This is a genomic window from Thiohalocapsa halophila (genome assembly GCF_016583825.1).
Taxonomy (GTDB): domain Bacteria; phylum Pseudomonadota; class Gammaproteobacteria; order Chromatiales; family Chromatiaceae; genus Thiohalocapsa; species Thiohalocapsa halophila.
In genome coordinates this window covers 1-102,178 of the sequence record NZ_NRRV01000011.1, presented here as the reverse complement: position 1 = coordinate 102,178, position 102,178 = coordinate 1, and the positions used below count along the sequence as shown (strand labels likewise).

Below are 102,178 nucleotides of genomic sequence, written 5' to 3'. Positions count from 1 at the left end.
AAGCGCACACCGCTACGTCGTTCAGCAGCGTCTCAAGCGCCCCGGCGCGTGGTGGACGCCCGACAACGCCGAGGCCATGCTGGCGCTGCGCCTCGTGCGCGCAAACGGCCAGTGGTCAGCGTACTGGCGCAGCGATCTCAAGCAAGTCGCATGACAATGTAAGCGGCCACATCAGTTTTGCTCGCACCCACACCAACCCGCGCTGCTTGGCATCCAGCAGGATGCCGAGTGTTCCAGTCAGAGGGATACCCAGGACCTCGGCATGCCGCCGCGCCAGCCCGTCATCGAGGATCACGACGGAATCGGCGCATTCCAAGGCGAGCAGCAGAACGGCTGTCTCTCCGGGACCGAGATCCGCAACCAAACGGATGGCCCGTTCGCTCGACGGGGTCCGCATGCCTACCCACGGCAAAGTCTCCGGCACGGGCACATCGACCCCGCGGCGCCGACCTTCGGCAAGCTCGACCGCGACCGCGGTGGGCACGATGATCTGCCCGGTCAGCTGAGGCAGCAGATCGAGCTGCCCGATCTGGTACAGATATTGGAGCGGCGACGTGTTGCAGACGATCTCAGGCAAGGGATGTCTGACGCTCCAGCTCGTCTTCGGTCAGGTTGAAGGTGTCCACGCCGTAGTCGGCGAGCTTGCTCAGGAACAACACCCTCGGAATGCCGGCAAGGCGGGCGGCCGCACCGGAGGACAACCGCCCGAGCTCGTAAATCTTCACGGCTGCGGCCAGCCTGATCTCGGCCGCCGCTGCCTCGTCGGACAGGTGCAGCGACAGCAGAGACTCGTCTGGCACGTCCAGGATCAGTTGGCTCATTTGATCAACTCCGCATGAAGAGGGCACAAGCGAGTACCACGTCGCCGCCAAGTTATGCCGGTAAGTGACTTGTCGCAACCAGGATACCTGAGCTGCGAGCTGCTCTTTTCCAGTCAGCGCTCCCGCGCGCCAGCAGTCCGTGCCGGGGACTTCGCCGTGCCGGGTCGGGGTCGCTCTGGCGGCTTCTTCGCGCCAACCGAGACCGCATCGGGGGAGCCCTCCCTGATCTCCTCGACCACGCGCACCAGCGGCGGAAACGCCTCGAGCCCGGCCTCCACCTCGGCACGGGTCATGTCCCGCGGCCTGCGCTCGTGCATGCGGTTGGTCAGGCTGTGCGCGTCGTCGACCTCGAGACCCAGCACCTCGGCGAGCACTCGATCGCGGGCCGGCGCCGGAGGAGTACGAGCCGCTCTGGGGCTTTCCTCGGTTTAGCCGGAGCGATCGGGATCTGTTCTTCACGCTCACGGCGCCGGAGCGCGGGGCCGGAGCGCGGGGCCGTCGAGCAGTGCCGCTCGATCCGTACCAAGATCCACCTGCTGCTGCATTTGGGCTACTTCCGAGCCCGCCAGCGCTTCTGTTGCTTCGAGCTGGCGGCGGTGCGCGACGACGCCGACGACCTGCGCCGGCGCTATTTCGACAACGTCGCCGTGGCCGATCTGGCCGTTTCGCTGCATACCCGTCAAGCGGATGGACCGCGAGGTGGTCCACCTGTACCTGCGGTGCTTCGTCCACGACCGCTACCAGCGGCTCAACGACAATCTCCTCGGCGCCTTCTGTTCCCTGGTACGACGCTACGTCGACGAGGTCGACGCAGCGACCAAGGAGGCCATCTACCCTGGAGCCCTACCCCGGGCACGGCACCCGCAGCAGACCGCATGCGGCCCGTGCCCAACATCAGAACTCCACGGCGAGCTGCGCGACGAAGCTGTTGCCGTCGTCGCCGGTGCCGCCTTCGCTCTCGCTGTAGTCGCTGTCGTTGCGGTACTCGAAGGACAGGGCGGTGTTGTCGAAGATGCCGATAGACCAGCCGATGAGCCAGCTTTCCTTGGGCAGCTCCAGGCCGACGGCCTCGTCGGTGCCCTGGTAGGCGACAGCGGCGACGGTCTCCTTGCCGAAGACGGTGAAGCCGTAGCCAAGCTCCAGATTCCAGGCGGACGGCTCGGCGCCGGCGCCCTTATAGCTCAGGCTGTCGGGGTCGAAGCTGTCGGTGGCGGACAGGTATTCACCGACGAAGCTGACCGGGCCCACGGCGACGCCGAGGTTGGCGGTCCAGCCGGCAGTGCGGTCCGTGGGGTCGGTGCTGAAGCTGTCGGCGCGTGGGTCCTCGCCCTCGATGAGCTCGGTCAGCGTTGCATCGCGGTTGTCGGCCAGCGTGTCCTGCAGGCTGTCGGAGTCGCCGAGGTTGTTGATCCAGCCGGCGCTGGCGGCGACCGCGACATCGTCCTGCTCCCAGGCGTAGCTCAGGTTCGCACCCCAGCTGCCGATGCGGTTGTCGCCGTTCAGCTTGTGATCGCCGTTGAAGCCGTAGACGCTGCCGCCGACGCCGGCGTACTCGAAGCCGAGCAGCGCCGCGGTCTCGCGGGTCTCGCCGATCTCCAGCGTCAGGGGATCTGACACCAGGTTCGTGTCATAGACGCCGAAGGGCACATAGATCTGACCGCCGGTGAAGAACACCGGCGCCACGTCCGGGTTGTAGACGGTGATGTAGGCTGTGTCGACTTCCAGGTCGGTGTCGTCTTCCTCGTAGAGCAGCGAGCCGCCCACTTCCACCCAGTTGCCGATCTGCGACAGGATGCCGAGCTCGAAGGTGGCGAGCACGAGGTCGGACTCCGACGGCGCATCGAAGGGCTCGAAGTAGCCGGCCTCCACCTCCACCAGGCCGGCGATCTCGATGTTCTCGAACCAGCCGCCGCCGGTGCGCTGCTTGTCGGCGAGCTCCTCTTCCAGCTCCTTGACGCGCTCCGGGGCGCCTTGGATGCGCTCGTCCTGTGCGGCGAGCTGCTCGCGCATGCGCTGGTTCTCGCGCTCCAGGGCCTCGACGCGCTGGTCCAGGCTCTGTGCTTGCACGGCGGGTGCAGCGCCGGCCAATACGAGGGCAACGGCGCCCGCGACAGAATGGATCTGCATGCTGGAATCTCCTTGCTGGTGGAATCACCGCGGGGCGCGGCACCAGCGTATGATAAACACAAAAAAGGTATGATCACGCTCGTCTCAGCGACGGCGTCGCAGGTATTCGACGGGGCCGCAGCCGGCGCGCAGGCGCGCCGGCGCGGTCGGTGCGCGCTGCCCGGGCTCAGAGCTCGGCGGCGTGGATCCAGAGCACGGCGTCCTGGGACAGCTCCTTGCCCTCGTACTCCTTGTCGGGGCCGGCGCCCAGGCAGGCGAAGCCCCAGGTGCCGGGGCGCGGGATGCCGAAGGTGAACAGGCCGTTCTCGTCGGTGATGGTGGCGATAGCGGTGGGCGGGACCGGTCCCTTGGTCTCCTTGCTGAAGGCGTTGCCCGCCATGTCCACGTCCGAGTTGATGTACTCGATCTCGCACTCGACGCCGGCCGCCGGCTCTCCGTCGGAGAGGAGCTGTCCGGTGAAGGTGCCGCCGACGAAGGTCTGGTAGGGCTTGTCCATGGGCACGATTTCCGTCGGCAGGCCGATGGGCTCGTTCCAGCCGGTGGGCATGGCGCCCTTGTTGAGGACGGTCTTGGTGATTTGCTGGATGTAGATGTCCTCCGCGCCTTCCATGTACGGCGCCGGGGTCAGCGCAAAGATGTAGTCGCCGTTGCGGCGGACCTTGTAGCTCGCGGTGTAGGCGTCCGAGGGCTCGCCGGTGGCGCCCGCCCACTGAACGGTCTCCAGGCTACCTTTCAGGTCCGTCTTCTCGCCCTTGAAGACGACGAAGAATGCCTCCGGCTCGCCCATGTCCATGGTGTTGGTGTTCTCCATCGGATGGCCGAACACCAGCGCCAGCGGGATGTCGCCCGGCTTCTCCAGCACGACGTCCGGCGTGTACAGGAGCTGGAAGTGGGCCTGGGCAGCACCGGACAAGGTGGTTGCCGCCGCCGCGGCGATGAGTGCGGAATTTTTCATGGAGTCTGTCTCCGTAGCTGCTGGGAGATGATGGCGGTCTGGGTGAGCCGCGTTGTGTCGATCACCGTTCCTGCCCAGCTAGCGGCGGCTGGCGGGGCCGAGTGCGGTTGGTGGGAGCGGGTTGGGCCACTGCAGGCATTGCGGCGGCCACCTGCACATGCCGCGCTGCAATGCGCCCGCGGGCTCACTCCACGATGTCCTTGCCGTGGATCTCGATGTCGTGTCCGGGGCCGGCGTCGAAGACCACGGTGTAGTCGCCGCTCGGCTTATCGAACTCGAATTCGCTGTATTCGCTGAGCTCACCTTCGATGACGGGGTTGCCGTTGCCGTCGACAACGCGGATGGCGACGCCGGCGGCGGAGGAGCCGTCCGAGAAGCCGCCCTCGCAGAGCACGGTGCCGTCGCCCATGTCGTAGCAGGAGCACAAGGGCGTGTGGGCCGACACTGCCGTGCTCAGGGTGAGCCCAGCGGCCGTCAGCACGCCGGCGCACAGGCCGACGGCGGTGGGAAGGGCATTGCGGCGGGGATATCGCAAGGCAGGTCTCCGGTTGGCGGGGTTGTCAATGTGCGACGTGCCGGCGGCGAGCCGATGCACGGCGCGGCGATTATGGCCCTGCATAATACAAGGCCATTATCTGAATGTAAATAGCAATAATTCGCAGTAGCACTTGTATTGCCGCCGGGTTATCCTGCATCGCGTTGATGAAGTGCTGCCCGGCCGTCGAGCACCGCCGGACAGCGCTACCCCACTCTGATCCCCCGACCTCGTCCCGCATAGGCCGTCTTCATGTCCAAGCCAGACCACGGGTTTCCACGCAGTGCAGGCACTGCCCGCGGACTGCCCACGGCAGCCGCCGCGCACAGACTTACGCTTCGGCTCGAACCCAGCTCATGCTGAGCCTGAACGACATCCGCCCCGGCGGGCGCGTGCGCATCCGCCGGCATCTGTCCACCGGGGCGATACGCCAGCGCCTGCTGGATCTGGGCCTGATGCCGAACGTGATCGTCACCGTGGTGCGCAGCGCACCGCTCAACGATCCCATCGAGCTGAAGCTGGATGCGTCCAATGTCTCACTGCGGCGCACGGAGGCGCGCACCATCGAGGTCTCGCCGCTGGAGGCCGAGACCGCGGAGTCCGACCATGCCTGACCCCATCTCCCCCGCGCGTGCGCAGCGCCAGGGCGTACTGGTGGCGCTGGCAGGCCAGCAGAACGCGGGCAAGTCCACGCTGTTCAATGTGCTGACCGGCGCCCGCCAGCATGTGGCCAACTATCCCGGTGTCACCGTCGACAAGAAGCACGGCCAGTACAGCGACGACCTGGGCACCGTCTACACCGTGGACCTGCCCGGCACCTACAGCCTGACGTCCTTCTCGCTGGAAGAGCGCGTCGCACGGGAGTTCCTGCTCGGGGATCGACCGGACGTGACCGTGAACGTCGCAGATGCGTCGAACCTGCGCCGCTCCCTGCACCTGACTCTGCAGCTGCTGGAGCTGGAGCTACCGTTGGTGCTGGCACTGAACATGATGGACGTGGCCGCGAGCCAGGGCATCCAGGTGGACAAGGACCTGCTTGCCCGGCGACTGGGGCTGCCCGTGGTGACCACCATCGGCCGCAAGGGCGAGGGGCGCGAGGGGTTGCGGCAGGCCATCCGCGGCGTCGAGGACCCGCAGACGGACATGGGCCAGCCGGACCCCGGCACCGTCGTGCGCTACAGCGCGCTGGAGCCCGCCATCGGGCAGCTCATGGCCCGCATCGCCACCGAGCCGGCGCTGGCGGACCTGCCCCGGCGCTGGCTCGCTCTGCAATTGCTGCAGGGCGATCCCGCCGCGGTGCAGCTGCTGGTGGACCGGCTCGGCGACGACGGCACCCGGGCGCTGCGGGAGACCGCCGGGCGCTTCATCGAGGCCTTCGAGACCGAGCACCGCATCGAGGTGTCGGACCATGTGGTGAGCTGCCGCGACCGCACCGTGGAGCGGCTGCTGGCGGGGGCCGTGCAGGGGGCCGGCGACGGCCGGCCCTCGCTCACGGACCGCGTCGACCGCGTCGTGCTGAACCGCTGGGCGGCGCCGTTCTTTCTGGTCGCCACGGTGTTTGCGATCTATCAGGTGTCCATCGTCTGGGGCTACGAGCTCACCAACTACACCTGGCCACTGCTGGCGAAGGGCCGGGAGGTCATCGCCGGGGTGCTGCCGAGTGCCGATTTCCTCGTCGACCCCTACACCCGCTCGCTTGGGCTCTGGCTGGTGGATTCGGCCAACACGCTGCTGAACTACGTCCCGATCTTTCTGATCCTGTTCGCGGCCATCGCCGTCATCGAAGACTCGGGCTACATGGCCCGCATTGCGTTCATCCTGGACAAGATCCTGCACCGCTTCGGGCTGCACGGGCAGAGCACGCTGCCGCTGATCCTGGGCGGCGTCTTCGCCGGCGGCTGCGCGGTTCCGGGCGTGATGGCCACCAAGGGCATCCCGGACACCCGCGCGCGCATGGCGACCATCTTCACCGTGCCCTTCATGAACTGCCTGGCCAAGGTGCCGCTCTACACGCTGTTGCTCGGCATCTTCTTCGTCGAGCACAAGTCCCTGATGATGTTCTACATCTCCACCATGACCATCGTCTTCGCGCTGCTGGTGGCCAAGCTGCTCACCAAGACGGTGCTGAGCGGGCAGGAGACCTCGCCTTTCGTCATGGAGCTGCCGCACTATCACTTGCCGACGGTCACCGGCGTGCTGCGCCGCTCGCTCGAGCGCACCTGGCAGTACATCAAGAAGGTCGGCACCGTGGTGCTGGCGGTGGCCGTGGTGGTGTTCGCGCTGCTGCACCTGCCGGGGCTGTCGGCGGAGCGCAAGGCCCACTTCGAGGCCGAGGCGCAGGCGGCGGTGGAGCGCTTCGCGGCGGCGCTCGAAGGCAACGCCTACCGCGACGTGGCGCTGGGCGAGAACCTGGTGCCGCTGATCAATTACTTCACCGACTACAAGCGCGCCAAGCTCAATGCCACAGGCAGAGCCGGCTCCGAGCGCGTCGCCGAGCGCTTCCAAGCCCGCAACGCGGACTTCTATCCGCTGGTGAAGCCGCCCAGCGGCGACCGCGATGCCCGCAAGGCCTGGCGGGAGCTGCGCAAGCTCGCCCGCGCGCGCCAGGGGCTGCGTCGGGACATGCGCGAGGAGCAGATCAGGACCTCGCTGCTCGGCAGTATCGGCCGCGGGCTGGAGCCGGTGACGCAGTTCGCGGGCTTCGACTGGAAGATCAACATCGCGCTGCTGTCGTCCTTCGCAGCTCGGGAGAGCAGTGTCGCGACCTTGGGCGTGCTCTTCCAGCAGGACGACGACCAGAACGCGAGCCTGGAGGAGCGCATGGGGGCCGAGACCCGCGCCGGCGGTGCCACGGCGCTGCTGGCGGTGTCCATGATCCTGTTCTTCGCGCTCTATCCGCCCTGTCTCGCTACCACCATCATGGTCAAGGTCCAGACCGGCTCCTATAAATGGATGCTGTTCGCCATTGTCTTCCCGACGGCGCTGGGGCTCGGCGTGGCCAGCGCAGTCTACAGCGTCGGCACGGCCTTGGGCGCCACCGGCATCGAGGCCATGTCCGCGGTGTATTGGGGCGCGGTGGCGCTGCTGCTGGTGGTCGGGCTGTTGAGTGATCGGCAGGCGAGCCGGCGGCTGCGTGAGCGCCTTGCAGAGACATGAGCGGGTGCGCCGCGAGTCATGCCCCGTGGGAGCGGCATCCCTGCCGCGACGGCCGTGCGTTCCGCCCTGGAAGACTGTCGCGGCCGGAGGCCGCTCCCACAGTCCCAACGGCGCCGTGGGAGCGGCATCCTTGCCGCGACGGCCGTGCCCTGCGCCCTGGAAGACTGTCGCGGCCAGAGGCCGCTCCCACAGTCCCATCGGCGCCGTGGGAGCGGCATCCTTGCCGCGAGGACCGTGCGGCTGCGCCCTGGAAGACCGTCGCGGCCGGAGGCCGCTCCCACAGTCCCAACGGCGTCGTGGGAGCGGCATCCTTGCCGCGACGACCTTGCGCTGTGCCCTGGAAGACCGTCGTGGCCAGAGGTCGCTCCCACAGTTCCAACGGCGCTGTGGGAGCGGCATCCTTGCCGCGACGACCCTGCGCTGCGCCCTGGAAGACCGTCGCGGCCGGAGGCCGCTTCCACAGTCCCAACGGCGCCGTGGGAGCGGCATCCTTGCCGCGACGACCCTGTGCGCGCGCCCTGGAAGACTGTCGCGGCCGGAGGCCGCTCCCACAGTTCCAGCGGCACCGTGGGAGCGGCATCCTTGCCGCGACGGCCTTGCGCTGTGCCCTGGAAGACCGTCGCGGCCGGAGGCCGCTTCCACGGTGTCGACCGCGAGCACGGCGACCGCCTAACCCATCGGCACCCCCACCCACCCATCACTGACGAGCCGATATGAGCGAAGCGGAGAACAGACCGCAGCCGAGCGAGGCCCAGCCAACTTCCGCCGCGCCGGACATCGAGACCCAACCGGCGACGAGCTGGGTGGATTGGGGCGTGGTGGCCGCCGTGCTCGCCGTGGCGCTTTGGTACCTCTACCGCAAGCTCTGGGCGCAGCGCGGCGACTGCAGCGGCTGCGCCAAGGGCAAGAGCGGCTGTGCCGTGCAGCAGGCGTCCAAGGCGGCACAGACCAAGGGCACCGTGCACGTGCCCATCGACCGTATCAAACGGGGCCCATCCTGATGCAGACCGCCGTGAGCTCTACTGCAGCACAGCCCTCTAGCGGCGCAACCCCGAGCGCCCTCGCCGCGGAGAGCACAACGGGGTCCGCATCCGCTATCGAGGTGCAGCACCTCGCCCACCGCTACGGCAGCCGGGTCATCTACGACGACCTCAACTTCACGGTGCCGGCTGAGCGCGTGGTCGCCCTGCTGGGCAAGAACGGCGTCGGCAAGACCACGCTGATCCGCCTGCTGATGGGCTATCTGAAGCCGAGCGGCGGCCAATGCCGGGTGTTGGGCGAGCCCTCCCACGCCCTGTCGCCGGCGACCCGTGCCCGCATCGGGCTGTTGTTCGAAGGCCACTTGGCCTACGACTTCATGAGCATCGCCGAGATCGAGCGCTTCTACCGGCCCTTCTTCCGGCGCTGGCGCCGGGAGCTGTTCTACGACCTGGTGGACCGGCTGGAGCTCCCCCGCGACCACAAGATCGCCCACATGTCCTGCGGCCAGCGCTCGCAGGTGGTGCTGGGGCTGATCTTCGCCCAGGACCCGGACCTGATGATCCTGGACGACTATTCCATGGGCCTGGATGCGGGCTACCGCCGGCTGTTCCTGGACTACCTCAAGCGCTACCTCGACCAGGGCGGCAAGACCGTCTTCGTCACCTCCCACGTGGTGCAGGACATGGAGGCGCTGGTGGACGAGGTGATTTTCTTAAAGCGCGGCGGCGCCGTGCTGCAGTTGCCGCTGGCGGCGTTCCGCGAGGGCTTCCGCTGCTTCGCCTTCGAGCAGGACGGCAGCGCACCGCCGCAGCCGGATGCCGTGATCGAGAACGTCGATCTGCACGGGCGCGAGCCTCTGCTCTACACCTTCGCAACGCGCGAGCAGCTCACCGAGCATCTGCGTGAGCACTGGCCGCAGGTGCAGCTCGGCGACGAGCGGGCGATGACGCTGGAAGACGCCTTCATCGGCTTGACGGGAAAATATTGAGCCATGCTTCGCGCAATCCTGCTCAAAGAATGGCTCAAGCTCCGCTGGGCGCTGCTCGGGCTCGCGCTGCTGCATGTGGGCATGCTGGCTTATCTGTTCCTGAGCCTGCGCCACCAGTTCCAGGTGGAGCACTCGGAGATGATCTGGTACTGGGCCTTCGAGCTGCGCCGCCTGCCCTATGACCAGCTCATGTTTCTGCCGGCGCTCACCGGCGCGGTCATCGCCGTCGCCCAGTTCACGCCGGAGATGATCGGCGGGCGCTTTCGGCTGTCGTTGCACCTGCCCGTGAGGGGCGATGTGCTGGTGTGGACCTGGGTGGTCTTCGGCGCCGGGCTGGGGCTTGTGCTGTCGGTGCTCGATGCCGCCGGGCTGTACGGGATCATGCGGCTGTTCTTCCCGCGGGAGGCCGCCGTCAGCGCCGTGCTCACCGCCCTGCCCTGGCTGCTCGGCGGGTGGGTCGCCTACTTCGGCACGACGCTCGCGCTGCTGGAGCCGGCCGCGCCCCGTCGGCTCGTCTATCTGGCCCTGGGACTCGCCTTTCTGGGGCTTTTGTACCTGCATCGCGGCTATCAGGAGTACGACCGCATCCTGCCGGCGCTGGCGGCGGCGTCGCTGCTGTTCATCCCGGCGGTGATCCTGCCCGCCCACCGCTACCGCCACCGCAGCTGAGCCCGCCATGACCGCCACCCTCGCCCGCTGGTCCCTGCTCGCGCTCGCCATCGCGCTGTTGGCGGTATGGCTGCCGCTGGGAAAGGACCTGCTGTTCGAATACCGCTACGGCAAGACCAACCTGTTCTACAGCCCGGTCATCGAGCGCTTCGTCTACAAGGAGCTGCTGGGCGACGGCCACCAATTCGTCTATCGCGACGAAACCGGCACCGACTACGCGCGCGAGGCCTTCGAGGCCCTGATCCCCTTCATCTATTACAAGAACATGGAGCTGTGGGGGAAGCTGCCGCTTACGCTCCAGGGCCGGCGCTTCGACAAGGCCGGCATCCAGGCGGCGCGCCAGGTGCTCCAGCTGGACCCGGAAGAGCTGCCCGAGCACCGCCCGCGCATCCAGCTCTTCCCGCTGCTGGAGTCCAATCCCGGCCGCGCACGGCTGCGCTTTCCGGAGGACATCATGCGCCCGGGTCAACGGCTCACCTTCATCAACAGCGATGCCAACCGCATCGACCCCGCGCTGACCCGCACCTTCACCGAGGCCCTGGCCGATGCCGGCTTCGCCTTTCCGGTGGCCGCCAGCTTCGGGCGAGTGTCCATCCTGAAGCCCTTCGATGCCGGCTTCTTCCTGTTGGACGCCCGGGCTGAGCTGTTTCACTTAAAGCGCGTGGATGACGCACCTGTGGTGGCGCGGGTGCCGCTGCCGCCGGATCTCGTCGTGCGCCACGTCAAGGTCGCCGAGAATAAGCGCGGCGAGTATCTGGGCCTGGTGCTGACCGAAGATCATCGGCTGTTTCTGCTGGGCCAGCAGGACTATGCCCTGACACCCCTGCCGCTGCCGGCGTACGACCCGGAGCGCATGGCGCTCAAGATCCTGTTCAATCCCCTGTATCGCACGGCGATCTATTCCGATAAGACCCATGTCCATGCCGTCGCCATGGATCAGGACTTCCGCCCCATCGACCGCTACAGCCGGGAGATGGTCATGGCCCGGACGCGCCCGGTGGACCAAGTCTGGAGCGCGCTGGTGCCCTTCAGCCTGGCACTCGAAGACCCGAACGGGCGCTACCTGCGCTTGCAGCCCCGCTTGCACGGGCAAACCGCGCTGATCGGCATCGGCCTCGCCCTGCCGCTCGCCTACTGGTGGCTGCGCCACCGCGGGCTGCGCCGCCGGGACCTGCTGCCCTCGCTGCTGCTGGTGGCCGTGACCGGGCTCTATGGCCTAATCGCCAACCTGCTGTTCCCGCCGGAGCGGGCTTCGCCGCGGCTGAGCCGGGAGGCTGCGGAGCCCCTCACCGGCGCCGCAGAGGCGGCCGCGGCGGGCGGCGACTGACCGAGGCTTCCCCATGGGCGTGCTGACCTTGTTCAAGGGCGGACGCGAGCAATCCAAGGCGCCGTCACTGCTGGTGGTGGGCGTCCACCGCGAGGAGCGCGCCTTCGGCGAGGCCGTCGCCGCCCAACTGCCCGCCGCGGACTTCGACCTGCTGCGCATCGAGCAGGGCCTCTCCGGCCGCCGCCCGGGCCCCGACGAGCTCACTGCCTACCGCCGGCGCCACCGCGCCCTGTACGCACAGATCCTCGATCACATCACACCGGCACACCGCATGGTGCTGGACCTGCACACCGGCTTCGACGAGGCCGGCCCCTGCGCGGACGTGCTCTGTGCGGACACGCGGCTGCTGCGCTGCGTCGAGCAGCAACGCATGTCGAGTCGTCACGACGCGAGCCCGGCTCCGCAGGGGGTTCGGGGCGTGCAGCTGGTGGACGCGGAGCCCGCCGTGCGCCCGGCCGTCATGGAAGGTGTCGCCGCCGGGCCGGAGCCCCGCGAGCGCTGGCCCAGCCTCAAGCCCGATATCCCCCACGCCGTCTGGTGTGCCGGGGGCTTCCTCTACGTCGGCATCGAGATCTACCTGCCGACGACTTCGCAGGACAGCGTCGTCCATGCGCGGTTCGGTGCCGCAGTGGTGAGCGCCGCCGCCGAGTGCGCACGCCGATACCTCGCCTAGCTCTCGCCGGCCGCGCCGTCGCCATGCTCCAGATCCGACATCATGTGCCGGGCAGGGTCCGCTTTCGGATCGCTTCGCGGGAGAGCGTCTCAGGCTTCAGCCGCAGCGCCGGTGGGCATCGCAGCCGAACCGATGACCTGGTGTCGATCATCCTAGAAACGGTAGTTGAACGGCCCCCAGGGTGCGTCCCGCGGGGCGTCCAGCAAGGCACAACGAGGCGGAATAGCCGACCTATTCCAACGAGTTGTAACGCAGCTGGGCGCCGCGCGGGGCGTGCCATGGGGGTCGTAGCGGCCCTCACCTAGGAGGTGAGCTTGAAATCGGTACGAACTCTCAAATTGCGCAAACACTCGTAGCTGCGACGAAGCGGTCAACTGCCGTTTCTAGGATCATGCGCCGCCAGCCGGGGGTGCGGCACGTGCGGCTCAACCCGGCCTGCGCGAGCCTGGTGCTGCACTACGACCCTGCGCGCACGACACCCGAGGGGCTGCGGCAAGCGGCGCTGGCACAGTTGATCCAACCGCGCCCGCGGGGCCTGACTGAACTCATGCGGCGCTGGCGGTTGCTGCCGGTGGCGCGCGTGTCCCGACCCGGCCCCATCGGATGCCGCCTGTGCCGGCTTCAGATACGACTGGCGCGAGGGCTCATGCGCTCCACGCTGCACTGCTGGTGGCAGGCGTGGCGCGAGCCCGGCCGACGCCGAGCGCGCCGCAGCGGCGCAGCCGTTACGCAACGCCTGAGCGGCACTGAGTGAACGACCATATATCTCTTTCGTGTGTCGTCTGCGCGACAACGCGCCCGGATGTATATCATCTTGAGGCCGCCCCCCCTGGGTGGACTTCGCTGGCGCTCGTCCACCCTACCGGTCGCATTAAGGATCAAGACCAACCGATGGACAAGAGGCTCCACTGGTGATCGCACTACCCCCTCACCGCTCCAACACGTCGCTCGGCTCCGCCAGCTGGTGAGTCACCGGACGCCGAGGCGCGTCGTCGACGGCAACGCCCTTGCGCGCATGCAGCAGCGTGGCGATGGTGGTGCCGTTGTGCACGAAGGCGCTCGCCACCGGTGACAGCCAGCCAAGCACGGCACCGCCGAGGATGGCGGTATCCATGGTGGCGGCGGCGGCGCAGTTGCTCCGCATGAGGCCCATGGTTTTGCCCGCGATCTCGCGGGCGACCAACAGGGCCGCAGGATGCTGATGCAGCAACACGACGTCCGCCCCGCGGTCCGCGCCCAGCTCGACGATGTCGGCGCCGCGCGCAACGGCGATGCCGAGATCGGCGGCGCCGAGCGCGGCGGCGTCCTCGCCGACATAGCCTACCCTGCACCCCTCGGCCCGCAGCGCCGCCACCAGCTCCGCTTTGGCCGCGGGTGCCACCTCGGCATGCCAGGCGTCGACGCCCAGCGCCGCGGCCAATGCTGCGGCCTGCTGCGGTGCGTCCGCGGCGACCAGGACGAGCCGGCGAATACCCAGCGCACGCAGTCTGCTCAGGGCCGATGCGGCATCCTCACGCAGATCGCTGTCGGTCAGCCCTGCGCTCTCGTCGAGCACCAGGGTGTCGACGGCGGCGAGCCGCTCGATGGCGGCGCCGCCGCGTAGCAGCACACCCCGCTCGGCGGCGCGGGCCATGGCGGACTTGAAGGCCACCGGCACGCCGAGCGTCAAGGCATCGGCATAGTCCACCAGGAAGACCGATTGCAGCCGGGACAATTGCCCGGTGAGCCCGTACACGGCCAAGCCCGTGCCCAGGCTCAGGTAGGCCTGTTGAGCGGCGAGGTCACGGGCGCGCCGCTCGTTGTCGGAGCCCCGCTCCAGCGCTGCCTGTACGAACCGGGAGATACGCGCGGTGGTGGTATCCGCGCCCACCCGGCTCGCCTCCACCCGCAGCCGCCCCGCCAGCACCACGGAGCCGGCAATGACGCGTGCGGGCGGCTCCTTGGGCAATGGGCGCTCGGCCCCCGTGACCGCGGACTGGCTGACCCGCGCCGCGCCGGTGAGCACATGGCCGTCCACGGGGATGGTCTCGCCGGGGCCGATAACCAGGGTCTCGCCGAAGCGAACCGCATCCGCCGCGATGTGCTGGGGCCCGCCGTCGCGCTCTACTGCGGCCATGACCGGGTCCGGGCGCAGCAGGCGGCGCAGCAGCCGGTCCGACTGGCGGGTGGTGCGGCGCTCGGCATACTCGCCGAGGCTGAGCAGCAGATCCGTCGCATTGGCGGTGTAAGGCCTGCCGCTGCCCGCGGCCAGACCCACGGCCACGGCGTCCAGCACCTCCTTCTGGATGCCCTTGCGCAGCAGGGTGTCGGCACCCTTGGTGAGCTTCGAGCCGAGGTTGACCATGGTGAGCACCAGCTGCAGCGGCGGCGTCAGCCAAGGCAGAGCCGCGAGCGTCAGCAGAGTGGTGACGATGGGGGCCAGCTCGGCCTCGCGCACGCCGTCCTCGCCGGCGCCTGCGACGCGCTCCGGGGTGAAGGTGCCGAGCCGATGGAGCAGCGCCGCCCGCGCCGCCGGACCGCCGCTGTAGCGCAGGACCAGGGTGCGCGCCGGGGCATTGGCGCGAGCCTCGGTGACCGCCGCGGCGGCGGCCATCCAGGCCCGGAGCCAGGCGGCCTCGCAGCCCGGCTGTCCCATGGCGGGGATGTGCAGTCGCAGACGCCCCGGCACCTCGTGGACGATGCGGTAGTCGATGCCTGCCATTGCCGTGCGCGGCGGGTTGGCCGCGCCGTCTGCGGTGAGCCCGCGTCGCCGCGAACGATGCGGCCGGATTGACGAATGACGCGGCGGGGCTCAGGACTCCTTGTCGGCGGCGGCGGCCTGGATCTCGGCCTCGGCGTCGCGGAAGCGCTCCTTGGCCTCCTCGAGGCCGCCCTGCACCGAGGACCAGACCTTGACCGCGCCCTTGATGACGGTGCGCTGGACCTCTTCGTTGGTGAGCAGATAGGCGGCTGCGGCCCCGATGAGCAGCCCGCGTACGAAGCGGTCGCTGCCGAGACCCAAGACCGGTTGCGCGGGCGCGGCGCGGGCGGCCAGGGCAGCCCCGGTCATACCGCCCGGGATTCCGGCCGGAGTGCCGGCGGGTGCATAGCCGGCGGGGACGTAATAGGGGTCGGCGGCTCCCGCATAGGGCTGGGCCGGTGCGGCAGCTGCGCCAGGCGCGACGGCCTGCATGCCGGCGGCAGGCGGTGCCATGACATAGGTGCCGCCATAGGGATAGTCGAAGTTGCTCATGGGCGGTTTCCTTAAAACCCGGTGCTGCGGGCAATGCGGTTGGGATGGTGCAGTCAGCGCACACCTGGGTCGGCGGCGGCGTCCGCCGCGGTCACGGCGGTATCCGGGGTGGCCTCCGCGGTCAGCGCATAGGCCACCGCGGTGCCGGCGGCGAGGGTCGCTGCCAGCGACAGCCAGCCGTTGCTGACCCGCGAGCCCACCAGGGTCGCCGCCGCCGTCGCCACACCGGCAACGGCCCCGCCGCGCAGGGTATCGACCAGGGCGCCGCGGCGGTCCACCTCGCCGGCCTGGAGCCGGTGCAGGCTGGCCGCACCGGCCCCGCACAGACCCACGACGGCGCCGAATTTGCCCATCTCGACGACGTTGCCGAAGGGACCCACGGCACCGCCGTAGGGGTTGTAGGCGGGCTGGTGGCTCCAGCCCCTTGCCGCATAGGGGTCGGCGTAGGGCTGCCGGCTGCCGGCCATTGGGTGGGCCGCGCTCGGGTAGACCCCGCTCTGTGGGGCAGGATAGGCGACAGGGCTCGAATAGTAGCGGTGATCATTCATACTGGGCTCTCGCGGGTTGGGGTCTAGTCTTTGGGGTCTAGTTGGGGAGCGCTCCCCGGTGTCGCGCTTGCGGTCGGATCGGCGGCGCGCGGCAAGGCATCGGTCGTTGCGCCGCCGCGGCGGCGTTCTCGCAGCAGGCTGCGCGCCAGCACCACCAAGGCGGCGCCCACCACCAGGCCGCCGATGCCCTCGGCGAGGTTCTTGGCCACACCGTGGCGCTGTCTTTGTCTGCCCTCGGACATGGGCCGGCGCGGGTCAGGATTGGGGCTTGTCGGCGGCATCACCGGCGGCCTGCTTGAGCTTGTCTGCGCCCGACTGCACTGCGTCCTTGGCCCGTGCGCCGGTCTTGAACAGGGCATCCTGCACGCTGTCGTTGGTGAACAGCAGCACCGCCGCGGCACCTACCAGCGCGCCCTTCCAGAAGTCGGAGTCCTCCAGGCTCAGCAGCCGGGTCAGGCTGGAGAGACCGTTGCCGCCGTTGGCCAGCTCCTCGAGGACCTCCGACATGCCCGCCCCGGGTCCACCACCGGGCGCTGCGCCGGCCTGCGGGCTCGCTGCGGCAGCCGGGCCGAATCCGGCGCCGGGACCGAAACCAGCTCCGGGCGCGAATCCCGGCTGCGGCCCATGGGCGGCGCCGGCATAGCCGCCCGCTCCGGGCCCCATCATCGCGGCTGGATCGACATAGCCCATGCCGTAACCGAGCGCCGGCGCCATGCCGTATCCAGCCATGGCCGGCGGTGCATAGCCGGCCGCTGCGGCCATGCCGTAGCCACCGGGTGCCGCCATGCCGTAGCCGCCGGGTGCCGCCATGCCCGCAGCGGGGAAGGGATGCTGCGGGCCCGCGTGAGGCATTGCCGTCGGCTGCATCTGCGGAGCGTGTGCGGCCTGATGCGCACCGGCGTAGCCGGCACCCGGCGCACCCGGCTGCTGGGCATAGGGGCCGCTCTGATGCGGACCGGGCATTTGGCCGGCGGCGGCGCCCATGGGACCAGCGGCCGCCGCATCGCCGGCTCCGCCACCTCCATGGGCCCATGCCTGCGGCCCGGCAGGGGATGGAGGAACCGGACCCGGCATGCCCTGTTGCGGCTGGAGCGACGGCTGCCCCGAGTGGTAAGCGGGCGCTGCTTGTTGCGGCCCCGGTTGCTGGGGTGCAGGTCGAGCCGGCGCGGCCTGGCCCGTCATCGGGCCGGGTGCCTGCTGGGCTGCATACTGTGGTGCGCCGCCGCCGTGGCCAGCCTGTGGCCCGGCTGCGCCGGGGACTTGAGCGGCGGGCTGGCCGCTACCGTCCCCCACAGACGGGCTGCCGGCGGGGCCGCCCACCGACGGCTGGGCCCCGCCGCCGCCGGCGGGGTCAGGATGCGAAGCGTGGTCTGTCATCCGTTATCGTCTCCTTGGAGTTGCGCAGAGCCCGGCCATAATCGCGGCATCGGCGCCCACGCAGGTACGGGAAAGGGGAATTCTGGCTGCGTTGGATCTTTCCCCGACCGGAGCGGATCTCATCTGGACTCCCGCCGGCTATGCTCGGGGGAAAACCGCCGTCTCACACCAGGCAACCCCCCAGTACAGCAATACGTCTGCGTATTGGACGACAGATGAGAATGAAAAGCAATCCTGCTAGCGTTTGCATGCAATAGCGATCAACCACCCCTTGGTGCTCAGCGCTCGCGGACGGGGTGGCGGCGCGCGAGAGTCTCGTGAAGCATCGGCCTGTCGCCGCTCGACACACCCCTTGACGCGGTATCGGGATGCGCCTATTCTGCAATTGAGAATCGTTCTCAACCAATCGCGCCCCGCCAGCCGCAGGTGACCGCCGATGCCAACCGGGCCCCGCCATGCGGGTCCTGACCAAGCCCGGCGTCATCGAGCCACGGCAAGCCAGGTGTTTCTTCCCATCCCACCATCGGCCGCGCCGATGCCGAGGAGACACAGGCATGTCTGTAACCACGCTGAGACCCGCTCCCAAACACCAGCGGCGCTCGCACGCACCGCCCGCGTCCGCCACAACGCCGAGCCCGGGACTGCCCGCGCGCACCCCGCTGCACCACGCCGCCGCCGGCCTGCGCCTCAGCGGCCATTGGCCCGAGCTCCTGTGCGATCTCGCGCTGCTGGGAGACCTGCGCCTGGAGCTGGCGACAACGCGGGTGCGCCTGCTGGATAGGGTCTCGCTGGCAGGGCTGCGGGTGGACGGCCCCTTCGCGAGCCTGCACGGCACCGACCAATCGCTGCGGCTGCTGTTGGCGCGCTGCCACGCCCTGTCGGCGGCACCGGCGCGGGACGCGCTGCTGCTGGAAGACGACCTCGGCCGCCCGCTGCTGCGCCTGCGCCCTGATGCGGGCCGGGATGCACGGCTCTGGCGGCTGGTAATGGGCGGCATCCTCGGCAACGCCGAACGCGTGGTGCCCTTGCAGCAGACACCGCCGGCCTTGGCGCCGCTGGCGAGCCATCCCCTCGCCGCCCTGCAGGCGCTGTGCGCGGACGACCCGGATGCGCCGGGCTTCGCCGACACCGCGGAGCTCACCGGGCAGCTCGCCCTGGACCCCGGCCGGCTGCGCCATGCGGCCGCGGCGGCCGTCGCCGTGGACCCGGCGCTGATTCCCTGCGCCCTGCGCGCCCTCTGCGAAGAGCTGCTGCCCATCGCCATCACCACCGGCTCGGATGCATTGGCGCTGCGGCGGCGGGCCGCTTTCCACGCCTATGACTATGCCTTGGGCCGAGCGCGGCTCAGCGGCGATGCGACGCGCTTCGAGCTCGACGTCGCCGCCATCGACAGCGCCTGGGTGGTGGGCAGCGATGCCGGTGCAACCGGCGGCCGGCAGCTGCGGCTCTACGACGCCGACAGCCGGGCGCTGGCGGTCATCGCCGCCGCGCCCGCATCAGCTGCCTGCCGCAGCGACGCCGCCGTTGCCCCCTGCGGCGGCGAGCCCCGCTTCTGGCGCTCCCTAATGAACGCGCTCACAAGCTGAACGCCCTCGCGAGCTGACTGCACCGGAGAAGTCCCATGACCCGCGCCACCGTCATCGTCGGTGCCCTGCTGGCGGCGTTGCTGGCCGCCCCCCTCAGCGACGGCAAGGCCCTTGCGGCCGCGGCGGTCGACGCAACTTCAAGCGCCACGCGGTCGGCATCGCCGATGGCCGATATCCCCATGCTTAACCCGACTCGGCCGTCGCAGGGGGCGATTCTGCTATAGAATCAACACAGATGCGCATCTTCGAATTCGATCCCGCCAAGAGCGAGGGCAACCGTGGCAAACACGGGATCGATTTCGTCGACGCATAAGCCCTTTGGCGCGACCCGGACCTGGTGGAGGTCGAAGCGCGCTCCACCGACGAGTCCCGCCGACTCGTGATCGGCCGCATCTGCGGCAAGCACTGGTCTGCGATCACCACCTGTCACGGCGAGCGCACGCGCATCATCTCGGTTCGGCGCGCACGCGCAGTGGAGATTGCCCTGTATGAAGGCTCATGAACTGGACAAACGCTTCGACGAGGGCAAAGAAGAGATTCTGGACGCCTTCGACCTCGCGACGGCACACCGGCCCAACCAGGCATCAAAGCGCGTGAACGTAGACTTTCCCGCCTGGATGGTTGACTCGCTCGACCGGGAGGCGAGCCGGTTGGGCGTCACCCGCCAGTCCATCATCAAGATCTGGCTGGCGGAGCGGCTGGAAGCCCGTGCCGGCGGACGCTGAGGACCGGGCACCGGGTCGCAACGCCTTCCCTTCGACGGCATCGACGACTATGCAGAGTCGAAACGCCCGCCTCGCCGTCGCCCCGATGATGGACTGGACGGACCGCCACTACCGCTACTTCGCGCGGCTGCTGACCCGGCACACCCTGCTTTATACGGAGATGGTCACCACCGGCGCGCTGATCCACGGCGATACGGCGCGCTTCCTGCGTCACGACCCGGCGGAGCACCCGGTGGCGCTGCAGCTCGGCGGCGCCGACCCGGCGGAGATGGCCCACTGCGCCCGGCTCGGCGCAGACGCCGGCTTCTGCGAGGTCAACATCAACGTCGGCTGCCCGTCGGACCGGGTGCAGAACGGGCGCTTCGGCGCCTGCCTGATGGCGGAGCCCGATGTGGTCGCCAACTGCGTCGCGGCCATGAAGGCCGCGGTGGCCGTGCCGGTGACGGTCAAGACCCGCATCGGCATCGACGAGCGCGACAGCTATGAAGCACTGGCTGCCTTTACCGACGCCGTGGCCAACGCCGGCTGCGACGCGCTCATCGTCCACGCCCGCAAGGCCTGGCTGCAAGGCCTGAGCCCGCGGGAGAACCGCGACGTGCCGCCGCTGCGCTACGATGTGGTACTGCGCCTGAAGCAGGACTTCCCGGACCTAGCGATAGTGATCAACGGCGGCCTCCAGACGCTGGCGCAGGCGGCGGGCTTCCTGGAGCGCCTGGACGGCGCCATGATCGGCCGCGCCGCCTACCAAACCCCCTGGCTGTTGGCGGACGCCGACCGCGTGATCTTCTCGGACCCCACCCCGCCGCCCACGCCGCACGAGGTGCTGGACGCCTTCGTGCCCTATGTGGAGCGCGAGTTCGCCGCCGGCGTGCCGCTCAACGCCATCACCCGCCACATCCTCGGCCTCTTCCAAGGGCGCCCGGGCGCCCGGCGCTGGCGCCGGCACCTGAGCGAGCAGGCGCACAAGCCCGGCGCCGGCATCGAGGTGCTGCGCGACGCTACCCGGCGGGTGCAGTAACGACGCCCGCGCGCCGTGAACCGCGCCGAGCGCATCTATCGCATCGACGCGCTGCTCAAGGAGAAGCCGCGCTCCCTGGAGCAGCTGCAGGCGGCGCTGGAGGCCTCGCGGGCGACGGTGGTGCGCGACCTCGGCTATATGCGCGAGCTCATGCAGGCGCCCATCGAGTATGACCGCGCCAGCAACGGCTACCGCTACAGCGAAGACGGATCACGCTTCGAGCTGCCCGGCTTCTGGCTCAACGAGAGCGAGCTCTTCGCCCTGCTCGCCAGCGGACAGATGCTGGACCAGATGCAGCCGGGGCTGCTCGCGCCCTACATCGGGCCGCTGCGGGGGCGCATCCGCACCCTGCTGGCGCAGAGCGGACACAGCGCCGCGTCCGTCGCCGACAGCATCCTGCTCCAACCCATGGCCACGCGCACCACGCACCCGGAGCGCTTCGGCACCGTCGCCGGCGCCCTGCTGCAGGGCCACCCCCTCGCCATCGCCTACCACGGCCGCGAGCGCAATGTCGCTACCGAGCGCGTGGTGCATCCCCAGCGCCTGATCCGCTACCGCGACAACTGGTACCTCGCCGCCCATTGCGAGCGGGCCGCGGGCCTGCGGATCTTCTCGCTGGACCGCATCGAGCGCGCCGAGCCGCAGCCGGGACCCGCGCTGCGCACCGAGCCCAAGGCGCTAGACCGCTTCCTCGGCGGCAGCTTCGGCATCTTCTCCGGCAGCGCCCATGCCTGGGCGGTGCTGCGCTTCAGCCCCGAGGCGTCGCGCTGGGTCGCCGACGAGGCTTGGCATCCGGACCAGATCGGCCAGTGGCAGGGCGACCCGCAGGGCGGGCGCTACGAGCTCCAGGTGCCCTACTCCGACCCGCGCGAGCTCCTGCGCGACATCCTCAAGTTCGGCCCGGACGTGGAGGTCATCGCGCCCGCCGAGCTGCGGACCCTGGTGGCCGAGCGCCTGCGCGCCGGTGCGGCCCTGTACGCGGAAGACTCGCCCCTACCCTGATGACTCGCCATCGCTCGTGACAAGGTGCCTCGGCAGCGTCCACCGTCCACCACCATTGCGCACCCTCGCACCAAGAGCTTACACAGCAGCACTTTATCCAAGTCGCACACGACTCGACACGGATTCGGCAGTACCCTGCATCCCGCTCGTTCCGTGTCCGCTGTGCTTGACCGCCAGCGCTCGGTCGTCTTCCACGGCGTTGATCAGCCCCCAAGCAATACACGATCCGTTTTGTGTCGGCATCCGGCAACCACCGGCTCAATCCATGAGCCGGTGCCCGTGCTACAACGTCGAGCATGGTTCCACGGCCCCGTCGGGTCCAAACAAGGAGTAAGTGCCATGCCCCTCGACCATCCAGCTACCGCCACCTGCACCGTCGAAGCGGCCTTTCCGCTGTCCGGTGACGCACTGCCCGCGGACCACGGCGTCGCGCTCTTCGACGCCCTTTGCCGCCAAACCGAGCTCGGCGGCTGGCTCTCAGCCACCGATGCGGTTGCCATCGCACCAGTCCGCGGCGGTGCCGATGGCACGGGCGGCCTGATCCTTAACGACGAAAGCGAGCTGCTGATGCGTCTCGCCGCCGCCGATCTGCCGCGGGTGCTGCGCATCGTCGGCGACTCACTCGCCGTGAAAGGTCACGCGCTAGAGCTGGGACAACCGCAAATCCGGCTGCCAAGCCCCGCCGCCGTCCTGACTGCGAGCCTGGTGGTTCTGCCCGACGCCGCCGACGCACCGCGCGAGCGCGATGCACCTGGCGACGGGTCCACGCCGAGCGTCTTCACTGCAGCGATCCGAGACTCCCTCGCCGCGCTGGAGATCAACGGCGACCCCGTCATCGGCGCCGGCGGCCACTTGCAATTGCCTGACCACAGCGTGCCCGGCTTCGCTGTACACCTCCACGGTTTGAGCCCGGAGGATAGCCTCCACCTGCAAGAGGCCGGCCTCGGCGATCACCGCAAGCTCGGGTGCGGGGTGTTCCTGCCGGCGTGATGGGCGCCACAGGGGACGCCGCGAGTATCCACCGCCCGATCAGGCCACCTCGGCGAGTCCCGCCTCGATCAGGCTGCCGTCGCCGGGGTCGTCTTCGATACAGGCTTCGATGTACAAGGCATGGCTACGTCGGCATCCGTCTGCCAGTGGTCGGCAGGGTCCCAGTGAATTAGTTGCTGTGTCATGTCAGCCCCGTGGGAGCGGCATCCTTGCCGCGACGGGCTTGTGCCGGCGCTCTGGAAATCGTCGCGGCCGGAGGCCGCTCCCACAACGCGCGGTGGCCGCTCAGCCGAAGTCGTAGTTGACGATGTCCATGACCCGGCGGCAGATCTCGCGGCCGTAGTCGGTCCACAGGCCCTGGCCCCAGTAGCGGTAGCAGCTGGTCTGGCTGGCCATCAGGTGGTACAGCGCGTTGCGGTAGCGCGGGTCGTCGGTGGGGGTGCCGGGCTTCAGCACCTTTTCGTTGAACACGGCGCTGGCCTCTTCCATGGGGCCGATGACATTCTCGTAGCCCTTCACCCAGGAGAGGTCATTGGTCCAGCTGCCGCCGTCCATGTGGAACTGGTGGTCTTCTTTCTTTAACTCCTCGATCACCTTCTCCAGCTTGTCGGGGCCGTCGCCGGGCTGCATGCGCTCCCAGATCTTGCCCTGCTGCACCGGGCGGACCTCGGTGAAGTCGGATTCCTTGATGCCGAGCGCGAACAGCTGCTCGATGTACTCGCTGCCGTTCATCAGCGGCGTGTCGGTGCCGGAGGCGGCGCGCACGGCCTCCATGAACTTGTCCGGGAACTCGTTCATCATGACGCCGCCGTTCTCGCCGTCGGCGATCTGGGTCACCAGCGGCGGCACCTGCTTGCCGGCGAGCTCCCAGCGCTCCAGCCCCTGGGCCTCGTACCAGGGCTGCATCTGAGCGACCAGCTTGGTGTCCGAGCCCTGGGTCTTCACCAGCGCGATGATGCTCACCGTCTCGCCCTCGGAGTTGGTGCAGGTGAGCCGATGCGGCAGGTGCGGGCGCTGGGGGTGCCAGCCGTTGTCGGTCTGCTCGACGCTGTGCTCCTGCACCAGTACCCATTGGTAGCCGCATTCCTTGAGAGTGTTGACGAATTCATAGGCCACATCGGGATGATTCGGCAGCGCCATTTCCGACGGCGAGAAGCCGCGCACCCGCTCCAGGGCATCCAGGCCGAAGATGGCCGCGAAGTGGTGCTGGAAGGCCTGCACATGCAGACGGTAGTCCTGCACCGGGGTGGACGGCGCCACCGCATGGCCCCAGGGCATGCCGAGCCATTCCACGGCCCAGTTGTAATCGGGGTTCATGGTGATGGTCTTGAGCGCATCGATGACATGCCCCTCGCCCATCTGCCGCAGCCCATGCAGCAGGGTGCCGGAGTACTCCAGCATCACGCGCGGCGACTTGCCTTCGTGGACGAGCTGCGGGATGAATTCCCCCATGCGCTTGTAGCACCAGACGAAGGCCGGCGCATTGTGGTTATCGCCGATGTCCTGGTGCTCCATCATGTACTGCAGGTTGCTGATGAGCGCGGCGGTCTTCAGGTCGTCGCCACCCGCCGGGATCAGCGGCTGGTGCTGGTGCAGGGCGATGGCGGCCGCCGCGCGCACGCGGCCGAAGTCCACACCGCCTGGGATGTCGGAAAGGCTTTTCTCCTTGCCCCGCGCCATGGCGGCGGCGACGTCGTTCTCGTGGCCCGAGATGTTCGGCAGGCCTTGGATCTGTTCGGGGAGGTCGGGCATGGGGCTGCTCCTGGGTCTGTTGCGTGGCTGTCGATAATCGGGATGCTGTCGCTGTCTGCGTAGGTGCCGGGGCAGGTCCGCGCGCATTGCGCTCGGGCCGCAGTGTCGGGCTTCGCTGTCGCTCAGCCCGACCTTCTATGAGGTCCCGCCCTGGGCGTAGGTCGGGCCGACGCCAGGAGGCCCGACACGGCGCCGGACATGACCGCCGGGGCCGGGGCGTTGCGGCGCTCAGAGCGATTTGCTCGCCGCGCCGGTCCGCGCAGGGCCGTGCAAATGTCGTTCCGCGTCGGCCAGCGCCGTGTCGGCGGCGTCCAGATCGGCGGCGGCGCGCTCCACCCAGGCCTCGCCCCAGAACAGATTGCAGCTGGTCTCGGCACGCAGCAGGCGCCAGCGGGCTTCCTCCAGCACGGCCAGGAGCCCCGGGTCGTCCGGCGCCGCCGCCGCGCCCTGCTGCACCATGGTGCGAAGCCGTGCACTCACGTCGGCATAGCGCGCCAGCATGCGCTTTTGGGCATCCGAGCCGGTCCACTGGGTAAATCCGCGGCCCGAGTGCCAGCCGGTGTTCCAGGCGCCGGTGGCCACGTGGACCTCGCCGTGGGCGCCGTGCCGGTCCAGGTAATCGCCGATGAAGCTGGGGCGGATGTCCGCGGCGCCCTCGCGCACGCGTGCCAGCAACGGCAGGTAGAAGGCGCTCCAGTAGTTGGCACCCTCGGTGATGTTGCGGAACCAGCCGCCGTTCTCGCCGTCGGTGGCGGTGGTGACCAGGGGCTCGAAGTCGCACCAGCGGGTGCGCTCGGCCACCTCGGCCAGGAACCAGTCCAGCTCCATGCCAGACTCCTGGGCATCGGAGAGCTCGCGGTCGCGGACCACGACGATGATCTCTTCGCCGTCGTAGCGGGCGATGTGCGGGCGATAGCGCAGCTGTGGCCAGGTCATGCGCTGCACCGGCTCCACGTGGGCGGAGTCCACCAGCACGTAGCGGTAGCCGAATTGCTTGAGCAGCGGGATCAGCTCCATGGAGAAGCCCATCTCCGGCGGCCAAAAGCCCTGGAAGGCGTCCCGCCAGAACAGGTGCCGGGCCAGGGCCTGCCAGCGGCGCAGATGCTCCGGGCGGTCCGCCGGCGGGATCAGCGCCAGCACCGGGTGGTAGTAGCCGGTGCCCAGGATGTCGAAGATCTCCGTGTTCTGAAGATGCCAGAGCAGCTTGCCGCAGTCGACGATGCCGTAGACCCGGTCCTGGAACGCCGGGCTGGACAGGGTCTCCAGCAGGGTGCCGGACAGCGACAGATGCACCCGTGCGAGGTCCTCTTGTCCCCAAAGGCTGCGCGGCATGCGATCCAGGGCGAAGAGGATCTCCTTGGCCTCCCAGGTGGCGTGGGCCAGCAGGTGCTCCAGGTTGCCGGGGGGCTGGTGCAGATTCAGCACCAGGGCGTGATGGGCGGGCATGGGCGATGGCTCTAAGGCTCGACTGACGGCAGCAAGGCCGGGGCGTGCCCCGGGCACTACGGCAAAGCGGGGGAGCGCGGCGCGCGGGCCCGCTCCGCACTCGTTTGCCTCATGATACCGGATCGCGGGCGCCGCCCGATGCGCCCGCCGCCGGGCACACGGCGAGCGCAGCGAGCCCGCAACCAGCGCCGGCACAACGCCGGGCGCACGCCGTTCATCGAACCGCAACCGCCGGCGACCGCGCGATCTGCGAGCATGCCGCCGGTCAGCCGAGGGGGGCCAGATGCCGTCCAAGCCACATCCATCCGCAAGCCTCGCCCGCCGCCCGCGGGCGTTCCTGAGCGCCCTGGCGCTCACCGCCTGCGTCGGCGCGCTGTCCGGCTGCGACGAATCCCCCACCGGGCGCAAGCAGGTGACCCTGGTGCCGGATGCGCAGATGACCGCCCTCGGCGAGCAGAGCTTCGAGCAACTGCTGAAGAGCCAGCCGCTCAGCGACAACCCGCGCCTGCGCCGCTACGTAGGCTGCGTCGCCCAGGCCCTGGTGGACGCGCTGCCGCAGCCTCACGGCGAGTGGTCCATCGCCGTCTTCGACGACCCGACCCCGAACGCCTTTGCGCTGCCCGGCGGGAAGATCGGGGTGCACACGGGCATGCTCCAGGTGGCGCGCACGCCGGATCAACTGGCGGCGGTCATCGGCCACGAGATCGGCCATGTGCTGGCCGAGCACGCCAACGAGCGCCTGACCCAGGAGCTGGCCGTGCAGGGCGGACTGATGCTGGTGGACCTGTTCGCCGAGGAGCCGGGCAGCTTCGAGCACGAGGCCTTCCGCCAGGCCCTGGGCCTAGGTGCCCAGTACGGCCTGCTGCTGCCCTACAGCCGCACCCACGAGCGCGAGGCGGACCGCATCGGCCGCGACCTGATGGCCAAGGCGGGCTTCGACCCCAGGGCCAGCGTCCAGCTCTGGCAGAACATGGCCGCCGCCGGCGGCGGGCAGCCCCTGGCCTTCCTGTCCACGCACCCCTCCCACGACAATCGCATGGAGGAGCTGGCGGCGGAGATGGACCAGGCGGTGGCCCTGTACGAAGAGGCGCGGGCGGCGGGGCAAAAGCCCGGCTGCAGGCCGCCGTGAGCGCGGGTGCGGGTGTCGGGGCTGGTTGAGGCCGGGACGTCATGGCGCAACTTCCAGTTTCGGGGTAGAAGGTTCGAGGATCGGCAGCGGTACCGATTGCGAGTAGCGAGTAGCGAGTAGCGAGTAGCGAGGGGAGTATGCAGCGCGTCATCGTCGACCCGGAGTCCAAATCCCTCGCCGAGCGCTTCGCGCTGGTGAAAGCCGCCAACCGCCGCCGCGGGCGCTTCCCGGAGGGCTGCGTTACCGTGGTGGAGTCCGAGGAAGCTGCCCTGGCCGGCCGCGACGAGTCGCGCAAGCTGCACCCGGCCGTGGTGTACGGGCCGTCCAGCTCCTCCGAGGGGCAGAGGCTCTTTTACTTGGTGAAGTGGCTCTGAGCACAAGCGCCTCGCCGCTGACGGAGCGACCACAAGCAATCACCCCTGCCCCCGGCGCCCGCGCACGCCGCGCTGCCCGCCTGACCTATCTGAGCAGTACCGACCGCCATGGACCAGCCAACCACCCCCGCCCTGCAAGTTCAGCGCCTGAGCAAATCCTACGCCGAAGGCCGTGAGCGCCGCGTGGTGCTCCAGGACGTGAGCTTCGAGGTGGCCGCCGGGGAATGCGTGGCCCTGGTGGGGCGCTCCGGCTCCGGCAAGTCCACGCTCCTGAACCTGCTCGCCGGCATCGATCGCCCGGACGCCGGTGATGTCCGCATCATGGATCAGAGCGTCACCACCATGGGCGAGCCAGAGCTGACCCTGCTGCGGCGCCGGCACATCGGCTTCATCTACCAGTTCTTCAACCTGATCCCGACGCTCACGGTGGCGGAGAACCTGGCCCTGCCGCTGGAGCTGAACGGCATGGCGGCCCGCGGGCGACGCGAGCGCGTCGCCGAGCTGCTGGGCAAGGTGGGGCTGACGGGGCGCGACGGCGCCTTTCCCGATCAGCTCTCCGGCGGCGAGCAGCAGCGCGTCGCCATCGCCCGGGCCATCATCCACGACCCGGCGCTGGTGCTCGCCGACGAGCCCACGGGCAACCTGGATTCCCAGACCGGCCACCGGGTGCTGGAGCTGTTGGCGCACCTGTTCCGCGACGAAGGCCATACGCTGATCCTGGTGACCCACAGCCGGGAGGTCTCCGCCATCGCCGATCGCACCTTCGCCGTGGACGAGGGACGGCTCTCCGCGGACACCGAGGCGCTGTCGTGGTGAGCCGGCGCCCCGGGATGACCGGACTGCTCGCAGGCGCCGCCGCCGGCCTCGATGCCGTCCGCCTGCCGCCGGCGCTGCTCGCCGCGAGCCGCCGCTACCTCACCCGCCATCCCTGGCAGACCTGGCTGTCCGTCATCGGCATCGCGCTGGGGGTGGCCGTGGTCATCGCCGTGGACCTCGCCAACGAAAGCGCCCGACGCGGCTTTCGACTGTCCGTGGAGCAGGTGGCGGGGCCCGCGACGCACCAGATTCAAGCCGCCGCCGGCGGCATCGCCGACCGCACCTATGCCGAGCTGCGGGTGGAGCAGGAGCTGGAGCTCGCGACACCGGTCATCGAGGCGCCGATGCGCATCGGCGAGCGGAGCCTGACCTTGCTGGGGCTGGACCTCATCGCCGCAGCACCCATGCGCCCGGCGCTGTTTGCGGGTGCCGCCGCCCAAGCCGGCGGCGGAGGCAGCGCCGAGCTGGCGGCGGCGCTGCTCAATCTGCTGGCGGAGCCGGACACCCTGTTGCTGTCGGCGTCGGATGCCGAGGCCGTGGGCGCCGCTCCCGGCGACGAGATCAGCGTCGAGATCGGCAACAGCACCCGGCGCATGCGCGTCGCCGCCGTGCTGCCGGACCAGGGCGGGGCCGGCCGGGGGCTCGGGGGCCTCGCCGTCGCCGACATCGCCACGGCCCAGGAGGTCACCGGCAGCATCGGCGCAGTGGAGCGCATCGACCTGATCCTGACGGACGCGGAGGCCGAGCGCGTCGCCGCGGCGCTGCCCACGGGGCTGCGGCTCACCACCACCGCCCAGCGCACCAATGCGCTGGCGCAGATGACCCGCGCCTTCCACACCAACCTCACGGCCATGAGCCTGCTGGCCATGCTGGTGGGGGGCTTCATCGTCTACAACACCATGACCTTCGCGGTGCTCCAGCGCCGCCCGCTGCTCGGCACCCTGCGCATGCAGGGCGTGACGCGCTCGCAGCTGTTCGCGCTCATCCTGGTGGAGGCGCTGGTGCTGGCCGCCATCGGCGCGGTGCTCGGGGTGCTCACCGGCATCGCCGTCGGCGCCGGGCTGGTGCAGCTGGTGACCCGCACCATCAACGACGTCTACTTCCAGCTCAATGTGCGCAGCCTGCACCTGGACTGGCTGTCGCTCACCAAAGGGGTTGGACTCGGCATCGGCGTGACCCTGCTCGCGGGGCTGGGACCGGCGCTGGAGGCGGCGCGCTCCCAGCCGCGGGACGTGGTGCGCCGCACCCTGGTGGAGCAGCGCGGGCAGCGGCTGCTGCCTTGGCTCGCGGCGGGCGGCGTGCTGGTCATCGCCCTCGGGGTCGCGTTGATCCCGCTGTCCGGGCGCTCCATGACCTGGGGCTTCGTGGCGCTGTTTCTGGTCATCGTCGGCGCGAGCCTGTGCATGCCGCTGGTGGTGCGCGCGCTGGCGGGGCTCACCACGCCGCTGTTCGGACAGCTCTTCGGCAGCGTCGGGCGGCTCGCCGCGCGGGGCATCACCGCCAGCATCACCCGCTCCGGGCTCGCGGTGGCGGCGCTGGCGGTGGCGGTGGCGGCCACCGTCGGCGTGGGCATCATGATCGGCAGCTTCCGGGTCAGTGTCTCGGACTGGCTGGAGCACACGCTGACCAGCGACATCTACATCGCCACCGACGACAGCGGCGGCGCCAACAACCCGGCCTCCCTGCCGCCGGAGCTCGCCGAGCGGCTGCTGGCCCTGCCCGGCGTCGCGGCCGTGAGCCAGGGCCGCTCGCGGCGGGTGGAGACCCGCGACGGGCAGATGCGGGTGCTGGCGCTCACCTCCAGCGCCGGGCGCCCGCGGGGCTTTCGCTTCCGCGGCGAGACGGCCGACAACGTCTGGCAACGCTGGGAGGCGGGCGAGCTGGCACTGGTCTCCCAGCCCTATGCCTACCGGCAAGGCGCGGGCGTGGGCGAGCGCTTGGCGCTCTTTACCGCCCGCGGCTGGCGATCCTTCGAGATCGGCGCCGTATTCCAGGACTACGGCAGCGACAGCGGCACCGTGATCCTCCCGAAGGCCCTGTATACGCAGCTGTGGGACGACCCCGGCACGGCGTCCATAGGCATCGTGCTGAGCGAGGACGCGGATGTCGAGGCGGTGGAGGCCCGGGTCGAGGCCATCGCCGCGGCGCTGACACCGCCGGCCGCGGTGCAGACCAACCGCGGTATCCGCGAGCTGTCGCTGGAGATCTTCGACCGCACCTTCACCATCACCGAGGTGCTGCGGCTCTTGGCCATCGGCGTCGCCTTCGTCGGCATCCTGAGCGCGCTGATGGCGCTGGAGCTGGAGCGCGCCAAGGACTACGCCGTGCTGCGCGCCACCGGCATGACCCGCGGTCAGCTCCGGCTGCTGATCATGCTCCAGACCTCGCTCATGGGCGTCGCCGCCGGCCTGCTCGCCATCCCGCTGGGCGTCGCCATGGGCGACCTGCTGATCCAGGTGATCAATCTGCGCTCCTTCGGCTGGACCATGCCCATGCGCCTGACGCCGGACACGCTCGTCTCCGGGGTGTTGCTGGCCTGGGTGGCGGCCATGCTCGCCGGGCTCTATCCGGCGCTGCGGGCGGCGCGGGCGACACCGGCACAGGCGCTGCGGGAGGAGTAGCGGGGGCTAGAGAGCGGCCAGTGGCCCTGCCTCGGCGGTGGCTGCGGCCGCAGCACTCAGCGGCAGTCGCTCAGCGCGCCCTGCCGCGGTAGGACGCCGACTCGCGTCCATCCATGCTCGAAGCCCAAAGCCCCAGGGTGGGTGAATCCTTTGAGTCTTGCCTGGGACGAAGCCCATCTTGCCATCGGGCACTAACGGCTGGAGCGCCCGTCCTGCCCACTGCGGTATTCGGCTCGCCGGCTGTGTCGTGTATTCTTCGCTGAAACGGCCGGCGGCGGTGCAGGTGGCGCGCGCAGCGGTACCGAGCGGGTTGCGGCCTCGAGCTTTTCCCATACCCAGAGGCGAGTGAGCGACGATGCCAGAGGACAAGAAGGTCGTAACCAAGAAGACCACGACGAAGAAGGCCGCTGCGGCGAAGAAGACGGCGGCCGCAGCACCGGATCCGGTCATGAAGAAGACGGTCGCAAAAAAGGCGGCCGCCAAGAAGGCACCTGCCAAGCAAGGGCCAACGGCGGCGCCGGCCGCCCCCGTGACCAAGAAGACCCTTGCCAAGAAGGCAGCCACGAAGAAGGCTATCGCCAAGAAGGTCCCAGCGCAGGCCGCGGTCCCCAACAACGCCCCGCAACCGCCGTTGCCGGACCGGGCGGTGACACTGAAGCCGGTCAGTGAGGTAACACCGGAAGAGCGCTACCGGATGATCCAAGAGGCGGCCTACTACCGTGCCGAGAAGCGCGGCTTCGAGCCCGGTCACGACGAAGAGGACTGGGCCGCCGCCGTAGCCGAGATCGACGCGATGCTGGGCCGCGATGGCTGAGGGCACCCGCGCGATTGACGTCCTCGCCGGCTGAGACACTGAGCGGCTCAGGACCCAATCCGGCGGGCTCGGTCGGTCCGGGCTGCATCGGCTTGGCTTCGCAGAAGGCGCGACGCAGGGTCGATTTCGATAGCGATGCCGATTCGCATCCGCGTGAGGAAGTCGCCAGCGCATCGGCTCCGCATCCCGCGGCGGGCCCTTTTGCACAGGGGCAGCGGTCGCCACTTCTGCGCTTTGCCGGCAGCCAACGGTGACCGATCATGACCGCCCCGGACCCCTATCTTGCCTCCCCCGCCGACACGGTCGTGGACCCGGCCGCGCTGCGCGAGCAGTTCATGGCGGAGGGGCTCGATCGCGACGCGCTGGCGGCGGACCCCGTCGACCAGTTCCAGCGCTGGTACCAGCAGGCCATCGACGCCCGCCTGCCGGAGCCCAACGCCCTGTCGCTCGCCACCGTGGACCCGGACGGCCAGCCGAGCCTGCGCACCGTGCTGCTCAAACTCTATGACGCCGACGGCTTCGTCTTCTTCACCAACTACGAGAGCCGCAAGGCCCGGCAGATGGACCACAACGACCGCGTGGCCCTGCTGTTCCCGTGGGTGGCGCTGGCGCGGCAGGTGAAGATCCTCGGCCGCGCCGCGCGCATCCCGACGGCGGAGTCGCTGAAGTACTTTGCCACCCGCCCCCGCGGCAGCCGCATCGGCGCCTGGTCCTCGCCGCAGAGCCAGGTCATCAGCTCCCGCTCCCTGCTGGAAGAAAAGGTCGCCGAGATCAAGCGCCGCTTCGGCGACGGCGAGGTCCCGCTGCCGCACTTCTGGGGCGGCTACCGGGTGGTGCCGTCCAGCATCGAGTTCTGGCAAGGCCGCGAAAGCCGCCTGCACGATCGCTTCCGCTACACCCGCGAGCAGGATGCTTGGCGCATCGAGCGCCTCGCCCCGTAGGTCGGCGCCGACGCCAGGAGGCCCGACACCCGGCGCAAGGCCCCGTCGGGCTTCGCTGCCGCTCAGCGCCGACCTACGGCAGCCTCGCGTAGGTCGGCGCCGACGTCAGGAGGCCCGACAACATGCCGCCACGCAAGGCGCCAGCGCCGATGGATGATCCAACGCGTCCCATCACCGCCGACGACATCACCGGACTGATCCTCGCCGGCGGTGCCGGGCGGCGCATGGGCGGCCAAGACAAGGGCCTGGTGGAGCTCGACGAGCGGCCGCTCGCGGCCTGGACCGCCGCCGCGCTGCGCCCGCAGGTGGGCCGGCTGTGGATCAGCGCCAACCGCAATGCCGAGCGCTATGCGCCGCTGGCGGAGCGCGTCGTCGCGGATCGGCTGACGGGCTACCAGGGACCGCTGGCGGGTATCGCGGCGGCGCTCGCCGTCCTGGAGACCCCCTGGCTGCTCACCAGCCCCTGCGACACACCCTGGCTGCCGGCGGACCTGGGCGAGCGGCTCGGGCGTGCCCTCGCCGCAGACGCTGCCGCGGACCTCGCCGTCGCCGCCGACCCCGAGCGCCGCCACCCGCTGCATGCCCTGCTGCCGGCACGCCTCGCACACGGCCTGGACGCCTACCTCGCCGACGGCGGGCGCAGCGTCCGAGGCTGGCTCGACACGCTGAGGCCCACCGTGGTCACCTTCGACGACGGTGCCCGCGCCTTTGCGAACCTGAACAGCGTGGAGGATCTAAAGACGCTGGCGGGGAGCGCTGCGGCGTCGGTCGGTGCAGGCTAACCCCCAGGCGGCCATGGCGACCAAAGCCTGCCGAGCCGGTGCCAACAACGGCGTTTGCCGCCTAAGCTCCTCACGGCTGTCGTGCTCGGCTTCCTGCCGGGCTGGAAGCCGACGAAGATGCCGGCAGCCCAATGCGCATCGCCTTGGGCCATCGCCGCGCGCTGTCGGGCCTCCTGCGTCGGCACCGACCTACGCGAGCCGCCATAGGTCGGCGCTGAGCGGCAGCGAAGCCCGACGGGCAGGGTGTGATGCGCCGGCGTCTGGTGCCCGGCGCCGGTTGGGCTCAGGGCGAGAGATAGGGCGCCAGCGCGGCGCGCAGCTCGGCCTCGGTGCCGACATAGCTCAGGTCCGTGACGCTGCCCGCTTCCAGCCCGATCAGCGTGAGCTCGCCGTCCCGCCGGGGCAGCATTGCGGTGTCCGCCGCCTCTCGACCCAGCAGCATCGAATAGCTGTAGTCGCGCATCTTCGGCAGCGCGAACATCCGGGTCACCAGTCCCGGCATGGCGCTGATGTCCGCGACATAGCGGACACCGGCCTGCTCCAGGGTCTCGCCGCCTGTCGCCTCCAGGACGCCGTGGGCGAGCTCGCTGCTCTCCCGGTCCGGGGCGAATAGCACCAGGCGCGTGCCGGCCTCGATGGGGCCGGGACGCTCGTGCTGGTCCGTGAGCCCGAGCTCGGGCAAGGCTTGGCCGACGCCCACGGGCTCGACGGATGGGTCCGGCTCGGCCGCGCCGATGGCGGCGACACCCAGCCCCAGGAATACGCTCAGGCTCAGGACCAAGCCGAGCACGGATCTGCCTCTTGCACGGGAATTCATTACTGGCCGCCTCGGTGTGCTGCACTGCTCAAGGGCACAGCATGCCGGTCCGGGCGGGTCGACGGCAACAGCGCGGATGCGCACCCGGCCGGGCCGATCACGCCGATGCCGCGGAGATTGGGCAAGCATTGCCGGCACTGCCGGGGCAATCGCGTGCCGACGCTCCTTGGCGCCATGCCGACATCTTTTGCGCCTGCCATCGGCGGGCTCCTTGTCCTCGCCGCGGGTCCGTCTTAGGCTCGGGGTGAGCCCCCAATCAGGAGGGACCAAGACATGACCCGTTCGTCATCGACGCTGCCCGGCGGCGATGTCCCGGTGGACCCCGTCTCCCACGATGGCCGCATGGTCAGCGAGGCCGAGTACTGGCGGGACTGGTATGACCCGGGCGACATCAGCTACGAGTGGAACCGGGGGCGGCTGGAGGAGCGACCGGTGTCGGACTTCGAGACCTTTCAGGTCTACGCCTGGCTCGTGGACCTGCTGCGGCACTACCTGCGGGTGCAGCCCATCGGCAAGCTGGTGGCGCTGGAAATGGGCTTCCGCTTGGCACTCGGGTCCGGGACCGTCGTCCGCAAACCCGATCTGGGCTTGGTGCTGGACACCAATCCGGTCCCTCTCGCGCCGGACGACAGTTCCTATCACGGCATTTTTGATCTTTGTATCGAGGCGCTGTCCACCGAAAAACCCGCCTATGTGCACCGGGATTTGGTGGTCAAGAAGGCTGAGTACGCCGCGGGTGGGGTCAGGGAATATTACGTGCTGCACCGCGAGCGCGACAATCTCGCCTTCTACGGCCGCACGGACACCGGTGCCTATGCGCCGCTGCCCGCCACGGGGCCGAGCGACCGGCCGGTGGTGACCTCTCAAGTCTTGCCGGGCTTCCGCTTCCGCATCGACGATCTCATCGCCCGCCCGGACTTGGAAGCCATGCGCCGCGACCCGGTCTATGCCGACTTCGTGGTGCCGGAGTGGACACAGGCCGAGCGTGAGCGTGAGCGTGCGCTGCAGGCAAGGGATCGACTCAGGCGCGAGCGCGATGCAGCCTTGGCGTCGCAGCGGCAGGAGGCCGCGGCCCGCGAAGCGCTGGAGCAGGAGCTCGCCCGCTTGCGGGCAGGCCGAGACCGCAGCGACGGCTGACCGGGACAGCGCGGAGCTGTCATAGCCATTCAGCACATCCGCGCTCGGCACACTCGGCCGGCTGCCCGCACCGCATCGGGCTGCGCCCTCCTATTCCGATACTCATCGCCCCCGACCGCCGCCGGCGCCATCCAGGGCATCGCGCCCGTGCGGTGCCGTGAAGTCCAGCGCCGGCCCCTTCGGCACGATGCCGTTCGGGTTGATGGACGGATGACTGCCGTAGTAGTGGCGCTTGATGTGGTCCATGTTCACGGTCTCGGCGATGCCCGGCATCTGGTAGAGCTCGCGGGTGTAGGCCCAAAGATTCGGATAGTCCACCAGGCGCTTCAGGTTGCACTTGAAGTGGCCGTGGTAGACGGGGTCGAAGCGCACCAGGGTGGTGAACAGGCGCCAGTCGGCCTCGGTGATGCGATCGCCCACCAGGTAGCGCCGGCGCGCGAGTCTCACCTCCAGCTCCTCCAGGGTGGCGAAGAGCTGATCGAAGGCCGCCTCGTAGGCGCTCTGGGTGGTGGCGAAGCCGGTGCGGTAGACGCCGTTGTTGACGGTGTCGTAGACCACGGCATTCACGGCGTCGATGTCGGCGCGCAGCTGCGCGGGATACAGGTCCAAATCGGCACGCGCCCAGGCATCGAAGGCGCTGTTCAACATGCGGACAATCTCCGCCGACTCGTTGTTGACGATGGTCTCGCGGGCCTTGTCGTAGAGCACGGGCACGGTGACGACGCCGTCGAAATCCGGCGCCGTGTGCGCGTAGAGCTGGTGCAGCTTCTCGAAGCCGTGCACGTGATCCGGCGTGGCGCCGGGGTACTCGCCGAAGACCCAGCTCTCCGGGGGCATCAGCGGGTGCACCACGGAGACCGAGATCAGGCCTTCGAGCCCCTTCAGCGTGCGCAGGATCAGCGTGCGGTGCGCCCAGGGACAGGCATAGGAGACATAGAGGTGATAGCGGCCCGGCTCGGCCTTGAAGCCGCCGTCGCCCGAAGGTCCGGGGCTGCCGTCCGGCGTCACCCAGTGGCGAAAGCCGGACTCCCAGCGCACGAACTCGCCCTTGCTGTTGGTCTTCATGGCATCCTCCGCCGCCCGCGGCGGCCGTCTGTGGTGTCTTGATCGGGCGCGGGCGGCGGCGAGCCCTGCGAGGGCCTGCGTCTGCCCCCGCGCAGCAGGCGATGCAGCCGCGCCGTTGTGGTCCATAGTTTGGGCGGCAGCGCAAATCCGCACCCGCTCGACGCTGGGGCCGCCGCGCGCTGCCGGGCGGAGCCCTATTGGCCGCTTGTCCCGCGGTCTCACGCGGATCGCGTGGAACGCCCGCGGCTTCCATCATTCCTGCACCCTTTGCAGGCACAATGGTCGCAGTGCTGCTAGTGGCCCGCCATGCAGATCTCCCTGCGCACCAAGCTCTTCCTGATCCTGCTCTGCGTCAGTCTGGGGACGGTGATCGTCACCCAGGGCTTCGTGCGCTGGTCCTTCCAACGCGGCCTGGAGCGCCTCGCCGCCGAGCGCCAGGCGCAGCGGCTGGAGGCAATCGCCGAGCGACTGTCGGCCATCCACGCGCGCGACGGCGGCTGGGACCGGCTGGCCGCGGACAAGCGGCTATGGGTGCACACCCTGGTCGGTGCGCCGCCCGAGAGGCATCGCCGCCGCTGGGCCGAGCCGGACGTCGGCGACGCGCCGGCCCATCAGGACCTTCCGGGCCGCCACGGCGGCCGGGGGCCGCCGCCCTGGGCACACCGCCCGCTGCGGGAGCTCCTCGGCGATCTGCTGGCGGAGCCCGGCGCCTGGCCGCCCCGGCGGGTGCTGGCCCGCATCCAGGCCGGCGAGCCGCCGCGGCCGCTGGAGCTGCGGCTGATGCTGCTGGATGCCGCCGGCGACATCGTCTACGGCCGCGAGGCCCTGCTGGCCGATGCCGAGCGGCACCCCCTGCGCGACGGTGGCGGCCTCATCGGCAGCCTCGCCGTGCTGCCGGGACCGCCCATCACCGAGCTGGCGGATCTGCGATTCCGCGAGCGCCAAAGCGGTGCCCTTTGGGTCATCGGCCTCGGCGTGGCGCTGCTGGCGGCGCTGCTGGCCTTCCCGCTGTCGAAGCGCCTGACGCGGCCGGTGGTCGCCCTTCAGCGCAGCATGCGCCGGCTCGCCGCCGGCGATTACGACGCCCGGGTCGCCGTGGCCGGCAACGACGAGCTGGGCCGCCTCGGGCGCGACCTGAACGACCTCGCCGCGGCCCTGGCGCAGACGGAGCAGGCACGCCGGCAATGGGCCGCGGATATCGCCCACGAGCTGCGCACGCCCCTGTCGCTGCTGCGCGCCGATGTGGAGGCCATGCAGGACGGCGTGCGGCCGCTGGACCACGCCGCACTGGACGCACTGCACGCAGACAGCCTCAGGCTCGGGCGCCTCATCGACGACCTCTACGAGCTGTCCATGACCGATCTGGGCGCGCTCAGCTATCGCAAGGCGCCGGTGGATCTGCTGGCGCTGCTGTCGGGCGAGCTGGATGCCTTCGAAGGCGCGTTCGCCGAGGCCGGCATCGCCCTGGCGCTGTCGGCCGATGGCGCCGACGAGACCCGCGACTGGACAGTGCACGGCGACCCCCGGCGCCTCGCGCAGCTCTTCGGCAACCTGCTGCGCAATACCCTGGCCTACACGGACCGCGGCGGCGAGCTGCGGGTGCGCCTCTCCCGGCGCGCGGGCTCGGCGCACATCGACTTCGACGACACGGCTCCGGGCGTGCCGGCGGCCGACCTGCCGCGGCTGTTCGAGCGCCTGTATCGGGTGGATGCTTCCCGCAACCGCGCCACCGGCGGCGCCGGGCTCGGCCTCGCCATCGCGCGCAACATCGTCGCCGCCCATGGCGGGGCCATCAGCGCCGCCGCCTCGCCCCTCGGCGGGTTGCGGGTGCAGGTGGCGCTGCCCCTCGCCTCAGCGGCAGACGGCGCCCGCTCGCGCTATAACAGCGGACATCCAGGCACCGCAGCCCACAGCGCCGGAGACCGCTGACATGCGCAGCCACATCCTCATCGTCGAAGACGAGACGCGCCTCGCGGCATTGCTGGCGGACTACCTACAGGCCGCAGGCTTCACGACCCATTGCCTGCACACCGGCACCGGCGCCGTGGAGTGGATTCGCGAGCATCAGCCGGCGCTGGTGCTGCTGGACCTGATGCTGCCGGGCACCGACGGCCTCGACATCTGCCGGCAGGTGCGCGCCTTCTCGCAGGTGCCCATCGTCATGACCACGGCCCGGGTGGAGGAGATCGACCGCCTGCTGGGCCTGGAGCTCGGCGCCGACGACTATGTCTGCAAGCCCTACAGCCCGCGGGAGGTGGTGGCACGGGTCAAGGCGGTGCTGCGCCGCACCCGGGCCGAGCGCCTGTCGCCGCCGACGACCGACGCCGGGCCGCTGTGGCTGGACGACGACAGCCTGCGGGTGCGTGCCAACGGCGGCACCATCCAGCTCACCGCCGTGGAATACGCACTGCTCAAGGCCTTGGTGCGCGCCCCGGGCCGGATCTTCTCCCGCGCCCGGCTCATGGAGCGCATCTACGACGACCACCGGGTGGTCTCCGACCGCACCATCGACAGCCACGTGAAAAAGCTCCGTCGCCGCCTCGCCGAGATCCTGCCGCCCGGGCAGGAGCTGATCCACTCCGTGTATGGCGTGGGCTATCGCTACGAGGTGTCGGAGGACCAGCGGCCGTCGCCGTGATCAGCGCCTGCGCCGGACGACCGGCGCCGCTCGGCGAAGCACGGCGCCGACACTTGCACCCTTTTTGCACCGAGGCTGCGCAGCCACTGCCCGGTTGCCGCCTAATCTGCACGGCGTGGCTGGATCGCGCCGACCCCAAACGCCGCGCAGACCGGCCACAGCATGGCAACCACACTCAACGGAGACCGACACATGTTGAACGCCAAGACCCAGCTCACCGCCCTCGCCATCGCCATCGCATTGGCCGGCGGCGCCGCCACCGCTGCGCCGCTGGAGGGCCATCCTCGCGCCGAGCAGCGACTGGACATGCGCATGGAGCGCATGGCCGAGCGGCTCGATCTCAGCGCAGCACAGCGTACGGAGATCCGGGCCATCCTCGACGACCACCACCAGGCTGCGGACATGCACCGCGCCCGGCTGCGGGAGCAGATCGATGCGGTGCTGACGGCGGAGCAACGCATGCGGCGGGACGAGCAGCGAGCCTACCTGCGCGGCATGCGCGAAGGGCGCGGCAACCGCGGCGCAGGTGGCCGCTCCGGGCGGGGTTGGTGATCAGTCCCCGCCGCCGGCTCACCGCCGGCCCGGCACGCCGGGCCGGCGGTGGCCAGTCGGCGGTATCTGGCCGGCAGTCTCTGGCCAGCGGTATCTGGCAGGGCGCTCAGACCGCGGCGCCTGAGCCGGCGGCGCCCGTCCCCTGACCGGGCAAGTGCCCCCGAATCAGCAATGAGACGGCGATGGCGATAGCACCGGCACCACCGATCACGAGCACCAGCAGCATCCAGTTGTCATTCAGCCAGGCGATGGCGACGCCGCTCAGCAGCAGGAAGACCCCGAACAGGGCCATTTTCCAGTCCAGATAGATGCCGGAGAGCACCGCCGCGAGGCCGATCACATAGATGGTCACGAAGGCGTCCTGCTCGTCGTTGAGAAAGTCCTGTACCGCATGCGCATAGAGCAGGCGAATGGTCAGGATGAGCGCCCCCCAGTGCAGCACCTGGCGCAGGATATAGGCCCAGCGCTCGCTGCCGGCGTTGCCGGCCCAGCGCCAGCCGCCGAGGATGGAGACCAGCGCCACCAAGGGGATGAACATCTGCCAGTAGGTGCTCATCTCGGCGGCGTCATGCGCGGTCATGGCCACCAGACCCAGCGCGGCGACATAGAGCACCACGTACGGCAGCTGATAGAGCAGGAAGCGCTTACGGTCGAGCTTGTTCTCTGATGCGGACACGGCGAACTCTCCTTCGGGCTTGCGTAACTTCAGGGGTGCCGGTTCTCGGAAGCAGCAGTGCTCCCGGTGAGACGGGTCAGGGGGCGGCGTCGGCCCGGCACGGTTGGTGGCCGGGGCGCGTCCGTTAGGGCTGCCCCCGATGCGACAGCATACCCGCCGCGTGGCCCGCAGGACAGCCAAACAGTACGCAAAATAGGGTTAGCCTTGGGGCCAGAGCGGCACCCGGCCAGCCGCATTGAGGTCGAGTGGATCAAGGCTGCGCATTGTCCGCTTCCACCGCCTCCAGGAGGCGCTCGTAGATCTGCGGAAAGGTGTAGGCGACGCGGTTCCAGGACGGGATCAGCTTGGCCTCCTGCGGCCCCTTGCTCTGCATCCAGGCGTCCCAGAGGAAGCCGCGGAAGTGGCTCGCGGCGGATTCTTCTTCGTACAGGTCGTAGTGCAGGTCGTTGACGTCCGAGTCGTAGCTGTATTTGCGCACGTACTTGAGCGCGTTCTGGTAATAGGTGTGGAGCAGCATATCCACATAGGAGTCGTCCAGCGGCACGCCGTGGGAGCGCATGTAGGTGAGATAGAACTTGGCGATGTCCACCACCATGCGGTGCAGGCCCTTGTTGGTGTCGTTCGGAGACAGCTCTTGGTGCTTGTGCTCGTAGTTGGGCGCGAGATCGATCTGCGCCACCTGCCGGCGGGTGAGCTGATCGTACACCTGCGACAGGGTCGCCACCTCCAGGCCCCAGTCGTAGGCGATATTCAAGCCCCGGGCCAAGTCGGAGGTGAAGCAGAACTCCCCGGCCAGCGGGTACTTGAAGCTCCTGTGGTAGTCGAAGAAGCGCTGCAGCTCCGGCAGCCCCTGCTGGCACATGATGCACGAGAGGGTATCGACGAAGGGCGTCACGAACAGCCGGGTCACGCGCCCCTTCATGGAGCGCTCGGTGGGCGAGATGCGCGCGTAGTAGCCCTTGCAGAACTGGAAGTCGTTGTTTGGGTTCGCCACCGGCTCGATGAGCCGCGCCAGCATGGTGCGGCTGTAGGTGACGATGTCGCAGTCGTGCAGCGCGATGACGCTGGCCTGGTCACGAGCAAAGAGGTAGCCCAGCGTCACCCACACCGACTGCCCCTTGCCCCGCTCGCCGGTGGGGATCTCGCGCTCCGCAATCTGCGCCAGCAGATCCTGGATGCGCGGGCCGTCGATCCAGATGATCCGCACCTCGCGCTCCGGGCTGGCCAGCTGGCCGAAGTAGGCCTGAGCGGCGCGAAACTGTGCCTCTTCCGGGGCGCCGCCGAGGGCGACGACAACGCTCTTGAGGTAGCGCACCTCGGCGATGCGCTCGATGATGCGGTCCAGCACCCCGGCGTTGCCCATCTCGCTGTACAGCGAGGGCAGCAACAGGCTCATGTGGGTGTGACGCGCATGGTCCTCCAGCTTCCGCTCGAGGTTGCTCAAGTAGTTCTCCTTGTCGAACGCCTCATACAGCGCATGCAGCGTCGTGATCTGCGGCTCCTGGTGGAAATCGGCCATGATTCAACCCTCAGGTCGGTCTCACAACATTGCTGCTGGGCCCGGTGCCGAACGCGGCGGCGTGCGCTGGCGAGCCGTCGTCGGCACCGCGCAGCGTCACTGGTGGGCAATGGGCTTGCTGGTGAACAGATAGTCCTTGAGCTCGCCGTCGAGCTTCGGGTCCTTGCGCCGAATCCACTCCAGCAGCATCGCCGCGTGCTCTTTTTCTTCGTCGCGGTTGTGGGCGAGGATGGCGGCGAGCTCCGAATCTTTGCAGGCGTCCACGCGCTGGTTGTACCAGTCGACCGCCTCCAGCTCTTCCATCAGTGAGACGATCGCCCGGTGCATGTCCCGGGTCTCGTCGGACAGCTCGTCGATGGGCTCGTGGTAACCCTCGTTTGCCATGGCAGATCTTGCTCCTGCTGCGATTGGTGATACTAAGCGCTGTCGGACATCTGCCGACGATTGCCGGTCCGCCACCGACGGGTGCCCGACGCGCTGCTAGGCCCTGGGATGAGCCCGCGCCAAGGATGACAGAAAAGGCAGCACAGTTCCCGCCCCGAGCAGCACCCGCACCGGCACCCGGAGCAGATCCTGGAGCAGATCCCGGAGCAGATGGGGGCGTAACCGAGCGAAGCGCTTCCTGGTCATCGCCGACGAAGCAGGCATTCGCGATTCTTGCCGGCTCGCGCTGCATCACGCGCGCGGGCGTTCTCTGGCACGCCCCCCTCGGATGTTGGCACGAAGGTCGCGACATCCGGGTAATCCTGAACCCAGATGACGAGGCCCAGCGCCATGGTGCATCGCGCCCAGATCCCCAGAGGCTTGCTCGTGCTCTACGCCCTGCCGTCGCTGATGACGTCCGTGGCGGCCCTGCCCATGGCGCTGTTCGTGCCGGCCTTCTATGCCGACGAATTGGGACTGCCGCTGGCCGCAGTGGGTGCGACCATCGCCGCCTCGCGGGTGCTGGACGTCATCACAGACCCGCTCATCGGCGGCCTGAGCGACCGCATCCACACCCGCTGGGGCCGGCGCAAGCCCTGGATGCTGCTGGGCACACCGCTGTTCGTCGTCGCCGTCTGGCAGGTATTCGTGCCCGCAGAGGCGGCGAGCCTCGGCCACCTGCTGTTCTGGGCGGCCCTGCTGTATCTCGGCTTCACGATGATCGACCTGCCGCACAAGGCCTGGGGCGCCGAGCTGTCCACCGACTACGACGAGCGCTCGCGCATCACCAGTATCCGCGAAGCGCTGTCCACCGCCGGCCAGGTGGCGCTGCTGGGATTTCTGGTGGTGCTGAGTGTGCAGGGTCTCACCGCCGGTGCCGAGCAGCTGCGCGGCATGGCCTGGGTGCTTGTGCTGGGCTTGCCGGTGCTGGTGGCGGTGGCGCTGCTGCGAGTGCCGGAAGGCCCGCCGGAACGCACTGAGCGGGTGCACCTCGGCTTCATCGAGGGACTGCGCATCCTCGCGCGCAACCCAGCCTTCGGGCGCATGATCGGCTGCGTGCTGCTGTTCGTCTCCGGCATCGCCATCCAGGGTACGCTGCATCGCCTGGTGCTGGCGGACGTCATGGGTGATGAGTCGCTGTTCCCGTGGATGATCTTCATCGAGAACCTGGCCACGCTGGCAGCGGTGCCCGCCTGGCTGTGGCTGTCGGTGCGCATCGGCAAGCACCGGGCGCTGGTGGCGGCGGCGCTCTGGCTGGCGGTGCTGAGTCTGCCGCTGGCGCTGCTGCGCGCGGGCGACGCCGTGCAGCTCCTGGTGCTGATCGCCATCCGCGGGTCCAGCTTCGCGTCCATCCTGTTCCTGGCCAACTCCATCGCCGCCGATGTCATCGACGTCGACAGCCTGTCCTCCGGGCGGCAGCGCTCCGGGCTCTACTTCGCGGCCTGGGGCATGACCATCAAGCTCTCGCTGGCCCTCGGCGTGCTGCTCGGCACCGCCCTGCCCGCCGCCTTCGGCTACGACCCGAGCGCGGACGTGACCCCGCCGGCGGTGCAGGCGCGCCTGATGCTGATCTACGGCGTCGTCCCAGCGGTGATGATGGCAGCCGGCGCGCTGTTTCTGATCCGCTTCCCGATCACGCGCGAGCGCCATGCGGAAGTCCGCGCGGCACTCGATGGGCGTGACGATGAGGCCCTTTCCGGCCAAACCTCGGACGCCGAGCGTAACCTCTGAGGCACCGCGCTCAGCGAGCGACCTCCCCGCCGGGCAAAGAGCGGGCCGAGTCCAGGATGGGATCGAAGGTCGCCGACAACATGGCCGCGATGTTGCGGGCATGGTTGACGAGCCAGAGGCTGTCGTCGGCGCCGTTCAGCACGATCGGCGGGTATAACTGCGACACGCGGTACAGGTCTTGGATGGCCTCATCGAGCGCCACCACGGCATCGGGCTCGAAGTCGGGCCCATAGGCGGAGCGGATGACCGAAAGCGTGTCAGCCGACACCGCCGCGGCACAGATGGCCGAATACACCCGGTGGCGGCGCTCGTCGGGCGGGACCTGGGCGGCGTCGTTCAGCCGCGAGTAGATCTTGTCCAGCGCGCCGTTTTGTCCGCCCAGCTCAGTGAGCAATGCGGCCAGATCATCCGGGCGCACGTTGCTGACGGCGTTGCCGGCGCGCAGGTCCTTGACGTACTCGTCGAGGTCCTCGAAGCCAAGCTCATACTCGTGCTGGGAGTCGGCACCACCGAGCCAGGAAATGCCCCAGCGACGCGGGTCGTAGTTGAACTTCTTGGCCGCGTTGGTCAACCGGGGATCGTCTTGAGACGAGCCGCCGATGCGTGCGGTGCGATCGGCGAAGACCTCGAAGATCTCCGTGGTGACGTACCAGATGCCGCCGGGCTCGCCCTTGACCCCGGCCGCACAGGCGGCGTTGCGGTCGAAGAAGATCACCAGGTCGTTCGGGGCCCAGCCGCCCTGATCGTTCAGGCGGCGCCGGAACTGATAGGTGATGGCCTCGGCCAACAGGGCGCCCTTCTCGTCACGGGCGAGGTCGGCGTTGGCCGGATCCTGGAAATCTTTGTTGATCTCGGGGGTATCCCAGACCCAGATCAGGATGCCGATCCACAGTGCCGCCAGCAGCACGGGGATGCCGATGATCAGGCCCGACCAGAGCACCGTTTGCTTGGTGAGCCAGGTCAGTATCCGCTTGATCGGACTCTTGTTCGATTCCTTCAAAGCTAGCCTCCGTTGGGCTGTGGGAGAGATAACTCGCTACCGTAGGCTATAAGGGATCGAGAAGACAACTGACCTTGACGGATAAACCGGCACTGCGCGCTCGGCATAGCATGTCACCGCGCGCGGACAACAGCCAGCGCCGCCTGCGCCGGCCACGGCCTCGTCTGCGCCGGCTCGATCTCGCAGCCTTCGGGCGGAGCGCTTCGGCCTGCGCAGTCTGCGCGCGGCTGGTCGAGCGCGGTGAAACACCAGCCGCCGCAGCGCCCCGTCAGGTCCGGCACTGGCCCGCAGCGAAGTTCGTGCCCGTCGGGTTCCACGGGCACATGCTCAGCACGCGCCCGTCGGCATAGTGCCAAATGCCGTGCTGATCGACCACGAAGTGGTGGATTTCGCTCACCTGCGGCAGACGGGAGTTACGCAAATCCTGCTTGCTTGGGCCGGGGACGACGCGCCGGCCCCAGAGATGCGTGTGCCAAGAGCAGGAGAGCTCGTGGTTGCCGCGGCGACCGACGGGCAGCGCAAGGCCGACGTTGGTGTCGTCTCCCAGCCCTGCACGCACCACCCGCGTCAGTTGCCCGGTGCGTGCATCGCTCACGCACCAGCCGGCCACCTCCCGGCGGGTGGCGCGGGTGTCGTTCACGGCACGGATGAGGATATCGGCAACGGGCTGCGTAACCATGTCCGGACCGTCGGCCGGCAAGGGCGTCAGCGCACGCTGCGTGGCGCAGCCGGCACAGAGGGCCGCGCCGAGCATGGCGGCACCGATAAAGGGCGGGACTTTCATCATCATGTGCTGAAAACGGCAGGGCGTGCTGCCCCGCACGGGAAATGCCGATCATTCGGCGTTTCCCTAGCCTGGGATGCTGGAAGAGGTCCATCCGAGCATCACGTGCGCCGCGGACTTGGCAGCGAACCGCGAGCATAGCGCAAACAACTCCGGCGCGGCTCGGCGCCCCTGCCGTTTCGCCGCGCGTAGACACGGAGCACCGCGAAGACCCGTGCGGCATCCGGCGCAAACGCTGGGGCCTGCATGGGCACTGCCAACGGACACCAGCGCGCATCCCGGGCATGCGGCAGGGTCGCACGACGGCTGCAAGCTTGGCCGAGTCCGCTGGCGGCCGCGCCGGCGGCAAGCTTGCGGCCGCGGCGGGGCCTCTTAGGCATCAGCGGTCTTGGCGCCGGTGGATCGGCCCCGGTCGCGTCCAGCATCGATGGCGTCGCGGCAGCCGGACGACTCGCGGCCGAGAAGGTCGGCGCCGCAAGGTTGCCGGTGCGACGCGCACCGCCAACAGCGCCCAGGCTTGGGGAAGGCTCGCCGCGCGCTGGTGCCGTGCGGCGACCAGACCCCCGCTGCCGGCGGGCTTCTCTCGAGTGCGCCAGTACACGGTCTCGCAATCCCCGGTCGGATGCAACCGTGAGCACGCGCTGTTCGTGACCGACCACAAAGACTCAAGTGCCAAAAGGGCGGCGGGACCGCGGTGCTCGGCGCTGTCCCGGCACACGACGGTACACAGATCCCGCCCGTTCAACGCGATACATCGCAAGGAGACGGGGTAACTGTTGCCTGCTGCCGGCCCACAGGTGCCTCGGCGTCGCTCGGGCCGACGCCAGGAGGCCTGACAGTCAGGCGGTAACGGAAATCCAGCGGCCCAAGATCACAAACCAGTACGACCAATGCGGCGGGGACTCGCCGCGCAGCGGTCGCTGCCTCTTCGACTGCCGCGCGGCCCTTCCTGCCTGACCCAACCTCGTCCCAAAGCGCCGCTTCGCGATGCCATGCCGCAAGCTCGAGCCAATGAGACCGCGCCACGCGGAGCCGGTATAAGGCGGCAGACGGATCGGCTCGAGGGCCTCGCACTGGAAGCGCAGGCGCTTGAGCGGCAATGTTGGGATAGGTTTGGGATAGGTATGGTCGGGACGGATGACATGACCTGCTGGGGAGCATCGAGTCTGTGGCTACAAGTCTTTGCGCAGATTGCGCGCTGGTGCCGACTGCCGACTGACAGCTCATCTGTCTGATGCAGGCCGCTACGCCCCCATGGCACACCCCGCGCGGCGCCGAGCTGCGTTACAACTCGTTGGAATAGGCCGGCTATTCCGCCTGGTTGTGCCTCGCCGGGCGGTTTGCGATCAGGCACGCGGCACGCGCCTTGGGGGCCGTTCACCCACCGTTTCTAGGGTAACCCTTTGCTTACCTGGGTAGGCGATCGCTGAGTCGCCCTGAGATCTCACGCGGTTTGGAGTGCGACCGGAAGAGCGATCCAACAACCACGCGCCTGGACCTGTGGCTGGCGGCGAGTCTCGTCGAGGCAATAGCCCGCGATGAGCCCAGGCGGGAAGTGGACCAGCTGCTGCTCGCCGACCCGGAATTCGCGGTCAGCGGGCTGACGGAGGGCTTGGGCGGTGCCCGCGCCGTCGCGCCAGTCAGACTGGCGCGGCCGCTGCGTTGGGTGGGACCGGCAAACTGAGCGGACCCGGCAGCTGGCAATGGCGGCTGACGCCCGCCGCAGGCGGCTGGCTCTGGCTGTTGGGACTGCGACGGCGGGCGAGGTTTGCGCTGTTGCGGCTCGGCTCAGGCGTCGAGCTTGTCGTCGTCCGGCTCACCGAGGCACTGCTCGGACTCGTACCACATGACGTTGATGATGCCGAAGGCGACGGCGAGCAGGACGCCTAATATCCAGGTGAAATACCACATGGTCGGGCTCCTCTGATATTTGCGGTTGTTGCTGGGAGTGTCGAGTGTCGAGTGTCGAGGGACGAGGGACGAGGGACGAGGAAGAGAGCATACCTCGCCACTCGTTACTCGTTACTCGCTACTCGTTACTCGTTACTCGTTACTCGCTACTCGCTGCTAATAAGCCAACTTATCCTGGGACTCGATCTCCTCCACCGTGATCCGCCGCCACATGCGGGCATAGGTCCAGGTGGTGTAGGCGAGGATGATCGGGATAAAGATCACTGCGGCCCAGAACATGACGGTCAGCGTCAGATGGCTGGAGGTCGCATCCCAGGCGATGAGGCTGCTGCCCGGGTTGGTGCTGGACGGCATGATGAAGGGGAACATGGCGGACCCCGCCGTCATGATGACACCCGTAATGCCGACACCGCTCATGACGAGCCCGAGCCCGGCGCGGTCTTGCATGGAGAGGGACACGGCATAGCCCAAGCCCGCGAAGCCGATGATCGGGAAGAACAGTGTCCAGGGATGCCGCCCGTAGTTGGCGAGCCAGGCGAAGGGCTCGATGACCACCTCTTTCGTCAGCGGGTTCGGAGTGGCATCCGTCGGCGGCATGCTCACCACGCGAAAGCCGTCGACGAAGAAGGTGAGCCAGATCCCAGCCAGCGCAAAGCCGATGATGGTGGCGAGGCCGGTCACCTTGGCCCACTGCTTGGCGCGGGAGACGATGGGCTCGGAGGTGCGAAGCTGTAGCCAGATCGCCCCGTGTAGGGTGAGCATGCCGAGGCTGATCAACCCCGCCAGCAGCGCGAAGGGGTTCAGCAGTGCGAAGAAGCTGCCCGTGTAGTAGGGCCGCAGCAGTTCATCCAGGTGGAAGGGCACGCCCTGGAGCAGGTTGCCGAAGGCGATGCCGAACACCAGCGCCGGCACGGCACCGCCGATGAACAGGCCCCAGTCCCAGGCATTGCGCCAGGCCTTGTTGTCGATCTTGCTGCGGTAGTCGAAGCCGACCGGTCTGAAGAACAAGGCGAACAGCGCCAGCAGCATCGCAAAGTAGAAGCCCGAGAAGGCGGCGCCATAGACCAATGGCCAGGCCGCAAAGATGGCCCCGCCGGCGGTGATGAGCCAGACCTGGTTGCCGTCCCAGTGCGGGCCGACGGTGTTGATGATGACGCGGCGCTCGGCGTCGTTCTTACCGAGGAAGGGCAGGAGCGTGCCCACGCCCATGTCCATGCCGTCGGTGACCGCGAAGCCGATGAAAAGCACACCGACCAGGAGCCACCAGACGAATTTCAGGATCTCGTAGTCCAGGATCATGTCAGTCCTCCCGCTGCTGTGCTGGTGCATTGGTGGGGGCGGGGCCCGGACCATTGCCCGAATCGGACTCGGAATCCGCGACGAGCTTGGCCTGGCGCTCGTGGTAATAGCGCCCGGAGTGCAGCGAGCTCGGCCCTTGGCGCGCGAACTTGATCATCAGGAACATCTCGATGGCGAACAGCGCCGTGTAGAAGATGATGAACGCGCTCAGGCTGAAGATCAGATCATTCGCCGTCAGGCTGGAGGCGGCGACGGAGGTGGGCAGCACCTCGCCGATGGCCCAGGGCTGGCGGCCGAACTCGGCGACGAACCAGCCGGTCTCCGCGGCGATCCAGGGCACCGGGATGCTGAGCAGGAAGGCCCGCAGCAGCCAGCGCTTCTCCTGGATCTTGCGGGTGGCGTTGAAATAGAACCCGAGCACGAACAGCAGCAGCATCCAGAACCCAGCCGCTACCATGATGCGGAAGCTCCAGAACAGCGGCGCCACCTCCGGGATGGAGTCCTTTACCGCCATCTGGATCTGCTCCTCGGTGGCCTCGGCGGGGTTGTCTGTGTACTTCTTGAGCAGGAGCCCGTAGCCCAGGTCATCCATGTGGTCCTCGAAGGTACCGCGATTGTGGGCGTTGTCCTCGCCGTTGCGCAGCCGTTGCAGATATTCGTAGGCCACCATGCCGGAGCGGATGCGCACCTCGTGCTCACGCATCAGGTCCTTGAGGCCGACGACCTCTTCGTCCAGGGAGCGGGTGGCGATGAGCCCCAGCGCCCAGGGGACCTTGATCGCCATGTGCGTTTCTTCGTCCTCGTTGCTCGGTAGCCCGAAGATCGTAAAGCCCGCTGGTGCTTCGGCGGTATGCCATTCGGCCTCGATGGCGGCGAGCTTGACCTTCTGCACGTCGCCCACCTCGTAGCCGGACTCGTCGCCCAGCAGGATCACCGACAGGATGGACGCGAGCCCGAAGCCCATGGCCACGGAGAACGAGCGCTTGGCGAAGGCCAGATCCCGACCCTTGAGCATGTACCAAGCGCTGATGCCGGCGACGAACATGGCGGCGGTGACATAGCCGGCGGCCACCGTGTGCACGAACTTGACCTGCGCAACCGGATTGAACATCACCTCATAGAAGCTCTGCATCTCCATGCGCATAGTCTCGTAGCTGAACTCGGCACCCACCGGGTACTGCATCCAGCCGTTGGCGATGAGGATCCACATGGCGGAGAGGTTGGAGCCGATGGCGGTCAGGAAGGTCACCATCAGGTGCTGGCGCTTGGTGAGCCGCTCCCAGCCGAGGAAGAAGAGCCCGATGAAGGTGGACTCCAAAAAGAACGCCATCAGCCCCTCGATGGCCAGCGGCGCGCCGAAGACATCGCCGACATAGTGCGAGTAGTAGGACCAGTTCGTGCCGAACTGGAACTCCATAGTGAGCCCGGTGGTGACCCCCAGGGCGAAGTTGATGCCGAACAACTTGCCCCAGAACTTGGTCATGTCCTTGTAGATTTCGCGCCCGGTCATGACATAGACGCTCTCCATGATGACCAGCATCCAGGAGAGGCCCAATGTCAGCGGCACGAACAGGAAGTGATACATCGCGGTGGCGGCGAACTGCCAACGCGACAGCTCGATCATGGTGCTGTCAAGCATGCTTCGCTCTTCCGTCGTTGTTGCAGTGATCCCAGCAGGCGTGCCGGATCACCGCCGTACCGGCCCGATCCGCTACCGCCCATCCTCGCCCAGGCGCGCCGCTGCCCCTGCGGGCGCGCACTGACCGGGACGCATCCGGCGCCCGACACCTGCGGCCCGGCAACGCCCGCCGGGACGCCGCAGGCCAGTCCATGCATTAGAGGTCACTTATATTCCCCCAGCGGCCGGGTCGGACATGCGAATTGTCAATGTCGACAGAATTGCTCGGGCGACGGCGCGCTTGCGATGACCGGCGTCAAGGGGACTCCACCAGTTTTCCTTTTAAAACAGGGGTATAAAAAGTCTTGTTGGAGGCATCAAAAGGGGCTGGGGCGGCGGCACCACACCGACTTGCGTCAAGCGGCACCAGGAACCGCCCGCGGCGACACCAAGCATTGACCCTCCGGCTCGCTTGGTCTCCATACCGCAGGCTGAGTCTGGGGCGCCGGCGAGGCGCGGACCGGAAGCGCCGGCTTTCAGCCGGCTTCGCGCGCCGGGGGCTCGATGCCCCCGGGGCGCGACCTGCGGCCTGGAGCCATGATGCAGCGCGGCACGGGCGGCCCTGCATGCGCCTTAGTACCGGCCCGGACACCGCCGACCCGGCACCGAGCCGAATGGGCGCGGTGAGCCGGCTCAAAGCCGGCACTCCCGTGCGGTAGGGTGGACCAGCGAAGCGCAGTCCACCAAAGGAGACGCCTGCATCTGCTGTTCGACTTGCGTCGCCAAAAATTGCGGGGCGCCCTGCCCGGCACGGGAAACACCGATCAATGGGCGTTAACCAAATGCCGGGCAGCGCTCGGTGGACTTCGCTGTCGCTCGTCCACCCTACGGGTCTCGCCTAAGATCTCAGGCCGAAACAGCACCGCATGGTCTGCGTCCGTGGAATAGATGAGGGCTCGCCCGGCAGCCCCGGCCGGTCCGGGGCTGCCGATGCGGCCCCTGCATACCCAGCTCGGGGCAGGGACGGCGCCGGGCGCTACGCCAGATCGAATCGGTCGGCGTTCATCACCTTCGTCCATGCGGCGATGAAGTCCCGCACGAATTTCTCCTGGTTGTCGTCCTGCGCATAGACCTCCGAATAGGCGCGCAGGATGGCGTTGGAGCCGAAGACGAGGTCCACGCGCGTTGCCGTCCACTTGACCTCGCCCGTCTGGCAGTCGCGGACCTCGTACAGGTTCTCGCCCGCGGGCTCCCAGCGGTAGTCCATGTCCGTCAGGTTGACGAAGAAGTCGTTCGACAGCACGCCTTCGCGGTCGGTGAAGACGCCGTGCTTGGTGCCGCCGTGGTTGGTCCCCAGCACCCGCATGCCGCCGACGAGCACCGTCATCTCCGGCGCGGTCAGCCCCATCAGCTGCGTGTGATCGAGCATGAGCTCCTCGGCGCTGACGGTGTAGTCCTTTTTGAGCCAGTTCCGATAGCCGTCGTGGATGGGCTCCAGCGGCTCGAAGGAGTCGGCGTCGGTCATCTCATTGGTGGCATCGCCCCGCCCGCACGCGAAGGGCACGCTGACATCGAAGCCGGCGGCCTTGGCCGCCTGCTCGACGCCGACATTGCCCGCCAGCACGATGACATCGGCCACACTGGCGCCGGTCTGCTGCGCAATGCCTTCGAGGGTGTCCAGCACCTTGGCCAAGCGCTCCGGCTCGTTGCCTGCCCAGTCCTTCTGCGGCGCCAGCCGAATGCGTGCCCCGTTGGCGCCACCGCGCATATCGGAGCCGCGGAAGGTCCGGGCGCTGTCCCAGGCGGTGGCGACCATCTCGGCGATGGTGAGGTCGCTCGCGGCGATCTTGACCTTGACCGCGTCGATGTCGTAATCGGTGCGGCCCGCCGGCACCGGGTCCTGCCAGATCAGGTCTTCCTGCGGCACCCAGGGGCCGAGGTAGCGCGCCTTGGGGCCCATGTCCCGATGCGTGAGCTTGAACCAGGCGCGCGCGAAGACCTCCGCCAGGTAGTCTGGGTCGCGGTGGAACCGCTCCGAGATCTCCCGATAGGCCGGGTCCATCTTCATGGCCATGTCGGCATCGGTCATGATCGGGTTGTAGCGAATGGACGGGTCCTCGACATCCACGGGCTTGTCCTCATCCTTGATGTCCACCGGCTCCCATTGCCAGGCGCCCGCCGGACTCTTGCGCGACTCCCACTCGTGGCCCAACAGCATGGCGAAGTAGCCGTTGTCCCACTGGACGGGGTTGGTGGTCCAGGCGCCTTCGATGCCGCTGGTAACGGTGTCTCGGCCGATGCCGCGCTGGGTCTTGTTGTTCCAGCCGAGACCTTGCTCCTCCAAGGGCGTCGCCTCCGGCTCCGGCCCGAGCAGGGCCGCGTCGCCGTTGCCGTGGCATTTGCCGACGGTGTGGCCGCCGGCGGTGAGGGCGACGGTTTCCTCGTCGTTCATCGCCATGCGCGCGAAGGTCTCGCGTACGTCCTGCGCGGTCTTCAGCGGATCGGGGTTGCCGTCGACGCCTTCGGGGTTGACGTAGATGAGCCCCATCATCACCGCAGCCAGCGGATTCTCCAGGTCTCGCTCACCGGAGTAGCGGCTCTCGGGGTTGTCGCTGGTGGCGAGCCATTCCTTCTCCGAGCCCCAGTAGGTGTCCTTCTCCGGATGCCAGATGTCCTCGCGCCCGAAGCCGAAGCCGAAGGTCTTGAGCCCCATGGACTCATAGGCCACGGTGCCGGCGAGGATGATCAGATCCGCCCAGCTCAGCTTGTTGCCGTACTTCTTCTTGATGGGCCAAAGCAGGCGGCGGGCCTTGTCCAGATTGGCGTTGTCAGGCCAGCTGTTGATGGGCGCAAAGCGCTGATTGCCCGTGCCGCCGCCGCCGCGGCCATCGGCGATGCGGTAGCTGCCGGCGGCGTGCCAGGCCATGCGGATCATCAGACCGCCGTAGTGCCCCCAGTCCGCCGGCCACCACGCCTGGCTGTCGGTCATCAGGGCGTGCAGGTCCTGCTTGAGGGCGTCGAAGTCGAGCTCCTTGACCGCTTCGCGATAATCGAAGCCCGGGCCCATGGGGTCGGGCTTGGTGTCGTGCTGATGCAGGATGTCGAGATTCAGCGCCTTCGGCCACCAGTCCATGTTCGATGCCCCGGCGGCCGTCATGGCGCCGTGCATGACAGGACACTTGCCGGCCGTTGTGTTGACGTCGTTGCCCATCGTTGCCTCCGGTTCGTGGCTTCACCAGTTCGCGTTTGATAGGCCCGGCTCGGTTTGGCCGGGCTCGGGTGCTCGTCGAGCATGGCCTCAGGCTAGAGTCAGGGGTGCGCCTTGTCCAATGCGCTGATTCTGCCTAGCTGATCGGCTACGGCAATCGTATGCGCTAAGGCAATAGGCAAAAGCTGACGCACAGGCTTGAGGCCGTCGCAGCGCCGCGAGCGCCTGCCCAGAGCCGTTCAACCGAGCGGCGTGATCCAGCACCCGGCAGCACCCGCGCGGTTGCCGGCCCAGACAAGCGCGTCGTTGCGAATCGGCGGCTCCGCCCGAGCGACCCGCCCCCCACCAGGGCAAGCGTCCGGGCAAGAGTCAGGGCAAGGGCTCTAGATGCAGATGGCGCCCGGCCCCGGCGTCGTCGCCGTGATCGTGGGCTTCTTCGGCGACCCGCACCGGCAGCACCGACAGCCGGCCGTGGCGCACACCGGGCTGGGCGATGACGGCATCGGCGAAGGCGCGCACCCGGTCCGTGGCGCCGCGCAGCACCACGGTCTCCAGGCAGTGGTCGTGGTCCAGGTGCACGTGCAGGGTGGACACGGCGAGGTCGTGGTGCTGGTGGTGGGCCTGGGTCAGCCGGCCGGCGAGCTCGCGCTCGTGGTGGTTGTAGACATAGCTCAGACTGGCGACGCAGTGACCGGTGGGCTCGCGCTGCAGGCGCTCGGCCTGGAGGCGCTCGCGGATCAGGTCGCGGACGGCCTCGGAGCGGTTGGCGTAGCCGTGCTCGGCGCGAAAGCGCTCGAAGGCGTCGCTCAGGTCGTCGTCGAGGGTGATGGTGACACGCTGCATCTGGGATTCCTCAGGGCGGCGCAGGGCCGGCGGCATCGAAGCAGCATAGCTTATCCGACCCTCACTCCCCGGCATGGTGATCCGCATGCAGCGGCGCCGCGCCCGTATGCGCGGCCTCGCCATCCACACCGGGCCCATGCAGATGCAAATGGGCATGGCGATGGGTGTGCTCGTGGCTGTGGAGGGTCGCCGGCGCGAGCTTGCCTTCGTGCAGCGCGACCGCACGGGTAGCGAGTCGTACAAGCAGCCGGCGGTCGTGGGAGACGATGACCATGGCCAGGTCCAGGCCCTCCAGGTGGGCGAGCAGGTGTGCCTCGATGGCCTCGTCCAGGCCGTTGGTGGGCTCGTCCAGCAGCAGCACCTGCGGGCGCATGGCGAGCACCGTCGCCAGTGCCACCAGGCGCTTCTCGCCGGCGGAGAGGCGATGGGTCACGCGCTCGCCGAAGCCGGTGAGGCCCAGGGCGGCCAGGGTCGCTTCGGCGTCCGCGCGGGCCTGCTCGCGCGAGCGCCCGAGGTTGAGGGGGCCGAAGGCAACGTCCTCCAGCACCGTGGGGCAGAACAGCTGGTCGTCCGAGTCCTGGAACAGCAGCCCCACCCGCGCGCGCACCGGCACGAAGTCGGCCTCCACCCGCCGCGGCTCGCCGAAGGCCAGCACCTGCCCGGCGCTCGGGCGCCGCAGGCCCACCAGCAGGTGCAGCAGGCTGGTCTTGCCGGCGCCGTTGCGCCCGGTGAGCGCCACGCGCTCGCCGGGGTGCAGCGCGAAGTCCGCGCCCCGCAGCACGGCACGGTCGGCGAAGCCGAAGTGCAGGCCGCGCAGCTCCAGCAGCGGCGCGCTCACGGCAGCCGGTCCAGCGCAACCAGCCCCACCAGCAGCGGCGCCAGCGCCAGCAGCCAGGCGGTGTCCGCGCTTTGCCAGTGCCGGCTGTCCAGCAGGTGGAAGCGGCCCCGAAAGCCGCGGCAGCGCATGGCTGCCTCGATGCGCCGGGCGCGCTCCAGGCTGCGCACCAGGAGCATGCCGATGAGGTTGCCGTAGCTGACCCAGGTATGGCGGTTGCTGCGGGGCACGAAGGCCCGCGCCCGCATGGCCCGGCGCAGGCGCCGGCGCTCGTCGTCCAGCAGCGCGATCTGGCGCACCGTCAACAGCAGCAGGTGCACCAGCTTGGGCGGCATGCCGAGCCGCGCCAGGGCGTGCCCGAGTACCGCAGGCTCCAGCCCGCCCAGCAGACCCAGCAGCGCCAGCACCACCGCATTGGCCTTGACGGCGATGAGCGCCGCCAGGCGCAGGCCCTCGTGGGTAACCGTGAGCGTGCCGAGGGTCAGCCAGGGCTCGCCTGGGGTGGTGAAGGGCAGGCTCAGCAGCACCACCACCATCAGCCCCTCCAGGACCGCGAGGCGGCGCAGCACCGCCGGCCAGCTCAGGCCACCCGCGGCGGCCAGGGCAAGGGCGGCGCCGAGCGCCAGAAGCGCCGCCGGCAGTGTCTGGAGGCTCACGGTGGCCAGCGCGAGAAGCATCGCGGCCAGCACCGGCAGCCGCGGGTCCCGCCGCGCGAGCCAATAGCCGCCGCGGCTGACAGGCAGGGCCGTATCCGTCATGTACCGGTGCGCCCGCGCCGGCAGCGCCACCAGAGCCCGAGGCCGGCGAGCCCGAGGATGTACCCGAGCCCGCCCAGCACGTCGCGCAGCTGCACGGCCTCGCGGGCGGCGAGGGCCTCCTCCCGCAGCGGGCGCACCTGCCGGGCGACGGCGCGCTCGATGGCGGCGGCCAGGGCAGGATCGAGGGTGAGATCAGCATCGGCAGTGGGCGGGGGCGAGTGGGGCTGGTCGTCGGAACCGCCGGCCCGGGCGCCGCCGGTGCCCGCGCCGCTGTGAGAGCCGGCACCGGAAGTGGCCGGCTTGGAGCCCCCGTTTCTGCTGTCGGCGGGGGCCGTCGCCTGCGGAAAGGCCGCCGCCAGCTCGCCGGCGCCGATGCGCCATGTCGCGCGGTGACCATCCGGTGTCTCGGCGACGATGCGATGGGTCACCGGCGCCTCGGCCTGATAAGCAAAGCCGCCGTCGGCGCCCGAGCGCAGCTCCGCCAGCACCTCACCCGCGGCGTTCTGCACCAGCACCGGCACGTCCGTCGCCTTGGCGCCGCCGGCGAAGTAGACCTCGCCCTGAATGCGGCGGCCGTCGGCGGCGGCAAAGAGATTGAGCTTGTGCGCCAATGCGGGGTCAGCAATGAGGGCCATCAGGAGCAGGCCGAGCGCTTGCCAGCCGAGCGCCTGCCCAAGGCCGGGCCGGCATCGCCGGCGCCGTTGGCGCGTCCTGGCCTCGGCATCGCCTGCCGGGCAGGGCGTGGTTACAGCATCCATTGTCATACCTCGCGTGCTGGTTACACGTGTGCCGGGGGCAGCGCGCCTGATCCGCGCGCGGACACCATCCCCGACGCAAACCCGTCCGCCCACAACCTTCGCGGGGCGCGGACCGATGCCGCGCGGTATGGGTGCTGCCCGCGGCCGGCGGCAGAGCCACGTGACCGGGACCGCGGCCGCGACACGGCATCGGACGGCCACGGCAGTATGATTTCTGAGACTCTCATCATACAACCCCGTCCGAGTCGCCAGTCCCACCCACTCCCATGATCGGCGCCGGGAGAACCTGAAGAACCCTTTACAGGCAGCCTAATAGTCGGCAAAGGTCCCGTAGTAGCCGTTAAAGACTTGGCGTTTGTGGAATTGCCAAAACCGCTCGATCAGGTTCAGGCTCGGCGCGGAGAGCGGTAGGGATTGCAAATCGATCCGTGCTCTCTGGTGACACCGCTGGAGCGCTGTCGCAAGCGCATTGACAATGCCCTTTCGCGGCTGATCTCGCCGCAGGGAGCAACCACAAGCCTAGCAAGGTAATCCGATCCCACTCCCTCGTTATCGTGCCCGGGACTGGACAACGACCCGGCAGGACATCGAACGATGGACGCTCGATTTTCCGTCATCGCGGACGACCGGGAGCGCGGCGGCTCGGTGGTCGCCGCCTTGCGCAAACGACCGGACGTTCTGGTTGAGGTCGCGCGCCTGGCCGCGGGCGACTACCGGGTCGACGACCACCTGCTGGTCGAGCGCAAGACCCTGACCGACCTCACCGCATCCATCAAGGATGGGCGCCTCTTCACCCAGGCCATCCGCCTCGCGAATGCCCCGCTGCCGGGCATCCTTATCCTGGAAGGCCGCGCCCGGGATCTGGCCGACTCGCGCATGCGCCGGGAGGCGATCCAGGGCGCCCTGATCCACCTCGCCGTCTTCCTGCGCCTACCCATCCTGCGCGCTCAGGACCCCGAGGAGACCGCCTGGCTCGTCCTCGCCGCCGCCCGCCAAGCCCGAAACCGGGCGGCGTTCGCCCCGCAGCGCCCGGGCCGCCGGCCCTGCGGCAAGGCGCGCACCCGGGCTCGGATCCTCCAAGGACTGCCCGGCGTCGGCCCTGAGCGCGCCCGCAGGCTGATCGAGCGCTTCGGGTCTGTGGAGGCCACCATGGCCGCCTCCGCCCAAGACCTCGCCACTGTGCCCGGCATCGGCCCGGACACCGCCAAGCTGATCCGCTGGGCGGTGGAAGAGCCGACCGCCGCCTACCCGGCGGGCGCATCCGGGGACGACCCGGAGATTTGACGGCGGGAGAGGGGCAAGACGCCGGCGCCCGGGGTGGCTTGGATTTCCTATCCGTCAGCGTCACGCGGCTGATCGGATAGGACCAGGCAGCATCTCCGGGGCCACCCGGTGCAGAAAGCCGAGCACGGTGCCGGTGACCAGCGCCTCCACCAGCGCCAGCGGCACGTAGATGATCACGACGGCCTTGGCTGCGGGCAGGAAGGGCTCGCCGCTCAGCCCCAGGCTCAGGGCTACCATCAGCGCCGTCAGCAGCACACCGGCGGCGCCGGCCGCGGCGCCGATGCCGAGCACGGCACGAGGCCGCGCGCGCGACAACAGTGGTCGGAGCGCCGCCGCGCACAGCAGCGCCGGCAGGGCGATGTTCAGGGTGTTGACGCCGAGGACGACGACCCCGCCGTAGCCGAAAAACGCCGCCTGGAGCACCAGGGCCACGAACAGCGCCGGCACCGCCGTCCAGCCGAGCAGGAGGCCCATGAGGCCGTTCAGCAGCAAGTGTGCGCTGCTCGGCCCCAGCGGGATGCTGATGAGCGAGGACACGAAGAAGGCCGCCGCCAGCACCGCCGCCTGCGGCAGGCCCTCCCAGTCCAGCCGGCGCAGGGCGATGGCGAGCAGCCCCGCCGAGGCCGCGGCGCCCGTCAGCAGCACCGGCGCGCTCAGGACGCCGTCGGGGATGTGGGCCATGGGCGCAGTCTTTGCTCTCCGGATAGAAGGCGCTTAAGGTGCCATATCGCGGGCGCGCACCCAGATTAGCGCGCCCTCCTCCACCGGCACGTCTTCGCCGTCGGGATTCTGCATGGGCTCATCCCCTTCGATGAGCGCCGCGAAGCCCCACCAGCCGGCCCGAGGCATGGCGTAGCTGAACACACCATTGGCGTCGGCCTTCAGCACTTGGGTAACGAAGGGCGCCGCCGGCGGCTCGACGCTGCCGTCATTGCGCCATTCCACTTCCACCTCGGCGAAGGGCACCGGCTCGCCGCCCTTCTTGATCACGCCGGTGAAGACATTACCCGTCCAGAGGCCATAGGGCCGGGTCAGCGGCTCGATCTCCACCGGCAGGCCGACCATCCGGTCCCAGCCTGCCTCAGCGCCATAGGCGTCGACGACGGTCTTGGTGTAGTGGACGATCATCACGCCTTCCGCCGGCTCCCAATAGGGCGCGGGCTCGACGTAGAAGATATAGCCGCCCGGCCCCGGCACCTCGTAGCTTGCCCGGTAGGCGGCCTTGCCGTCCACCTGCGTCGGCTCCAGCGCCTCTTTCAGGTCCTGCTTCCCATCCGCCGTCAGCACCCCGAAGGCCGCCGGCTCGCCCATGGCCATGGCCGGCCCCTGCTCCATCGGATGCGTGAAGGTGAGCGCCATGGACAGCTCGCCGCCGGTGTCGGCATCGACAATCTCCGTGGACGGGATCAGCTCCTGGAAATGGGCCGTGGCCGCCGGCGGAACCGCGAGCAGCGGGGTCAGCAGCAGCGCAGACAGGACGGCTCGACGGGCGCGCCGCGCCGGCATGGGGCAAAGGTTTGACATCGGGGTCTCCCTCGGATCGGTCAGGTTGCTGCGGCCGGTCGAGTCAGCACGCGGCCGTCACAGACGCTGCACAGCATGATATGAGCATTGCGAAAAAGATCATACCGAGCCGACGCAGACTGCCGCAAGTGTCGCAGGGACGCGTTAGAGTACGTGGGTGCGCCCTCAAGTCCACGTTTACAGCGTTCCTTTACAGCGTTCCTTAAGGACTGACGCCATGACCGTCGAAGACAGCGAAGGCGAACAGCGAGCCGAGCGCCCGGTACTGCTTCAGCTGAAGAAGCTGCGGCAGATCCGGCTGCGCCAGGAACAGGCCATCGAGGCGCTAGGGGCGCCCTGGGGCCTGTCCTCCGAGGCCAGCTTCCGGGCTGCGCTGAAGGGCATCCTGGAGGAGTCCTTCGGGGTCGAAGTGCTCAACGTCAACGAATTCGATGACGAGGGGACCGTCTTCGGCGTACCGGATCAGGTCGAGATCGACATCATCGTGCGCAACGGCGAGCTGATCCTCTGCGAGCTGAAATCATCCATGTCGAAGGCCGACATCTACACCTTCGAGCGCAAGGTGGACTACTACCAGCGCCGCCACGGCCGCACCGCGACGCGCAAGATCGTCATCTCGCCTATGGTCCGCCCGGAGGCGCGACCGGTGGCGGAACGTCTGGGGATCGAGATCTTCGGCTCCGCCGACCAAGTGTCGGCCCTGTAGTACACATGCCCGCCTGCTGCGCCGTCGCAGGCGCTCGGTCTACAGCACTGCGAGACTTTCAGACCCTGTCCTCGGCCGCCTGCCGAAACCAGGCGACCACCTGTTGCCAGTGTTAGCGGCTGAGCGAACCTGCGCATAAACGGTGAACAGTTCCGCGACGCCCGCCCGAGGGGCACGGGGTACTGGCTGCGAGGCTCGCTGCGAGGAGCAGGCTCAGAAGGGCATGTCGTCGTCGACCTTGAAGAGGTCGGGCTGGAAGTGATCCTGCTGTTCGCTGCGGTAGTGCGCCTGGATCTGCTCGCCGTAGCAGTCCCAGACGCGCTCGCGTAGGCAGTCGAGCCATTCGTAGACGGCGAGTGCTTGTGCCGTGGACCAATGCTGAGGGATATCTTGCAGCGGGAGCATGGCGGCCTCCGTTGGGCTGTGGTCAATTGTTGCGCGGGGTTTCCGGGCGGGTGTTGGTCTTGCGCGCCGCGCGTTGCCGGCGCCGCTGCTCGCTGCGCTCCTTGGCCTCTTTGAGGCGATAGGACTCGCCCTCGATCTGGATGATCTCGGCGTTGTGCACCAAGCGATCGACCAGGGAGACGACGCAGGCGGCGTTGGGGAAGACCTCGCCCCACTCGGCGAAAGGTCGGTTGGTCGTCACCAGGGTGGACTTCTCCTGGTAGCGGCGCGAGACGACCTCGAAGAGCAGGTCGGCATGGCGATTGGAGTAAGAGAGATAGCCGATTTCATCGATGAGCAGCAGGCGCGGGCGTGCATACAGCGAGAGGCGATGGCGCAGGGCGCGGTCGCCATCGGCACCGGCGAGCTCACCGAGCATGTGCCCGGCGCTGGTGCATAAGACGGTGTGCCCGGCGAGCACCGCCTGGTGGGCGATGTTGCGGGCGAGGGTGGACTTGCCCACGCCGTTGGGGCCGACCAGGATGGCGTTGGCGGCCTCGGCGAGGAAGTCCAGGTCCATCAACGCCTCGATGGCCGCGCGGTCACAGCGCTTGGGCCAGTCCCAGTCGAAGTCGGCCAGCGCGCGGAAGCGCCCGAGCTTGGCGTTGCCGAGGCGCCGCTCCAGCGAGCGGCGCGCGCGCTCTTCCTCCTCCCACGCGATCAGGGGTGCGAGCCAATCGCTGGCGGCGACCTCCGACCAATGCGCCACCAGCCCATAGAGCTTCAGCGCCTTGGCTCTGGCCAGGAGGGGATCATCCGTCGTCGTGCGCGTCATCGTCGCTCTCCCGGGCCGCTTGCAGTTGGTCGTAAGCATCGAGCTTGTGCGGCGTGACCACGACCTCACGTACGCGCTGGTTATCGGGCAGGGTGATCGCCAGCGGCGGCGGCTGCTCGCGCTGCTCGCGGCGGCGCTCCAGGGCCAGGCGCACCGCATTGGGATGGGGCACATCACGGGCCAGGGCCTTAGGCGTAAGCCGCTTCGAGCTCGGCGGCGCCGTAGCGCTCGAGCAGGCGCAACAGCGTCGCGGTGATCGAGCCGAGGTTCTCCCCGCGCTCGGCGGCGCGGGTCAGCAGCGCCCGGCTGTTGGGCGCGGCCTGCGCCAGGCGGTCGGTGCCGCGATGCTGGCGCGCCTCGCGCTTGCGCGCCACCAACGCGGCGATGTGTGCCGGGTCCTCGACCTGCCGGCCTTTGTCATAGCTGCGCGGGTGGGTGGCCAGCAGCGTGGCGCCGTCCACTATCCGCACCTCGCCGGGGCTGGCCACCACCGTGAGCGTGCGGCGCACATGGGTCGCCGGAATGCTGTAGTCGTTGCGATCAAAGCGCACGTAGGGCGTCTTGCCGGCGCTGACCGCGACCTGCTCGTCGGTGGAGAAGGGGTTATCCGGCAGGGCGAGGAGCTTCGGCTGCTCCTGCGCAAGCGCCTCCCGCACCGTCATCGAGCGATCCTCGGGGCACGGGCGATCGGCGGCTTGGCCCCGGCACCAGGCGTCGGCCTGCGCATTGAGATCATCCAGATCGCGCCAGGTGCGCGCGGCGAAGAAGGCCTCGCGCACATAGCGAATGGCGCGCTCCACACGCCCCTTCTCGTTGCCCCGTGCCGGCGCCACCGGGCGCGGCTCGAAGCGGTAATGGGCGGCCAGTTCCAGCAAGGTGGGATGGAAGCGGATCGCCTCACCCCGGCGCTCCAGCACGGCACTTTTCAGATTGTCGTAGAGCAGGACCCGCGGCAGTCCGCCCCAGGTCTCGAATGCGCCGATATGCCCGCGCAGGAAATTGGCCATCTGCGCATCGAGGTAGAAGTGCAGGAAGATCGCGCGCGAGCAGCTCAAGACCATCACGAACGCCATCAGCGTCCGCTCGGCGTTGCCGATGGTGATCTTGCCGAAATGGCCCCAGTCGACCTGGGCCTGCTCGCCGGGCAAGGTCTTCAAGCGCAGATAAGCCTCGGGCTGCGGTCGCGGGCGGTAGTGGGCAATCAGGTGGCGGAAGTGATCCGCTCCACCGCGGTAACCGCGCTCGCGCACCATGGCGTAGAGACGCGCGGCGCTCAGGCGCGGATACTGCTCGAGCGTCTTCAACACGAACGGCAGGTAGGGATCGATCAGCGACGCCCGGTGGGGTCGCTCGACCTTCGGCAGCCCGGCCTGGGAGAGCACCCGATCGACGGTGGCGTGGTGCACGCCGAGCTGGCGGGCAATGGTGCCGACCCGCCATCGCTCCACATGGAAATAACGCAGGATCTTCGCTTCGAGCTCCGAGGGGATGGCCAAGGTCGTGTACTCCGCGCCGTCAGACCACCCCCATCCAGCGCTCAAGCACCTCGGCAGCGGGCCATCCGCGGGGGTGGCAAGTCGATGGCCGCGCGTGTCGAGGGTCGGCGCAGGAAGCCCTGACGCAGCAACGGCGAACAGCGCCGTCCGCAGCGGTGACAACGGCGCTCGGCACCGGCATCGGCGCCGGGAACCGTCCCTTGGCGCGCCGACGTCCTCGACGTGATGGGCAGTCTGTCATCGGGCCGGTGCGGGCAAGAACCCTGATGCGTCACTTTCGCACTGCGGCGCCGGCGATAGCGGTGCTGGCGGGCGGCATGGGCGAGGCGACCGCGGCGCGAGGCTTGATAGCGCCGCGCGGCTTCGCGCTGGGATTGGCGGCGAGCGGTTTGTGCGCACTGCTTGCCGCAATAGCGGTTGCCCCGATCGCAGTGGCTGCAGATCACCACCTGGCGGCGGCAACGGGCACAATTGAACAGACGCGCAGTGCGGCACATCGGCGGCTCCTGCCGCCGAGTGCTGGATCAGAACCCACGGGCGCGCGATACTCTCCCGCGAGCCGTGCCTGGCACGGTTTGGGGGCGCGGTATCGGGGTGACTGTGGCGGTCGAGCCCGGTGCCGCGCCTGTCTCAACGGCCCCGATCCTGTAGCCGATTCCGCCGGGTTGTCACCTCCCGGTCCGAGCGAACGGTCACAACCGCCGCGCGTCGCGCGCACAACCCCCCCTCCCGGGCCGGATCACAGCGCGTCGCCACGCCCCTGGCGGGGTGAGCGCGTCCAGTCGCCCTCCGGGCTCCTTCCCGCGCTCACCCCGCCAGGGGCGCCCGCCACCAACCTCCCCAACCGAACACCACCCAAACGCTCTTCACCGGGCTCGATGGCGATCTACCGCGCTGTTCACCGAAGATGCGCGGGTCTGGACCGCCATCGACATCCGGCCCTATCGATGTCAAGTGCCATAGGAGGCAGGTCTGAGGCCGCTCGGATCTCGGTCAGCCGATCAGTCACCGCCGCGCAAATAGTGACTGCTGCGGGCAGAAGGTAGGCGCGACCGCGGCGGTCGTGGCAGCGTGCGGCCGCGACCCGACGGCTGCGGCCGTTGATGACCGCGCCTTCGCTCGTCCGCTGTAACGATTCGTAGTAACGAAGCGTTACGTCCGCTGGCGGGCGGTCTACTAGAATGTCTTGTAAAACAGGAATTTATCATTTGGCATGGCGGGTGCAATGCCTAGGGCAGTCACGCTCACTGCCCACGGAGACTTACCATGCCTGCCACTGCATCTGCATCTGCATCCGCCACTGTCACTGCCCCCGCCACCACCAACGCAGCCCACGCCGCCGAGCCCCTGAATCCGGCCACCGACTTCGCCGAGCTCGCCCGCACCCATTGGTCGGCGCTGTACAAGTACGCCTACCGCCTCGCCGGCGACCCGCACACCGCCGAGGACCTGGTGCAGGACAGCCTGCTGCGCGCCTGGCGCTCGCGCGAGAAGCTCAAGGAGCCGGCGGCGGTGAAGGGGTGGCTGAAGACCATCGTGCGCCGCGAGAACGCGCGGCGCTTCGAGCGTATCCAGCCGCGCGAGAGCGCGATCCCGACCGAGGAGCTGGGCGCCGAGCGCCAGAGCTACGACACCTCCACCGAGGCCTTCGTGCTGCGCCGGGCGATTGCCGCGCTGCCGGCGGAGTACCGCGAGCCGCTGATCCTGCAGGTGCTGCACGGGCACTCGCAGCAGGAGATCGCCGAGCGCTTGGGGCTCAGCTCCGCGGGCGTGGGCACACGGCTGTTCCGGGCGCGGCAGAAGCTGCGCGTGGCGCTGGGGGAGCGGGCATGAGCGCTGCCCCAACCCGCTCGGCGCCGGCGCCCGAGGCGCCGGCGGCGCAGCGGCCGCTGCTGCTGGTGGAGGACGACGCGCCGCTGCGGCAGATGCTGAGCTGGGACCTTGCCGATCTGGGCTACGACATCGCCGCCGCCGCCGGCTGTGCCGAGGCGCGGCGGCTGGCGGCGCGGCAATCCTTCCGCTTTGCGTTGATCGATGTCCACCTGCCCGACGGCGACGGCCGGCAACTGGGCGCGGCGCTGGCCGAGTGTGGCGGTTTGGAGCAGGTCGTGCTCATGACGGGCCGCCACGGCGTGGCGGCGGTGCCGACACGGCACGGCATATCGGCCTTGCTGACCAAGCCGGTGGATATCGGCAAGATTCACCGGCTGTTCACGGCCGTCCTCGGCTCGGCTCGCCCGGCCGCGGCAGGGTGAGACCCTTTGATCGGGTGCGGGCGCGGCTACCACTTCACTGTCTCAGACAATGCTGCAGGTCCGAACTGTTAAACGCCCTCTAAACGGTTACAAAGATTCTCAAAACCGCACCTTGAGCCCAATACGCAAACGGCGCTCCGGCATCTGCTCAAACGACGCCGGCGCCACCCCGAGCACCCGCCGGTCCGGCTCGCCGGCCGCCACCGAGCGCACCGCATCCAGTAGCGCCGCGCCCTTGCCGTCGTCCTCCAGCAGTAGGGTGGACAAGCGCAGCGCAGTCCACCAGGTTACGGGCGGCCCCGTGGTGGACTTCGCTGGCGCTCGTCCACCCTACGGCTCGCACTAACGATCAAGCCGCGGGGGCGTCTCCGGCGTAGCCCAGGCTTCCAGCCCTGATTGTGTCAGGCCAGGATGGCCTGACTACTCAGCCAGCGCCCAAGGCGGCCGGAGTTATGATCCTAGGAACGGTAGTTGAACGGCCCCCAGGGTGCGTCCCGCGTGGCGTCCAGCAAGGCACAACGAGGCGGAATAGCCGACCTATTCCAACGAGTTGTAACGCAGCTGGGCGCCGCGCGGGGCGTGCCATGGGGGTCGTAGCGGCCCTCACCCGGCAGGTGACCTCGAAATCGGTACGAATTCTCAAATTGCGCAAGCACTTGTAGCTGCGACCAAGCGATCAACTGCCGTTTCTAGGATGATTAAGGCCCTTCCGCGATGCCAAGGTCAGGTGCTCTAGCGGGCGGTCCATCACTCACCAACCCGTCGCAGCACGGCCCTGATAGCTGTCGCCGAGATACGGAAATCGCACGCGTGCGGGGCGGCGAAGACATCTCGGGCCGGCGGGAGCAGTCCGCGCCGATGTGCCAGGCCGATGACGGCGGCGGTGCCGGTCACCTGCAGGTCATGCTCCATGGCGATGGCCCGACCCGCGCGCTCGTCCATCAGGACGAGGCGGGCCACGCGTCCAGATCGTCGAGGTCGATCACCGGGATGCCGAGCCCGGACAGGTGCTTGGCGAAGCCCCCACCGACATGCCGGCCAGGTGCGCCGCAGGGGCCAGGGACAGGTGGCCATCCCCTTGTCCTCGGTCCAGTCGTCGGGAGCTGGCGGGTCGCGTGCGCGGCCGTTGCGCCCCTCCGCGACCCCGCGGGTCGCAGCGCGGTTTGTCAGCACCGGCGCCATCCCCCAGAATCCCGGGATTGCAGCCGCGGTGCCCGTCCATGTGTGAGCTCTTCGCCATGTCCAGCCTGATGCCGGCGACGCTCAGCTTCTCGCTGGAGCGCTTGGCGCGGCGCGGCGGCGCCGAGGGCCCGCACCGCGACGGCTGGGGCATCGCGTTCTACGAGGGGCCGGACTGCCTGCTCTTGCGCGAGCCGCGGCCGGCGAGCGAGAGCCCCCTGATGCGCTTCATGGAGCAGCAGGGGCTGCGCACCAACATGGCGCTGTCGCACATTCGGCTCGCCACCTTCGGCAACCGCTCTCTGCGCAATACCCAGCCCTTTTTGCGCGAGCTCGGCGGGCGCATGCACGCATTTGCCCACAACGGGGACCTGCCGGACCTGTTGGCGGAGCCCGATGATCCGCGGGCGCCCTACCGGCCGGTGGGGGAGACGGACTCCGAGCGGGCCTTCTGCGGGCTGCTCACGCGCCTGGCGCCGCTGTGGCGCGATGCCGGCGGCGGGGTGCCGGAGCTCGCGGAGCGGCTCGCCGTCATCGGGGCGCATGCCGCCGAGCTGCGTGCACTGGGCCCGGCCAACTTCCTCTACGCCGACGGCGATGCGCTCTTCGTGCACGCCCATCAGCGCACGCAGCTGGACGGGCGCCTGCGCCCGCCCGGGCTCTATCTGCTCCAGCGCTGCTGCTGGCGCTCGGCGCCGGAGCTGGCGGACAGCGGCGTCGAGCTCCAAAGCGTGCGCCAGGATGTGGCGCTGGTCGCGAGCGCGCCCCTGACGGAGGAGCTATGGCAGCCGCTCGGCGAAGGCGATCTCATCGCCCTGTCTAAGGGCGCCTGCTACAACGCCGAGGGTACGCTCAGTGCCCCGGAGCAGGTCGCGAGCGCTACACCCGGTCAGGCCATGGCGGACGCGGACGACGGTGTCGGCGCTCTGGGCTGCTAGGGAAAGGCCGATTCTTGGCCGGGATGGCCAATCAATCGGGATCTCCCTAGGCCACGAGCCGCTCAGCCCGCCTGCCCCGCGGCCCGGATGTGCGCGGCGAGCATCTCGAGCAGGGTTTGGGGATTGACCGGCTTGATCAGCACGTCGGCGCCGCCGGCCGCTGCGCACAGGTCGCGGGCTGCGTCGTCTTCACGGCCGGTGATGAAGATCACGGGCACCTGCGCGAGCTCGGGCTGGGCCTTGATGCGCCGGCAAACGTCCGGGCCGTCCAGGTCCGGCATCATGATGTCGAGCAACACGGCCTGTGGATGATCGCGGGTGGCGATCTCCACCGCCCGCTCGCCGCTGCGCGTCGCCCTCACCCGGTAGTGCCGGCGCAGAATGTTGTTCAGGACGTGCAAATTGGTGACGCTGTCGTCAGCGATCAGCACGGTTTGTGGTTCCCGGGTCACCAACGGCCTCCCGTGCCTCATCGGAGCTCAGTGTGGCAAGTGCTGTGCGCGCCGCAGTGTAGTCGAACTCGTGGATGCATTGGCGCACGCGTTCGACCACGGCGGCCTGTGCCGGCCTGTCGGCGAGCGCCTGCGCGAGCGCCGCGGCGACGTCGGCGGCGCGGGTGTCGTCGACCTGCAGCAGCCCGTGCAGGCGCTTGACGAGTCTGTCCAGATCCACAGGCGCGCCTGGCACTGGGCCGCTGCCGGTGGCCTCGGTGCCGGTGGCGAGCCGCCCGACGGCGTGCCGCAGGGAGCGCAGGTGCTCGGCGGCGAGCGCGAACTCGAAGGCCTCCACACGGCGGCGCAGACCGGCGATGTGCCGACCGAGGTCGCTGTCCTCGCCCAGCGTCTCCGCGAGCTCCGCGGCCACACCCAAGGCCTCGGCATCGCCGCCGTCGAGCAGATCCTGCAAGCGGGCCGTCAGCTGCTGGCAGTGCCCCGCCGTGACTCGGTCCAGGTCCGGCAGCTCGCAACAGGGCTCGGCCTCGGTGGCGGGCGCCGTTGCCGCCCCGTCCAGGGACAGCGCCAAGTGCTCCATCTGCGTTTCGATGGCTGCCACCAGCGGTCGGATTTCGGTCGCAGGTGCCGCCTTGCGGCAGGCTGCATAGAGCTCGCCGGCGAGCTCGGCGATCTGCATCAGCCCGAGGTTGCCGGCGACGCCCTTCAAGGTGTGGGCGAGCCGTAGCTGCGCGTCCGGCCGGGCATCGCTGCCGGCGCGCTCGAAGGCCGCTCCGAAGCCCCGGTACTCCTCGCAGAGCCCCTGCAGCAAGGAGCGCCGCTGGGCCGCGGGCTGCGGCGAGGTCGCCGCGGTGCGCGCCTCCCCGGCGTCTGTTTCTCGCGCAACAGGCTCCGGGGCTGTGGCGGCGGGTGTGTCGGCAGTCCGGTCGTGCTCGCTGGTCGGGGCCTCCGCGGGCACGGCGCGGGCGGGGCCCGGAGGCTCGATGTGCTGCGGGTCACCCAGGCGCCGGGGCGGCCTAGGGGGCTTGTGGCCGGCGGGCTCGCCCAGGGCGGCCTCGTAGACGGCGGAGGCGCTCACGGGCTTCGAAAGACAGCCTGCGAGCTCCAGATCCGCGAGCTGCTGGCTCAGATCGAGCTGGTCGTCGGCATAGGCGGTGACCAGCACCACGCGCGGCTTGGGGATCAGTGCGGCATCCGCGGCGATGGCGCGGGCGACGGCCACACCGTCCTGCCCGGGCATGCGCCAGTCCAGGAAGACGAGCCGGTAGGGGTCGCCTTCGGCGCAGGCCGTGCGCAGCGCCGCCAGCGCGCCGTCGCCGTCGGCGGCCGTGCCGGCGCGCAGCCCCAAGGATTCCACCAGCATCGCCAGGATGCCGCGGGCAGTGGCGTTGTCATCCACTACCAGCACATGCTCGTCCTGCGGCAGGCTGGGGCGCTCGGGCGCCGCCTGGGGCTGCGGTGCGAAGCGCGCGGTGCAATGGAAGGTGCTGCCTGCGCCAGGCTCGCTCTCCACCCAGATTTGCCCGCCCATCATCTCCGTCAGGCGTTTGCAGATGGCGAGTCCGAGGCCGGTGCCGCCGAAGCGCCGCGTCGTGGAGTCGTCCACCTGGTGAAAGGGTTTGAACAGCTCGGCGCGCTCGCGCTCCGAGAGCCCGATACCCGTGTCGCTCACGGAGAAACGCAGCACGACCTGCTCGCTGCCGTGCTCAAGGACGCGCACGCGGACCACCACCTCGCCCTGTTTGGTGAATTTGACGGCGTTGCTGGCGAGGTTGACCAGCATCTGCGAGAGCCGCAGCGGATCGCCAACCAGCGCCGCGGGCAGCGTCGACGGGGTGTCCAGCAACAGCTCGAGGCCCTTGTGGTCCGCCTTGGGGCCGACCCGCTTGGCCAGGGTCTCCAGGACCTCGTCCAACTGGAAGGGCACCGCGTCCAGGGTCAGCTTGCCGGCCTCCAGGCGCGAGAAATCCAGCAGATCGTTGATGATCGCCAGCAGCTCGCGCGCGGAGTGGTGCGCGCTCTCGATGCAGTCGCGCGGCCGCGCCGGCACCTCGGCGCCGAGGGCCAGATGGGTCATGCCGATGATGGCGTTGATGGGTGTGCGCAGCTCATGGCTCATGTTGGCCAGGAAGGCGGACTTGGCCCGGCTCGCCTCCTGCGCCTGATCGCGGGCGCGGCGTAGCTCCGCCTCGCTGTCCTTACGCTCGGTGACGTCGTGGGCGATGCCGCAGAGGCCGTAGGGTCGGCCCTCGGCATCCAGGAGCGGAAACTTGTAGGTGTCCAGGACGATCTCGGTGTCGCCGTGGAGGCGCACGTCCTCGAACTGGCGCGGCTCGCCCCGGTCCAGCACCACCTCGTCGTCCCGCGCCATATCGGCGGCTACCTCAGGCGGGAACAGCAGCTCGTCGCTGTGTCCGAGCACCTCGGCTTCGGGTCGTTGCGCCAGCGCGCACCAACGGCGATTGACTAGGGTATAGCGGCCCTGCCGGTCCTTGACGTGGAACAGCGTCGGCGCGTGATCGAGGATGGACTGTAGCTCTTCGCGCGAGCGCCGCAGCTCTTCGGTGCGCTCGCGCAGCGCCTGCTCGGCCTGGCGGCGGGCACGCAGGTCGCGGAGGGCGGCCACCACATGCGGGCGGTCCTTGCGCGTGACCCGCGCCAGGCGGATGTCCACCGGTATCTCTTCGCCGGACTTGGCGAGTGCCGTCAGCGCCCGCCCGGCCCCCATGCTGCGGGCCTCGGGGCCGTCACCGATGCCTTGGCGGTGGGTGACATGCGCATCGCGCAGGGCTGCCGGCACTAACACCTCCACGGGCTGGCGCGCCAGCTCGCGCCGGGTGTAGCCCAACAGGTGCTCGGCCTCGCGGTTGAGTACCACGATGCGCCCGGCTGCGGTGCAGAGCACGATCGCGTCCGGCGCTGCCTCGAAGATTGCCTGCCATTGTTGCTCGCGGCTTTGCAGGCGTTGCTCGGCGCGCTCCAGACGCGCTTTCAGGGCCTGATGACGCCGGCGCCAGCGCTGCCACTGCCACCAGCCGAGACCGGCCAGCACGACGGCGGCAAGCGGCAAGGCTTTCCCGGCCGCAGCCTCGATGGGGGGTGATGCGAACAGGGCACCTGGCGCGAGTGCCAGGGCGCAGACAGCCGCAACGGCTTCGGGCGCACGCAGCCCAGGGTTGCGCCGGTGCAGGGCCGGGCAGCCGGCGGCCCTCCCTGGCCGGCGGCGGCTCAATGCTCGCCCGCTTCCTCGGTGATGACGAGCTCGGGGTAGAAGGTCTTGTCCGGCTCCTTGGCGGCGAGCTCGCGGGCCTTGGCCTCGGCCTCGCCATAGGTCATCTCTCCCTCGAGATGGCCCTTCTCGAACTTCGCCTTGCTGCGCCAGCCGATCCGGTAGCCCGGATCATCGGCACGCTTCCACAGTGGATCGCCCTTGGTTTTCAACACCGTCGCCATTGGTTGTGTCCTCGTCGATGCATCGTTTTGTCACGGTGATCGGCCCGAGCGCTGCGGCGCCCGGGTCCTGCAGGGGCGGCGCATGCGGCGCCGCCCCGAAGCCTGATGCGGGATACGGCGCCGAGCGCCGGTCATACGCAGCCCGTGGGCTTGGGCAGGCCGCCCCATTTGCAGATGAGCTTCATCGGGCCCCTCTTGAAGATGCCGTAGAGCTCCTTGGTGCTCACGCCCTGCTTCTTCGCAAAGATGCGAATCGGCGGCACGACACCGTCATTGTCGTACATGGCGCGGGCTTCGTGGATGAAGCCCATCACCTGGTCGTCCATCTCGAACTCGTCGTCTGCGGCGAGCTCCCGGGCGAGGTCTTCGTTCCAATCGTCGCGGTTGACGAGGAAGCCCTCGCCGTCGACGGGTACGCTGACTGTCATAGCGATACCTCTTACAGCTGCTGTGGTTGGCGGGCGCGCAGGCCGCGCGCCGCATGTCCCTTATCCCATTAGGGTTGCCGGGCGGGATTCTACCCTTTGCAAAGCAGGGTTAAGGCGCTGTCGCGGTGCCGGGCCACGGGCGCAGCGCCTTGTCCGCGATCGCCGCGGAGAGTGTCGCGCTGTCCGCCAGCGGCCCTTGTGCGGCGAGCCGCAATAGGCGCTCGCCGCAGCGCAAGGTGACACCCAGCGGGTCCAGGCCGGCCACCCGGGCGCCGGCGCCTTCGGCGTCCGCGCACCAGCCGCCAAGCCAGTCGGCATGTGCGCCGGCGAGGTGGCGGGCCAGCGCCGCCTCCGTGTCGGCGTCGAAGGCAATCTGCGCCAACAGCCGGTCGACGCCGAGCCAGCGCGCGGTGGCGAAGCCGCCATTGTAGTGACACCGCAGCGGCTCGAAGCGGTGCAGGCGGAAGTTCAGCTGCTCGGCGTAGACGCGGCCCCAGGGGAAGTGCCGACACCAGCGCGTCAGCGCCTGCGCGTCGTCGTAAGGCGCGCAGCGCCCGAGGCAGGTGAGCCGCCGCCCCTGCTGAATGTCGCCGTCGCGCTCGTCGAACAGGGTGAGCGCCGCGCGCGGGTCGGCGGCGAGGTTGCGGCTGTGCTGCGCGAGGTGGCTCAGCAGCAGCAGCGCCGCGCCGCTGTTGTCCAGACACAGCGGCACCACAGAGCCGAACGGGAACCCTGGCTCCGCGCTCGAGTGTGTCGACAGGACCCCGTGAAAACGCCCGCACCAGAGGCTGCGGGCGTCGGCCGCGGCGTCGGTCTGCGGCGGTGATGTGCTGTCGTCCTGGGCCATGTCCGTGCTCCCGGCGGCCGTGCAGCCCCGCGGCGCTCGCTTGGCTGTGCTGCCGCGCCCAGGGCTGCGGCGCTCAGGCGCGCGCCACGCGCACGGCCTCGAGCACGCCGTCCCAGAAACGGATGCGTGCGCAAACGGCCTCTTCGGCGGCGGTGGCGGCCTCTTCCAGGCGCTTGTCGTCGTCGCCGCAGAGATTCTCCAGCAGCCGCAGCGACAGCGGGCCGTGGAAGTCCTCGTCCAGATGGATGTGGCGATTCAGATACTGATGGAAGGTGGGCGCCTGGTCGGCGCCCACGCCGGCACCCTCGAGCAGACGGCGGAACATGTCCGGGATGATGCGCTCGCGCCCGACGGCCAGTGCGGCGGCGGCCGCATGCGGCTTGTCCTCGCGGATGAAGCAGAAGGTGGTCTCGGTGAAGTAGCGCGCCGGCACCGGCGTGCTGTCGGCGTAGAGGGCGGCATCGAGGCCGTCGCGCTGGACGGTGTCCAGGAAGCGCAGCGGGGCGTCGGCGTCGGCGCCGACCTCGGCCATGGACTTCAGGTACAGCTGAAAGTGGCTGCTGTACTCGGTGCCGGCCTCGGTTTCGACGGCGTCGGATTCCTCCTCCAGCACCAGCTGGTTGATGAAATAGGCCACGGCCGGGTCCGCCGGCGGCATCCAGGGCGTCGTGGTGGGCGCCACGTTGTGCTGTAAGTACTTGATCAGCGACATGAAGTCCCAGACGGCGTAAACGTGATGGGACATGAATACCCGCAGGTCCGCGAGGTCGGTGACCTCCGTGTAGACCGGGTGCGCGTTCAGCTCACGCTGCAGGTCTGCGATGGGGGCGAGGTCCGGGGTGGCCATGCTGCTGTCCTCGTGTTGCGGTGATCGGCCAAGGGGTAGCGCTTGGCGTGCCGGGAGAATGGGGTCCCCGCCGTGGCGTCCACAATGCCGCGGCGCCGAGCCATCGGCCATCTTGCGGGGTGCGCCGACCTCAGTTCAAGCGGAACACGATGGGCACCCGTACCGTCCAGTGCTGCCGGCCGATGGCCCCGGGGATGGGGTCGAAGCGCGCCAGCCGGCGCACCGTGCGCTCGGCGGCGTCGTCCAGGGTCTTCGCGCCGGCGCTGCGGCTCACGCGGATGCCGCTGAAGCCGCCGTCGGCGGCGATGGTGAACTGCACCCGGGCGGTGCCCTCGAGGCCGCGGCGGCGGGCCGTGGGCGGATAATTGCGCTCGCGGGCCAGTGCCCGGCGCAGGGCCGCCAGGTAGCGGCGCTCTGCCCGGCCGCGGCTGCCCGGCTCGGGGCCCGGCTCGGCACCCGGCTGGGAGCCAGTGGCGCTGCGCCCTGGTGTGCGGCCCGCGGGCTTGTTGGTGGCGCGCCCGCTGTCGGGGGCCGGGCGTCGGCTGTCGGCTCCGCCGCCGCGGGATTGCTCGGCGCTGGCGGCGATCTCCGCATCCAGTGCGGCGAGGCCGGACAGCTCCGCATCGCCGTCGGCGGCCGGTTGTCCGCTGTCGGCCTCTTCGGCCTTGGCCTTGCGCGCCGCGGCGATCTCCGCATCCAGCGCTGCCAGACCCGAGAGCTCGCGCTCGGGGGCTGCCGTGGCGTCGCGCTTGGCGGTCGCTGACACCCGCTCAGGCGCCGGCGACTCGGCCTTGGGTGCCGGCTTCGGCTTCGGCTTTGGCTTCGCAGCAGCACGCGGCGCGGCCGGCGTTGAAGCCGCTGCCTGCGGGCTCGAATCTCGCGCCGGTTTGCGTCTGTCCGGCGTTGTTGGCGGTGCGTCCGGTGCGGGGTCTTCGAGGATGCGCGCGTCAGGCTTGGGAAGCAGCGGCGTTGCCAGCTGCTCGGCGAGCGCATCGGACTTTGGCGTGGGGGGCGCTGCGGCGGATGCCCGGCCCGTCGTCTCGGCCTCGCTGCCGTCGTCCGCGCCGCTCGGGGGTGCGGATGCGGTCTGCGCGCCCGCGTCCGTTGCGGTCGCATGGGCGGCGGGGGCGGGCTGTTGCGGTGGCATCGCGTCGGCGGCATCGCCCCCGGGTGCGGCGAGACTGAAAACCTGCACGGACACCGCCCCTGCTGGCTCAGCCCCGGCGGGCGGCCCTTGCGCCCAGCTCAGCGCCAGCAGCAGGCCCACATGCAGCAGCAGCGACCCCAGGACCGCCGCCACCAAGACCCGGCGCTGGCCGGCGCCGCCGGGCGGCGTTGCCGGGGCTGGCGCCAGCGACGGCGTGGGGACTGCTCGGCTCGGTGGCGCCGCCCGTGTTGCTGCGCGCAACGGCACGGCCGCTGCCTTGGCTGCGCCCGAGGTTGGCAGGCGCAGCGGCGGGCGACCTGCGGCGGGTGCAGGCGCGGGGCGGGCCATGTTGGATCGCTCCCGCTCGCCGTCGGCGGCGGGGCTGGGCTCGAGCGCGTTCACTGTCGACTGCCTGGCGAAGGCCCGGGGCCCCAGGGGCACCGGCGGGCGAGATCTTTGGCGCGGGTCCGAGCCGGTGTGCGTGCGCACCAGTCAGGCGGGCACACCGGCGCGCATTCGGGCGGGGTGCTCGCGTATTAGTCTACAGCGATACGGTCGGCGTTGCAGTGGCCCGGCGGGAGCGCCGGAGCGATGAGTCCGTCGCGCGCCTCTGCCTCAGTCGCATCGCCAGGGCGTTCTTGCCCGGTCTCCCAGGCGCGTCAGCGATGCTTCTTGCCCGCGTCATACCTGGAGGAGCTGCGGGCGCACGCTGTTTTTTCAGCCGGTTTTTAGTGAAAACCCGAGTGTGCGTAGAGGTTAAGCCTGAGGCTCTCTACGGTAGAGGTGGTCTTGGCCTACGGTGCTGGCCAGCATCGGCCCAGGTCAACCGCAGGCCAGCAATGCAGACGACCGCCGGGGCGGCGTTGCTGTGTCGGCAGGGACGACGTGTATAGTACGCACGCCGAACGGCTGCCAATGCCCTGCTGGGCGTTTGCTCTATGGGCCTGTCGCTGTGGGCGGGGCCGCGGCGGCCGTAAGCGAAGTACAAACCATCGTTGTTCACGGGGGGCGCGGCGTGGAACAGATCTCCGAAGCCATAGGGCTCGTCAACGGCCTGGTCTGGGGGCCGCCGATGCTGGTGCTGATTCTCGGCACCGGCCTGTACCTGACTGCCGGACTTGGTGTGCTGCCGCTGCGCAAGCTCGGCTTCGGCTTCCGCATGCTGTGGGCCGGGCGCACCGAGCAGGGCAAGGGGGACATCACGCCGTTCAATGCGCTGGCGACATCGCTGTCGGCCACCATCGGTACGGGCAATATCGCCGGCGTCGGCACGGCCATCGCCATCGGCGGGCCCGGCGCTTTGTTCTGGATGTGGATCACGGCCCTGGTGGGCATGGCCACCAAGTACGCGGAAGCGGTGCTTGCCGTGCGCTACCGCGAGGTCGACGAGAACAACAATCACGTCGGCGGGCCCATGTACTACATCCGCAACGGCCTCGGGAAGAATTGGCTCTGGCTGGCGACCCTGTTCGCCATCTTTGGGGCCTTGGCGGGCTTCGGCATCGGCAACACGGTGCAGGCCAACTCGGTGGCGGACGCGCTGGATTCCAAGTTCGGGGTGCCGTTCTGGATGACGGGCGTCGGCCTCGCGGTGCTGGTGGGCCTGGTGCTCATCGGCGGTATTCGCTGGATCGCCCAGGTCGCCGGCAAGCTCGTGCCCTTCATGGCCATCCTGTATCTGCTGGCGGGCCTGATCGTGCTGGGGCTCAACATCGGCGAAGTGCCGGCGGCCTTCATGACCATCGTCAACGATGCCTTCACCCCGACGGCGCAGGTTGGCGGCTTCGCCGGCGCAGGCGTCATGCTGGCGATTCAGATGGGTGTCGCCCGCGGCATCTTCTCCAACGAGGCGGGCCTCGGCAGTGCGCCCATCGCCCATGCGGCCGCCGAGACGGACAGCCCGGTGCGCCAGGGCACGGTCGCCATGCTCGGCACCTTCATCGACACCATCATCATCTGCACCATCACCGGCTTGGTCATCGTCGTCTCCGGTGCCTGGCAGTCCGGCGAGAACGGTGCGGCGCTGTCCGCCATGGCCTTCGGCGACGAGCTGCCGGGGGCCGGCGCCTATGTGGTGGCCCTAGGTCTCGCGCTGTTCGCCTACACCACCATCCTCGGTTGGAGCGTCTACGGTGAGCGCTGTGTGGAATACCTGTTCGGCGTGCGCGCCATCATCCCCTTCCGCGTGCTCTGGGTCGCCGCCTTGCCCGCGGGCGCGCTGGTGAATCTGGATTTCGTCTGGCTCGTCGCCGACACCCTGAACGCCATGATGGCCATCCCGAACCTCATCGCGTTGCTGCTGCTGAGCCCGGTGGTGTTCAAGATTTCCAAGGAGTTCTTTGCCGCGCAGAAGGCGCAGCGCGCGGCGGGCTAGTCCTGCCACTGTCGTGACACCGCTCCGCGGTGTCACGGCATCCCAAGCGCTCTGCGCCCTGCCTGGGGAAATGAGCCGCGGGCGCGGTGCAGACACCAGCGCTCTCGGCCTGTCTGGCTCGCACCAGCGGGTGCCACGCACGCCGCACAGCTTAGGGTCCCAGGCCCAGCCCCCCGGGGTATCGGGCGAGCCGGCCGAATTATGGTTACCGTCCCCGGAATTTGATACCCGTCAGGCGTCGGCCTTGGCGCCGCCCATGCACTGCGGGGACTCGGGGGCCTGCCCGCCGCCCTTCTCGAACCACTCGTCCGGGGTCCAGGCGTGGATGGCCAGCGCGTGCATGCCGCCGTCGAGCTCCGGCTTCAGCAGGGCGTTGACGCGGCGGTGGCGCCCGATGCGCTTCTCGCCGCTGAAGTTGTCGCTGACTACGAGCACCTTGAAGTGCGACTCGGCTCCTTCCGGGACGTTGTGCATGTAGCTCTCGTCGGTGACCTCCAGGTGCATCGGGATCAGGGCGTCGGACAGGGCTTGCTCGATACGGGCTTTTCTGGTCATCGGGGGACTCGCGGTGATTGGCTCGGTGTTTGTGTGGGGGCAGATGTGTGGCTGTCGGGGCGGGGTCAAGTGCACAGGGGGGTGCGCAGTGCGTGGTGCGCAGTGCGGGGCAGCCCTTCGCACCCGCACCTCGCACCTCGCACTGCGCACCTCGCACTCCGCACTTCGTCCTCCGTACTTCCATCCCAATGTAGCCCCACTGATGCGGCAAGACCCGGAGCTTCCCCATGACCCCGCCCACCCAGTTTCCCTGTGTCTGCTGCGGCCACCTGGTGCACGATCAGGTGCCGGGCTCCCACCAAATCTGCCCCATCTGCGGCTGGGAAGACGACCTCTCGCAGCTGCGGTTCCCGGAGATGCCGGGCGGCGCCAATACCGTGAGCCTGACCAAGGCGCAGCGCAACTACCAGGACTACGGCGCCTCCGAGCGCCGCAACCGCGGCCAGACCCGCGCGCCGGTGGACGGCGAGCCGCGCGAGCGGGAGTGGCGGCCGGTGGACCTGCGGCGGGACAACATCGAGCACCCGCAGCGCGGTACCTCTTATACCGACTCCTATCCCTGGCCGGACACCACCGTGCTCTACTACTGGCGCAGCAGTTTTTGGCGGCGCTTCGCCAGCTGACCTGCTGCGATTGCGAAAACTCAATAGCTAAAATTTAGCGGATTGCCTTCTCAAATATTGGGGTTGGCCTTAATGTTCTGCATCAAGACCGAGCACCTCGGTCAAGAAACGCCCGCTGCCTGTGCATGCGCCCATGCGGCAGGGTCCGAGTCGCACCACGGACCCCAAGGCACGCCATGAACCCTGAGGATTCCACCATGCAGAACACCCCTTCCCGTCAGGACCAGATCCGCGCCCTGGAGCAAGACTGGGCCGAGAGCCCCCGCTGGACCGACGTGCAGCGCGCCTACAGTGCCGCCGACGTCGTGCGTCTGCGCGGCTCCGTGCAGCCGGAGCACACCTACGCCCGCAACGGGGCGGAGAAGCTGTGGGACCTGATTCACGGCAGCGCCAAGAAGGGCTATGTCAACTGCATGGGGGCCATCACCGGCGGCCAGGCAATGCAACAGGCCAAGGCGGGCATCGAGGCCATTTACCTCTCCGGCTGGCAGGTGGCCGCCGACGGCAACACCTCCGAGACCATGTACCCGGACCAGTCCCTGTACGCCTACGATTCGGTACCGACCATGGTCCGGCGCATCAACAACGCCTTCAAGCGCGCCGACGAGATCCAGTGGTCCAAGGAGATCGGCCCCGGTGACGAGGGCTACATCGACTACTTCCTGCCCATCGTCGCCGATGCCGAGGCCGGCTTCGGCGGTGTGCTGAACGCCTTCGAGCTGATGAAGAACATGATCGGCGCCGGCGCCGCCGGTGTGCACTTCGAGGACCAGCTCGCGGCCGTCAAGAAGTGCGGCCACATGGGCGGCAAGGTGCTGGTGCCCACCAGCGAGGCGGTGCAGAAGCTCGTCGCCGCCCGCTTGGCGTCCGACGTCATGGGCGTCCCCACCCTGGTGCTGGCGCGCACCGACGCCGAGGCGGCCAACCTGCTGACCTCCGACGTCGACGAGAACGACCGCCCCTTCCTCAGCGGCGAGCGTACCGCCGAGGGCTTCTATCGGGTCAACAACGGCCTGGAGCAGGCCATCAGCCGCGGCTTGGCCTATGCGCCCTTCGCCGACCTGGTGTGGTGTGAGACGGCCACGCCGGACCTGGGCTTCGCGCGCGAGTTCTCGCAGGCCGTGCTCGAGAAGAACCCGAACAAGCTGCTGGCCTACAATTGCTCGCCGTCCTTCAACTGGAAGAAGAACCTGGACGACCGGACCATTGCCAAGTTCCAGGAAGAGCTGGCGGACATGGGCTACAAGTACCAGTTCATCACCCTCGCCGGCATCCACAATATGTGGTTCAACATGTTCGACCTCGCCTACGACTACGCCCGCGGCGAAGGCATGAAGCACTATGTGGAGAAGGTGCAGCAGCCGGAGTTCGACGCGCGTGACAAGGGCTACACCTTCGTCAGCCACCAGCAGGAGGTGGGCGCCGGCTACTTCGACGACATCACCACCACCATCCAGGGCGGCGTGTCCTCGGTGACGGCGCTGACGGGCTCCACGGAAGAGTCCCAATTTTGATCAGGAAGGTGCGCAGTGCGGGGTAGGTGCGAAGTGCGGCACGGATGTCGCGCGTCCCGCACTACGCACCGCGCACTATTCACACCGCTCGAGTCTTCATCTGTCGAATCCCGCCGCACCCCGGGGCGCGGCCGACGAAACCAGACATCCCCATGCCTGAGCTATCCACCGCCGACCTGTTCGACCGCTTCGGCGAGGCGCTCCGTGTTTGTGCCCCGTCGTTCCGGGACTTCGGTGCCCGCGCCGCCTTCGCCGGCAGCGCCGTCACCGTGAAATGCTTCGAAGACAACTCCCGCATCAAGGAAGCCCTCGCCGAGCCCGGCCAAGGGCGGGTGCTGGTGGCCGATTGCGGCGGCTCGCTGCGGTGCGCCATGCTGGGTGACATGATCGCGGAGAGCGCCGTCGAGCAGGGCTGGGCCGGTGTCGTCATCGACGGCTGTGTCCGCGACGTGGCGCGCCTGGCCCAGCTCGACCTCGGCATCAAGGCCATCGCGTCGACTCCGCGCAAGAGCACCAGGCGCGGCGAAGGCCAGCGTGACTTATTGGTGGAGGTTGGCGGGATCGCCGTCCATCCCGGCGACACCGTGGTTTGTGACCGCGATGGCATACTCGTGGCGCCGCCATCCGTATCGTCGGAGCTGCTGGAGGGCGCAGATCAGGCATCACCACGAAACTGACTGGCCCCGACGCGGACAAAGGACTGTCTTGACGACAGCCACGAGACCTGCAATGCCGACCCTGCCCGACGACCCCCGCCGCCGGCTACACCTGTGCATGCCGAGCGGCAGCCCGCTGTCATCGACACTGGTCGGGCGCAGCCTCGCCCCTCGGCCATCGCCCCTCGGCCCGGCGCCGCCACCGCCGAAGGATGCTCGCGCCGATTGCATTGGCAGCGAAGGCGGCGCCAGCACCGAGCCAACCCCGCGAGCGCGGCACAAATAGATGGCCTGGCTCGAGGCCAAACAGCTTGCCGAGGCCATCCTCGACGGCTTCGACCGCCATTACCGTCTGTTCCGCGCCATCACCGCCGACGCCCGGCTGCATTTCGAGCAAGCCGACTGGACGGCCGCGCAGCGCTGCGCGCGCGAGCGCATCGACTTCTACGACTGCCGGGTGGGCGAGACCGTCGCCGTGCTGCGCCGGGAATTCCATCTGCGCGGCGCCGATGACAACCTCTGGCGGCGGGTGAAGGTGGAGTACTCCCGCCTGCTGCCCCAGCACCACCAGCCGGAGCTCGCCGAGACCTTCTACAACTCCGTGTTTTGCCGGCTCTTCGACCGGCGCTACTACAACAACGCCTACATCTTCGTCTGGCCCATGCTCTCCACCGAGCACCTGGAGGCGGAGGTGCCCATCTTCCGGCCCTACTATCCGGACCGCCACGGCTTTGCGGCCGTCATTGCCGATATCCTGCGCGACATGGATTTCGCCCTGCCGTTTCGCGACCAGCGCCGCGACGTGCGCAATGTCATGCGCGCCATCCGCGAGCGCTTCCCGCCGAACCGGGCGCGGCAGCAGAACTTCCAGCTGGCGGTGCTGTTGACGCCCTTCTTCCGCAACAAGGCGGCGTACATCATCGGCAAGGCCATCAACGGTGCGCAGCAGACCCCCTTCGCCATACCGGTGCTGAACGACGAGCAGGGCGGGCTCTATGTCGACGCCCTGCTCACCGGCTCCGATGAGCTGGCCAACGTCTTCAGCTTCTCCCGCGCCTATTTCATGGTGGACACGGAGGTGCCGGCGGCGGTGGTGGAGTTCCTGCGCCCGCTGATGCCGCACAAGTCCAAGGCGGAGCTCTACACGGCCATCGGGCTGCAGAAGTTCGGCAAGGCGGAGTTCTACCGGGATTTCCTCAAGCACCTGCGCTATTCGTCAGACCGCTTCGTGATCGCCCCCGGCATCCGCGGTATGGTCATGTGCGTGTTCACGCTGCCGTCCTTCCCGTTCGTGTTCAAGGTCATCAAGGACCGGTTCCCGCCGCCGAAGGAGATGACCCCCGAGCAGGTGATGGCCAAATACCGGCTGGTGAAGCTGCATGATCGCGTCGGGCGCATGGCGGACTCCTGGGAGTACTCACACGTCGCCTTCCCGCGGGCGCGCTTCTCCGACGAGCTCATCACCATGCTGCGCGAAGAGTGCGCCAGCAGCGTCGCGGTGGAAGGCGATCAGGCCATCGTCAAGCACGTCTACATCGAGCGGCGCATGTCGCCACTGAACCTCTACATGGCCAGCGCCGACGACGAGGAGATCGCCCACGCCGCCCGGGAATATGGCGATGCCATCAAGCAATTGGCGGCAGCCAACATCTTCCCGGGAGATTTCCTGTTCAAGAACTTTGGCGTCACCCGCCAGGGCCGGGTGGTCTTCTACGACTACGACGAGCTCTGCTACCTGACCGAGTGCAACTTCCGCGACATCCCCGAGCCGCCCTTCCCGGAAATGGAGCTGGCGGAGGAGCCCTGGTACACGGCAGGCCCGGCGGATGTCTTCCCGGAAGAGTTCGCCACCTTCCTGCTCACCGAGCCCAGGTTCCGCAAGGCCTTCCGCGCCTGCCATGCCGAGGTCTTCGAGCCGGCCTGGTGGCGCGCCCGACAAGCGGCGATCCGCGAGGGCGACATGGTGGATGTCTTCCCATACCCCGCCGCAAGGCGCTTCGGCGCACCCCCGGACGCCTGCGGCTGACGCCCCCATGGGAGCGGCATCCCTGCCGCGACGACTTCCAGCGCACCGCGGGGGCCCATCGCGGCAAGGATGCCGCTCCCACGGAGGCGCAGGCACCGTGGGAGCGGCATCCCTGCCGCGAAGACTTCCAGCGCACCGAGGGGCACATCGCGGCAAGGATGCCGCTCCCACGGACGCACGGGCACTGTGGGAGCGGCATCCCTGCCGCGACGACTTCCAGAGCACCGAGGGAACGCATCGCGGCAAGGACGCCGCTCCCACGGACGCACGGGCACTGTGGGAGCGGCATCCCTGCCGCGAAGACTTCCAGAGCACCGAGGGCGACACATCGCGGCAAGGATGCCGCTCCCACGGACGCACGGACATTGTGGGAGCGGCACCCCTGCCGCGAAGACTTCCAGAGCACCGAGGGCGACACATCGCGGCAAGGATGCCGCTCCCACGGACGCACGGACACTGTGGGAGCGGCATCCCTGCCGCGACGATTTCCAGAGCACCGAGGGGCACATCGCGGCAAGAATGCCGCTCCCACGGACGCACGGGCACTGTGGGAGCGGCATCCCTGCCGCGAAGATTTCCAGAGCACCGAGGGGCACATCGCGGCAAGGATGCCGCTCCCACGGAGCACGGGACAGCGCCAACATTGCTCGCGGGCCCGCCTCGGCATCGGCCGGGCCGACGCCAGGAGGCTCGACAATCAGGTGGGTACCGTCAGCGCGGCGTCGGACGGCGTGCCTCGGCCCGCGCTATACGAGACGCTTGCATCGCCCCGAGCCGAGCCGAGCCGCGTCGGGCCCGGCACGTAAACGCCTCGCCGGCGTCACTCGCAGGGGATTTCGAGGGCGATCATGCCTTCTTCGAGATGGTCCGACACCATCGGGTGGGCGAGCACGTACTCCGCGGCCCGGATGCTGTAGTCGCCGACGGCGTCGTCGACGGCCTGCTCCCATTCGTCCGCGCCGTAGTCGCCGCGGCCGACCCACATCAGGGCCACCAGCTCCGCGCGCTGGCGCTCGGAGAGGTCGTGGACGATACTGCGAAACTCGCCGACGTTGTAATCGCTACCGTGGTCGGCGAGCATCTGCAACGCCCAGTCCTCGGATGAGCTCTCACCTTCCTGCGGGATGCAGACCTCTTCTTTGGCCTGGAACTCCCTGGCCAGGGCAATGAGGCCGCAGAGTGTTTCTTGCCGGATGTGCATGCGCACAGGCGCCTCCTCAGGAGCTGTTCTGGTCCGCGGGGCACCGGCGGAACTGCCGGCGCCGGCGTGCCGGCAGCCCCCAATGGGCACCGGCGGTGTCACCCCTTTCGAGCCGAGTCTACTACGGTGTCATGTTACGGGCGGCTGACGGAGAACAACGGAATTGCGGACGCCGATGGCCCACCGGTTGCGCAGCCAGGGTGCGATTGACCCGCTCTCGCGGCGGGTCTCTGGCGCGCGCTGCGGGCTCAGGGCCCAGCATCGCTGTGCTTGATGGCCGGGCGCGATGCGCGCGCTCCCCTCGCACTCGGAATGCTCGACCCGCCCGGTTGTCCCACACTGAGCCAACGCCGCCACCAGCCAGCTGCACCCGCCCGCGCGCATGATCTCCGTCCCCCCAGACACCAATCCGCAAGCCGACGAAGTGCTCTTCCTGCCGCTGGGCGGCACCGGTGAGATCGGCATGAACCTGAACCTCTACGGCCACGATGGCCACTGGCTCATGGTCGACCTCGGCATCACCTTCGGCGGCGACGCCTTCCCGGACTACGACGTGCTGATGGCGGACCCGGCGTTCATCGTCAGCCGGCGCCAACGGCTCGCCGGCATCGTGCTCACGCACGCCCACGAGGACCATGTCGGCGCCGTCGCCTATCTCTGGAAGCGGCTCAAGTGTCCCGTCTACGCCACGCCCTTCACCGCCGCCATCGCCCGCTACAAGCTCGCCCGCGCCGGGCTCGACGGCGTGTCGGTGCAGGAGCTGCCGCTGGGGGCGCGCTTCGAGGCGGGCCCCTTCGGCGTCGAGTACATCGGCATGACCCACAGCATCCCGGAGCCCAATGCGCTGCTCATCACCACCCCGGCCGGCGCGGTGTTCCACACCGGCGACTGGAAGCTGGACGACGGCCCCGTCATCGGCGAGCGCTACGATGTCACGCGCCTGCGGCTGCTGCGTCGCGAGCCGGTGCTGGCCATGGTCTGTGACTCCACCAACGCCGTGGTGGCCGGCAGCACCGGCTCCGAGGCCGGGCTGCTCGCGCCGCTGCGGGAGATCGTCGACGCCGCCGCCGGCCGCGTGGTGGTGACCTCCTTTGCCAGCAACGTCGCGCGGCTGGTGACCCTGGCGCGGGTGGCCGAGGCCACCGGCCGGCGCTTCGGCGTCATCGGCCAGGCCATGGAGCGCATGGTGGCCGTGGCCCGCGCCACCGGCTATTGGCCGGAGGACCTGCCCGAGCTGGTGGATGCCCGCCACCTGGGCTACCTGCCGCGGGAAGAGGTGCTGGCCGCCTGCACCGGCAGCCAGGGCGAGCCGCGCTCAGCCTTGTCCCGCATGGCCGCGGACAGCCATCGCGACATCCTGCTGGATCCGGGGGACACCGTGATCTTCTCCTCCAAGCTCATCCCCGGCAACGAACGCCCGGTGCAGCAGGTTCAGGCCAGATTGCGCGCCCTCGGCTGCGAGCTGGTCACCGACACCGATGCCCACGTGCACGTCTCCGGCCACCCGGCGGCGGAGGATCTGAAGCGGCTGTATGATTGGGTGCAGCCGCCGGCGGTGGTGCCCACCCACGGCACCCCCCGGCACCTGCGCGCCAATGCGGACATCGCCCGCGGCTGCCATGTGCCCCGTGTCACCGTCATCGCCAACGGCGACGTTTGCCGGCTCACCGGCGATGGCCCGCAGGTCTTGGGACAAGTGCCCACCGGCCGCCTGGCGCTGGACACCGACGGCCGCCTCGCGCCGGTGCCGGCGGGCGTGCTCGCCGAGATGCGCGCGGCCGTCAGCTAACCACGGAGGTCAAGACCCATGCTCCAAGCCATGCCCCCGGCCCTGCTGCGGCTCGTCATCGCGGCGCTGTTGACGCTTGCCGTCGCCGCCGGCTGCGCCACCGCCCCGGAGACCGGGCGCAGCCAGCTGATCCTGATGGACCCGGCGCAGGAGGCCCAGATGGGCCTGAAGGCCTTCAGCCAGCTCAAGGAGCAGAAGCCCTATATCACCAGCGGCAAGAACGCGGACATGGTTCGCCGGGTCGGTCGACGCATCGCCAAGGTGGCCCCGGTGGAATACGCAGACTGGGAATTCGTCCTGTTCGAGGACGACACGCCCAACGCCTTCGCGCTGCCGGGGGGCAAGGTCGGCGTCAACACCGGCATCCTCGAGATCACCAAGAACGAGGCCGGCTTGGCCACGGTCCTCGCCCATGAGGTCGCCCATGTGGTGGCCCGTCACGGCGCCGAGCGGGCCTCACAGACCCTGGGTCTGCAGATGCTCGGGGCCATCGCCGACGCCGCCCTGGCCCAGAACGCCCCCGGCGCCCGCCAGGGGATCATGCAGGCCTATGGGCTCGGCGCCCAGGTGGGCGTGCTGCTGCCGTACTCCCGGGTGCACGAGCTGGAGGCGGACGAGTTGGGCCTGCTCTACATGGCCCGCGCCGGCTATAACCCGCAGGAGGCCATCGCCTTCTGGCAGCGCTTCCAGGCCTACAACCGCGAGCAGGGCGGCGGCAAGCCGCCGGAGTTCCTGAGCACCCACCCGCTGGACGACCGGCGCATCGCCCAATTGCGGGCCATGCTGCCGCGCGCCGAGGCGGAATACGCGCGCGCGAGCAAGGCCTGATGGGCCCGCGCGTGACTCGGCTCGGGCGGTGTTGCTGATGCGCAGCCTGCTCACACGGGCGCTGCCCTGGCTCGCGGTGGCCCTGATTGTGCTCGGTGCCTGGTGGCTCTGGCCCGGCGGCGACGCCGCCAGCCCGCGGCTGCTGGACCCGGCGGCGCTGGCCGCGGCACTGCCGCCGGATGGTCAGGACAGCTTCGCAGCGTTGGACGCCACCGCCGACTGGACCCCCGAGCTGCCGCAGGACCTGGGCCCGCACCCCGCTTTCCGCACCGAGCTCTGGGACCTCACCGGGCAGTTGCGCGCCGACGACGGCCGGCGCTACGGCCTGCGCCTCACCCTGGTGCGCCTGGGGCTGCGCGCGCCGGGCGAGGACGGCGGGCGCGCCTCCGGGCTCGCCGCCGACGCCCTGCTGCTCGGGCGCTTCGCCCTGGTGCCCGAGGACGGCGAGCCCCTGCGCGCCGAGCGCGCGAGCCGCACCGCCGCCGGGCTCGCCGGTGCAACGACGGACCCGCCGGAGGTCTGGCTGGAGGACTGGCGGTTACGCTCGGGCGGTGCCGACAGCGCGGGAGGACTCGCCGCCGGCCGCCTCGCGGTGGCCGCCGAAGGCGCGCGGCTGGAGCTTGCCCTGACATCGGAGAAGGCCCCCGTCACGCCGGCCGCGAGCCTGCTGACCGGCGGCGCCGGTGCACCGGGCGGGCAGGACAGGGGCCCGGCGTTCCGCTGGCTCGCCCAGCCCAGGCTTGGCCTGAGCGGGCGGCTCCTGCGCGACGACGCCGAGACCCGCGTCAGCGGCAGCGCCTGGCTGGATCATGTCTGGGGCGGTGCCGGTGTCGGGCTCGCCGGCACCCGCGGGCAGCTGGCCCTGAACCGCTTTCTGCTCCAGCTGGACGACGCCAGCGAGCTGCTCTGCATCCACCTGCGCCGGCGTGCCGGCGGCGGCACGCCGGTGCCCACCTGCCTGGTCATCGCCCCCGACGGCGGCACCCGCGTGCTCCAGCGCCGGGCACTGACCCTGGCGCCCAAGGAGGCCACCTGGCGCAGTAGCGACGGCGCCGCCACCTATCCCGTCGCCTGGCGGCTCGCGGCACCGGGGCTGGATCTGTCGCTGGACATCCGCGCCCTGCAGCCGGACCAGGAGATCATGCTCGGCGAGCGCCTCTGGAGCGGCGCCGTCGCCATCGACGGCGAGCGCGCCGGCGAGCCCGTCGCCGGCGGCGGGCGCATGGACCTGAGCGGCTACGCCCCTGCCGACGGCTGAGCCAAGGCGATCACCACCCGGCAGCACGGCCAGCCCGGACCACCGGGACGCCGACGACCGGGAGCGCCGACTTCCAGTCGGCCGCGCCCGCCGCGGGCTCGATGCCCGCGGCGGGCGCCTGGTACGAGGACCGCTTGCAGGGGCGCATGCTATTCCAGCCAGAACGGCACACGACCCGCGAACCCCATAGCCAGGGGACAAAAGCGCGCAGTCGCACGCGGCCGACGTAGGTCGGCGCTGAGCGCCAGCGAAGCCCGACGCAAGCGGCTAAACCGACGCCCCGGCTTTGGACTTCGGCCGGGCCACCCCGGAACCACGCCCGCCTGCGTCTGTCACGACGGTGGCAGCACCGGTCCCGATCCAGCTGTCAATCAGCGCCCACTTATGTTGCGATACCGGCAGATGCCGGCAGCGCAGCCCCGACACAGACCCCGCCGGTCGGTGCGCCCAGAGCGTGATCGACCCCGCGGCAAACCGAGCAGTCTCCCTGCGCCAAACCCGATGCAAACAACCTCTTCCATGCGCCGCCTGCCCTTTCCTGCCGCGGCGCCCGTCGCCGGGCCCGCCAGCTGGCTCGCCGCCGCCCTAGCGCTCGCCCTCACCGGCTGCGGCGAGCAGCCGCCGGAGGTGGTCATCGCCGAGCCCGGCGAAATCCCGCCCGCCGAGCAGCGCCCGGGCGACCCGCAGGCCGGTCGCAAGGCGCTGCTGAACCGCGCCGTGGTCACCTGCGGTCTGCCCTACAGCGCCTATGCCGCCAGCACCGGCGCGCCGGCGCCGGAATACGACCTGCCGGGCCGCGAGGATCGCAACACCGAGCTGCCCTACCAGCTCACCGCCCACACCGCCGACAGCGGCGTGGAGCTGGTCACCAGCAACTGCCTCGGCTGCCATGCGGCGCCGCTGAACGGCGAGCTGGTGATCGGCCTCGGCAACGAATTCCTGGACTTCACCCGCGACCCGGTCATGGCCGTGGAGGCCGCCGGCGCCTACGTGGAAGGCGAGGCCGAGGCCGCCGCCTGGCAGGACTGGGCGGACAGGCTCGCCGCCATCGCCCCCTGGACCATGACCGACACCGTCGGCGCCAATCCGGCGCAGGCCCTGACCCTGGCGCTCATGGCCCACCGCGACCCGGAGACCCTTGCCTGGTCCGACGAGCCGCTGATGGAGCCCCCGCCCGAAGACGTGCTGCCCGTCAGCGTGCCGCCCTGGTGGAACGTGGATAAGAAGCACGCCATGTTCTACAACGGGCAGGGCCGGGGCGATCATGTCGGCACCATGATCCTGGCCTCCACCACCTGCACCGACAGCGTCGCCGAGGCGCGCGAGATTGACCGCTGGTTCACCGACGTCGCCGCCTACCTGGCCACGCTGGAGGCGCCCGACTACCCCTGGCCCATCGACCAGGCCCTCGCCGCCGACGGCGAGCGCGTCTTCAACCGCGAATGCAAGGAATGCCACGGCCGCTACGGCCGCGGCGAGCACTATCCGAACAAGCTGGTGGGCCTGGACGAAGTCGGCACCGACCCGGCCATGGCCGAGGCCGCCGTCGACGACGCCGAGGACTACATCCGTTGGTTCGAAAGCTCCTTCTACGGCCGCCATTCCGACGCCGTGCCCGGCCGCGGTTATGTCGCCCCGCCGCTGGACGGCGTCTGGGCCACTGCACCTTATCTGCACAACGGCGCCGTGCCCACCATCGCCGGCCTGCTGGACACCGAAAAGCGCCCCACCTACTGGCGCCACGACGGTGCCGATCCCGACTACGACCAGGCCGCGCTCGGCTGGCAGTACCGCGAGCTGGAGCAGGGCCGTGAGCAGTTCGCGAGCCTGGAAGCGCAGAAGTGGGTCTACGACACCACTAGGCGCGGCTACGGCAACCAGGGGCACGACTTCGGCGACGAGCTGAGCCGGTCCGAGCGTACGGCGCTGCTGGAATACCTCAAGACGCTCTAGTCATCGCCCATCGCCCATCGCCCCTCGTACGGCCGCGGCCGGTGCGGGCGTCATCCCGCCCGCCACGGGCTCGCGCATCTGCACCCCGCGACCTTCTACCCCTTACTAATCAACCCCAACAGGAGCATCCGATGTTTCGCAAACCTCTCGCCACTCTGAGCCTGATCGCCGCCGTCAGCTTGTCGCACGCCGCCATGGCCAGCGACGACGACCACCACGGAGAAGACCATCACTCACCATTCGAGGGCATGCACCTGCTGCTGCTGATGCAGAACATGCAGTACTACGTGCACAAGCTCGGCCTCGCCATCGATGCCAACAACCCCACGCTGGAGGACTTCTACGCCCACGAGGTGGAAGAGGTCATCGACGCCGTCAGCGAGGTCGAGGACTACGAAGGCATCCCCATCGCCGAGAACCTGCAAAAGACCCTGATGCCCGCCTTCGAGCAGATGGAAGCCGCCATCGACAAGGGCGAGCGCGAGCCCATCGACGCCGCTTACAACGAGCTCATCACCGGCTGCAACAACTGCCACGCCGCCTCCGAGCACGGCTACATCCATATCCGCCGCAACCACACCAACCCCTATCCGCAGGACTTCTCCCCCCACGATTGACCCAGTGGGAGCGGCCTCCGGCCGCGACAGCGCTCCGCCTCGAGCATCGCGGCCAGAGACCGCTCCCACGGTGCTCCTGCCGCTGTGGGAGCGGCGTCCCGCCGCGACGGCACTCCGACCGGGGCATCGCGGCCCGAGGCCGCTCCCACGGCGCAGCCCAGCAACCCAACCGCGTGTTGCTAGACTTGAAGTAGCAGAGCAGAAAAATCTCTTGAAAGGGTCTTGTCAGAAGTATTCAGCGACGCTACCATAGGCGGCTCAGTTGCGGGGTGGAGCAGTCAGGCAGCTCGTCGGGCTCATAACCCGAAGGTCGTAGGTTCAAATCCTGCCCCCGCTACCACACAATCCAAGGGCTTAGCGAGTTCTCGCTAGGCCCTTTTTGTTTGCAGCGGGATCTGCGTAAGCGCTGGGGTAAGCAATGCTCCAGAGTCGATCCGCGCCTCCCACGCGCGCCATCATCGGCTGAAAGCCTTAAGCAAGGCGCGTGCCGCAATCGTGCTTGACGACCCGGAGCCTGCCCTCTGCGCGCGTCGGCCCGTTGCGGCCGAGCCTGATCCATCACCGCGACCGCCAGTACTTGTCGATCCGCGGCAGGGCCGACCAGGCCGCGCGGCTGATCGAGGTCCGCTGCACCGCTGCCGACCCGGGGCGCGTGGCGCAGCTGGTGCTCGGCGAGCTGGTCTGGGTGCTGACCCGCGCCTATGGCGACAGCAAGGCCCAGGTGGTGTCGGCGCTGGAGCAGGTCCTGGTGGTCATCGCCGAGCTGACGGTGGAGGGCGAGAGCCTGGCCTTCCACGCCCCGCATGCTTTCCGAGTCAAGGCCGCGCCTGTGGACCTGCCCAGGCGCACCCTGACCGACGGGGTCGAGCTGGCCGCCTGGCTCAAGGAGGCCGAGCGGCGCATCCGCGACAAGCTCGCCGATGGGCCCGTGGTGGTCTAACGCGACCTGGGCGACTACATTGATGCAGATCGAACAACCTTTTTGATCTGCATCCTGATGCCATGCGTACCACCCTCAACATCGACGACGACCTGCTGGAGCAGGCCCGCAGCCTCTCCGGAGTGCAGGAGAAGACGGCCCTGATCCGCGAAGGGCTCAAGGCGCTCATCGAGCGTGAGAGCGCCCGTCGGCTCGCGGCCCTCGGCGGCACCCAGCCGCAGCTGGAGCCCGTGCCCCGGCGGCAATCCCAGCCCGACCCGTGATCTCCCTGCCCTGACCCTGCCACCATGGTCCTGGTGGATACCGCCGTGTGGATCGACCACCTGCGCGCCGGCGAGCCGCACCTCGCCGCGCTGTTGGAACAGACCGACGTGGTCATGCACCCGATGGTGCTGGGCGAGCTCGCCTGCGGCAATGTCAAGCATCGCGCGGCCATGCTGGGCCTGTGGCAGGGCCTGCCCCGGCTCGGCGCGGCGACGCGAGCCGCCGCGCTGGACTTTCTGGAGCAGCATCGGCTTTGGGGCCGCGGACTCGGCTTCATCGACGTGCACCTGTTGGTGTCAGCCGCGCAGCGTGAGGGGACGACCCTCTGGACACGCGACAAGCGCCTGCACCAGGCCGCGAGCGAGCTGCATCTCGCCTTTGCCGAGCCGGCCGCGCAAGGACCGACCAAATCCGTGGATGGCACCCCTGACTCGCCCGACCCACCCGACGATGCCTAAGCCCACCAGCCACACCCGCACCGACGCAGCCAGGGCTTTCTACGTAGCCAGGGCTTCCAGTCCTGGTAAACCCAGCTCAACAACGGCTTCCACCCCCGAACAAGCAAGCGCACCCGACGCTTCCGACCCGTATGCCCCAGGCCAGGATGGCCTGGCTACGCAGCAGCACAAGCCCAGCATCGCCGACACGCTGGCGTGGCTCCGCCGCGCAGTCTGGTCGCTGCCGCTCCAGGACCACCGCAGCGACGACGCCATCCTGGGCTACAACGCCAAAGGCCACTTCGATTGACGGCCACCGCCACCGCCACCGCCAACGGAGCAGACCCCATGGAGCCCCTCGCCAAGCCTCTGCGCCGCGACCTGGAGACCGACGTCTTCAAGGCCCGCGACCTGGCCGACGCGGCCGCGCGGGCGGCGCTCACCCACCTCTGCGTCGACGAGCCGAGCGCGCCCGGCTATCTGACTGCTGGAGCAGGTCCGCAGCGGCAGCGCTCATGGCGCCGAGTTGCTGTTGCCCGATAGATGCTACGGCCGGCTTCGCGCCGGCCGCCCTCAGCCCACCCCGAACCAGGCATCCACCAGCTGGCCCGTGATCAGTCCGACCGCGCCGGCTGCGGCGGCGATGCCGAGGGTGGTGAGCGCCGTCGGCAAAGTGCGCCTGCGCCCGAGTCTTGCCCGCCAGACGCCGAGGGCGAGCATCAAGGCCGCGGTGAGGACCACGGAGACGACGCGTGCCGGCAGAATCGGCAGCAGCGCGAAGGGCAGCACAGGCAGCAGGGACGCCGACAGGTCCGATGCCAACATCCAAAAGGCCCGGGCCGTTGGGTTGTCGCCTTTGCCGGCCATTGGCGGCGGCAGCGTTGCTTCGGCGAGGGCTGGGAGCCCGCCGGCGCGCTTGCCGGATTCCGCGACGAGGTCGGATGCCGCGGCGGCGTCGAGACCGCCGGCTTGGAGTCTGATCTCGATGTCGGCGGCGACGCGGCCGGGGTCTTGCGCCTGCAAGGCTCGTAGGTGCTCTAGGCCCACCCGGCGCTGGTCCTGCTCCGATCCAGACCCGGCTGGCGAATTGTTGGGCGGTAGCCTTGCCCTTGCGGGGGCATATACCCCGGATGCGGTGGCAATGCCCATCCTTGCCAGGCGTGCGCCGGCGCCACACGCGGAGCTATGCCGTGGCATGCGCCTTGCCCGCGGTGGGTTGAGTCCCGTCAGGTCGGGACGCCTTTGAACGCACTCGGGAGGTTCGACATGTCGAAGCCCATTTCCGGACTACTGGCAGGACTTGCGGCGACCCTGGTCCTGTCCGCGCTGATGCTCCTTAAAGGGTCGCTCGGGATGCTGCCCCAGCTGAACGTGATCACCATGCTGGCCGGCCTTGGTGGTAATGCCCTTGGCATCCAGCCGACGCCGATGCTTGGCTGGGCGCTGCACGTTGCCATCGGCACGGTGCTGTGGGGGCTGCTGTTCGCGTTCATCGGCGGCATGGTGCCCGGCAACAGCTGGACCCTGCGCGGCATGCTGTTCTCCATCGGGGCCTGGCTGCTGATGATGCTCGTGCTAATGCCGCTGGTCGGCACGGGCTTTTTCGCCCTGGATCTGGGCGTGATGGCGCCTGTCGCGACGCTGGTGCTGCATGTGATCTTCGGTGCCGTGCTGGGCGTGGCGTATGGCGCTCTGATCCGTTATGCACCGCAGCGGCCGGTTGCAACAGCCGCACGCTGAGCCGGCTTTGTGGCATGCCGCGTCGCGCGCCAACGACTGTGGATCGGCGTGCCATGGCGGCGGGTCCCCGCCCTGCTGCGCGCTTTGGCGGCGCGCGGCGCTCGAGATGTTGCGGCCAGCCCGCTGGATCGGGCGGGGCCTAGGGATCGGATGCCCCGGCGCTGGGGTCACGGCGCTGCGGCGCGCTCGGCGATGCGCCGCAGCGCCGTCTCGCACACGGGCCGATACACGGGCGCCCAGCGCGGGATGAGAAAGCTGACCCGGCACCGGGCCGGGTCGAGGGGTGTCACGCGGTGGCCGGTGGCGCCCATGCCTGCGACGCGCCAGGCCCAGTAGCGGCCGTCCTGCCAGTCGGTGATGCGAAACGGCAGCCAGAGCCCCGGGGAGGTCTGGATGCGGCCGGACATGCCAGGTCCGATGTGGCGGGCCGGTGCCCGCACGGCCCGCACGCTCGGGCCCCAGTGCGGCCACTCCTCGGTGTCGATGAGGATGCGCCAGGCGGTCTCGGCCGAGGTGTCGATGTCCAGGCTGACGGGGGTCATGGCCGTGGTGCTCGCGGATCGGCGTGCTTCCGCGCGATACTGTCCCTTTGCCGCGGTGTCGTCGCTGATGGCGCTGCCGGCGGCCGGGGCATCCATCGGCGCCATTGATAGGGGAGATCTGCCATGTCGGAGCGCCAGCGCCGCCTCATCGGCATTGTGCTGTTGGTGGTGGGCATCGGTGTCGCCTCCTCGCAGGCGCTGCTGACGTCGTGCAGCGCGGTGGCGGCCGCCTCGGCGACCACGCTGGTGCGCTGAGGACGTTGTCATGAAGCGACTCCTGCTCCTGCTCATTGTCATCGCCATCGCCGCCGCATTGGTGGCGGCGTTATGGCGATGGATCAACGCACAGGCCACGGAGGAGCCCGAGGCGGCCGCAGGGGATGGAGCCACCGCCCCCGAGTGGCCGCTCTTCCTGTTGCCGCTGCCGGCGGCGGCCGCTGCGCTGATCGCGCTGATCCGCGGGCAGCTCGGGCTGCTGGTGGGCGATGTGCTCGGCTATGGCCTGCTGCTCGGCGGGGCGCTGCTGGCTCGCCGCGGGCTCGACGGCGCCGCGGCCGGGCCCGGTGCCGGTGCCTGGTGGCAGCGCTGGTCGCCGAAGACCGCAGGCGCTGGGCTCATGGCACTAGGCAGCGGGGTGACGGCCTGGCTCGGTGTCGGCCATCACCCGGCCATCGGCGCCGCCTTCGCGCTGGTGACCCTGCTCGGCTTCCATCTGGTCTATGGCTTGGACTTCGCCTTTCTGCGGCGCCGGCCGCAGGGCTTGGGCCGCTACGGCAGCGAGTCCCTGCGCCGTGCCGCCGGGTCCATCGCCGCCATCGAGCAGGCGAGCCGCAACATCCGCCAGCCGGAGCTGGATCGACGGCTCACCAGCATCGCCATGCTGGCTCGGCAGATCCTGGGGCGCGTGCAGGACGACCCGCGGGATCTGTGGCGGGCGCGGAAGTTTCTGAACGTCTACCTGGACGGCGTGCAGCGCGTGGTGGAGGGCTATGCGAGCACCCATGGCGAGGTGGCCACACCGGATCTGGAGCAACGCTTCCGCCACGCGCTGGAGACCGTGGAGGCCGCCTTCCGGGAGCAGCACCAAGTGCTGCTGGAGCGCGACGTCGAGGACCTCGACGTGCAGATCGAGGTGCTGACCCGGCAGCTGGAGCGCGAGGGCATCCTCTAGCACACTCTGTCGGCATCGGCATCGGCATCGGCATCGGCATCGGCATCGGCATCGGCATTGGGCGCGCTCGTCTCCGAGCTTTTTGATTGGTTAAAGCAATTGCTTGACTATTCTCAATTGGTTTGACCGATGGCAGCTATCATGCCAAACGATTTCCTCCACGGATTCAGGGGCCTTACCGTATTGCTCAACCCGGCGACGACGGGTGCAACCCAAACCTTCCGCAATCGGAGACACGCAGATGCAAGACACGACCCAATCGGTCCCCCAGGCTGCCCCCCAGTCCACCTCGCCCATGCCGCGCTTGAACGAGCCGGCACCGGCCTTCGACGCGCCGACCACGCACGGGCGTAAGACGCTCGAGGACTACCGCGGCAAGTGGCTGGTGCTGTTCTCCCACCCGGCGGACTTCACGCCGGTGTGCACCACGGAGTTCATCGCCTTCGCCAAGCGCCACGCGGACTTCCAGGCGCTGGACTGCGAGCTGCTCGGCCTCTCCATCGACAGCCACTATTCGCACATCGCCTGGGAGCGGAACATCAAGGAGAAGTTCGGCGTCGACATCGGCTTCCCGATCATCGCCGATTTGTCCATGACCGTTGCCAAGGCCTACGGCATGATCCAGCCCGGCGCCAGCGACACCTCGGCGGTGCGAGCCACCTTCGTCATCGACCCCGAGGGCGTGCTGCGGGCGATGGTCTACTACCCCATGACCAACGGCCGCTCCATCGATGAGTTCGTGCGGCTGGTGAAGGCGCTCCAGACCTCGGACGCCAACGGCGTTGCCACGCCCGAGGGCTGGCAGCCCGGCGACAAGGTCATCGTGCCGCCGCCTGCGACCGCAGAGCAGGCCGAAGCCCGCATGGACGAGGGCTACGAGTGCAGCGACTGGTACTTCTGCAAGAAGGCGCTGTAACTGCGGCGGCGGGCCGCCCTGGACACGGCGACCACCAAGGAGGCAAGGACGCCTCCTTGATCATTGCCCCAACCGAATACCGCACGAACGCGACACGAACAACAAGGCCAGGTCTCGATGGCCGTTGTCGCGTGTGGCTGCGGCGGCGGACGGGGGGTAGGCCAGGTCTCGATGGCCGTTGTCGCGTGTGGCTGCGGCGGCGGACGGGAGGGTGGACAAGCGAAGCGCAGTCCACCGAGTGCTGTGCGGCCCCCTGCGCCCCCTACCGCCCCGGGTGGACTTCGCTGGCGCTCGTCCACCCTACGTGCTTGCGATCACCGCCGGCAGCGGCGGCTGTCCTCAAAGCGGGATCTGGTCGAAGCGGGTCACCCGGCGGTGGGCGGCGGCCAGTCGCGGCACGCCCTCGCGCACCACCCAGATGGTCTGCCAACCGGCCTCGCGGGCGGCGTCCAGCTCCTCGCGCACGTCGGAGAGGAATAGGATGCGCCCGGGCAGCATGCCGATGGCCTCGGCGATGCGGCGGTAGGAGGCCACTTCGCGCTTGTGGCCGACGTGCGTATCGAAGTAACCGGAGAGCAGCGGCGTCAGGTCGCCGGCGAGGGTATGGCCGTAAATCAGCTTTTGGGCGTGCACCGAGCCCGACGAGTAGATGTAGAGCGCGAGGCCCCGCGCATGCCAGGCCGCGAGCGCCGGCGCTACGTCCGGATACAGGTGGCTCACCAGCTCGCCGGTGCGATAGCCCTCCTCCCAGATGAGCCCCTGGAGCGCCTTGAGCGGCGTGACCTTCTGGTCGCGCTCCATCCAGTGGCACATGCGCACCACCACCGCCTCGTCGTTGAAGACGCCGCCGGCTTCCCGGGCCTCGTCCAGGATTGCGCCCACCTCCGGCTCGTCCCGGTGCTGGCGGACATAGTTCGGCAGGCGCTCCCGGGCATAGGGGTAGAGCACGTCGGTGGCGAACGCGACGGACGTGGTGGTGCCCTCGATGTCCAGGACGACGGCGTCGACCGATAGCATGTGTGACTCCGTTGCGGTGGTTCGTGGGGGCCTTATCGCTTGGCCCGATCATGGTCGCGCCCAACGACTTCCGGCTGTGGGAGCGGCATCCTTGCCGCGACAGGCGGCGCACTGCTGCGCAGCCGGTGCTCCCGAGCACGTCGACCCAAGGGCAGGCCGAACTATGCGCTCACCCTCAGGCGCGCTCAAGCGGTTGGTCCGTCAGCACCGGAGGTCGGGCTGCGGCAAGAAGCCCTACACGGCGCTCGCTGCAAGCGCCTGACTGTCGGGCCTCCTGACGTCGGCCCGACCGACGCCGGGCGGGCGCATCCGTCGTCGCCTCAGTCTAGCCGATCCACATCCACGGCGACGCTCAGCTGGTGCTCGCCGCCGCCGTAGAAGACGCCGCGCACTGGGGTGACGTCGCCGTAGTCGCGGCCGACGGCGGTGGTGATGTGCTGCTCGCCGAGCAGGCAGTCGTTGGTGGGGTCATAGTCGATCCAGACGCCGGTGGAGGCTTGGGCGCTCGCGGTGGTGTCCGCGGCAGATCGGTGGCTTGGGTCGTGCGCGGCTGCTGTCGCCTTGGCGCCCGTGGCTGGGCCTGTGCCGGCGGCGGTGCTCACGCTGAGCGGCAGGTAGAGGGCGTACCAGGCGTGGGAGGCGTCGGCGCCGCGCAGCTTCGGCTGGCCGGGCGGCGGCAGGGTCTCCAGGTAGCCGCTCACGTAGCGGGCGGCGAGGCCCAACGCCCGCAGACAGGCGATGCCGACGTGCGCGAAGTCCTGGCAGACGCCGCGGCGCTGGGACAGCACCTCGGCCAGCGGCGTGGCGACGCCGGTGGCGGCGGGGTCGTATTCAAGCTCGGCGTAGATGCGGGCCATCAGCTCCCGGGCCGCCGCCAGCACCGGGCGCCCCGGCGTGAAGGAGACCAGCGCATACTCCAGCGCCTCGGCCCGGGCCGGGATGGCCGGGGAGGGCAGCGTGAACATGCGGGCATTGATGGTCTCGGGCTCGCGTGCCTCGCGCAGGCGCGTGCGCACCTGCTCCCAGGGCGGCGAGGCCGCGGCGTCCGGCTCGGGCGGGGCGGTGACCGCCACCTCGCTGACGGCGCTCACCTCCAGCGCCGCGTGCGACTGCTGGATGGAGAAATACTGGACGCGGTTGCCGAAGAGGTCGGTGTGCTCGCGCGACACCGACGGCCAGGGCGTGACCCGTACCTGGCTCTTCGGGCAGTGCTGGTGCGGGGTCTGCCGGGGCTTGAGGTGCGAGATGCTGTGACAGAGCGACACCGGGCTGCCATAGCCGTAGTGGGTGGTGTGGCTGACGCGAAAGCGCATGATCAGCGTCGCACCGCGCTTAAACGATGCTCGATCATGTGATGCGGGTGCTCCTCATGGCGGAAGTACTGCGCCGTCAGCGCATCCGAGACCGCTGCCATACCCGCCTCTTGCGCGGTGAGGAAGTCCGCCAGCGCACCCCGGCGCCTGCCGTCGGCATCCGGCTGGGCGAGCTGGTCCAGCCCCGCGAGCCGCAGCTCCGTCAGCAGCCGCAGCATGCCCTTTTGCGCGGCGGTGCGCACCGGGCCCATGGGGTCCTGCGGCATGTCCTCCACCAGCGCCGAGAGGCGCAAGATCTGGTAGGCCAGCGAGCGCGGGTTGGCCTCGTCCTGCACCACCAGGTCCAGCAGGGCCCCGACCCGGGTGCCCGCCTGATAGCGGCGCCGGTAAGTGATCAGGCTGTCGGTGACGCCGAGGATGGCCTCCACCACCAGCCCTTCCTCCGGTGCCGGGATGACCGTCACCAGGGTGGAGCGCAGCAGGGCGGCGAGGTTCAGGCCGCGCTCCAGCCGCCGCCCGGCCTCAAGGAAATGCCAGCCCTCGTTGTGGGTCATGTTCTCCTGCGTCAGCGCCGAGAAGGCCACCAGAGAGGTCACCAGCGGGTCCAGCACGTCCAGGGCGGCGTTCAGAGTCCGCGGCGGCTGGCCGGTGAGCCGGCGCAGGTGGCGCTCGATGTCGTTGATGACCCGCCAGGTGTCGCTGGAGAGCCGCTCGCGCACCGACCATGCCGCTTGCCCTAGGGCCTGGAGCGTCTGCGGCAGGGCGCCGACGCGCTCGAGGTCGGTGATGAGCGACAGCAGCTCCGGCGTCGGCGCCGCCAGGGCGGCGGGCTCGGCGCCGGTGGGCAGGGGCACATTGCCGTGGCACTGCTCGTTCAGGGCCTCCAGCAGGGTGCCGAGGCAGCCGATGCCCTGCTCTTCCGGTGTGAAGCTGCTGCGGGCGGTGAGGTTGATGGCCGTGACCCGCAGCAGGCGCACCAGGCCCTCGGCGCGCTCGGCGTAGCGCCCGATCCAGAACAGATTGTCGGCGACGCGGGAGGAGACGTCGCTCTCGCGCACCACCGCCGGGCTCTGGGTGTCTTGCAGTCCGAGCAGGCTTTCTTCGCGCTCGGGCTCGGTGGCCAGCACCCAGGTGTCCTTGCCGAGGCCGCCGAGCTGGCTCGACACCATGGGCGTGTCCTTGGACAGGGCGACGCGGCTCAGACCGCCCGGCATGACGGCATAGCCGTCGTCTTCGGCCACCGAGAAGCTGCGCAGCACGAAGGGCCGCGGCTCGATGCGCCCATCCACGTACACCGGTGCCGTGGACGGCTTGACCTCCTCCTGGGCGACGAAGCGGTGGGGCTCCGCCTGGATCTGCGCCACCAGCCTGGCGCGGGCGTCGCGGCCCAGATTGCGCCCGAACAGCACCCGTTGCCCGGGGCCGCCGTTTACGGGGTCGTCAGTGCGCCCGCCGGCGGGCTTGATGACCAGCGTATCCAGGTTGGCCAGGACATATTCGCGGTCCTGCGGGCGCCCGCACCACCAGGTATCCAGGTGCGGCAGCAGCAGGTCCTCGCCCAGCAGCTGGCGGCAGAGCTCCGGCAGAAAGGCCATCAGCCCCGGGTGCTCCAGCACGCCGCTGCCCAGCGCATTGGCGACGGTCAGGTTGCCGGTGCGTACCGCCTGCACCATCCCCGGCACGCCGAGCATGCTGTCCTCGCGCAGCTCCAGCGGGTCGCAGAAGCAGTCGTCCACCCGCCGCAGCACCGCGTCGATGCGCTCCAGCCGGCCCAGGGTACGCAGCCAGAGCGCGCCGTCGCGCACCGACAGGTCCGCCCCCTGCACCAGGGTGTAGCCCAGGTAGTTGGCGAGATAGGCGTGCTCGAAGTAGGCGGCGTTCGCCGGCCCCGGGGTCATGAGCGCGACCCGCGCCTGTGGGGCATCGCCCGGTGCTAGACGGTTCATGGCCCGGCGCAGGCCGCGGAAGAAGCCGGCGAGGCGATGTACGTGGCTGTCGCGGAAGAGGCTCGGCATGACCCGCGAGAGCACCACCCGATTTTCCAGCGCATAGCCGGCGCCGGAGGGCGTCTGGGTGCGGTCGCCGATGACGCGCCAGTGGCCGTGCGTATCGCGGGTCAGATCTGCACCGTAGAACACCAGGGGGCGCTCGCCGGCGACGCCGATGCCGTGGCAGGGCAGCAGGTAGCCGGGATAGCCGTCCACCAGCTCTGGCGGCAGCAGGCCCTGGGTGATGAGTCGGCGCGGGCCGTAGAGGTCCAGCAGCACGGCGTTCAGCAGCTCTGCGCGCTGGATCAGCCCGCGCTCCAGCTCCGCCCATTCCTCGCCGCGCAGCAGCAGCGGCAGCGGGTCCAGCTCCCAGGGGCGGGACATGCCGCGCGGGTCGCCGTGCAGGTTGTAGGTGACGCCGTTGTCGCGGATCAGTCGGTGTGCCTCGCGCCAGCGGGTCTCGATGCCGCCGCGCCCGAGCTGGCGCAGGGTGTCGATCAGGTACTGCCAGTGCGGGCGTAGGCCGCCGTCGGCGGCGCGCATCTCGTCGCAGCTGCCGGGCGCCGGCACATAGGCGTCCTCCAGGCGGACGTCGTCCAGCTGGGCGAGGGGGCTCGTGGCGGACATGGGCGCTCGCGGCCGGGCCGGCGCATCGGGGAAGTAGGGGTGAAGTTTGAAGGGTGAAGTGCGAGGTGGGAAGAGCGAGTGTCCGGCTCGCTCGCCGAGCGCCGCCGTCTGCAGCCCTCGCCTACGCCTCCTAAGGATGCGCCTTCAAGGGAGAGACCGATAAATGGGCTTACCTTGGCAAAATCCGCCGGCCGTCCCGGCCCGTACGGGAAACGCCAATCGATCGGCCTTTTTTTAATACACGAAGGGTATGAACTTTTTCACCCGCTGGGCGTAGTCGCTGTATTCCGGGTGCCGCTCGGTGAGCCAAGCTTCTTCTTTGCCGGCCTTGTAGTTGAAGAACAAGAACGCCACGACCAGCCCGAGCAGATGCGACAGGCTCAAGTTGAAGACGGTCCAGGCGGCGCCGGCGAAGAGCAGGCTGGCATACAGCGGGTGGCGAACCATGGCGTAGACCCCGTGCTGCACCAGCTGATTGTGGTCCACCGGATAGGGCAGCGGCGTCAGATAATCGCGGATGTGCACCGAGCCGAAGGCGCCGAAGATCAACGCGAGGACGGCGAAGGGCGCCGCGAGCCAGCCGCGCAGGGCGCCGCTCGCGTCCATGGCATCGGCGCCCATGAACGGCTGCCACACCGGCAGCAGCGCAAAGCCGATCATCAGCGCGAACTGGATCGCCACCAGGATCTCCCCCCGCTGCCCGAAGCCCCGCTTCTCACCAGTATCGCCAGCCATGCTCATTTCTCCGTCGGACGTGCCAAAGACCCACTCAGATTGGGTTTGCCAAGCCCCTCCCAAGGGGCACCACAGGCCAGGATTCTGTAGCGGCAACACGCCTCTGCCTTCAGGGGACGACACAGCTCACGACGACAGCCGCAGCAACCAATTATGGGGACGGTATACCTATCCCTGTTAGGCATTATGGTTACCGCCCCGTAATTGGCGGGTGGAGCCGCGAGCTCGAATCTATTTTTAAGGTGACAGTATACTTATTTTGTCGCGGAGCGTGCCAGACATCTCATGTACAACCCCATCGCATCGGGCATTAACATAATTAGATACACCGTCCCCTTATTGTGGGCGCCCCCAGCCCCCAG

At 69.2% G+C, this 102,178-nt stretch carries 101 protein-coding genes, 1 tRNA gene and 2 pseudogenes; 52 read left to right on the top strand and 52 right to left on the bottom strand.

Annotated features, from left to right (window positions below; genetic code table 11):
* Positions 1-154 (top strand): annotated as a pseudogene (locus CKO31_RS06835) (ISKra4-like element ISTvi1 family transposase); the annotation flags it as partial.
* On the opposite strand, the gene CKO31_RS06830 reads toward CKO31_RS06835, so the two are convergent.
* From CKO31_RS06830 to CKO31_RS06805, 6 genes are all read right to left on the bottom strand, one after another.
* On the bottom strand, positions 116-577 hold the full coding sequence (locus CKO31_RS06830) for a PIN domain-containing protein (RefSeq protein ID WP_200235271.1): 462 nt from the start codon (positions 575-577) through the stop codon (positions 116-118). The pseudogene CKO31_RS06835 and the gene CKO31_RS06830 sit on opposite strands and share 39 nt — an antisense overlap.
* Entirely contained in the window at positions 570-821 is a 252-nt protein-coding gene (locus CKO31_RS06825) for a UPF0175 family protein (RefSeq protein ID WP_200235269.1), read from the bottom strand. The genes CKO31_RS06830 and CKO31_RS06825 overlap by 8 nt, the downstream gene beginning before the upstream one ends.
* Positions 822-934: 113 nt before the next feature.
* Positions 935-1,195: a hypothetical protein gene (locus tag CKO31_RS06820; RefSeq protein WP_200235267.1), complete on the bottom strand. Its 261-nt coding sequence runs from the start codon at positions 1,193-1,195 to the stop codon at positions 935-937.
* Positions 1,196-1,715: 520 nt separating this feature from the next.
* Positions 1,716-2,948 carry an LbtU family siderophore porin gene (locus CKO31_RS06815; protein ID WP_200235265.1) on the bottom strand — a complete coding sequence of 411 codons (1,233 nt, stop codon included), beginning with the start codon at positions 2,946-2,948 and terminating at the stop codon, positions 1,716-1,718.
* A gap of 166 nt (positions 2,949-3,114) precedes the next feature.
* A complete protein-coding gene (locus CKO31_RS06810; protein WP_200235264.1) occupies positions 3,115-3,903 on the bottom strand; it encodes a DUF4198 domain-containing protein in 789 nt (262 codons plus the stop codon).
* A 184-nt stretch (positions 3,904-4,087) separates the two neighbouring features.
* A complete protein-coding gene (locus tag CKO31_RS06805) occupies positions 4,088-4,438 on the bottom strand; it encodes a hypothetical protein (RefSeq protein WP_306341715.1) in 351 nt (116 codons plus the stop codon).
* Positions 4,439-4,794: 356 nt separating this feature from the next.
* On the opposite strand from CKO31_RS06805, the gene CKO31_RS06800 reads away from it, so the two are divergent.
* From CKO31_RS06800 to CKO31_RS06770, 7 genes are all read left to right on the top strand, one after another.
* On the top strand, positions 4,795-5,052 hold the full coding sequence (locus CKO31_RS06800) for a FeoA family protein (RefSeq protein ID WP_200235262.1): 258 nt from the start codon (positions 4,795-4,797) through the stop codon (positions 5,050-5,052).
* Positions 5,045-7,594 (top strand): ferrous iron transport protein B, encoded by a 2,550-nt coding sequence (gene feoB, locus CKO31_RS06795; RefSeq protein ID WP_200235260.1) that lies wholly within the window; start codon positions 5,045-5,047, stop codon positions 7,592-7,594. The genes CKO31_RS06800 and feoB overlap by 8 nt, the downstream gene beginning before the upstream one ends.
* Positions 7,595-8,307: 713 nt before the next feature.
* Positions 8,308-8,595 (top strand): hypothetical protein, encoded by a 288-nt coding sequence (locus CKO31_RS06790; protein ID WP_200235258.1) that lies wholly within the window; start codon positions 8,308-8,310, stop codon positions 8,593-8,595.
* Between the two features lie 11 nt (positions 8,596-8,606).
* Positions 8,607-9,563 (top strand): ABC transporter ATP-binding protein, encoded by a 957-nt coding sequence (locus CKO31_RS06785; RefSeq protein ID WP_322789104.1) that lies wholly within the window; start codon positions 8,607-8,609, stop codon positions 9,561-9,563.
* A 3-nt stretch (positions 9,564-9,566) separates the two neighbouring features.
* Positions 9,567-10,232, top strand: a complete 666-nt coding sequence (locus tag CKO31_RS06780) for a hypothetical protein (protein ID WP_200235255.1) — start codon at positions 9,567-9,569, stop codon at positions 10,230-10,232.
* A 7-nt stretch (positions 10,233-10,239) separates the two neighbouring features.
* Positions 10,240-11,559 (top strand): DUF4857 domain-containing protein, encoded by a 1,320-nt coding sequence (locus CKO31_RS06775; RefSeq protein WP_200235254.1) that lies wholly within the window; start codon positions 10,240-10,242, stop codon positions 11,557-11,559.
* Between the two features lie 13 nt (positions 11,560-11,572).
* Complete coding sequence (locus tag CKO31_RS06770; RefSeq protein ID WP_200235252.1) at positions 11,573-12,232, top strand: hypothetical protein; 660 nt, start codon at positions 11,573-11,575, stop codon at positions 12,230-12,232.
* A gap of 928 nt (positions 12,233-13,160) precedes the next feature.
* Here CKO31_RS06770 and CKO31_RS06765 read toward each other — a convergent pair.
* The 5 genes from CKO31_RS06765 to CKO31_RS06745 form a co-directional block, all read right to left on the bottom strand.
* Positions 13,161-14,933, bottom strand: a complete 1,773-nt coding sequence (locus tag CKO31_RS06765) for a P-type ATPase actuator domain-containing protein (RefSeq protein WP_200235250.1) — start codon at positions 14,931-14,933, stop codon at positions 13,161-13,163.
* Between the two features lie 90 nt (positions 14,934-15,023).
* Positions 15,024-15,464: a YtxH domain-containing protein gene (locus CKO31_RS06760; protein ID WP_200235248.1), complete on the bottom strand. Its 441-nt coding sequence runs from the start codon at positions 15,462-15,464 to the stop codon at positions 15,024-15,026.
* Between the two features lie 53 nt (positions 15,465-15,517).
* Entirely contained in the window at positions 15,518-16,012 is a 495-nt protein-coding gene (locus CKO31_RS06755) for a magnetosome protein MamC family protein (protein ID WP_200235246.1), read from the bottom strand.
* A gap of 23 nt (positions 16,013-16,035) precedes the next feature.
* Positions 16,036-16,254, bottom strand: a complete 219-nt coding sequence (locus CKO31_RS06750) for a carbon monoxide dehydrogenase (RefSeq protein WP_200235244.1) — start codon at positions 16,252-16,254, stop codon at positions 16,036-16,038.
* Positions 16,255-16,267: 13 nt separating this feature from the next.
* The gene (locus tag CKO31_RS06745; protein WP_200235241.1) at positions 16,268-16,864 is read right to left on the bottom strand and encodes a YtxH domain-containing protein; all 597 of its coding nucleotides are present in this window, start codon (positions 16,862-16,864) and stop codon (positions 16,268-16,270) included.
* A gap of 1,079 nt (positions 16,865-17,943) precedes the next feature.
* On the opposite strand from CKO31_RS06745, the gene CKO31_RS06740 reads away from it, so the two are divergent.
* The 7 genes and pseudogenes from CKO31_RS06740 (at position 17,944) to cas6 (ending at position 22,710) form a co-directional block, all read left to right on the top strand.
* Positions 17,944-18,975, top strand: coding sequence for a hypothetical protein (locus CKO31_RS06740; RefSeq protein ID WP_200235239.1), 1,032 nt, complete (start codon positions 17,944-17,946; stop codon positions 18,973-18,975).
* 35 nt (positions 18,976-19,010) lie between these two features.
* Positions 19,011-19,199, top strand: coding sequence for a hypothetical protein (locus tag CKO31_RS06735; protein WP_200235237.1), 189 nt, complete (start codon positions 19,011-19,013; stop codon positions 19,197-19,199).
* An 11-nt stretch (positions 19,200-19,210) separates the two neighbouring features.
* Positions 19,211-19,477: pseudogene (locus CKO31_RS06730) on the top strand (BrnT family toxin).
* Complete coding sequence (brnA, locus tag CKO31_RS06725) at positions 19,464-19,700, top strand: type II toxin-antitoxin system BrnA family antitoxin (protein WP_200235236.1); 237 nt, start codon at positions 19,464-19,466, stop codon at positions 19,698-19,700. Before CKO31_RS06730 ends, brnA begins: the two are co-directional and overlap by 14 nt.
* Before the next feature lie 49 nt (positions 19,701-19,749).
* Complete coding sequence (gene dusA / locus CKO31_RS06720; protein WP_200235234.1) at positions 19,750-20,718, top strand: tRNA dihydrouridine(20/20a) synthase DusA; 969 nt, start codon at positions 19,750-19,752, stop codon at positions 20,716-20,718.
* 15 nt (positions 20,719-20,733) lie between these two features.
* The gene (locus CKO31_RS06715; protein ID WP_200235232.1) at positions 20,734-21,720 is read left to right on the top strand and encodes a helix-turn-helix transcriptional regulator; all 987 of its coding nucleotides are present in this window, start codon (positions 20,734-20,736) and stop codon (positions 21,718-21,720) included.
* A 339-nt stretch (positions 21,721-22,059) separates the two neighbouring features.
* Positions 22,060-22,710, top strand: coding sequence for a type I-MYXAN CRISPR-associated protein Cas6/Cmx6 (gene cas6 / locus CKO31_RS06710; RefSeq protein ID WP_200235230.1), 651 nt, complete (start codon positions 22,060-22,062; stop codon positions 22,708-22,710).
* Positions 22,711-22,995: 285 nt separating this feature from the next.
* On the opposite strand, the gene CKO31_RS06705 is transcribed toward cas6, so the two are convergent.
* Positions 22,996-24,462: a polysaccharide deacetylase family protein gene (locus CKO31_RS06705; RefSeq protein ID WP_200235228.1), complete on the bottom strand. Its 1,467-nt coding sequence runs from the start codon at positions 24,460-24,462 to the stop codon at positions 22,996-22,998.
* 228 nt (positions 24,463-24,690) lie between these two features.
* Positions 24,691-25,908 (bottom strand): polysaccharide deacetylase family protein, encoded by a 1,218-nt coding sequence (locus CKO31_RS06700; RefSeq protein ID WP_200235226.1) that lies wholly within the window; start codon positions 25,906-25,908, stop codon positions 24,691-24,693.
* Positions 25,909-26,191: 283 nt separating this feature from the next.
* Between CKO31_RS06700 and CKO31_RS06695 the strand changes: the two genes are divergently transcribed.
* The 7 genes from CKO31_RS06695 (at position 26,192) to mobA (ending at position 33,385) form a co-directional block, all read left to right on the top strand.
* Positions 26,192-27,037, top strand: coding sequence for a M48 family metallopeptidase (locus tag CKO31_RS06695; RefSeq protein ID WP_200235224.1), 846 nt, complete (start codon positions 26,192-26,194; stop codon positions 27,035-27,037).
* 137 nt (positions 27,038-27,174) lie between these two features.
* Positions 27,175-27,411, top strand: a complete 237-nt coding sequence (locus tag CKO31_RS06690; RefSeq protein ID WP_200235222.1) for a hypothetical protein — start codon at positions 27,175-27,177, stop codon at positions 27,409-27,411.
* A 108-nt stretch (positions 27,412-27,519) separates the two neighbouring features.
* A complete protein-coding gene (locus tag CKO31_RS06685; protein ID WP_200235220.1) occupies positions 27,520-28,227 on the top strand; it encodes an ABC transporter ATP-binding protein in 708 nt (235 codons plus the stop codon).
* Between the two features lie 14 nt (positions 28,228-28,241).
* On the top strand, positions 28,242-30,848 hold the full coding sequence (locus CKO31_RS06680) for an FtsX-like permease family protein (RefSeq protein ID WP_200235218.1): 2,607 nt from the start codon (positions 28,242-28,244) through the stop codon (positions 30,846-30,848).
* Positions 30,849-31,203: 355 nt separating this feature from the next.
* Positions 31,204-31,662: a DUF2934 domain-containing protein gene (locus CKO31_RS06675; protein ID WP_242475203.1), complete on the top strand. Its 459-nt coding sequence runs from the start codon at positions 31,204-31,206 to the stop codon at positions 31,660-31,662.
* A 260-nt stretch (positions 31,663-31,922) separates the two neighbouring features.
* Positions 31,923-32,603 carry a pyridoxamine 5'-phosphate oxidase gene (pdxH, locus tag CKO31_RS06670; RefSeq protein WP_200235216.1) on the top strand — a complete coding sequence of 227 codons (681 nt, stop codon included), beginning with the start codon at positions 31,923-31,925 and terminating at the stop codon, positions 32,601-32,603.
* A 122-nt stretch (positions 32,604-32,725) separates the two neighbouring features.
* Positions 32,726-33,385 carry a molybdenum cofactor guanylyltransferase MobA gene (gene mobA, locus CKO31_RS06665; protein ID WP_242475202.1) on the top strand — a complete coding sequence of 220 codons (660 nt, stop codon included), beginning with the start codon at positions 32,726-32,728 and terminating at the stop codon, positions 33,383-33,385.
* Positions 33,386-33,668: 283 nt separating this feature from the next.
* On the opposite strand, the gene CKO31_RS06660 is transcribed toward mobA, so the two are convergent.
* Complete coding sequence (locus CKO31_RS06660) at positions 33,669-34,175, bottom strand: hypothetical protein (RefSeq protein WP_200235214.1); 507 nt, start codon at positions 34,173-34,175, stop codon at positions 33,669-33,671.
* A gap of 300 nt (positions 34,176-34,475) precedes the next feature.
* Here CKO31_RS06660 and CKO31_RS06655 point away from each other — a divergent pair, with 300 nt between their 5' ends.
* A complete protein-coding gene (locus tag CKO31_RS06655) occupies positions 34,476-35,339 on the top strand; it encodes a Uma2 family endonuclease (RefSeq protein ID WP_200235212.1) in 864 nt (287 codons plus the stop codon).
* 102 nt (positions 35,340-35,441) lie between these two features.
* Here the strand turns inward: CKO31_RS06655 and CKO31_RS06650 are convergent, their stop codons facing one another.
* A complete protein-coding gene (locus tag CKO31_RS06650; protein WP_200235210.1) occupies positions 35,442-36,404 on the bottom strand; it encodes a glutathione S-transferase family protein in 963 nt (320 codons plus the stop codon).
* A 306-nt stretch (positions 36,405-36,710) separates the two neighbouring features.
* Between CKO31_RS06650 and CKO31_RS06645 the strand changes: the two genes are divergently transcribed.
* The 3 genes from CKO31_RS06645 (at position 36,711) to CKO31_RS06635 (ending at position 39,594) form a co-directional block, all read left to right on the top strand.
* Positions 36,711-38,333 carry an ATP-binding protein gene (locus tag CKO31_RS06645; protein ID WP_200235208.1) on the top strand — a complete coding sequence of 541 codons (1,623 nt, stop codon included), beginning with the start codon at positions 36,711-36,713 and terminating at the stop codon, positions 38,331-38,333.
* Between the two features lies 1 nt (position 38,334).
* Positions 38,335-39,042: a response regulator gene (locus CKO31_RS06640; protein ID WP_200235206.1), complete on the top strand. Its 708-nt coding sequence runs from the start codon at positions 38,335-38,337 to the stop codon at positions 39,040-39,042.
* A gap of 192 nt (positions 39,043-39,234) precedes the next feature.
* On the top strand, positions 39,235-39,594 hold the full coding sequence (locus CKO31_RS06635; protein ID WP_200235204.1) for a periplasmic heavy metal sensor: 360 nt from the start codon (positions 39,235-39,237) through the stop codon (positions 39,592-39,594).
* A gap of 106 nt (positions 39,595-39,700) precedes the next feature.
* On the opposite strand, the gene CKO31_RS06630 is transcribed toward CKO31_RS06635, so the two are convergent.
* From CKO31_RS06630 to CKO31_RS06620, 3 genes are all read right to left on the bottom strand, one after another.
* Positions 39,701-40,270, bottom strand: a complete 570-nt coding sequence (locus CKO31_RS06630) for a hypothetical protein (RefSeq protein ID WP_200235202.1) — start codon at positions 40,268-40,270, stop codon at positions 39,701-39,703.
* A 250-nt stretch (positions 40,271-40,520) separates the two neighbouring features.
* Positions 40,521-41,789 carry a glycosyltransferase family protein gene (locus tag CKO31_RS06625; protein WP_200235200.1) on the bottom strand — a complete coding sequence of 423 codons (1,269 nt, stop codon included), beginning with the start codon at positions 41,787-41,789 and terminating at the stop codon, positions 40,521-40,523.
* 96 nt (positions 41,790-41,885) lie between these two features.
* Positions 41,886-42,173: an encapsulin-associated ferritin-like protein gene (locus tag CKO31_RS06620; RefSeq protein WP_200235198.1), complete on the bottom strand. Its 288-nt coding sequence runs from the start codon at positions 42,171-42,173 to the stop codon at positions 41,886-41,888.
* 372 nt (positions 42,174-42,545) lie between these two features.
* Here CKO31_RS06620 and CKO31_RS06615 point away from each other — a divergent pair, with 372 nt between their 5' ends.
* Positions 42,546-43,943 carry an MFS transporter gene (locus tag CKO31_RS06615; protein WP_200235196.1) on the top strand — a complete coding sequence of 466 codons (1,398 nt, stop codon included), beginning with the start codon at positions 42,546-42,548 and terminating at the stop codon, positions 43,941-43,943.
* Positions 43,944-43,953: 10 nt separating this feature from the next.
* Here the strand turns inward: CKO31_RS06615 and CKO31_RS06610 are convergent, their stop codons facing one another.
* From CKO31_RS06610 to CKO31_RS06565, 11 genes are all read right to left on the bottom strand, one after another.
* Positions 43,954-44,943, bottom strand: coding sequence for a DUF2333 family protein (locus CKO31_RS06610; protein ID WP_200235194.1), 990 nt, complete (start codon positions 44,941-44,943; stop codon positions 43,954-43,956).
* Positions 44,944-45,211: 268 nt separating this feature from the next.
* Entirely contained in the window at positions 45,212-45,733 is a 522-nt protein-coding gene (locus CKO31_RS06605; protein ID WP_200235192.1) for a hypothetical protein, read from the bottom strand.
* Between the two features lie 833 nt (positions 45,734-46,566).
* Positions 46,567-46,827: a hypothetical protein gene (locus CKO31_RS27925; protein ID WP_498370610.1), complete on the bottom strand. Its 261-nt coding sequence runs from the start codon at positions 46,825-46,827 to the stop codon at positions 46,567-46,569.
* Positions 46,828-47,515: 688 nt separating this feature from the next.
* Complete coding sequence (gene cydX / locus CKO31_RS06600) at positions 47,516-47,638, bottom strand: cytochrome bd-I oxidase subunit CydX (protein WP_200235190.1); 123 nt, start codon at positions 47,636-47,638, stop codon at positions 47,516-47,518.
* A gap of 156 nt (positions 47,639-47,794) precedes the next feature.
* Entirely contained in the window at positions 47,795-48,937 is a 1,143-nt protein-coding gene (gene cydB / locus CKO31_RS06595) for a cytochrome d ubiquinol oxidase subunit II (RefSeq protein WP_207147966.1), read from the bottom strand.
* Between the two features lies 1 nt (position 48,938).
* Positions 48,939-50,576 carry a cytochrome ubiquinol oxidase subunit I gene (locus tag CKO31_RS06590; protein ID WP_200235188.1) on the bottom strand — a complete coding sequence of 546 codons (1,638 nt, stop codon included), beginning with the start codon at positions 50,574-50,576 and terminating at the stop codon, positions 48,939-48,941.
* A gap of 1,015 nt (positions 50,577-51,591) precedes the next feature.
* A complete protein-coding gene (gene katG / locus CKO31_RS06585; protein ID WP_200235186.1) occupies positions 51,592-53,766 on the bottom strand; it encodes a catalase/peroxidase HPI in 2,175 nt (724 codons plus the stop codon).
* 366 nt (positions 53,767-54,132) lie between these two features.
* Positions 54,133-54,606 carry a nickel-responsive transcriptional regulator NikR gene (gene nikR / locus CKO31_RS06580; protein ID WP_200235185.1) on the bottom strand — a complete coding sequence of 158 codons (474 nt, stop codon included), beginning with the start codon at positions 54,604-54,606 and terminating at the stop codon, positions 54,133-54,135.
* 61 nt (positions 54,607-54,667) lie between these two features.
* A complete protein-coding gene (locus CKO31_RS06575) occupies positions 54,668-55,444 on the bottom strand; it encodes an energy-coupling factor ABC transporter ATP-binding protein (RefSeq protein WP_200235183.1) in 777 nt (258 codons plus the stop codon).
* Complete coding sequence (cbiQ, locus tag CKO31_RS06570) at positions 55,441-56,199, bottom strand: cobalt ECF transporter T component CbiQ (protein ID WP_200235181.1); 759 nt, start codon at positions 56,197-56,199, stop codon at positions 55,441-55,443. Before cbiQ ends, CKO31_RS06575 begins: the two co-directional genes overlap by 4 nt.
* Positions 56,196-56,957: a NikL family nickel/cobalt ECF transporter subunit gene (locus CKO31_RS06565; RefSeq protein ID WP_242475201.1), complete on the bottom strand. Its 762-nt coding sequence runs from the start codon at positions 56,955-56,957 to the stop codon at positions 56,196-56,198. The genes cbiQ and CKO31_RS06565 overlap by 4 nt, the downstream gene beginning before the upstream one ends.
* 594 nt (positions 56,958-57,551) lie before the next feature.
* Between CKO31_RS06565 and CKO31_RS06560 the strand changes: the two genes are divergently transcribed.
* Positions 57,552-58,241 carry an ERCC4 domain-containing protein gene (locus CKO31_RS06560; RefSeq protein ID WP_200235179.1) on the top strand — a complete coding sequence of 230 codons (690 nt, stop codon included), beginning with the start codon at positions 57,552-57,554 and terminating at the stop codon, positions 58,239-58,241.
* A gap of 60 nt (positions 58,242-58,301) precedes the next feature.
* On the opposite strand, the gene cbiM is transcribed toward CKO31_RS06560, so the two are convergent.
* Together cbiM and CKO31_RS06550 are read right to left on the bottom strand one after the other, a co-directional pair.
* Positions 58,302-58,922: a cobalt transporter CbiM gene (gene cbiM, locus CKO31_RS06555; protein WP_200235177.1), complete on the bottom strand. Its 621-nt coding sequence runs from the start codon at positions 58,920-58,922 to the stop codon at positions 58,302-58,304.
* A gap of 33 nt (positions 58,923-58,955) precedes the next feature.
* Entirely contained in the window at positions 58,956-59,765 is an 810-nt protein-coding gene (locus CKO31_RS06550; RefSeq protein ID WP_242475200.1) for a DUF4198 domain-containing protein, read from the bottom strand.
* A 217-nt stretch (positions 59,766-59,982) separates the two neighbouring features.
* Between CKO31_RS06550 and CKO31_RS06545 the strand changes: the two genes are divergently transcribed.
* Complete coding sequence (locus tag CKO31_RS06545; protein ID WP_200235175.1) at positions 59,983-60,471, top strand: PD-(D/E)XK nuclease family protein; 489 nt, start codon at positions 59,983-59,985, stop codon at positions 60,469-60,471.
* A 213-nt stretch (positions 60,472-60,684) separates the two neighbouring features.
* Here the strand turns inward: CKO31_RS06545 and CKO31_RS06540 are convergent, their stop codons facing one another.
* The 4 genes from CKO31_RS06540 to istA are packed head-to-tail and all read right to left on the bottom strand — an operon-like array spanning position 60,685 to position 63,186.
* Positions 60,685-60,876 carry a hypothetical protein gene (locus CKO31_RS06540; RefSeq protein ID WP_200235173.1) on the bottom strand — a complete coding sequence of 64 codons (192 nt, stop codon included), beginning with the start codon at positions 60,874-60,876 and terminating at the stop codon, positions 60,685-60,687.
* Between the two features lie 22 nt (positions 60,877-60,898).
* Positions 60,899-61,690, bottom strand: coding sequence for an IS21-like element helper ATPase IstB (gene istB / locus CKO31_RS06535; protein ID WP_200235171.1), 792 nt, complete (start codon positions 61,688-61,690; stop codon positions 60,899-60,901).
* Complete coding sequence (locus CKO31_RS06530; RefSeq protein WP_200235169.1) at positions 61,668-61,862, bottom strand: hypothetical protein; 195 nt, start codon at positions 61,860-61,862, stop codon at positions 61,668-61,670. Before CKO31_RS06530 ends, istB begins: the two co-directional genes overlap by 23 nt.
* A gap of 16 nt (positions 61,863-61,878) precedes the next feature.
* Positions 61,879-63,186 carry an IS21 family transposase gene (istA, locus tag CKO31_RS06525; protein WP_200235167.1) on the bottom strand — a complete coding sequence of 436 codons (1,308 nt, stop codon included), beginning with the start codon at positions 63,184-63,186 and terminating at the stop codon, positions 61,879-61,881.
* Between the two features lie 1,266 nt (positions 63,187-64,452).
* Between istA and CKO31_RS06520 the strand changes: the two genes are divergently transcribed.
* Together CKO31_RS06520 and CKO31_RS06515 are read left to right on the top strand one after the other, a co-directional pair.
* Positions 64,453-65,019: a sigma-70 family RNA polymerase sigma factor gene (locus CKO31_RS06520; protein ID WP_200235165.1), complete on the top strand. Its 567-nt coding sequence runs from the start codon at positions 64,453-64,455 to the stop codon at positions 65,017-65,019.
* On the top strand, positions 65,016-65,441 hold the full coding sequence (locus CKO31_RS06515; protein ID WP_200235163.1) for a response regulator: 426 nt from the start codon (positions 65,016-65,018) through the stop codon (positions 65,439-65,441). Before CKO31_RS06520 ends, CKO31_RS06515 begins: the two co-directional genes overlap by 4 nt.
* A 99-nt stretch (positions 65,442-65,540) precedes the next feature.
* Here the strand turns inward: CKO31_RS06515 and CKO31_RS06510 are convergent, their stop codons facing one another.
* Together CKO31_RS06510 and CKO31_RS26720 are read right to left on the bottom strand one after the other, a co-directional pair.
* Positions 65,541-65,708, bottom strand: coding sequence for a hypothetical protein (locus CKO31_RS06510; protein WP_200235161.1), 168 nt, complete (start codon positions 65,706-65,708; stop codon positions 65,541-65,543).
* A 480-nt stretch (positions 65,709-66,188) separates the two neighbouring features.
* Positions 66,189-66,401: a PIN domain-containing protein gene (locus CKO31_RS26720; protein ID WP_322789103.1), complete on the bottom strand. Its 213-nt coding sequence runs from the start codon at positions 66,399-66,401 to the stop codon at positions 66,189-66,191.
* Positions 66,402-66,661: 260 nt separating this feature from the next.
* On the opposite strand from CKO31_RS26720, the gene CKO31_RS06500 reads away from it, so the two are divergent.
* Positions 66,662-67,558 (top strand): class II glutamine amidotransferase, encoded by an 897-nt coding sequence (locus CKO31_RS06500; protein ID WP_200235157.1) that lies wholly within the window; start codon positions 66,662-66,664, stop codon positions 67,556-67,558.
* A gap of 62 nt (positions 67,559-67,620) precedes the next feature.
* Here the strand turns inward: CKO31_RS06500 and CKO31_RS06495 are convergent, their stop codons facing one another.
* The 7 genes from CKO31_RS06495 to CKO31_RS06465 form a co-directional block, all read right to left on the bottom strand.
* Positions 67,621-67,989 (bottom strand): response regulator, encoded by a 369-nt coding sequence (locus CKO31_RS06495; protein ID WP_200235155.1) that lies wholly within the window; start codon positions 67,987-67,989, stop codon positions 67,621-67,623.
* Complete coding sequence (locus CKO31_RS06490; RefSeq protein ID WP_200235153.1) at positions 67,976-71,080, bottom strand: PAS domain S-box protein; 3,105 nt, start codon at positions 71,078-71,080, stop codon at positions 67,976-67,978. The genes CKO31_RS06495 and CKO31_RS06490 overlap by 14 nt, the downstream gene beginning before the upstream one ends.
* A 158-nt stretch (positions 71,081-71,238) precedes the next feature.
* A complete protein-coding gene (locus CKO31_RS06485) occupies positions 71,239-71,463 on the bottom strand; it encodes a hypothetical protein (RefSeq protein WP_200235151.1) in 225 nt (74 codons plus the stop codon).
* A 131-nt stretch (positions 71,464-71,594) separates the two neighbouring features.
* Entirely contained in the window at positions 71,595-71,891 is a 297-nt protein-coding gene (locus tag CKO31_RS06480) for a TusE/DsrC/DsvC family sulfur relay protein (protein ID WP_207147965.1), read from the bottom strand.
* A gap of 109 nt (positions 71,892-72,000) precedes the next feature.
* Positions 72,001-72,738, bottom strand: a complete 738-nt coding sequence (locus CKO31_RS06475) for a HugZ family pyridoxamine 5'-phosphate oxidase (RefSeq protein ID WP_200235149.1) — start codon at positions 72,736-72,738, stop codon at positions 72,001-72,003.
* A 73-nt stretch (positions 72,739-72,811) separates the two neighbouring features.
* Positions 72,812-73,585, bottom strand: coding sequence for a DUF3050 domain-containing protein (locus CKO31_RS06470; protein ID WP_200235147.1), 774 nt, complete (start codon positions 73,583-73,585; stop codon positions 72,812-72,814).
* 130 nt (positions 73,586-73,715) lie between these two features.
* Positions 73,716-75,134, bottom strand: a complete 1,419-nt coding sequence (locus tag CKO31_RS06465) for an energy transducer TonB family protein (RefSeq protein ID WP_200235145.1) — start codon at positions 75,132-75,134, stop codon at positions 73,716-73,718.
* Positions 75,135-75,747: 613 nt separating this feature from the next.
* On the opposite strand from CKO31_RS06465, the gene CKO31_RS06460 reads away from it, so the two are divergent.
* A complete protein-coding gene (locus CKO31_RS06460; RefSeq protein WP_200235143.1) occupies positions 75,748-77,106 on the top strand; it encodes an alanine/glycine:cation symporter family protein in 1,359 nt (452 codons plus the stop codon).
* 231 nt (positions 77,107-77,337) lie between these two features.
* Here CKO31_RS06460 and CKO31_RS06455 read toward each other — a convergent pair whose 3' ends face one another.
* Positions 77,338-77,661 (bottom strand): BolA family protein, encoded by a 324-nt coding sequence (locus tag CKO31_RS06455; RefSeq protein ID WP_200235141.1) that lies wholly within the window; start codon positions 77,659-77,661, stop codon positions 77,338-77,340.
* Positions 77,662-77,888: 227 nt separating this feature from the next.
* Between CKO31_RS06455 and CKO31_RS06450 the strand changes: the two genes are divergently transcribed.
* From CKO31_RS06450 to aceK, 4 genes are all read left to right on the top strand, one after another.
* Positions 77,889-78,284 carry a CPCC family cysteine-rich protein gene (locus CKO31_RS06450; protein ID WP_200235139.1) on the top strand — a complete coding sequence of 132 codons (396 nt, stop codon included), beginning with the start codon at positions 77,889-77,891 and terminating at the stop codon, positions 78,282-78,284.
* Between the two features lie 197 nt (positions 78,285-78,481).
* The gene (aceA, locus tag CKO31_RS06445; protein WP_200235137.1) at positions 78,482-79,798 is read left to right on the top strand and encodes an isocitrate lyase; all 1,317 of its coding nucleotides are present in this window, start codon (positions 78,482-78,484) and stop codon (positions 79,796-79,798) included.
* A gap of 152 nt (positions 79,799-79,950) precedes the next feature.
* The gene (rraA, locus tag CKO31_RS06440; RefSeq protein WP_200235136.1) at positions 79,951-80,475 is read left to right on the top strand and encodes a ribonuclease E activity regulator RraA; all 525 of its coding nucleotides are present in this window, start codon (positions 79,951-79,953) and stop codon (positions 80,473-80,475) included.
* A 265-nt stretch (positions 80,476-80,740) separates the two neighbouring features.
* Positions 80,741-82,480 carry a bifunctional isocitrate dehydrogenase kinase/phosphatase gene (gene aceK, locus CKO31_RS06435; protein ID WP_200235134.1) on the top strand — a complete coding sequence of 580 codons (1,740 nt, stop codon included), beginning with the start codon at positions 80,741-80,743 and terminating at the stop codon, positions 82,478-82,480.
* Positions 82,481-83,300: 820 nt separating this feature from the next.
* Here the strand turns inward: aceK and CKO31_RS06430 are convergent.
* Entirely contained in the window at positions 83,301-83,681 is a 381-nt protein-coding gene (locus CKO31_RS06430) for a DUF3775 domain-containing protein (RefSeq protein ID WP_200235132.1), read from the bottom strand.
* A gap of 382 nt (positions 83,682-84,063) precedes the next feature.
* Here CKO31_RS06430 and CKO31_RS06425 point away from each other — a divergent pair, with 382 nt between their 5' ends.
* The 11 genes from CKO31_RS06425 to CKO31_RS06375 all read left to right on the top strand — a co-directional run bounded on the left by CKO31_RS06425 (position 84,064) and on the right by CKO31_RS06375 (position 92,310).
* Positions 84,064-85,470, top strand: coding sequence for a ribonuclease J (locus CKO31_RS06425; RefSeq protein ID WP_200235129.1), 1,407 nt, complete (start codon positions 84,064-84,066; stop codon positions 85,468-85,470).
* A gap of 18 nt (positions 85,471-85,488) precedes the next feature.
* Complete coding sequence (locus tag CKO31_RS06420) at positions 85,489-86,298, top strand: M48 family metallopeptidase (RefSeq protein WP_242475199.1); 810 nt, start codon at positions 85,489-85,491, stop codon at positions 86,296-86,298.
* Between the two features lie 37 nt (positions 86,299-86,335).
* Complete coding sequence (locus CKO31_RS06415) at positions 86,336-87,556, top strand: lipocalin-like domain-containing protein (RefSeq protein ID WP_200235128.1); 1,221 nt, start codon at positions 86,336-86,338, stop codon at positions 87,554-87,556.
* 501 nt (positions 87,557-88,057) lie between these two features.
* On the top strand, positions 88,058-89,509 hold the full coding sequence (locus CKO31_RS06410; protein WP_242475198.1) for a c-type cytochrome: 1,452 nt from the start codon (positions 88,058-88,060) through the stop codon (positions 89,507-89,509).
* 131 nt (positions 89,510-89,640) lie between these two features.
* Positions 89,641-90,126 carry a hypothetical protein gene (locus tag CKO31_RS06405; RefSeq protein ID WP_200235126.1) on the top strand — a complete coding sequence of 162 codons (486 nt, stop codon included), beginning with the start codon at positions 89,641-89,643 and terminating at the stop codon, positions 90,124-90,126.
* 263 nt (positions 90,127-90,389) lie between these two features.
* A tRNA-Met gene (locus CKO31_RS06400) sits at positions 90,390-90,466 on the top strand.
* A gap of 159 nt (positions 90,467-90,625) precedes the next feature.
* Positions 90,626-91,066, top strand: coding sequence for a PIN domain-containing protein (locus tag CKO31_RS06395; protein WP_200235124.1), 441 nt, complete (start codon positions 90,626-90,628; stop codon positions 91,064-91,066).
* Positions 91,067-91,128: 62 nt separating this feature from the next.
* On the top strand, positions 91,129-91,329 hold the full coding sequence (locus CKO31_RS06390; RefSeq protein ID WP_200235122.1) for a type II toxin-antitoxin system VapB family antitoxin: 201 nt from the start codon (positions 91,129-91,131) through the stop codon (positions 91,327-91,329).
* Positions 91,330-91,353: 24 nt separating this feature from the next.
* Entirely contained in the window at positions 91,354-91,788 is a 435-nt protein-coding gene (locus CKO31_RS06385; protein WP_200235121.1) for a type II toxin-antitoxin system VapC family toxin, read from the top strand.
* The gene (locus CKO31_RS06380) at positions 91,781-92,077 is read left to right on the top strand and encodes a hypothetical protein (protein WP_200235119.1); all 297 of its coding nucleotides are present in this window, start codon (positions 91,781-91,783) and stop codon (positions 92,075-92,077) included. The genes CKO31_RS06385 and CKO31_RS06380 overlap by 8 nt, the downstream gene beginning before the upstream one ends.
* Before the next feature lie 38 nt (positions 92,078-92,115).
* Complete coding sequence (locus CKO31_RS06375; protein WP_200235116.1) at positions 92,116-92,310, top strand: hypothetical protein; 195 nt, start codon at positions 92,116-92,118, stop codon at positions 92,308-92,310.
* A gap of 30 nt (positions 92,311-92,340) precedes the next feature.
* Here CKO31_RS06375 and CKO31_RS06370 read toward each other — a convergent pair whose 3' ends face one another.
* A complete protein-coding gene (locus tag CKO31_RS06370; protein WP_274607701.1) occupies positions 92,341-92,916 on the bottom strand; it encodes a VIT1/CCC1 transporter family protein in 576 nt (191 codons plus the stop codon).
* Between the two features lie 117 nt (positions 92,917-93,033).
* On the opposite strand from CKO31_RS06370, the gene CKO31_RS06365 reads away from it, so the two are divergent.
* Positions 93,034-93,507 (top strand): DUF6789 family protein, encoded by a 474-nt coding sequence (locus tag CKO31_RS06365; RefSeq protein ID WP_200235112.1) that lies wholly within the window; start codon positions 93,034-93,036, stop codon positions 93,505-93,507.
* A 167-nt stretch (positions 93,508-93,674) separates the two neighbouring features.
* On the opposite strand, the gene CKO31_RS06360 is transcribed toward CKO31_RS06365, so the two are convergent.
* Complete coding sequence (locus tag CKO31_RS06360; RefSeq protein WP_200235110.1) at positions 93,675-94,145, bottom strand: SRPBCC family protein; 471 nt, start codon at positions 94,143-94,145, stop codon at positions 93,675-93,677.
* Positions 94,146-94,172: 27 nt separating this feature from the next.
* Between CKO31_RS06360 and CKO31_RS27175 the strand changes: the two genes are divergently transcribed.
* The 3 genes from CKO31_RS27175 (at position 94,173) to CKO31_RS06350 (ending at position 96,136) form a co-directional block, all read left to right on the top strand.
* Entirely contained in the window at positions 94,173-94,304 is a 132-nt protein-coding gene (locus CKO31_RS27175) for a hypothetical protein (protein WP_274607700.1), read from the top strand.
* A 10-nt stretch (positions 94,305-94,314) separates the two neighbouring features.
* Positions 94,315-95,220: a 5-bromo-4-chloroindolyl phosphate hydrolysis family protein gene (locus tag CKO31_RS06355; RefSeq protein WP_200235108.1), complete on the top strand. Its 906-nt coding sequence runs from the start codon at positions 94,315-94,317 to the stop codon at positions 95,218-95,220.
* Positions 95,221-95,461: 241 nt separating this feature from the next.
* A complete protein-coding gene (locus tag CKO31_RS06350; protein WP_200235106.1) occupies positions 95,462-96,136 on the top strand; it encodes a peroxiredoxin in 675 nt (224 codons plus the stop codon).
* Positions 96,137-96,475: 339 nt separating this feature from the next.
* Here the strand turns inward: CKO31_RS06350 and mtnC are convergent, their stop codons facing one another.
* The 4 genes from mtnC to CKO31_RS06325 all read right to left on the bottom strand — a co-directional run bounded on the left by mtnC (position 96,476) and on the right by CKO31_RS06325 (position 101,816).
* On the bottom strand, positions 96,476-97,153 hold the full coding sequence (gene mtnC / locus CKO31_RS06345) for an acireductone synthase (RefSeq protein WP_200235104.1): 678 nt from the start codon (positions 97,151-97,153) through the stop codon (positions 96,476-96,478).
* Positions 97,154-97,473: 320 nt separating this feature from the next.
* Positions 97,474-98,466 (bottom strand): transglutaminase family protein, encoded by a 993-nt coding sequence (locus tag CKO31_RS06335; protein WP_242475196.1) that lies wholly within the window; start codon positions 98,464-98,466, stop codon positions 97,474-97,476.
* A 2-nt stretch (positions 98,467-98,468) separates the two neighbouring features.
* On the bottom strand, positions 98,469-101,081 hold the full coding sequence (locus tag CKO31_RS06330; protein WP_200235102.1) for a circularly permuted type 2 ATP-grasp protein: 2,613 nt from the start codon (positions 101,079-101,081) through the stop codon (positions 98,469-98,471).
* 234 nt (positions 101,082-101,315) lie between these two features.
* Positions 101,316-101,816: a methyltransferase family protein gene (locus CKO31_RS06325; RefSeq protein ID WP_200235100.1), complete on the bottom strand. Its 501-nt coding sequence runs from the start codon at positions 101,814-101,816 to the stop codon at positions 101,316-101,318.
* Between the last annotated feature and the right edge of the window lie 362 nt (positions 101,817-102,178).

What these genes read in the sequence shown, in the direction of transcription:
- CKO31_RS06825 (WP_200235269.1), bottom strand. Translation starts at nt 821, where the DNA reads ATGAGCCAACTGATCCTGGACGTGCCAGACGAGTCTCTGCTGTCGCTG.
- CKO31_RS06815 (WP_200235265.1), bottom strand. Translation starts at nt 2,948, where the DNA reads ATGCAGATCCATTCTGTCGCGGGCGCCGTTGCCCTCGTATTGGCCGGC.
- CKO31_RS06810 (WP_200235264.1), bottom strand. Translation starts at nt 3,903, where the DNA reads ATGAAAAATTCCGCACTCATCGCCGCGGCGGCGGCAACCACCTTGTCC.
- CKO31_RS06800 (WP_200235262.1), top strand. Translation starts at nt 4,795, where the DNA reads ATGCTGAGCCTGAACGACATCCGCCCCGGCGGGCGCGTGCGCATCCGC.
- feoB (WP_200235260.1), top strand. Translation starts at nt 5,045, where the DNA reads ATGCCTGACCCCATCTCCCCCGCGCGTGCGCAGCGCCAGGGCGTACTG.
- CKO31_RS06790 (WP_200235258.1), top strand. Translation starts at nt 8,308, where the DNA reads ATGAGCGAAGCGGAGAACAGACCGCAGCCGAGCGAGGCCCAGCCAACT.
- CKO31_RS06780 (WP_200235255.1), top strand. Translation starts at nt 9,567, where the DNA reads ATGCTTCGCGCAATCCTGCTCAAAGAATGGCTCAAGCTCCGCTGGGCG.
- CKO31_RS06775 (WP_200235254.1), top strand. Translation starts at nt 10,240, where the DNA reads ATGACCGCCACCCTCGCCCGCTGGTCCCTGCTCGCGCTCGCCATCGCG.
- CKO31_RS06770 (WP_200235252.1), top strand. Translation starts at nt 11,573, where the DNA reads ATGGGCGTGCTGACCTTGTTCAAGGGCGGACGCGAGCAATCCAAGGCG.
- CKO31_RS06765 (WP_200235250.1), bottom strand. Translation starts at nt 14,933, where the DNA reads ATGGCAGGCATCGACTACCGCATCGTCCACGAGGTGCCGGGGCGTCTG.
- CKO31_RS06760 (WP_200235248.1), bottom strand. Translation starts at nt 15,464, where the DNA reads ATGAGCAACTTCGACTATCCCTATGGCGGCACCTATGTCATGGCACCG.
- CKO31_RS06755 (WP_200235246.1), bottom strand. Translation starts at nt 16,012, where the DNA reads ATGAATGATCACCGCTACTATTCGAGCCCTGTCGCCTATCCTGCCCCA.
- CKO31_RS06750 (WP_200235244.1), bottom strand. Translation starts at nt 16,254, where the DNA reads ATGTCCGAGGGCAGACAAAGACAGCGCCACGGTGTGGCCAAGAACCTC.
- CKO31_RS06745 (WP_200235241.1), bottom strand. Translation starts at nt 16,864, where the DNA reads ATGCCTCACGCGGGCCCGCAGCATCCCTTCCCCGCTGCGGGCATGGCG.
- CKO31_RS06740 (WP_200235239.1), top strand. Translation starts at nt 17,944, where the DNA reads ATGTCTGTAACCACGCTGAGACCCGCTCCCAAACACCAGCGGCGCTCG.
- CKO31_RS06735 (WP_200235237.1), top strand. Translation starts at nt 19,011, where the DNA reads ATGACCCGCGCCACCGTCATCGTCGGTGCCCTGCTGGCGGCGTTGCTG.
- brnA (WP_200235236.1), top strand. Translation starts at nt 19,464, where the DNA reads ATGAAGGCTCATGAACTGGACAAACGCTTCGACGAGGGCAAAGAAGAG.
- dusA (WP_200235234.1), top strand. Translation starts at nt 19,750, where the DNA reads ATGCAGAGTCGAAACGCCCGCCTCGCCGTCGCCCCGATGATGGACTGG.
- cas6 (WP_200235230.1), top strand. Translation starts at nt 22,060, where the DNA reads ATGCCCCTCGACCATCCAGCTACCGCCACCTGCACCGTCGAAGCGGCC.
- CKO31_RS06705 (WP_200235228.1), bottom strand. Translation starts at nt 24,462, where the DNA reads ATGCCCGACCTCCCCGAACAGATCCAAGGCCTGCCGAACATCTCGGGC.
- CKO31_RS06700 (WP_200235226.1), bottom strand. Translation starts at nt 25,908, where the DNA reads ATGCCCGCCCATCACGCCCTGGTGCTGAATCTGCACCAGCCCCCCGGC.
- CKO31_RS06695 (WP_200235224.1), top strand. Translation starts at nt 26,192, where the DNA reads ATGCCGTCCAAGCCACATCCATCCGCAAGCCTCGCCCGCCGCCCGCGG.
- CKO31_RS06690 (WP_200235222.1), top strand. Translation starts at nt 27,175, where the DNA reads ATGCAGCGCGTCATCGTCGACCCGGAGTCCAAATCCCTCGCCGAGCGC.
- CKO31_RS06685 (WP_200235220.1), top strand. Translation starts at nt 27,520, where the DNA reads ATGGACCAGCCAACCACCCCCGCCCTGCAAGTTCAGCGCCTGAGCAAA.
- CKO31_RS06680 (WP_200235218.1), top strand. Translation starts at nt 28,242, where the DNA reads ATGACCGGACTGCTCGCAGGCGCCGCCGCCGGCCTCGATGCCGTCCGC.
- CKO31_RS06675 (WP_242475203.1), top strand. Translation starts at nt 31,204, where the DNA reads ATGCCAGAGGACAAGAAGGTCGTAACCAAGAAGACCACGACGAAGAAG.
- pdxH (WP_200235216.1), top strand. Translation starts at nt 31,923, where the DNA reads ATGACCGCCCCGGACCCCTATCTTGCCTCCCCCGCCGACACGGTCGTG.
- mobA (WP_242475202.1), top strand. Translation starts at nt 32,726, where the DNA reads ATGCCGCCACGCAAGGCGCCAGCGCCGATGGATGATCCAACGCGTCCC.
- CKO31_RS06655 (WP_200235212.1), top strand. Translation starts at nt 34,476, where the DNA reads ATGACCCGTTCGTCATCGACGCTGCCCGGCGGCGATGTCCCGGTGGAC.
- CKO31_RS06650 (WP_200235210.1), bottom strand. Translation starts at nt 36,404, where the DNA reads ATGAAGACCAACAGCAAGGGCGAGTTCGTGCGCTGGGAGTCCGGCTTT.
- CKO31_RS06645 (WP_200235208.1), top strand. Translation starts at nt 36,711, where the DNA reads ATGCAGATCTCCCTGCGCACCAAGCTCTTCCTGATCCTGCTCTGCGTC.
- CKO31_RS06640 (WP_200235206.1), top strand. Translation starts at nt 38,335, where the DNA reads ATGCGCAGCCACATCCTCATCGTCGAAGACGAGACGCGCCTCGCGGCA.
- CKO31_RS06635 (WP_200235204.1), top strand. Translation starts at nt 39,235, where the DNA reads ATGTTGAACGCCAAGACCCAGCTCACCGCCCTCGCCATCGCCATCGCA.
- CKO31_RS06625 (WP_200235200.1), bottom strand. Translation starts at nt 41,789, where the DNA reads ATGGCCGATTTCCACCAGGAGCCGCAGATCACGACGCTGCATGCGCTG.
- CKO31_RS06620 (WP_200235198.1), bottom strand. Translation starts at nt 42,173, where the DNA reads ATGGCAAACGAGGGTTACCACGAGCCCATCGACGAGCTGTCCGACGAG.
- CKO31_RS06615 (WP_200235196.1), top strand. Translation starts at nt 42,546, where the DNA reads ATGACGAGGCCCAGCGCCATGGTGCATCGCGCCCAGATCCCCAGAGGC.
- CKO31_RS06605 (WP_200235192.1), bottom strand. Translation starts at nt 45,733, where the DNA reads ATGATGATGAAAGTCCCGCCCTTTATCGGTGCCGCCATGCTCGGCGCG.
- cydX (WP_200235190.1), bottom strand. Translation starts at nt 47,638, where the DNA reads ATGTGGTATTTCACCTGGATATTAGGCGTCCTGCTCGCCGTCGCCTTC.
- cydB (WP_207147966.1), bottom strand. Translation starts at nt 48,937, where the DNA reads ATGATCCTGGACTACGAGATCCTGAAATTCGTCTGGTGGCTCCTGGTC.
- CKO31_RS06590 (WP_200235188.1), bottom strand. Translation starts at nt 50,576, where the DNA reads ATGCTTGACAGCACCATGATCGAGCTGTCGCGTTGGCAGTTCGCCGCC.
- katG (WP_200235186.1), bottom strand. Translation starts at nt 53,766, where the DNA reads ATGGGCAACGACGTCAACACAACGGCCGGCAAGTGTCCTGTCATGCAC.
- nikR (WP_200235185.1), bottom strand. Translation starts at nt 54,606, where the DNA reads ATGCAGCGTGTCACCATCACCCTCGACGACGACCTGAGCGACGCCTTC.
- cbiQ (WP_200235181.1), bottom strand. Translation starts at nt 56,199, where the DNA reads ATGACGGATACGGCCCTGCCTGTCAGCCGCGGCGGCTATTGGCTCGCG.
- CKO31_RS06565 (WP_242475201.1), bottom strand. Translation starts at nt 56,957, where the DNA reads ATGGATGCTGTAACCACGCCCTGCCCGGCAGGCGATGCCGAGGCCAGG.
- CKO31_RS06560 (WP_200235179.1), top strand. Translation starts at nt 57,552, where the DNA reads ATGGACGCTCGATTTTCCGTCATCGCGGACGACCGGGAGCGCGGCGGC.
- cbiM (WP_200235177.1), bottom strand. Translation starts at nt 58,922, where the DNA reads ATGGCCCACATCCCCGACGGCGTCCTGAGCGCGCCGGTGCTGCTGACG.
- CKO31_RS06550 (WP_242475200.1), bottom strand. Translation starts at nt 59,765, where the DNA reads ATGTCAAACCTTTGCCCCATGCCGGCGCGGCGCGCCCGTCGAGCCGTC.
- CKO31_RS06545 (WP_200235175.1), top strand. Translation starts at nt 59,983, where the DNA reads ATGACCGTCGAAGACAGCGAAGGCGAACAGCGAGCCGAGCGCCCGGTA.
- CKO31_RS06540 (WP_200235173.1), bottom strand. Translation starts at nt 60,876, where the DNA reads ATGCTCCCGCTGCAAGATATCCCTCAGCATTGGTCCACGGCACAAGCA.
- istB (WP_200235171.1), bottom strand. Translation starts at nt 61,690, where the DNA reads ATGACGCGCACGACGACGGATGATCCCCTCCTGGCCAGAGCCAAGGCG.
- CKO31_RS06520 (WP_200235165.1), top strand. Translation starts at nt 64,453, where the DNA reads ATGCCTGCCACTGCATCTGCATCTGCATCCGCCACTGTCACTGCCCCC.
- CKO31_RS06515 (WP_200235163.1), top strand. Translation starts at nt 65,016, where the DNA reads ATGAGCGCTGCCCCAACCCGCTCGGCGCCGGCGCCCGAGGCGCCGGCG.
- CKO31_RS06500 (WP_200235157.1), top strand. Translation starts at nt 66,662, where the DNA reads ATGTGTGAGCTCTTCGCCATGTCCAGCCTGATGCCGGCGACGCTCAGC.
- CKO31_RS06485 (WP_200235151.1), bottom strand. Translation starts at nt 71,463, where the DNA reads ATGGCGACGGTGTTGAAAACCAAGGGCGATCCACTGTGGAAGCGTGCC.
- CKO31_RS06480 (WP_207147965.1), bottom strand. Translation starts at nt 71,891, where the DNA reads ATGACAGTCAGCGTACCCGTCGACGGCGAGGGCTTCCTCGTCAACCGC.
- CKO31_RS06475 (WP_200235149.1), bottom strand. Translation starts at nt 72,738, where the DNA reads ATGGCCCAGGACGACAGCACATCACCGCCGCAGACCGACGCCGCGGCC.
- CKO31_RS06470 (WP_200235147.1), bottom strand. Translation starts at nt 73,585, where the DNA reads ATGGCCACCCCGGACCTCGCCCCCATCGCAGACCTGCAGCGTGAGCTG.
- CKO31_RS06455 (WP_200235141.1), bottom strand. Translation starts at nt 77,661, where the DNA reads ATGACCAGAAAAGCCCGTATCGAGCAAGCCCTGTCCGACGCCCTGATC.
- CKO31_RS06450 (WP_200235139.1), top strand. Translation starts at nt 77,889, where the DNA reads ATGACCCCGCCCACCCAGTTTCCCTGTGTCTGCTGCGGCCACCTGGTG.
- aceA (WP_200235137.1), top strand. Translation starts at nt 78,482, where the DNA reads ATGCAGAACACCCCTTCCCGTCAGGACCAGATCCGCGCCCTGGAGCAA.
- rraA (WP_200235136.1), top strand. Translation starts at nt 79,951, where the DNA reads ATGCCTGAGCTATCCACCGCCGACCTGTTCGACCGCTTCGGCGAGGCG.
- aceK (WP_200235134.1), top strand. Translation starts at nt 80,741, where the DNA reads ATGGCCTGGCTCGAGGCCAAACAGCTTGCCGAGGCCATCCTCGACGGC.
- CKO31_RS06430 (WP_200235132.1), bottom strand. Translation starts at nt 83,681, where the DNA reads ATGCACATCCGGCAAGAAACACTCTGCGGCCTCATTGCCCTGGCCAGG.
- CKO31_RS06425 (WP_200235129.1), top strand. Translation starts at nt 84,064, where the DNA reads ATGATCTCCGTCCCCCCAGACACCAATCCGCAAGCCGACGAAGTGCTC.
- CKO31_RS06420 (WP_242475199.1), top strand. Translation starts at nt 85,489, where the DNA reads ATGCTCCAAGCCATGCCCCCGGCCCTGCTGCGGCTCGTCATCGCGGCG.
- CKO31_RS06415 (WP_200235128.1), top strand. Translation starts at nt 86,336, where the DNA reads ATGCGCAGCCTGCTCACACGGGCGCTGCCCTGGCTCGCGGTGGCCCTG.
- CKO31_RS06410 (WP_242475198.1), top strand. Translation starts at nt 88,058, where the DNA reads ATGCAAACAACCTCTTCCATGCGCCGCCTGCCCTTTCCTGCCGCGGCG.
- CKO31_RS06405 (WP_200235126.1), top strand. Translation starts at nt 89,641, where the DNA reads ATGTTTCGCAAACCTCTCGCCACTCTGAGCCTGATCGCCGCCGTCAGC.
- CKO31_RS06390 (WP_200235122.1), top strand. Translation starts at nt 91,129, where the DNA reads ATGCGTACCACCCTCAACATCGACGACGACCTGCTGGAGCAGGCCCGC.
- CKO31_RS06385 (WP_200235121.1), top strand. Translation starts at nt 91,354, where the DNA reads ATGGTCCTGGTGGATACCGCCGTGTGGATCGACCACCTGCGCGCCGGC.
- CKO31_RS06380 (WP_200235119.1), top strand. Translation starts at nt 91,781, where the DNA reads ATGCCTAAGCCCACCAGCCACACCCGCACCGACGCAGCCAGGGCTTTC.
- CKO31_RS06375 (WP_200235116.1), top strand. Translation starts at nt 92,116, where the DNA reads ATGGAGCCCCTCGCCAAGCCTCTGCGCCGCGACCTGGAGACCGACGTC.
- CKO31_RS06370 (WP_274607701.1), bottom strand. Translation starts at nt 92,916, where the DNA reads ATGGGCATTGCCACCGCATCCGGGGTATATGCCCCCGCAAGGGCAAGG.
- CKO31_RS06365 (WP_200235112.1), top strand. Translation starts at nt 93,034, where the DNA reads ATGTCGAAGCCCATTTCCGGACTACTGGCAGGACTTGCGGCGACCCTG.
- CKO31_RS06360 (WP_200235110.1), bottom strand. Translation starts at nt 94,145, where the DNA reads ATGGATGCCCCGGCCGCCGGCAGCGCCATCAGCGACGACACCGCGGCA.
- CKO31_RS27175 (WP_274607700.1), top strand. Translation starts at nt 94,173, where the DNA reads ATGTCGGAGCGCCAGCGCCGCCTCATCGGCATTGTGCTGTTGGTGGTG.
- CKO31_RS06355 (WP_200235108.1), top strand. Translation starts at nt 94,315, where the DNA reads ATGAAGCGACTCCTGCTCCTGCTCATTGTCATCGCCATCGCCGCCGCA.
- CKO31_RS06350 (WP_200235106.1), top strand. Translation starts at nt 95,462, where the DNA reads ATGCAAGACACGACCCAATCGGTCCCCCAGGCTGCCCCCCAGTCCACC.
- mtnC (WP_200235104.1), bottom strand. Translation starts at nt 97,153, where the DNA reads ATGCTATCGGTCGACGCCGTCGTCCTGGACATCGAGGGCACCACCACG.
- CKO31_RS06335 (WP_242475196.1), bottom strand. Translation starts at nt 98,466, where the DNA reads ATGCGCTTTCGCGTCAGCCACACCACCCACTACGGCTATGGCAGCCCG.
- CKO31_RS06330 (WP_200235102.1), bottom strand. Translation starts at nt 101,081, where the DNA reads ATGTCCGCCACGAGCCCCCTCGCCCAGCTGGACGACGTCCGCCTGGAG.
- CKO31_RS06325 (WP_200235100.1), bottom strand. Translation starts at nt 101,816, where the DNA reads ATGGCTGGCGATACTGGTGAGAAGCGGGGCTTCGGGCAGCGGGGGGAG.